Below are 110,459 nucleotides of genomic sequence, written 5' to 3'. Positions count from 1 at the left end.
GGTGCTGGGCACGGGGCTCGACGCCGCGGCCGACGCCGACGTCGACACTGCTGCGTCGGTGACGCTCGGCGACGACGAGCGGGCCGCGCTCGGGCTCGCCGTCCACCTCGCCGAGCGCCTGCCCCGCGGCTCCGGCGTCGACGCCGAGGTGGCCGAGCTCCGCGGGCGCCTGCAGGAGGAGAGGCGACGGCGACGCGCCGCCGAGCGACGGCTGCGTCGGGTCGAGGTCGAGGATCCCGACACGTCGACGCCGGACGAGCCGTCGCCCGGCAGGTGGCGAGCGGCGCTGCGTCGTCGGCGCTGAGCCCAGCCTGCCCACCTCGTTTGCGGGTGGGCAGGGTGGGCAGGGTGCTGCTGGCCGCCATCCACGGCCGCCCCGTCGCCCAGGAGGAGCCGTGCCCGGTCGAGCTCGAGCAGCACGGCGGTTCCTGCCGGCGGCGCTGGCCCTGCTCGCTGTGTCCGTGGCGGGCTGCGGCGGCGATCCCGAGGAGGAGTTCCTGGGGTCGTTCCGTGACGACGCGGCCGCGCTCGCCTTCGTGGTCGACGGCACCGTGCCCGCCGGCGTGGAGGAACCCGAGACGCTGCCCTCGGATCGTCCCGGGCGGATCGGCTGGATCCTGACCCGACCCGACGACGGGCAGGGGATCTCGGCGTCCGACCTCGAGCTGGGCCTCACGCAGGCCCTGCGGGACGACCCCGCGCTCGCCGACGACCTGCTCGACGGCGTCTCGGCCGCCGAGGCGCCGCTGTCGGAGTCGGGGGCGGAGCGGGTCCTGGTGGAGCTGACGGTCCTTGCCCCGCGGGTGCTCGCCGCCGTGCGCAGCCAGACACCGGAGGCGGCGGACCTCGACGTCGAGGAGGTGCTGGACGTGCTGGGCAAGGCGGGTGCCACCACCGGGGCGGACGCCTTCGGCTTCCTCCAGCGGTTCGACGACCTGGTGGCGCAGGGGCTCAGCAGCGACCTCCGCCCTGCCAGCGACCTGTCCGCGTCCCGCTGGCGCGATGCCGTCGCAGCTGCCGACCAGACGTGGATTCGACCGGCCGCCCGGGTGCGCGGCGCGCTCGTGCGCGACCTGTGCGCCGGCGACCCCGACGTCGACACCTGCCGTGCGCCGCTCGACGAGCTGGCGGAGGACCTCGACCGGCAGGTCGCCCAGGTCCTCTACGACACCAGCCCACCGGCGCTGCTGCCGGCGCTGCTGCCGGCGCCGCTGCTCGCAGACGGGAGCCGCGAGCCCCTGAACGACCTGAACCGTGACGCGTGGAGGGTCGTGGTGGAGCAGGCGGGCGTCGACGTGCCCGCGGCGGTGCGGGAGGCCGCCCTCGGCCAGGGGTGAGCCGTCGGTAGGAATCGTCAGGGCTGGTGCACCGCGGGTCGGTGCCCTCGTTTGGCCTCCTGGATGCGCTCGTACACGTGGGTGCGCAGCTCGGCGAACCTGGGCTCCGACCTGGTGGTCAGCTGGTCGCGCTCGTCGGGCAGGTCGATGACGACGTCCTCGAGGACGACGGTGGGTGAGCTGGACAGGATGACCACGCGCTGGCCGAGGTAGACCGACTCGTCGATGTCGTGGGTCACGAAGAGGACGGTGACGCCGAGGCGGTGCCAGAGCGAGCGCACCAGGTCCTCGAGATCGGCGCGAGTCTGGGCGTCGACGGCGGCGAAGGGCTCGTCCATCAGCAGCACGTGCGGCTCGTAGGCGACGGCGCGCGCGATCGCGACACGCTGCTGCATACCTCCGGAGAGCTGCCAGGGATACTGCCTTCCGGCGTGCCCGAGACCGACGGCCTCGAGAGCCTCGGTGACGAGCTCGCGGCGGCGCGACGCCGAGACACCCAACTTGTCCTTGAGCGGCAGCTCGACGTTCTGGCGGACGGTCAGCCAGGGGAACAGGCTGCGGCCGTACTCCTGGAAGACCACCGCCATCCCCTCAGGTGGGCCGGCCACGCGCCGCCCCTCGAGCACGACCTCGCCGACGCTGGGCTCCATCAGCCCGGCGATGCAGCGCAGCAATGTGGTCTTGCCGCAGCCCGACGGGCCGACGATGCAGACCAGCTCGCCTGGTCGTACCGAGAAGGTCAGGTCGCGCACCGCCTCGACGGCGGCGCCGCTGCCCGTGTAGGTCTTGCCCATCCCCACGACGTCGAGGGCGTACGTGCCGCCGGACTCGGCGCGGCCGGGCTCGAGGGTGGTGTGTGCGGTCATGGTCACGCCTTTCGCTGGGCCGCGCGCAGGCCGTGGTACCAGGCCAGGACGCGACGTTCGACGAGCTTGAAGAGGAGGGAGAGGGCGACGCCGATCAGTCCGAGGAGGATGACGCCGCTCCACATCTGGGGGATCGCGAAGCTGCGCTGGAACTGCACGATGGTGAATCCCAGGCCGTTGGTAGCGGCGAACATCTCGCTGATCACCATCAGGATCACCCCGATCGCCAGGGCCTGGCGCGCCCCGGCCATGATCTGCGGGCTGGCCGCGCGCAGCAGCAGGGTGCGTACGAGGCGCCAGCGCCCGAGGCGGTAGCTGCGCGCCGTCTCCCGGAGCACCGGGTCGACCCCGCGCACACCCTCGACGGTGTTGAGGAGCACCGGCCACACGCACCCGGAGGCGATGACGGCGACCTTCATGCCGTCCCCGATCCCCGCGAACAGCATGATCACCGGGACGAGGACCGGCGGCGGGATGGCCCGCAGCAGCTCCATCGGCGGTTCCAGGACGGCGCGGAGAGTGCGCGAGGAGCCGATGAGCAGGCCCGCCGCGATGCCGAGGACGAGCGCGATGGCCAGTCCGGCGAGCAGCCGCAGGATGCTGGGCAGCACGTCGGCGAGCAGGCGCTCCCGGGTCCAGGTCTCGCCGAACGCCGTGACGATCTCGCGCAGGGGCGGCCAGTAGAAGCTGGTCGAGTCGGCGGTGGTGAGCCACCACGCGGCCACCAGCGCGACCGGGAGCGTCAGCGCCAGCAGGACGCGACGGACTCCCGCGCCGAGCAACCCGCCGTGTCCACGTGGGCCGGCCGGCACCGCGGTGGGTGCTCGGTCGGGTGCCGGCCCCGGCGTCGTCACGGCCCGCACTCCTGCGCCATCGCTGTCGGGACGGCTCACCTCGCTGCTGGTGCCGGCGCTCACGACGTCGCTCCTCGGACCGAGGGGTGCCAGTGGAGGGCGCGCCGCTCCACCGTGCGCGCGAGCAGGTTGACCGCCACGCCGATCAGGCCGGTGACGAGCACCAGCGCGTACATGGTCTCCACGGCACCGGCCGACTGCGCAAGCGCGATGATCCGGCCGAGCCCGGGTGAGCCGATGATCAGCTCGCCCGTGATCTCGAGGATCAGCGCCACCGCCGCCGCCAGCCGGAAGCCGGTCACCGCGTACGGCATGACCGTGGGCCACACGACCGTGCGGATCCGGCGCCAGGTGCTGAGGCGGTAGGAGCGGGCGGTCTCGGCGGCGACGGGGTCGATGTCCTGCACGCCGTAGACGACCTGGACCAGCACCTGCCAGAAGCTGGCGTACACGACGAGCAGGAGCGTCGAGGTCATGCTGCTGCCGAACAGCAGCACCACCACGGGGATGAGCGCGACCGACGGGATGGGGCGGAGGAACTCCACCGTGGTGGCGGTGGCCTCCCGCAGGAAGGTCGAGCTGCCGAGCACCACCCCGGCGACCACGCCACCGACCATCGCGATCGACAGGCCGAGCGCCCAACCGCGCACCGTGGCGAGGAACGCCTCCCAGAAGGCGGCCTCCCCGGCCTGTGCCGCCAGGGCCTGGACCATCTCGCTGAACGGGGGCAGGTAGGCCGCATCGACGACGCCGACCCGCGGCACCAGCTCGAGCACGAGCACGAACCCGGTTAGCCCGAGGCCGCCCAGGACGATCCCGGGCACGGGATGCCGCGCCGGCCGCGTAGGCACGGGCGCGGACGTCGACTCCGGTTGCGCGCTCGGGGTCACCTCCATGCTGCCGACGGGAGCGGGCATCACGGCATCATCGCCTCGACCTCGAAGGCCTCGTCGATGATGCCGTACTCGAGCATCAGGTCAGCGGTGCGCTGCAGCTCCTCGCCGTCCAGCTCGGCCTCCCAGCTGGGCAGCTCGACGGACTCCACGACCTCGGCCGGGACCTCGGTGTAGGTGGGTACCAGCTCGACCAGCCGCTCGCGGTCGCCGTCGAGCTGCTCGGCGGCGTCGGCCAGCGCGGTGCGGATCTCCTCGACGGCGTCCGCGTTCTCCTCGGCGAACTCCCGGGTGGTGATCCAGCCGGCGACGGGCATGCCCTCCACAGAGCCGGCGAATAGGTCAGCGATCTTGCGCAACCCCGCTGCGGTCGCGCTGGCCTGGAAGGGCTCGACCTGCCAGATGGCGTCGACGTCGCCGCGGTCGAGCGCCGCCTGCATGTCGGGGTAGGGCATCTCCACGAGCGAGACGGCGTCGGCGTCCAGGCCAGCGTCCTCGAGCTGCGACTTGATGGCGACGGTGCCGATGTTCTGCAGGTTGTTGACCGCGAAGGTCGCTCCCTCGAGGTCGGCGACCTCCTGGATCGGCGAGTCGGCCGCCACGAAGATGCCGTGGTCGGTGGCGCCCACGTCGTTCCCGGCCACGAACACCAGGGGAAGGCCCTGCTGGGCGCCCAGGATCGCCGAGGTGTAGTTGGCGTAGGTGATGTCGTAGTCCCCTGCCATCAGGCCGGGGATCGCCTGGGCGCCGCCCGCGGTGGCGACCAGCTCGACGTCGAGACCGGCGTCGTCGAAGATCCCGGCCTCGTCGGCCTCCACGGCGGTGGCGGTGTGCACGAGCGGGAAGTAGCCGACCTGGATCGCCTCGGCGGAGCCGCCGTCGGCGTCGCCGTCGCCACCGCAGGCGGAGAGGGCGAGGGTGAGGGCGAGTGCCGAGGTGGCCAGGGCGCCGGAGCGGCGGAGGTGGAGCGTCATGCGGGGTGTCCTTTCTCGGACCGGCGTGCGCCGGTCGGGGCATCTGGGTTCATGGAGGTCGTGGTGGTCAGTCAGGTGCTGAGGTCCCAACCCGACCGGTCTCGCCCGCGAAGGCGTGGGCGAGCATCCAGGACGGCGTGGGAGAGATGCGGGCGTGCGCCACGAGCGGTCCGGGCGTGCCCGAGTCCAGCCAGTCGGCGATCGCGCCGAGGTCCTCGAGGCTCTTCACCGTGACGGCGGCCGCGCCGAGGCCACGGGCGATGGCGGCGATGTCGGTCGGGGGGAAGGTGACGGTCCCCAGGTCCACACCGGCGGCGCCCCCGGGCGCCGTGCCGGCGAAGTGGTGCACCTCCGCGCCGTAGGCCTGGTCGTCGTAGACCACGACGAGCAGGCGCAACCGCAGCCGGACCGCGGTCTCGAGCTCCGCCAGGCCCATGTGGAAGCCGCCGTCGCCCACGCCGCAGACGACGACGCGGTGTGGTTGCGCCACAGCCGATCCGACCCCCGCGGCCAGGCCGAGACCAACACACTGGAAGGCGAGCGGCAGGCAGTAGCCGGCGGGGTCGGGGACCGAGAGGAACATGGCCGGCCAGCCGGAGAAGTTGCCGACGTCGGTGACCACGGCGCGCTCGGCGGGCAGCAGGTCGTCGAGCGCGAAGGTGAGCGTGCGCGGATCGACGGTGGTCTCGGTGCTGTTGTCCTCGTACGGGACGTCACGCCAGCGACCCTCGGCCTTCAGCCGGTGCGCCACGTCCTCGGCGCGGTACCCCTGGTGCTCGACGTCGCCGATCTCGTGGAGGACCGCGCGGGCCGTCCGGTCGACGTCGCCGACGATGCCGACGTCGACGGGGTGGTGGAGACCGATCGCGTGCTCGACGTCGTCGACGTGCACCGTGGTGGTCCTCGAGAGCAGTGCTCCATCCAGGGAGGTCCACCGGTTCAAGCTGGCACCCCACACGACGAGCAGGTCCGAGTCCCGGACCAGCTCCTGGCTCAGGGGAGTGCCGAAACCACCCATGCACCCCACGTGCCAGGCATCGTCCTCCACGAGGCCCCGGGCGACCGCGCTGGTGAGCAGCAGTGCACCCGTGCGCCGGGCGAGCTCGCGCAGGGCCGGGCCCGCCTCGCGGGCTCCTCGCCCGCACAGGAACACCGGGCGCTGGGCGTGACCCAGCCGGGTGGCGAGGTCGGTGACGGCGTCCGGTGTCGCGCACGGCCGGCTGCGCGTCGTGGCGCGGGTCCCTCGCGCGAGGGTCGGCGCGATGGCGGTCTGCACGTCGAGCGGCATGCTGAGCACCACTGTGCGGCGCTCGTCCCGCGCGCGGCGGTAGGCCCTGACGGCATCGGCGCCCGCGGTGGCCGTGGAGTCGAGCCGGACGAACTCGGCGCCCACCGCGCCCGCCAGCGCAGCCTGGTCGACGGCGAAGTTGGCCAGCGGCTGGCTCGCGGGCGTCTCGGCCGTGAGCACGAGCAGCGGCGTGTGGCTCTTGGCTGCCTCGGCGATCCCGGTGACGGCGTTGCTGTACCCGCAGCCCTGGTGCAGGGAGACCGCGGCCACCTCACCGGTGGTGCGGGCGTGGACGTCGGCCATCACGGTGGCACCGGTCTCGTGACGAGCAGCCACGTAGGAGGCGCCGTGGGCGCGCAACGCGTTGGTGACGACGAAGTTGCCGCTGCCGACGACGCCGAACACCTGGCGGATCCCCTCCGCGGCGAGGAGCCGGCCGACCTGCTGGGCGACGGTCTCGGTGCCCGCTCCCGCCGGGCCGGCCCCCACCGGGCTCACGCGGCCACCAACCGGACCGGCAGGGACGCCCAGGCGCGCATGGTGTTGTTGAGGTGGCGTCGTGGCTCACCGGCGAGCTCGATCCGCTCGACGCGTCGCGCCAGCACGCGCAGCAGGCTCTCGGCCTCGAGTCGCGCGACGTGCTGGCCGACGCACTGGTGGATGCCCATGCCGAAGCCGACGTGGCCCGAAGGATCGCGGCCGAGGTCGAAGCGGTGGGGGTCCTGCCAGCGGCGGGGGTCGCGGTTGGCGGACCCGAGGAACATCAGGATCTTGTCGCCCTCGGGGACCACGCCGCCGGCGACGGCGATGTCCCGGGTGGCGGTGCGGAAGAACGTCTGGACCGGGGACTCCCAGCGGATCGCCTCGTCGAAGGCGACGCGGGCGCGGTCGGGGTCCGCGCGGAGCACGGACCACTCGCCGGGGAAGCTCACGAAGCCGTTCAGGATTCCGGCGATCGCGTGCACCGTGGTGTCGACCCCTGCAGAGAGCAGCGATCTCACGATGGTCGGTGCCTGCGCATGCGTGATGTCGCCGCGGTCGGCCGCCGCCCAGATCTGCGCGCCGAATCCGTCAGGCGTGAGCACCTCTCGCTGGCACTGTGCGTCCACCCAGGCAGCGACCTCGCCGATGCGGGCCTTCCCCTTCTCGACCAGGTGGTTGTCGGGTCCGAAGGCGTTGAACAGGTGGTCTCCGTAGGGGAGGAGGTGCTCGCGACCTTCGTCCGGCAGCCCGACGGCGTCCGGGAAGACCCGCAGGGGGAAGGTCTCGGCGATGTCGCGCACGGCGTCGACCTCGGAGCGCTGCAACAGCTCCTCGACGAACGTCTCGGCCGCCGCGGCCCACTGCTCGCGCAACGATCGCAGGGCGCGGGGCGCCAGGATGGGCTCGAGGACGTGACGCGGAGCGTCGTGGTGGGGCGGGTCGGTCTCCAGCAGCAGGCTCGGCGGCCGCCACGGCTTCTCGCGTCGGAAGTTGCTCAGGCCGACGCCGGCCGAGGACTGGAAGCCCTGCCAGTCCACGAGAGCCGCGTGCACGTCCTCGTAGCGGCCCATGCCGAAGATGTCGTAGCGCTCGAGCCGGACCAGGGGCCCGCTCTCGCGCAGCTGCTCGTGGAAGGGAAGGGGATCGGCCAGCACCTCATCGCTGAACGGGTCGACATCCAGCGAGGGGACCGCCGTCGCGGGGGCGGGGGCGTGCAGGGTCATGGTGGCGCTCCTGTGATGGTCGTGCCGGTCGGGTCGAGTCGGGTCGTTCTGCAGCGGGAACCGGGAGGACGGGGAGTGGGTCAGAGATCGAGGACCAGCCGGTCGGAGACCGACCGGGAGACGCAGGGGAAGAAGGTCGCGCCGCTCCGGCGCTCGTCGTCGTCGAGCAGCGAGTCGCGGTGGTCCGGGTCGCCGGCGAGCACGGCGGTCTCACACGTGCCGCACACGCCCTGCCGGCAGGAGGCGAGCACGGTGACACCCGCTTCGCCGAGGGCGTCGAGCACGCTCACGGTCGGCGGCACCTCGAGCACGCGGCCGCTGCGTGCCAACTCGACCTCGTAGGGGGTGGTGCGCGCCGGCCGCGGCTGCTCCTTCGCGGAGAACCGCTCGGTGCGCAGGTGACCGGCGGGCAGGTCCGTGCACACCTCCTCGACAGCGCTCAACAGGGGCCCGGGTCCGCAGCAGTAGACCTTGGTGCCGGGCGGTCGTCCGGCGACGACGCCGGCGAGGTCGAGCAGGCCGTGGGTGTCCTGGGGGCGGACCAGCACGCGGTCCCCCCAGACGGCGAGACGGTCGAGGAACGCCATCGAGGCCCGGCGGCGCCCGCCGTAGAGCAGCGTCCACGGCGTGTCGAGCCTCGAGGCCTGCTCGAGCATCGGCAGCAGCGGCGTGATCCCGATGCCGCCGGCCACGAAGAGGTAGTGCTCGGCCGGTACCAGCCGGAAGTTGTTGCGGGGGCCACCGACCTGGACGTGGTCGCCGACGCCCAACCGGTCGTGCACGAAGGCCGACCCGCCAGACCCCGCGGGCTCGCGCAGGACGGCGATCTCGAAGGCGAACGGGTCCCAGCGGTCGCCGCACAGGGAGTACTGGCGGGTCAGCCCGTGGGGCAGACCGAGGTCGATGTGTGCTCCCGGGGTCCAGTCCGGCACCCGCTGACCGGCAGGGTCCACCAGCCGGAGCCGGCACACACCCTCGGCCACGAGGGTCTTCTCCGCGACGGCGAGCGTGACCTGGCCGCCCTGGGTCGGTGCCGTGTGGCGACGGTCGGTGAGAGCGGTGCTGGACATGCCCCGAAGGATGTGGGGCAGGTGACCCCGATCACGAGCGCAATCCCATTGAACGGGTCGAGCGATGTGGGCGGCGTCACCTCACGCCGGCCGGCTCAGCTGCTCACGACGGGTCCGCGCAGCGCTCTCTCCAACCCCCGGGCGGCCGCGCGCAGGGCTCCGAGGTGCGGGGTGACGTGATCGCCCTCGCTCGGGACGACGATCGCCAACCCGGCGATCACCCGCCCGCCCGGGTCGCGCACCGGGACGGCGACGCCGGTGGCCGCCGGGTCGATGAAGCCGGGGCACACCGCGTAGCCCTGTCGGCGTACGTCGGCCAGCATCCGGCGGAGCTCGTCGGGAGTCCGGACCGTGCGCTCGGTGTAGGTGCGCAGCGGGGCGGCCAGCACCTGCTCCTGCAGGGCGCGCGATGCGTGCGCGAGGAGCACGATGCCGCTCGAGGAGGCGTGAAGCGGCAGGCGTCCGGCGATCTTGGTGATGTTGATGACCGCGTTGCGCGCCGAGAGCCGCTCGAGGAAGAGCACCTCACGCTGGTCGAGCACGCCGAGCTGGGTGTGGTGGCCGACGATCGCCAGCAGGTCCTCCATGAACGGCATCGCCACCTCGCGCAGCGCCAGGGTGGGGGAGGCGCGTGAGGCCAGCTCCCACATGCGGATGCCCACGCGCACCCGCCCTTGGTCGTCACGGCGCAGCAGCCCGTGCGAGGCCATCTGGTCGACCAGGCGCGACGTCGTCGACGTGGTCAGGTCCGCCCGTGCAGCCAGGGCGCTGATGGTCAGCGCCGGCATCTCGGGGTCGAAGGACTCCAGGATCCTCACGACGCGCTCGATGACCGACTCGCCCGACGGGGAACGCGCCACCTGGCCTCCTGGTGCCTCCTGGTGTCCTGGTGTGTCCTCGTCCCAGCATCGCACCGATGCGGGGGTTCCGGCGCGCGACGCCCGCCGTCACCGCACGAGGGAGCGGCCGATGCCCTGGGCGGCCACCTGCAGCGCCGTCACCAGGCGGGCACGGTCGCGCCGCAGCGACGGGACGACGGCGCCCACCGCCGCCACGACGTCCCCCTCGCCCAGACCGCCCAGCCGCACGGGCACGGCGACCGAGCAGGCGCCGAGGGTCATCTCCTCCACGGTGGTGGCGTAGCCCTCGCGCACCACCCGGCGCAGCTGGTCCTGCAGCCGGGTGGGGTGGGTGATGGTGTGCGGCGTGGCACGCGTCAGGGTGGCGAGCGCGGCCTTGCGGACCTCGCCCGGCGCGTGCGCCAACAGCACCTTGCCCACCCCGGTGGTGTGCAGTGGCAGCCGCGACCCCACCGTGCTCACCACCGGCACCGAGGCTCGGCCCGAGAGCCGGTCCAGGTAGAGCGCCCGGTCCCCGTCGCGGATGGCCAGGTGCACGGTGGCGAGGGTGGCCGCGTGCACGTCGGCCAGGAACGGCGCCGCGACCTCGCGCAGCCCGGTCTGCACGGGTGCCAGCAAGCCGACGTCCCACAGGCGACGCCCCACCACGTAGGCGCCGTCGGCCTGACGGACGAGCGCGCCCCCCTGCACCAGCTGGCCGACCAGCCGGTGCGTGGTGGGGACAGGCAGGTCGGCCCGACCCGCCAGCTCGGTGAGGGTGAGCCGGCGGTGTCGCTCGTCGAAGGCCGACAGCAGGGCGAGCACGCGCTCGACGACGCCGGACCCGGCGCTGCGATGGGCCGAGGTGTTGCCGGCCATCGGCTCCTCCTGTCTCGCCACGCCCAGCACTGCTTCCGCTGAGCGGAAGCCTAGCCTGGTCCCGGCCGGCGCCCGCGCCCTACGGTCCACGCGTGACCACCACCGCGCCGTCGCCCACGCAGGCCGACGTCGACCGGGAGATCTCCGCGGCGCAGTCGGCGGCGGCCCCGGGCGGCGCCCAGCCCCGGCTCGACTTCGCGCCCTACCGCAGCTCGCTGCTGCGCCACCCCACCAAGGCGCTGCAGCACGCCGACCCCGAGGGGGTCGAGCTCGTCGCGCCCGTCTTCGGGCACTCCGACGTCGACCCGCTGGAGGCCGACCTGACCATCCAGCGCGGCGGCGAGCCGATCGGCGAGCGCCTGGTGGTGACCGGGCGCGTGCTCGACGGCGAGGGCCGGCCGGTGCGCCACCAGCTGGTCGAGGTCTGGCAGGCCAACGCGGCCGGGCGCTACGTGCACCAGCGCGACCAGCACCCCGCTCCGCTCGACCCGCACTTCACCGGGGTCGGGCGCTGCCTCACCGACGCGGACGGCACCTACCGCTTCACGACCATCAAGCCCGGCCCCTACCCGTGGCGCAACCACGTCAACGCCTGGCGCCCGGCGCACGTGCACTTCTCGCTGTTCGGCACCGACTTCACGCAGCGCCTGGTCACGCAGATGTACTTCCCGGGCGACCCGCTGTTCGCGCTCGACCCGATCTACCAGTCCATCACCGACCCGGCGGCCCGGGAGCGCCTGGTCGCGACCTACGACCACGACCTCACCACCCCCGAGTGGGCGACGGGCTACCGGTGGGACATCGTGCTCACCGGCAGCCACGCCACCCCGCTGGAGCAGGAGGAGGCCGACCATGAGTGACCTGCGAACCACCCCGGGCCAGACCGTGGGGCCCTTCTTCCACGACGCGCTGCCCTACGAGCACGGGCCCGAGCTGCTCCCGCCGGGGTCTTCCGACGCCGTGCGGCTGCACGGCACCGTGCTCGACGGCGACGGCGTGCCCGTTCCCGACGCGCTGCTCGAGATCCGCCAGGCCGACGCGGACGGACGGGTGCCACGCACCGAGGGCTCGTTGCGCCGGAGCGGGGGAGCGAGAGCGGTGTTCACGGGCTGGGGGCGCGCGGCGACCGACCCCGGTGGCCGCTACGCCTTCACCACGGTCGAGCCCGGAGGCGTGGACGGGGGAGCGCCGATGTTCGCCGTCACGGTCTTCGCGCGGGGCCTGCTCGACCGCCTGTTCACCCGTGCGTACCTGCCCGGCGCTGCCGCCGACGCCGACCCGTGGCTGGCCTCGCTGGGTGCCCGGCGCGAGACGCTGCTGGTGACCCGCGAGGCCGACGGGTCGCTGCGCTTCGACGTGCACCTGCAGGGCCCGCGCGAGACCGTCTTCCTGACCTTCCCCGGGCACGCCTGATGGGCGGCGACCTGCTCGCGCCCGGCTCGCACCGCGCCGCCGGGGTCGTGGACGACGACGCCCTGGGAGCCGCACTCGTCCGGGTGGAGGTGGCCTGGCTGCACGCCCTGGCCGACGTCGGCGCTGTCGAGGCGGCGCACGCGGAGCGTCTGGCCGAGGTCGCCGCCCGGCACCGCCCGGACCTCGCGGCCCTGGCGGTCGAGGGCGAGGCCGCTGGCAACGTCGTCGTCCCGCTCGTGCGCGGGCTGCGCGACGCCGTGGGCGGCGAGGCGGCCGGGCTGGTGCACCGCGGGCTCACGAGCCAGGACGTGCTCGACACCGCGCTGGTGCTGCTCGCGCGCGACGCGCTGACCCGGGTGCGCGACGAGCTGGCCGCGGCCGCGGTCTCGCTGGCCGACCTGGCGCAGGTGCACCGCGGCAGCCTGATGGTCGGACGCACGCTGGGTCAGCACGCGGTGCCCGTGACCTTCGGGCTCACCGCGGCGCAGTGGCTGGCCGGCGTCCTGGACGCGATCGAGCAGGTGGAGGTGGTCCTCGCCGGCCTCCCGGTCCAGTGCGGGGGAGCCGCCGGCACCCTCGCGCTGGTCGGCGAGCTGACCGATGACCCGGTCGCTGCTGCGCGCGCCCTGGCCGTCCGGCTCTCGCTGACCTGGCCGGGCCTTCCCTGGCACACGCGACGTGCCCCGATGACCCGCGTCGGTGATGCGCTGGTCACCACGTGCGACGCCCTCGGGGTGGTGGCGGCCGACGTCGCCCTGCTCTCGCGGCCCGAGATCGCCGAGGTGCGCGAGGGCGCTGTGGCCGGACGGGGCGGCTCCTCGACGATGCCCCACAAGCGCAACCCCGTGCTGAGCGTGCTGGTGCGCGGCGCGTCACTGCAGGCACCGCTGCTGGGCGCCCAGCTGCACACCTGCGCCGCCCAGGCCGTCGACCAGCGACCCGACGGCGCCTGGCACGCCGAGTGGCCCGCCCTGCGGCACCTGATGGGCCTCACCGTCACCGCCGCCGCGCAGGCCGCCGAGCTGGTGGCGGGCCTCGAGGTCGACGTCGCGGCGATGGGCCGTCGCGCCGAGGACGCCGCCGCCGACCTGCTCGCCGAGCGCGGTCGGCCGGGTGAACCCGGCGACTACCTCGGCGCCGCCGCGGCGCTCGTCGACGGGGTGCTGGCGCGGCACGCGGTGCGAGGACCCGACCGTGCCTGAGCCCAGCCTCACCGCCACGCGGCTGGCCGGGTCCGCGGACTCGCCCGCGCTGCTGGTGGTCGGCCCCTCGCTCGGCACCTCCGTGGAGGCGCTCTGGTCGGCCACCGCCGCCATGCTGGCCGACGCGGTCGAGGTCGTGGGCTGGGACCTGCCCGGACACGGCCGCAGCGCGCCCACGGATCGGCCGTTCACGATCGCCGACCTGGCGGCCCGCGTGCGCGAGCTGGCGGCCGGCGAGGCGCGTGGACGCGCTGCGCACCACGCCGGTGTCTCCCTCGGCGGGGCGGTCGCGCTCCAGCTGGCACTCGAGCCTGGGCCGTTCACCGCCGTGGCGTGCCTGGCCTCCGCCGCGAAGATCGGTGAGGAGCAGGCCTGGCACGAGCGCGCGGACCTCGTGCGTCGCGCCGGGACACCGGTGATGGTCACCGGCTCGGCACAGCGGTGGTTCGCGCCCGGCTTCCTCGAGCGCGAGCCTGCCGTCGCCGACCGGCTGCTGCACGCCCTGCGCGTCGCCGACGCCGCCTCGTACGCGCGCGCCTGCGACGCCCTGGCTTCCCACGACCTGCGTGACCGGTTGCCCGAGGTGCGCGTCCCGCTGCTGCTCGGGCCTGGCGAGCTGGACCCGGTGATCGCGCCCGCGGCGGCACGCGCCGAGGCCGCCGCCGCACCAGGCGCCCAGCTGCACGTGTTCGCCGGTTGCGCCCACCTGCCGCCGGCGGAGGACCCCGCGGCGGTGGCCGCGGTGCTGCGCGCCCGGCTCGAGACGCCCACACCCCGAGGAGGGACCAGATGACCGACCCCGACCCGTACGCCGACCCCTACGAGGGAGGCATGACGGTGCGGCGCGAGGTGCTGGGGGACGCCCACGTCGACGCCGCCGTCGCCCGCACCACCGCGTTCACCGAGGACTTCCAGGAGCTGATCACCCGCTACGCGTGGGGCAGCGTCTGGACGCGCCCCGGTCTCGACCGGCGCAGCCGCAGCATCGGCGTGCTGACCGCGCTGATCGCCCTCGGGCAGTGGGACGAGCTGGCCATGCACGTGCGCGCGGCGCGCACCAACGGGCTCAGCGTCGAGGAGATCGGCGAGGTGATCCTGCAGGCCGGCGTCTACTGCGGCGTGCCTGCCGCCAACCACGCGTTCGCGGTCGCCCAGCGCGTGCTCGACAGCATCGACGAGCCGCAGGACCAGCCATGACCCTCACCCGCACCCAGGTCGGGATCGTCGGCGGCGGCCCCGCCGGCCTGATGCTGGCCCACCTGCTGCACGTGGCCGGCATCGAGTCGGTGGTCGTCGAGACCCGCAGCCGGCGCGAGATCGAGCAGACGCACCGCGCCGGCATCCTGGAGCGCGACAGCGTCCGTCTGCTCGTGGAGAGCGGTGCTTCCGACCGGGTGCTGCGCGACGGTCACGAGCACACCGGCATCGACCTGCGCTTCGGCGGCGTCAGCCACCGCATCGACTTCCAGACCCTGGTGGGCGCCTCCACGTGGCTCTACCCGCAGACCGAGGTGTTCGTCGACCTGGCGGACGCCCGGTCCCGCGACGGCGGCGACGTCCGCTTCGAGGTGAGCGGGGTGAGCGTCCTCGACGTCACCACCGACCGTCCCGGCATCCGCTACACCGACGCCGAGGGCGGCGAGCACGAGGTCCGGTGCGACGTCGTGGTGGGCGCGGACGGCTCGCGCAGCACCACCCGCGCCCTGGTGGCCGACAGGCGGCAGTACTTCCGCGAGTACCCGTTCGCCTGGTTCGGGATCCTGTGCGAGGCACCGCCGAGCGCGTCCGAGCTCGTCTACGCCCGCTCCGAGCACGGTTTCGCACTGGTCTCCCAGCGCACCGAGTCGGTCCAGCGGATGTACTTCCAGTGCGACCCCACGACCTCGGCCGACGACTGGTCCGAGGACCGGATCTGGGCGCAGCTGCAGGCCGACCTGGACGGCGAGGACGGCTTCGAGCTGCGCACCGGGCGCATCCTGGAGAAGACCGTGCTGCCCTTCCGCTCCTTCGTCTGCGAGCCGATGCGGCACGGCAACCTGCTGCTCGCCGGGGACGCCGCCCACACGGTGCCACCGACCGGCGCCAAGGGGCTCAACCTCGCGCTCGCCGACGTCCGGGTGCTGGCCGAGGTGCTGGAGCGCGCGATCAGCCGGCAGGACCGGACCGCGCTCGAGGAGTACACGCCCCGGGCACTGAGCCGGGTCTGGCGGGCCCAGCACTTCTCCTACTGGATGACCACGATGCTGCACCGCAGCGCCGAGGCCTCCGACTTCGACGAGCGTCGCCAGCTCGGCGAGCTCGAGTCGGTGGTGGGCTCGGAGTCCGGCTCCCGCTACCTGGCCGAGGCGTACACGGGTTGGCCGGAGCCCACGCAGTCGACCACGATCAGCGCCACCCGGTCCACCGCCGCCGAGGCATCCTCGGCCCGGGAGGCGAGCGCGAGCTCGACGGTCTCGGGAACGGCCAGCGGCACGTAGCGCGCGCCCTCGACGGCCAGGCTGCGCACGGGCTCGGGCACGAGCGCGACGCCGAGGCCGGCCGCCACCGAGACCACGAGGGTGGCGGTCTCGCCCACCTCGAGCAGGCGCTCGGGGCGGAACCCCGCGCGGGCACACGCGGCCAGCACGAGGGCGTGCATCGAGGAGTGGTGGCCCGAGGGGTGCACCACGAACGTCTCGGACGCCAGGTCGGCGAGCTCGACGGCGTCGCGGTCGGCGCACGGGTGACGGGCGGGGACCACGGCCACGAGCCGCTCGGAGCGCAGGGTCCGCAGGCGGCGTCGGGGGTCGTCCGGGCCCGGGCGCACCAGCGCGAGGTCGTAGGCGCCCTCGTCGACCCCGACCAGCAGGTCCGGGCTCAGCAGCTCGCCGCGCAGGGTCAGGTCGACGTCGGGCAGCTCCTCGCGCACACGGTGCGCGACTCGGGGGAGCACGTCGTAGGTGGCGGTGCCGACGAAGCCCACGGACACCGTGCCCGTGCGGCCGGCGGCGAGCGCGTGCAGGTCGGCCGCGGCGGCGTCGGCGACCTCGACCAGGCGACGGGCGTGCTCGCGGAACCGGCGCCCGGCCTCGGTCAGCTCGACGCGACGGGTCGAGCGGTCGAACAGCGGCAGGCCCAGCTGCCCCTCGAGCTGCTTGACCTGCGCCGAGAGGGCCGACTGGGCCACGTGCAGGCGGGTCGCCGCCCGACCGAAGTGCAGCTCCTCGGCCACCGCCAGGAACGAGCGGGCGGTCCGGAGCTCCATCGGCCCAATCTAGCTGATGACGCGATCAATCGATCGATATTGACTGTTGGACGCGATCAGAGCAGCCGCCTAGGTTGGCACCGTGCCCGACTCCTACCTCTACGCCGCCGCCCGCACGCCCTTCGGTCGCTTCGGCGGCGCGCTCGCCGACGTCCGCCCCGACGACCTGGCGGCCACCGCGCTGACCGGCGTGCTCGCCGCCGCACCCGACCTCGACCCCGCCGCCGTGGGCGAGGTGGTGTGGGGATGTGCCAACCAGGCCGGCGAGGACAACCGCAACGTCGGTCGGATGGCGGTCCTGCTCGCAGGGCTGCCCACCAGCGTGCCGGCCACCACGGTCAACCGGCTCTGCGGCTCCTCGCTCGACGCCGCGATGATGGCCTCGCGCGCCGTCGAGACCGGTGACGCCGACGTCGTCGTCGCGGGCGGCGTGGAGTCGATGACGCGCGCACCCTGGGTGCTGCCCAAGCCCTCCCGCGCCTTCCCGGCCGGCAACACCACGGCCGTCTCCACCACGCTCGGCTGGCGGCTGGTCAACGACCGGATGCAGCCGCAGTGGACGGCGTCGCTGGGGGAGTGCAACGAGCAGCTGGCCGAGCGGCTCGGCATCGGACGCGCGCGGCAGGACGAGTTCGCCGCGCGCTCGCACGTGCTCGCCGACGAGGCCTGGCAGGCCGGTCGCCACGACGACCTCGTCGTGCCGGTGCCCGGCGTCGACCTCGCGCGCGACGAGGGGATCCGCGCGGGCTCCACCCCCGAGAAGCTGGCCGGCCTCAAGCCCTCCTTCCGCAGCGCGGAGCAGGGCGGCACGATCACCGCCGGCAACGCATCTCCGCTCAACGACGGCGCGGCCGCGCTCCTGCTGGGCTCCGCGGACGCCGCCTCGAGCCTGGGGATCGACCCGCTGGCGCGCATCGCGGGACGCGGCGCCCACGCGCTGGACCCCCAGGACTTCGGGGTGGCGCCGATCGAGGCCGCCAACAAGGCGCTCGCCCGCGCGGGCATCGGCTGGTCCGAGGTGGGCGCCGTGGAGCTCAACGAGGCCTTCGCCGTGCAGTCGCTGGCCTGTGTCGACGCCTGGGGCGTCGATCCCGGGATCGTCAACGCCTGGGGCGGCGCCATCGCCATCGGCCACCCGCTGGGTGCCTCCGGCGCCCGGGTCGTGGGCACCCTCGCCCACCGGCTGCGCGAGTCCGGCGAGCGCTGGGGCGTGGCCGCGATCTGCATCGGCGTCGGGCAGGGCCTCGCCGTCGTGCTCGAGAACGCCGGCAGCGCCCGGTGAGCGCCACGACCTTCCTCAAGGCCGACGACGCCGACGAGGCCCTGGCCGACGTCGCCGACGGCTCCACCGTGCTGGTCGGCGGCTTCGGGATGGCCGGCATGCCCGTGCCGCTCATCGACGCGCTCATCCGGCAGGGCGCCACCGACCTCACGGTCGTCTCCAACAACGCCGGCAACGGCGACTCCGGCCTGGCCGCGCTGCTCGCCGCCGGCCGGGTGCGCAAGATGGTGTGCTCCTTCCCGCGGCAGAGCGACTCCTGGGTCTTCGACGGCCTCTACCGCGAGGGCCGCATCGAGCTGGAGGTGGTGCCGCAGGGCAACCTGGCCGAGCGCATGCGCGCCGCCGGCGCCGGCATCGGGGCGTTCTTCAGCCTCACCGGGGTCGGCACGCCGCTGGCTGAGGGCAAGGAGACCCGCGAGATCGACGGCCGCACCTACGTGCTCGAGATGCCGATCCGCGGTGACGTCGCGCTCATCGGGGCGCACCGCGCCGACCGGGCCGGCAACCTGGTCTACCGCAAGACCGCCCGCAACTTCGGACCCGTGATGGCGACGGCGGCCGCGCTCACCGTCGCCCAGGTGCGCGAGGTCGTCGACGTCGGCGGGATCGACCCCGAGACCGTGGTGACGCCCGGCATCTACGTCGACCGCGTCGTGGAGGTGACGGCATGACCGGGGCGGGTGGCGCGCAGGGCCGCAGCAAGGACGAGATCGCGGCCGCGATCGCCCGCGACATCCCCGCGGGCTCCTACGTGAACCTCGGCATCGGCCAGCCCACCCTGGTGGCCGACCACCTGCCACCCGGCTCCGGCGTCGTGCTGCACACCGAGAACGGCATGCTGGGCATGGGTCCTGCTGCCCACGGGGAGGAGGTCGACCCCGACCTCACCAACGCCGGCAAGCAGCCGGTCACCGAGCTGCCGGGCGCCGCGTACTTCCACCAGGCCGACTCCTTCGCCATGATGCGCGGCGGTCACCTCGACGTGTGCGTGCTCGGCGCGTTCCAGGTCTCGGCGGGCGGCGACCTCGCCAACTGGCACACCGGCGCCCCCGACGCGATCCCCGCCGTCGGGGGAGCGATGGACCTCGCGATCGGCGCCAAGCAGGTCTTCGTGATGATGACGCTCTTCGCGAAGGACGGCACCCCGAAGCTGGTGCCCCGGTGCACCTATCCGCTCACCGGCGTGGGCTGCATCAGCCGGGTCTACACCGACGTCGCCACCTTCGAGGTCGGCGAGGGCGGCGTGCGGCTCGTGGAGAGCTTCGGGACGACCCGCGACGAGCTCGCCGGTCGCCTCGACGTGCCGCTGAGCTGAACCGCCCGACTCGACCGTGGCGCTGCCCGTGCCAAGTGTGCTACATGGTGCTACGTTCGGCGCCATGAGGACGATCAGCCAGCGCGAGCTGCGCAACGACAACGCCTCGGTGGTGCGCGAGGTGGAGGCCGGCGAGTCGTTCGTGGTGACGCGTCGTGGTGTCCCGGTGGCGCGGCTGGTGCCGATCGCCGCCTCGAGCGACCTGCGTTGTGACCGGCCCGCGCGCCAACTGCCCCGCTACGCCGAGCGGCCGCGCGTGCGCGCCGACGAGGCCACGGCAGATGTGCTCGAGGACATGCGGGGCGAGCGGTGAGCAGCTGGTACCTGGACACGTCGGCGGCGCTCAAGCTGCTCGTGGAGGAGGCCGAGTCCGCTGCACTCGCTGCCCTCCTTGACGAGTCGCAGCCCCAGCTCGTGGCGTGCTGGCTCCTCGAGACCGAGCTCCGGCGGGCGACCCACCGCCTGCCGGCGCTGAGCCAGGAAGCCGTGTCGGAGTTCCTGACGGGGATCGACCTGTACGAGGTGCCCGGCGCCATCTTCCGCGAGGCAGGCCTGCTGCCGGGGGACGCCCTGAGATCCCTGGACGCGCTGCACCTGGCGGTTGCCGTGCGACTCGACGTCGACCACGTGGTCACCTACGACCGTCGGATGGCCGAGGCGGCGAGGGCCTTGGGTGTGCGTATCGCTGCTCCCGGCGCCTGAGCCGGCCGCTCACCCCCGCTGGCGCCAGCTGGTCAGCTTCGCCGGGTCGAGCACGAAGCGGACGTCGGCCACGCGGCCGCCCTCCACCCGGAACGTCGCCATCCCGTAGGTGCGGCCCTCGGCGGTGAGCCGGTAGCCCAGCCCGTCCGCCGTGACCTCCTCGTGCAGCTGCAGGCCGGGGCGCTTGGCCAGCAGGCCGAGCAGGAAGCGGGCCACGCGGTCGGGGCCGTGCACCACGCGCTGCGCCACGTTGACGACGCCGCCGCCGTCGGAGCGCAGGGTCACCTCGGGTGCGAGCGCGGCGGTGAGCTGCACCAGGTCACCCGAGCCCGCTGCGGCCAGGAACGCCTGGACGGCGCGCGCGTGCTCCTCCTGGCTCACCATGGCAGAGCGGTGCTCTCGCACATGGCGGCGGGCCGAGGTGGCCAGCTGGCGGGTCGCGGCGGGGGAGCGACCCACCACCTCGGCGATCTCGGGGAAGGGCACGGCGAAGACGTCGTGCAGGACGAAGGCCACGCGCTCGGCCGGCGTCATCGACTCCAGCACCAGGAGCAGCGCGCCGCTGACGGCGTCGTCGAGCGTGACCCGGTCCGCGGGGTCGACCGGTGTCGCCGCGGTGCCGGCGAACAGGTCGGCCGGCACCGGCTCGGGCAGCCACTGGCCGGCGGCGTGCTCGCGCCGGGCGCGTGCGGAGGTGGCGACGTCGAGCGCGACCCGGCTGGCCACCCGGGTCAGCCAGCCGGCGGGGTTGGTGATCGCCGCGCGCTCGTCCTCGCCCAGGCGGTACCACCGCAGGTAGGTCTCCTGGACGACGTCCTCGGCGTCGGCGAGGGTGCCCGTCATCCGGTAGCCGAGCGAGAGCAGACGACGTCGCTCCTGCTGCAGGTCGGGATCCACCGGCGCACCTCCTCCGGGCACCGCCCGGTGCCCCACCCAGTCTGACGACGCAGCCCCCTTCGGTGTGAGGTGCCGTGCCGCGACCTCACACATCGGCGGCCTGCGTCGTCAGGAGGGCATGGACATCTCCTCGCGACCCGACCCGACCGAGCCCCCCGCTGCCCGACCTCTCACGATCGCCGTCGCCGGCGGCACCGGCGTCGTGGGCCGCCACGTCGTCGAGGTCGCGCACGAGCGCGGCCACCAGGTGGTGGTGCTGGCACGCTCCGAGGGGGTCGACCTGACGACGGGTGACGGCCTGGCGCCTCGGCTGACGGGCGTGGACGCTGTCGTCGACGTCACCGGCACGTTCGCGCAGCAGCGAGCGGAGTCCGAGGCGTTCTTCGGGGGCGTGACCCGGACGCTGCTGGCCGCCGAGCGCGAGGCCGGCGTGGGCCACCACGTGGTGCTCTCGATCGTCGGCGTGGACGACGTGCCCTCGGGCTACTACGCGGGCAAGCGCCTGCAGGAAAGGCTGGTCGCGCAACAGGCGCCGGCCGTGCCCTGGAGCATCCTGCGTGCCACGCAGTTCCACGAGTTCGCCGGGCAGGCGCTCGGCTTCGCGCGCTTCGGCCCGGTCTCGGTGGTGCCGCGGATGCTGAGCCGGCCCGTGGCGGCGCTGGAGGTCGCGCAGGCGCTCGTGGACCTCGTCGAGCACGGGCCGGCCGGCCGGGTGCCCGACCTGGCCGGCCCCGAGCAGCACCGGATCGCGCACCTGGCCCGCCGCGTGTCCCTGGCCCGGGGGCTGGGGCGTGTCGTCGTCGAGGTTCCGCTGCCGGGTGCCGCCGGCCTGGCGATGCGACGCGGGGCGCTGCTCCCGGTCGACGACGGACCGCGCGGCGCGCTCTCCTTCGACCAGTGGCTGGCCGAGGCCTGAGCGTCTCGGATCGGTGCCCCAGGCAGGAGTCGAACCTGCGACCTTTCGCTTAGGAGGCGGCTGCTCTATCCGCTGAGCTACTGGGGCGTGGAGCGACCGGCAGGCCGCTCACCGGCGCACATCTTCGCAGGAGCCGGCGGCCATCGCGACACGGGACCGTGGGGCCACGCACCGGACGGGCGGGCGGTGATCCACAGCACGTTTTGGCAGGTCGCCGGACCTGGGAGACAATCGGGTTGACATTTGGCGGCCGCGGTTAGTTTCGTCCCGGGCCGCCGCCCGGCCGCCTCGGGGTGGCTCGACGCGGCGCCGGCACCCGAGCAGCGAGCGCCGGCAGACCCGTGAACTCCGACCCCGAGGACCGCATGAGCCAGACCTCCGGCCCCGAGCAGCCCGGCGAGGACGCCGACGCCCTGCTGGCGCGCTCGTCCGTGCACCGGGGAGGTCGCCGCCGCGGCAAGGGCCGCAAGCGGCACGTGGTCGCGCAGGCGATCGTGGCCACCGCGGTGGTGCTCGGCATGGTCACCGGCCTCTCCGTCGTCTACTTCTACCGCCACCTCAACGACAACCTCACCGTCGTCGACATCACCCAGCAGCTCGACGAGGACCAGCGCCCGGAGAAGCAGCGCAGCGACCTGCCCGAGGAGCCCCTCAACATCCTCGTGATGGGCTCCGACGACCGTGACGGCGAGGGCAACAACATCGACGGCCTGACCGGCGAGGGCCAGCGCTCCGACACCACGATCCTGATGCACCTCTCCGCCGACCGCTCCAACGCCTACGGCGTGAGCATCCCGCGCGACACGCTCGTGGACCGGCCCGACTGCATCGACGAGGACGGCGAGACCATCCCCGGCGGCACCCAGGTGATGTGGAACGAGGCCTTCGCACTCGGCGGCCCCGCCTGCACGATCACCCAGACCGAGGAGCTCACCGGCATCCGGATCGACCACTTCATCGTGGTCGACTTCAGCGGCTTCCGCGACATGGTCGACGCCATCGACGGCGTCGAGGTCTGCATCCCCGAGGACATCGACGACCCCGAGCACGGCATCAACATCGAGGCGGGCACCCGCGAGATCAAGGGCTTCGAGGCCCTCAACTACGTGCGCGCCCGCTACACGCTCGGCGACGGGTCCGACATCGGTCGCGTCAAGCGCCAGCAGGCATTCATCGCCGCCATGGCCAACAAGGTGGTCTCCAACGGCGTGCTCGCCCGCCTGGACCGGCTGGTCCCCTTCCTCGACGCCGCGACCAAGTCGCTGGTCGTCGACGAGGAGATGGGCAACGTCTTCAAGATCGCGAGGGTCGGCCTCGGCTTCCGCAGCATCGGCCTCGACGACATCAAGTTCATCACCGTCCCCTGGCAGTACAGCGTCGAGCAGCCCGGCCGCGTCGAGCTGCTGCCCGAGTCCGAGGCGCTGTGGCAGCGGATGATCGACGACGAGCCGCTCAGCCGCCGGCTCTCCAACGAGGTCATCACCGCGGGCGACTCGCCCTCCGGTGGCGCGTCGACCTCGCCCGAGGACCCGAGCGCCTCGCCGAGCGACGATCCGACGGCCAGCCCCAGCGAGAACCCGACCGACGACGGCGAGTCCGAGGTGGACGCGGCGGCCCGCGAGCAGGCCGGTCTCTGCGTCTGATGCCGGACGCGCGACCCGAGCAGGGCGAGCAGGACTGGGAACGGCGGCGCCGGCTGGCCGAGGTCTTCGGCGACACGCTCCCCGAGACCACCTCGGACGAGCGGGAGCCGCGCGGCTCCGGTGGGCGCGAGGATCCCGGGGAGGCGTGGTTGCGGGCGCAGGTCCCACCCCACCACGGCGGGTGACGCACGCGACCACGTGTGGGGGAACACGGTCCCCTGCGTGGTGGTTGGCCCTGCGGCGCGGCACACTCAGTCCACGCCACCCCCACCCGGACGAGGACGCCATGACCCTGACGCGCACAGCGGTGTGCTCGCGCATGCTCCCCGGTGTCGACGCACCGAGCAGGGAGGCGGGGCGGCTCAGCGCGGAGGCTGCCCGGTTCCTGGTGGTCGGCGCGGTGGCCACGCTGGTGGCGCTGGCGATCTTCAACGCGCTCGTGCACGGCTACCCGACCAGCGGCGGGCCGATGGCCCAGGACCCGCTCGTGGCCTACGTGATCGCCAACAGCGTCGGCATGCTGGTCAGCTGGCAGGGCACCCGCGCGTGGGCGTTCCGCGAGCGGACGGCCACGGGGCCCGGCGGCGGCTTCCCGGCCTTCGTGGCACTGAACCTGGTCTCGATGACGATCCCGATGGCCTGCCTGGCCGTGAGTCGCTACGCCCTCGGCCTGACCGACCCGGTGGCCGACAACCTCTCGGCCAACGTGATCGGTCTGGCCCTGGGCATGGGCGTGCGCTTCTTCGTGCTGCGCCGCGCGGTGTTCCGCGCGGCCTGAGCTGATCCCTACTCGGCCGGCGGGGTGATCCGGGCGGTGCCGCCGGTGGCGAGCAGGTCGCGGATCTCCTGCAGGAGCTTGATGTCCTCGGGGGTGCCCGGCTCGGGTGAGGGGAAGAAGCGCTCCTTGGCCTTGACGTAGGGCGTGACCACGAAGAAGTAGACGACCGCGGCCAGGATCAGGAACGCCACCAGCGCGGTGAGGAACGGCCCGACGATGACTCCGCCCACCTCGACGGTGTCGAAGTTCGGCTGCTTGCCGCCGGTGAGCCGGCCGATGGCCGAGAGCAGCACGTTGGTGAACTCGGTGACGACGGCGCCGAACGCCGTGCCGATGATGACCGCGACCGCGAGGTCGATCAGGTTGCCGCGCAGCAGGAAGTTCTTGAACCCACTCATGCGTGATGCTCCTTCAGCGTGTGGTGTGCGTGTGAGGCCCGAGGCGTGTCTCACGGAGGGTGGGGGGCTTCCAGAGACTAGTGCTCCGACCACGCGTACGTCAGCACCGACCGGACGGCGGAGGCCGTGACGTCGTCCACCTCCGACTCGCCGAGCCCGAGCACCACCAGCCGGCCGGGCAGGCCGGAAGCGCTGCTCTCGCCGTCCTCGGCGGGCAGCGCCAGCACCGGGACGTCGTCGGCCACCGGTCCGGTCTGCTCCCCGCGGGGATCGGTGGCCAGCAGGTCGAGGCGGTCGCCCACCTGCAGCAGGGCGACCGAGCCGGCGTCGGGCAGGCGCACCGGCACGGCGACGACGTCGTCGAGCCCCTGCGCGGGGCCCGGCCCGACGACCCGCACGTCGGTGACCGGCTCGCCGGCCCGCAGCGGCGCCGCGAGCACGCGGCCGGTGGGCTCCGAGAGCACCGCCTGCGGCACGGCGTCGGGCGGCAGGTCGGTCGGCTCCAGGTCGTCGGCGGCCAGCAGGGTCCCCGCCGGCAGGTCGCGCGCGGCCACCAGCACCGCCGTGCTGGGGGCGGGCGGTGCGGCGACGGCACGCAGCCCCGCGATGACGGCGACGCCGAGCAGCACCGCTGCCAGCAGGCGACGTCGGCGCAGCACGGCGCGGCGTGCGTGGCCCAGGGCGCGCACCGGTCGGGACGCCGCAGTCGCGGCGGTCCGCGAGGCGGAGAGTGCGGGGTCGGGTGCAGTCACCCCACGAGGCTAGGCCGCCCCGGCCCCCCTCGCGGGCGCTCTCCACAGGCCCCCAGGGGCAGACCCGAGAGGGGCCGTGCCGTCAGGGCCAGGGTGGGCGGTGTCAGGAGGCGGCGGCCGGCGTGGAGCTGCCCGAGCTGCTGCTGCCACTGCCGCCACTGCTGCCGGACGTGCCCGAGCCGCTCTTCTCCGAGCTGCTCGACGAGCTCTTCTCGGCGCCACCCGAGCTGCTCTTCTCGGTGCTGGTCTTCTCCGAGCCACCCGAACCGGAGCCGCCCGAGGAGGAACCGGAGCCCGCGCCCTGGCGGGAGTCGGTGCGGTAGAACCCGCTGCCCTTGAACACCACGCCGACGGCGTTGAAGACCTTGCGCAGCCGCCCCTGGCACTGGGGGCAGACGGTGAGGGAGTCCTCCGAGAAGCTCTGGACCTGCTCGAAGGCGTGCCCGCACTCGGTGCAGGCGTACTGGTACGTCGGCATGGGCGCTCCTGGTCGCACTCACGGGCCCGGGGGAGGGATGGGGTCGTGCGCGAGTGGCTGGCACTCTTCCCGGGCGAGTGCCAATGCTACGCCACGGGGACAATGGCGCGCACCATGAGTGGCACCACAGCCGCGGACCCGGCGCAGACCCCCGACCGCCCCCCTGCAGCGGCACCCCGCCGCAGCTGGTGGAGCCGCTTCCGTGGGCTGCCGCGCGCGGTGCGCTGGGGCACCTGGACGGCGCTGGTGGTGGTGCTGCTGGTGGTCGGCGTGCTCGTGACCACGACCGTGCTCACCCGGCTCCCGCTGCCGCAGACCACCGGCACCCTCGAGGTGGCCGGCCTGGACGGCGAGGTGGAGGTGGTGCGCGACGAGCACGGGATCCCCCAGATCTACGCCGACTCGGTGCCCGACCTGATGCGGGCCCAGGGGTTCGTGCACGCGCAGGACCGGTTCTTCGAGATGGACGTGCGGCGCCACATCACCGCCGGCCGGATGGCCGAGCTCTTCGGTGAGTCCGCGGTGGAGACCGACGTGCTGGTGCGCACGATGGGGTGGCGCCGGGTCGCCGAGGCCGAGCTGCCGCTGCTCGAGCCCGCCACCCGCGACGCTCTCAGCGCCTACGCCGAGGGTGTCAACGCCTACCTGGCCCAGCACGACCCGACGCAGATCGCCGTCGAGTACACCGTGCTCGGTCTCACCGGCCTGGACTACCGGCCGGCCGAGTGGACGCCGGTCGACAGCCTGGCGTGGCTCAAGGCCATGGCCTGGGACCTGCGCGGCAACATGACCGCCGAGATCGAGCGGGGGCTGCTGGGCGACCACTTCGCCGAGGCCGAGGAGGCGACCGGGCTCGACCCCGAGCAGGCGCTCGCCGACCTGTACCCGCCCTACCCCTACGAGGAGCACCGCACGATCGTCGACCAGGGGCGCGTGGTCGACGGCGTCTTCGAGCAGGACGCCACCCGCGGCGGCACCCGGGTGCCGGAGCGGCCGCGGCTCGGGCCGGCCGTGCGAGACCAGCTGGAGCGGCTGGGCGAGCGGCTCGACGCGATGCCTGCCCTGGTGGGCCGCGGCGACGGCATCGGCAGCAACTCCTGGGTCGTCGACGGCGACCACTCCTCGACCGGCGCACCGCTGCTGGCCAACGACCCGCACCTCGGTGTCTCGATGCCGGGGGTGTGGACCCAGGTGGGGCTGCACTGCCGCACGGTCAGCGAGGCCTGCCCGCTCGAGGTGGCGGGCTTCGGGTTCGCCGGCGTGCCCGGCGTGATCATCGGCCACAACGCCGACATCGCCTGGGGGTTCACCAACCTCGACCCCGACGTCGCCGACCTGTACGTGGAGCGTGTGCGCGGTGAGAACTGGGTGCAGGACGGGCGGCTGCAGCCGCTGCGCACCCGCGAGGAGACCATCGAGGTGGCCGGCGGCGACGACGTCACGATCACCGTGCGGAGCACCGCTCACGGCCCGATCCTCAGCGACGCCGACGAGGCGCTCGACGAGGTGCTCGACGAGGTCGCGGAGGTGGCCCCGAGCGAGGAGGAGGCCGGCCGCGCGCGCCGCGACGACGAGGAGTACGCCGTCTCGCTGGCCTGGACCGCGCTCGAGCCCGGCACCACCGCCGACGCGATCCTCGCGCTCAACCTGGCCGGAGACTGGGACGAGTTCCGCGCCGCGGCCGCCGACTTCGAGGTGCCCGCGCAGAACCTCGTCTACGCCGACCGCGAGGGGCACATCGGCTACCAGGCGCCGGGCAGGATCCCGATCCGCAAGTCCGGCAACGACGGCAGCGTGCCCTCGGCCGGCTGGCGCTCGGAGAACGACTGGACCGGCGAGTACGTGCCGACCGACGGCCTGCCCTCGGTGCTCGACCCCGAGGAGGGGTTCGTCGCGACCGCCAACCAGGCGGTGGTCGGCGAGGACTACCCCTACTTCCTCACCGACGACTGGGACCGCGGCTACCGCGCCGAGCGCATCCGCCAGCTGCTCCTCGAGGAGGGTGAGCTCTCGATGCGCGAGATGCTGCAGCTGCAGCTCGACGACCACCACCCCCTCGCCCCCGTGCTGGTGCCCTACCTGCTCGACGTCGACCTGCCCGGCGGCTACTACTCCGACGGCCAGCGACTGCTGGAGGAGTGGGACTTCGGCCAGGGCGCCGACAGCGCGGCGGCCGCCTACTTCAACGTGGTGTGGCGCCGGCTGCTGGCAGCGACCTTCCACGACCAGGTCCCGGCCGGGCTGTGGCCCGGGGGCGGCTCGCGCTGGTTCGGCGTCGTCGAGGAGCTGCTCACCCGGCCCGCCGACGCGTGGTGGGACGACGTCACCACCGACGACGTCACCGAGGACCGCGACGACGTGATCGCCGCGGTCATGCAGGAGGCGCGCGACGAGCTGACCTCGCGGCAGTCCCCGCGCAGCCAGGAGTGGCGCTGGGGCGACCTGCACGAGCTCGAGCTGCGCTCCCCGACCCTCGGGGAGTCCGGCATCGGGCTGGTGGAGCGGCTGGTCAACCGCGGGCCGTGGGAGGTCGGCGGCGGGTCCTCGACGGTCGATGCCACCTCCTGGGACGCCACCGAAGGCTACGGCGTGGTCGCGGCGCCGTCGATGCGCATGGTGGTCTCGATGGCCGACCTCGACGACTCGCGCTGGATCGGCCTCACCGGCGTCTCCGGCCACCCCGCGAGCCCGCACTACACCGACCAGACCGACCTCTGGGCGGACGGTCAGACGCTGCCCTGGGCCTTCACCCGCGACGCCGTCGACGCTGCCGCCGACGACGTGCTCACCCTGGTGCCCGCCGAGGAGGAGTGAGGCGCCGCTGACGGATGTTACTGACCGTTGGCACTAGTAGGACCCCTCACCGCGACCCCACCTACTAGTCGCAGCAGTCAGTAACATGCGCCGCCGCCGCCGCGCCCGTCACCCGAACCGGACGACCCGGGTGGGGGTGGCGGCGGCGGTGACGGCGCGGTCGTGGGGCTCGGCGGGGACGGTGAGGCCGACCTCGTCGTCGTGCAGCAGGCAGCAGGTGAACGTGCCGAGTGGCACCCGGGCCAGCGCCCGGTCGTAGGAGCCGCCGCCGCGGCCCATCCGCAGGCCGGACGGCGAGACCGCGAGCCCGGGCACCAGGACGACGTCGGCGCCCGCCACGGCGTCCACGCCGAGCGGCGCGGCCACCGGCTCGAGCAGCCCGCGGCGGGCCGGGGCGAGGCCGGCGTCGCCGGTGTAGGGCGCCCAGTCCAGGTCGCCGTCGGGCAGCAGGACGGGCAGCAGCACGCGGCGCCCGGCCCCGTGCAGAGCCGCCAGCAACGGCCCCGTGCCCGGCTCGGAGCCCACCGAGACGTAGCAGGCCACGGTGGCCGCGCGACGCACCTCGGGGGCGGCGAGCACGACCCCGGCCAGCGACCGGGCGTCCTCGCCCAGCGCCGCCAGGCCGCGTCGTCGTCGGGCGGTGAGCAGCTGGTCGCGCAGGGCCAGCTTGGCCGCGGCGAGGCTCTCAGCCACGGCGGGCCGCCGGCGGGGTACGCCCAAGTTGGGACACGAGCACGATGCGAGCCTACGATCGCTGGTATGGGATCAACGGCCAGCAAGGGCCTGCAGCTCGCCCGCCAGAAGATGCGCGACGCCGGCGTCGACGAGGTCGCCATCGACACCTTCGCCCACTACCACCGGCTGCTCGAGCACGGTGAGACCGGGATGATCCCGGAGGCGAGCATCGAGCCGGTCGACATGCCCTCCCTCGACGGCGTCGAGGTGGACGAGGCGACGGCGCTCGAGGCGCTGCGCCACACCGCCGTCATCAAGCTCAACGGCGGTCTGGGCACCTCCATGGGCATGGACCGCGCGAAGTCCCTGCTGTGCGTGCGCCGCGGACTCTCCTTCCTCGACGTGATCTGCCGCCAGGTGCTGCACCTGCGCGAGGCGCACGACGCCACGCTGCCCCTGATCTTCATGAACTCCTTCCGCACCTCGGCCGACACGCTGGCCGCGGTGGCCCGTTACGAGTCGCTGCCGGTGGAGGGGCTGCCGCTGGAGTTCCTGCAGAACAAGGAGCCCAAGCTGCTGCTCAAGGGCCTCGTGCCGGTCAGCTACCCCAAGGACCCCGACCTGGAGTGGTGCCCGCCCGGGCACGGCGACCTCTACACCGCGCTGCGCGGCACCGGCCTGCTGGACCTGCTGATCGAGCGCGGCTACCGCCACGTCTTCGTCTCCAACTCCGACAACCTCGGCGCCACGCCCGACCCGCAGGTGGCGGGGTGGTTCGCGGCGAGCGGGGCCCCGTTCGCCATCGAGGCGGTGCGCCGCACGCCCTCGGACCGCAAGGGCGGCCACTTCGCGCGCCGCAAGGCCGACGGCCGCCTGGTGCTGCGCGAGACCGCGCAGACGCCGGACGCCGACACGGAGGCACTGGCCGACCTCGACCGGCACCGCTACTGCTCCACGAACAACCTGTGGTTCGACCTCGCCGCCATGAAGCGCACCCTCGACGAGCGCCAGGGCATCCTGGGCCTGCCGCTGATCCGCAACGTCAAGAACGTCGACCCCGCCGACCCCAAGACCCCCGAGGTCGTGCAGATCGAGACGGCGATGGGCGCCGCCATCGAGGTCTTCGAGGGTGCCCAGCTGATCGAGGTCGGCCGCGACCGGTTCGTGCCCGTCAAGACGACCAACGACCTGCTGGTGCTGCGCTCCGACGTCTACGACCTCGGCCAGGACTTCGTGCTCGACCAGGCCGCCGACGAGCTGCCCTACGTGGACCTCGACCCGGCGCACTACAAGCTCGTGGGGGAGTGCGACAAGCGCTTCCCCCAGGGCGCGCCCTCCCTGCGCAAGGCCTCCCGCTTCACGGTGCACGGCGACTGGACGTTCTGCCGCGACATCGAGGTGATCGGCGAGGTCGAGCTCGAGGCGCGCTCCGCCCAGCGCGTCGACGCCGCCACCGTGCTCAGCGGACGCACCGAGGCCTGACGGCGGCCCGACCCCCGGCCCGGCACGGGGAGCGGCCGCCTCGGCGGGGCCGGGTAGCGTCACGCCCATGAGCCACAGCACCCCCGAGGAGCTGGTCAGCGTCGAGGAGCACCTGGCCCGCATCCTGGGCACGGTGCAGCCGCTGCCCGACTTCCAGCAGCCGATCCAGGACGCCCTGGGCCTGGCCTGCACCGAGGACGTCGTCTCGCCGCTGGACCTGCCGCGCTTCGACAACTCCTCGATGGACGGCTACGCCGTGCGCGTGGCCGACGTCGAGGGCGCCAGCGCGGAGCGGCCCGTCGAGCTGACGGTCTCCGGGCAGATCGGCGCCGGCCAGGTGATGCTGCGCGAGCTGCCGCCGGGCACCGCCGCCAAGATCATGACGGGCGCGCCGATGCCCGTGGGCGCCGACGCCGTCGTCCCCTACGAGTGGACCGACCGCGGTGCGCAGGCGGTGCGCATCGAGCAGGCGCCGCAGCCGCACCAGCACGTGCGCGACGCCGGGGAGGACGTGCGCGAGGGCGACGTCGTCATCACCGCCGGCACGGTGATCGGCCCCCGGCACGTGGGCCTGCTGGCGGCCGTGGGGCGCGCCTCGGTGCGCACCCGCAGCCGCCCGCGCGTCGTCATCCTCTCCACCGGCACCGAGCTCACCGAGGTGGGCTCACCGCTGATGGACGACAGCATCTACGACAGCAACTCCCACCTGCTCGCCGCCGCCGCGGGTGCCGCCGGCGCCGTCGCGCACCGCGTGGGCGCCGTCAGCGACCAGCCCGGCCGCTTCCTGGAGGTGCTGCACGAGCACATCGTGCGCGCCGACGTGGTCGTCACCTCCGGCGGCGTCAGCCAGGGCGACTACGACGTCGTCAAGGAGGCGCTGCGCCCGCTGGGCACCATGTGGTTCGGCGGCGTGCGCATGCAGCCCGGCAAGCCGCAGGGCTTCGGGATGATCGGCGACGTCCCGATCTTCTGCCTGCCCGGCAACCCGGTCTCGAGTTACCTCTCCTTCGAGCTGTTCGTGCGCCCGGCGCTGCGACGGATGACGGGTGTCGAGCCCGCGCTGGCGCCGCTGGCCACCGCCCGGCTGACCCGCGAGGTCTCCTCGCCGCCCGGGCGGCGGCAGTTCCTGCGCGGCCACCTCGACGACCTCGACGGCGAGCCCGCCATCACGCCCGTGGGCGGCGCCGGCTCGCACCTGGTGGCCGACCTGGCGCGCGCCAACGCGCTCATCGTCGTGCCCGAGGAGGCCACCTCGCTCGAGTCCGGCACCCGCGTGTACGTCGTCCCCCTGGACCGGGCATGAGCAGCGAGGAGGCGAGCGGGCTCACTCACGTCGACGAGACCGGCGCCGCGCGCATGGTCGACGTCGGCGAGAAGCGGGTCACCGCGCGGGAGGCCACCGCCAGCGGACGCGTGCTGGTCTCGCCGCGCGTGGTCGAGCTGCTGCGCGGCGAGGGCGTGCCCAAGGGCGACGCGCTCGCGGTGGCCCGCATCGCGGGCATCATGGGCGCCAAGCAGACGCCGTCGCTCATCCCGCTGTGCCACCCGCTCGCGATCTCCGGCGTCACGCTCGACCTGCGGGTCGACGACGACGCGGTCGCCGTCCGCGCCACCGTGCGCACCACCGACCGCACCGGCGTGGAGATGGAGGCCCTGACGGCGGTCTCGGTCGCCGCGCTGACCGTCGTCGACATGGTCAAGGCCGTCGACAAGGGAGCGGTGATCACCGACGTGCGGGTCGAGACCAAGACCGGCGGCAAGTCCGGGGACTGGCGCCGCCCCGACGTGGAGCAGGAGGACCGGTCGTGAGCATGCGCGCCGAGGTGGTGGTCGCCTCCAACCGGGCCGCGGCCGGGGTCTACGAGGACACCACGGGTCCGCTGGTCGTCGAGGCGCTGCGCGAGCTGGGCTTCCTGGTGGAGGCGCCCGTGGTGGTCCCCGACGGCGACCCGGTGCGCGAGGCGATCGCCGCGGCCGTCGAGGGCGGGGCGCGCTGCGTCCTGACCACCGGGGGCACCGGGCTGACGCCCACCGACCGCACGCCCGAGGCCACGCGCGCCGTCATCGACGCCGAGGTGCCCGGGCTGGCGGAGGCGATCCGCTCGGCGGGGGTGGCCAAGGGGGTGCCCACGGCCGTGCTCTCGCGCGGGATCGCGGGACTCGCCGGCACCTGCCTGGTGGTCAACCTGCCGGGGTCGCGCGGCGGGGTGAAGGACGGGCTGGAGGTGCTGCGCCCGGTGCTCGTGCACGCCGTCGAGCAGGCGGTGGGCAGCGACCACCCGCGCAGCGAGGACTGACGGTGCTGGGGGAGAGCGCGCGTGGCTGGCCGGCCACGCTGACCTCGGGGACCGACCCGGTGGTGACGCTGCGCCCGCTCGCGGTCTCCGACGCCCGGGAATGGCGGGAGACACGGCAGCGCAACGCCACCTGGCTGGTGCGATGGGACGCCACCGTGCCGCCGGGCGGCGACCCGCGGGCGACGTCCTTCCGGGCGCTGGTGCGGCGCCTGCGCCGGGCGGCCGCCGCCGGCACGACGCTGCCGTGGGCGGTCGACGTCGACGGGCGCTTCGCGGGCCAGCTGACGGTCAACAACATCGTGCGCGGCTCGGCGCTGTTCGCCTCGGCGGGCTACTGGGTCGACCAGCGGCACGCGGGCAGGGGGGTGATCCCGCGGGCGCTGGCGATGGCGATCGACCACTGCTTCACCCAGGTGGGGTTGCACCGCATCGAGGTCTGCATCCGGCCCGAGAACTCCAACTCCCTGCGGGTGGTGGAGAAGCTCGGCCTGCACGAGGTGGGCTACGCCCCACGGTTCCTGCACATCGACGGCGACTGGCGCGACCACCGGATCTACGCGATCACCTCCGAGGAGGTCCCTCGCGGTCTGCTGGCGCGCTACGAGAGCGAGCAGTCCCAGCGCTGACACCCGGACGCCGGCGACCAGTCCTCGGCGACCACCACCAGCCAGCATCGCGGCCAAAAACACAGCCGCCACAGGAGTTCATCCACGACACACTGGTAGACATCCGGCACAGGCTGCGCTATCGCTCCTAACCTCGGGTCGTGGACCTGAGCGCACTCATCTTCGTCGCCCTGGCGGTCGCATGGGCCGCCTACCTCATCCCCAAGGCGCTCAAGCACCACGAGGAGGACCGCCTCGGCCGCACGGTCGAGTCGTTCTCCTCCTCGCTGCGCGTGCTCGCCCGTCGCGACACCACGGACGGCCGCACCACGACGCTCGTGGTGCCCGGCCGCCCCGCCGCCGAGGCCGCCGAGGTGGTCGAGGTCGCCCGCGCGGAGCTCGACGTCGAGGTGACGACGACGCCCGCGCCGCGACGCACCGCCTCCCCGGCCCAGCGCCGTCGTCGGGTGCTGGGGCTGCTGCTCATGGCCACGGGCACCGTGCTCGCCCTCGCGGCCTTCGCGGTGCTGGCCTGGGCGTGGGTGGCCGCGCCGGCCGCGCTGCTGGTGGCGTGGCTCGTGGCCTGCCGCGTGATGGTCAAGGCCGAGCGACGCCGTCCCGCACGTCCGGCCGCTCCCCGCGCCGACCGCATCCCCGCGGCGCCCGTCGTCGAGCCGGAGGCCCCCGAGGCCGAGACCGGCGCGCACCCCGCGGTCGACGACGAGCGTGAGGCCGAGGTCGCCGTCGTCGAGCCGGCTGCCGACGCCGATCCCGAGACCGAGGAGATCGCGGCCGTGCCGGCCGCCGAGCAGGGTGTGCAGGTCGGGTGGGACCCGGTGCCGACCACGCTGCCCACCTACGTGACCAAGGAGCCCGCCGCACGCCGCTCCGTGCGCACCATCGACCTGGACTCCACCGGCGTGTGGACCTCGGGCCGCTCGGAGGTCGACTCCCAGATCGCCCGCGAGGCCGAGGAGGCTGCCCGGGTGAAGAAGGCCGAGGCCGAGCAGGCCGAGGCCCGCGCCGAGGAGCGTCGCGCCAGCGGCTCCTGACCCGGGGGTGCGATTGGGTGGCCCCGATCGCCCGGTGCTAACGTTTCCCCTCGCCTGGGGCTGTGGCGCAGTTGGTAGCGCGTCTCGTTCGCAATGAGAAGGTCAGGGGTTCGAATCCCCTCAGCTCCACCGATGCAGATGTGGCCCGTAGCCGGCAGGCTACGGGCCATCATCGTTCTCGGGCCGTCGTCGTTCTCGGCGCCCGAGCGGTCCCGGGGCTCAGCCGCGGCCCGTGCGCCGCCGGTAGTAGTCGGCGGCCTTGGCCCGGGCCCCGCAGGCCTGCATCGAGCACCAGCGACGCCGTCCGTTGCGCGAGGTGTCGGCGAAGACCAGCACGCAGCCCTGGCCGTCGCAGCGGCGGATGCGCCCGGGCAGCTCCCCGACGAGGTCGAGGTAGGCGGCGGCTGCGGTCCAGGCGGGCAGCCAGGCGGTGTCGACGTCGGCCAGAGCGGTGGGACCGTCCGGACCGTAGCCGCGTCGCACCCGACCGTGCTCGAGCACGGCGTCCAGCAGCCCGGCGGCCGCCGGGTCCTCGGGACGTTCGACCACGGCACGCAGGGCGTCGCGCGCGGCGCGGAGCGGGACCTCCACCGCGGCCGGCTCGGCGTCGGGGTGGTGCTCGGCCAGCCACGCGGCGACGCCGCCGGGCGCGTCGAAGAGGTCGACGGGCCCGCCCGCGTCGGCCCACCGGGTGTTCACGAGGTCGAGCGGCAGCGGCTCGCCGCGCAGGGGGCGGTCCGGCACGGCGTCGACCCGGGTGCGCATCTCACCATCGTACAGATCTTGAATGGTGAGAGCGGTCCCGCGTACGCTCTCACCACCGAACCCGCTGTGAAAGGTGAGAACCGTGGTCCACGCCTACCTGCAGGAGCTGGTCACCCCCGCCGTCGCCGCCGTCCAGGAGCAGCAGGGGAGCCGCCCGGCCCAGGCGCGGCACGTGGCGCACGCCGAGGTCGGCGAGCGGCTGGGGCCGGACGAGGCGGCGTTCGTCGCCTCCCGGGACTGGTTCGTGCTGGCGACGGTGGGGGAGACGGGCTGGCCCTACGTGCAGCACCGCGGCGGGCCCGCCGGCTTCCTGCGCGTGCTCGACGACGGCGCCACGCTCGCGTGGGCCGACGTGCGCGGCAACCGCCAGTACCTCTCGGTCGGCAACCTCGCGACCCGGCCGCGGGTCTCGCTGCTGCTCCTCGACCAGGCGCGGCAGGCGCGTCTGAAGGTGATCGGCGAGGCCGAGGTGGTCGAGGAGCCGGACGACGCCCTGCTCGCGGCCGTGCGTCATCCCGAGCAGGCCGGCCGGGTGGAGCGCGTCGTGCGGGTGCGGGTGCGCGGCTACGACTGGAACTGCCCGCAACACATCACCCCGCGCTTCACCGCCGAGGAGCTCGCCCCGCTGCTCTCCGAGCTGGAGTCGCTGCGCGCCGAGGTCGAGCGCCTCCGCAGGTCGGCGGCCACCTGACGGCGACGCGTGGGGCGGTAGTCCGCTGCACGTTGGTCGTCACAGAGCCCCGATCGCGACCACCTTGCTGCGGAGTACCACTGGGAGACTGACTCGCATGACGCTCAGCGACACCGACCTGATCCACCTGCGGCGCTGCGTCGAGCTTGCCCGCGAGGCGCTCGACGACGGCGACGAGCCGTTCGGATCGGTGCTCGTCTCGGGCACCGGCGAGGTGCTGGCCGAGGACCGCAACCGGGTCAGCGGCGGCGACCGCACCCGCCATCCCGAGCTGGCCCTCGCGCTGTGGGCCGTGGAGCACCTGCCGGAGGAGGAGCGGGCGGAGGCCACCGTCTACACCTCTGGCGAGCACTGCCCGATGTGTGCCGCGGCCCACGGCTGGGTCGGGCTCGGTCGCATCGTGGCCGCCGTGCGGTCCGAGCAGCTGGCCGCGTGGCTGGAGGCCTGGGGCGAGCCGGCCCCCGCCGTCGCGACGCTGCCGGTGGAGCAGGTGGTGCCGGGGGCCGTCGTCGACGGGCCGGCGCCGGAGCTCGTGGGCGAGATGGAGGCCCTGCACCGGGCCCGGGTCGAGCGCGACCGCGCCGCCGGCTGACCTGTGCCGGAGGCAGTCAGTAGCTGGTCCCGCTGCTACCCATCATCGACCCGCCAACCATCCGGCGGTGCTGCCGCGACTGCGGGGTGCTGAACGCCAGCGCCGCGGCGAGCTCGCGGTGCAGCTGGTCCTCGAGCTCAGGGGTGACGCCCTGTCCGGTGCTCGCCGGCGTGCGAGCCAGGCGCAGGCCCGACACCACCGCGTAGGCCTTGGCGGCGATGCGCACCACGGCACCGAGCAGCATCACCGACCCGATGACGACGAAGGCGCCGGTCACCACCGAGAACAGGGTGAAGAACGCGTCGCCGTCCTTCCCACCGACGCCGCCCATGGGGTCGTCCCCGAAGAGCGAGGGGACCAGGTCGTCGAGGAACGTCTCGGTGACGCTGGTGAACATGACCGCGGCCACCAGGGTGAAGAGGCCGGTCACCACCAGGGTGAGGACCGAGCCGAGGAACCCCACCCGCAGGAGGCGGGGGTCGTCGGGATGGCGCAGTCCGTGCAGGGCGTCGGCCACCAGCAGTCGCCCGACGACCGAGCGCGCGGCGCCGGGGTCGACGGCCTCCGAGGTGGCGGCCCGGTCGGTGGAGGCGAGCAGCTGGCGCGCGGCCCGCACCGGCCCCGTGGTGGAGAACCGGGCACCGCCGAAGCGCCGAGGGCTGGAGCCGAGGCGGCTCGGCTCGGAGGTCGGCTCGGGGTAGGACATGGCGGCAGCTTTCCGTCACCGCGACGCCGTCAAACGCTGCGGGTACCGTGCCGCGTCATGGTCCTCGACGACGGCACTCGCTGGCGCTCCGCCCTGGCACGGGCCACCTGGCTGAACCCGCCACCGGACGTGCAGGTCCGCGAGGACGCGCTGCTGGTCACGGCGGCCGAGGGCAGCGACCTGTGGCGCACCACCTCCTACGGCTTCGTGCGCGACTCCGGGCACGCGCTGCTGGTGGAGCTCCCGGAGGCGACGGCGCTGGAGGTGTCCTTCGTCGTCGACCTGCCCGAGCAGTTCGACCAGGCGGGGCTGCTCGTGCGGTCCGGCCCGGAGCAGTGGGTCAAGGCCGGCGTCGAGCACAGCGACGGCGCGCCGCAGGTGGGCGCCGTCGTCACGCGCGGGGTCTCGGACTGGTCGGTCGCGCCTGTGCCCGCGTGGGCGGGGCGGGTGGTCACCGTGCGCGGCAGCCGCGCCGGGGACGCCCTCACCGTGCGGGCGCGCGTCGACGACGAGCCGTGGCAGCTGGTGCGCGTGGCCCCGTTGCCGCCGGGGCCGCTGCTGGCCGGGCCCTACTGCTGCGCGCCCTCGCGCGCCGGGCTCACCGTGCGGTTCACCGACGTGCGGCTGGTGCCCGCCGACGGCGCTCTGCACGGCTGAGCGACCCCGGCCCCGCGGAGGTCGGCGTCAGGGGATGACGCGGGCGTCGCGGTAGCGCTGGGCGTGGTGGAAGAAGCTGGCGCGGGTGTCACGGGTAGCCGAGAAGCCCGCTGCGCGACTGCGGTTCATGTCGGTGACGACCTCGATGTCGCGGCCCAGGTCGGCGTCGGTGTGCCACCACGACGCCACCCGCGCCAGGTCGGGCTCCACCAGGTCGTGCCGTCGGGCCAGGTCGCGCCAGGCCTCCTCCGTGCCGGCCATCGAGGCCTCCAGCGGCCGCGGCTCGCCGTCGAAGCCCTCCCACTCCAGGCCGAACCAGTCGGCCACCTGGGGCCAGAGCCAGCGCCACCGGAAGACGTCGCCGTTGGCGGTGTTGAAGGCCCGGTCGTGCGCGGCGGGGGTGGTGGTCGCCCAGGTGATCTGCTCGGCCAGCAGGTCGGCGTCGGTCACGTCGGTGAGCCCGTCCCACTGCTGCTGCGAGCCCGGGAAGACGAACGGCCTGCCCAGGTCGCGGCACAGCGAGGCGTAGGCGCACAGCGTGGCCACCATGTTCATCGCGTTGCCGGTGGCGAACCCGAACACGGTGTGCGAGCGGTGCACGCTCCAGGTGAAGCCGTCGCGCTCGGCCGCGGCGATCAGCTCGTCCTCCTGCGCGTAGTAGAAGTTGGGGTAGGGCAGCCGCTCCTCCTCCTCGCGGAAGGGCGTGTCGGGCATCTCGCCCTGGCCGTAGGCCTCGAACGGGCCGAGGTAGTGCTTGAGACCCGTCATCAGCGCCACGTGCCGCACCGAGCGTGACGGCGCCAGGGCCGCCAGCAGGTCGCGGACGGCGCCGCCGTTGACGCGGATGTTCTCCTCCTCGGTCTCCATCCGGGTCCACGCGGTGATCGCCACGACCTCCGGGGCGACGCCGTCGAGGGCCGCCGCGAGCCCCTCGGGGTCGCTGAGATCGGCGCGCACCGGGTGCACCTCGGGCAGCGGCGCGGTGCCGCTGCGGGAGAGGCCGTAGGTCTCCCACCCCTCGGCCACGAGGCGTCGGGCGACTGCCTGGCCGACGATGCCGGTGACGCCGACGACGAGCGCGCGGCCGCGCGGCGTGCTGGTTGACTCGGGCACGGGCCCTCCCAAGGTCGTGGTGGCCGCCGGTCGGCCTCCGTCGGCGACGCTAGCGAGCACGTGGGCACGCCACCCGGAGCCTGCCCTGCAGCCCCCTCAGCACCCGCACAGGGAGCGCGGTTAGCGTGGTGGTTCCGCCCGACCCCGATCTCGAAGGTTCTCCCGTGCACCGACGTCTCCGTCGCCCGGCGGCCGCCCTCAGCGGCCTGCTGCTCGTCTCCGCCCTCGCCGCCTGCGGGGGTGGTGGGTCCGAGGAGGCCGACGACCCCGGGAGCTCGAGCTCCTCGGAGGGCGGCAGTGGCGACAGCGAGACCGGCGAGGAGGTCGAGGGCGTCACGTTCGAGGGCGAGGTGGGCGAGAGCCTGACCGTCGACTTCTCCGCCGAGGTGCCCCAGCCCGCCGAGACCACCGTGACCACGGTGGTCGAGGGCGACGGCGACCCGGTCGAGGAGGGTGACACCGTGAACACCTACCTGTGGCTGGGCAACGGCACCGGGCAGGAGCAGCTCTTCAGCGACTACGACAACGGCGCCCCGCAGGCCATCCCCTACGAGCCCGCGCAGCTCGACGAGCTGTTCGGCTCGCTGCTGGAGGGCCAGACCTACGGGTCGCGCGTCGTCGCCGTCACCACGCCCGAGGTGGTCTTCGGAGCCGACCCGCAGGGCAACCAGTTCGAGGTCCAGGACTCCGACAGCCTCGTGGTGGTGGCCGACCTGGTCGACGAGCAGCAGGCCGCGCCGGAGCCCAGCAGCGACCAGCCCGAGGACGCCGAGCCCGACACCCAGCCCAGCGTGGTGGAGGAGGGCGGCAACCCGGTGGGCCTGGACTTCGAGGGCATCGAGGAGCCCGAGCTCGACCAGCCGGTGCAGCGCGTGGTCCTCGAGGAGGGCGACGGCGCCCCCGTCACCGCGCAGAGCGAGGTGACGGTCAACTACCTCGGCTCCACCTACGAGGCCGACGCGCCCTTCGACGAGAGCTACTCGCGCGGCGAGCCGCTGGTCTCCCCCCTCAGCGGTCTGATCCCCGGCTGGACGATCGGCCTGACCGGCGTGCCCGTCGGCAGCCGCGTGCTGCTGCAGATCCCGCCCGCCTACGGCTACGGCGCCGAGGGCAGCGGGCCGAGCATCCCGGGCAACGCCACGCTGTGGTTCGTCATCGACATCGTCTCCGCGGAGGGCTGAGCGCCGGCCGGCCCGCGCCTCCTCGGCTCAGCGGGGGAGCGGGCGGGCCGCGGGGCGGCAGCGCACGACGTCGAGCGCGAACTCCACGTACTGCGCGGCCACCTGCTCGGGCGAGGAGGGGCCGGTGGGCCGGTACCACTGCGCCAGGGCGGTGCACGAGGTGACGACGGCGCGGGCGGCCGCCTGCGGCTCGGGCGTCGCGAACAGTCCGTCCCGGCAGCCCTGCTCCACCTCGGTGGTGACCTTGCGCTGCTCCCGGTTGCGGATGCCCGCGATGCGGTGGCGCGCCGCCGGGATCAGGCTGCGCATCTCGGTGGCGCCGATGAAGCCGAGCTCGCGCCGGTGGGTGTGGAACAGCGCCAGGCACTCCACCAGGTTCGCGAGGCGCTCGGCGGGGTCGGCGCCGTCGTCGAGCGCTGCGGAGGTGCGGGCGGAGAGCTCGGCCATGGCCCGTTCGAGCAGCGCGACCAGCATCTGCTGCTTGCCGCCGTAGTAGTGGTAGAGGCCGGCGACCGAGAGCCCCGCTCTCTCGGCGATGCCGCGCATCGTGGAGCCGTGGTACCCGTAGACCAGGAACGAGGCCATCGCCCCGCGCAGCGCGGGGTCCCAGCGCGCCGGCGGGAACTCCCGCCACGAGCGCTGCGCCGGCACGGCCGGGCCGCGGGGCGAGGCGGGGCCGGCGGCCCGGGCCCACCGGTCGTCCACGACGGGTTCGGGCACCGTGCCCACCAGCCGCTCGATCCGGACCCCCAACACGTCGGCGAGCTGGGTGACCCGCTCGGTGGAGGTGCCGGTGCGGCCGTTCTCGAGGGCGCTCACGGTGGCGGGGCTGACGCCGAGAGCGGCGGCCAGCTGGCGCAGCGTCATGCCACGGTGCTGACGCAGGGTGCGCACCGCGCGGCCGAGGTCGGTGCGGTGGGCGGTCGTCGTCCCGGGTTCTCCCGTGGTCGGCACGGGTTCAGGATAGCCGAACAAAACATTGCCTGAGAGGTCCGCGGATCCGTTGACAGGCGACTCCTCGGCAGGAAATGTGATGGGCGTCATCCCGCAGCCCGAGTGATCGTTCGGGCCGCACACCTGTGCCTGGGCATCGCCCGGGGGACCTTGGAGGCACGCATGACCGACACCGCACCCGACCTCACCGACCTGCTCGCCGACTCGCCGAGCAACTGGGGCAAGTGGGGCCCCGACGACGAGGTGGGCAGCCTGAACTACCTCGGCCCCGAGCAGGTGCTCGCCGCCGCCGGACTGATCCGCACCGGCAAGACCTTCACCCTCCAGCGCCTCATCGGCGACCCGAAGGGCGACCCCGTGTGGCCCGGTCGCACCCCCGCCACGCGGACCCAGATCATGGACGAGTCCACCTGGGACGCCGCGGACGCGCCGCAGTTCCCGGGCGGTCTGCACTACGCCGACGACAAGATCGACGCCTTCCTGCAGGGCTCCACGCAGTACGACGCGCTGGGCCACGTCTGGTACGGCGGCCAGCTCTACAACGGCTACGACGCCCGCAGCACGGTCGGCGGCATGGAGATGGCCAGCGTCGAGCCCATCGCCCAGCGCGGCGTCGTGGGCCGGGCGGTGCTGCTCGACATGGCGCGCTTCCGGGGCAAGGAGACCCTGGAGTCGGCCGAGACCTTCACCCACGAGGACCTGCTGGCCTGCGCCGAGAAGCAAGGCGTCGAGATCCGCCCGCGCGACATCCTGGTGATCCGGACCAACTACCTGCAGCGCTTCTTCGAGCTGGGTGACAAGTTCTACGAGGGCTTCTGCGAGCCCGGCATGGTCTACAGCCCCGAGCTGGTCCAGTGGTTCGCCGACATGGAGATCCCCAACCTGGTCACCGACACGATCGCCAACGAGGTCACCACCGACCCCAACAACGGCGTCGCGCTGGTGCTGCACAACGCGCTGATGCGCAACCTCGGCATCACCTTCACCGAGATCTGCGACCTCGAGAGCCTGGCGGCCGACTGCGCCGAGGACGGCGCCTACGAGTTCTTCTACGCCGCGGCTCCGCTCAAGGTGGCCAAGGGCAGCGGCTCGCCGGTCAACCCGCTCGCCATCAAGTAGGGGCGCCGGTGTCCCAGTACGACGAGCGGCCCTGGCTGCAGCTCTACGGGCAGATGCCCGCGGAGCTGCACGCCGGGCACCGCAACGCGCTCGAGATGTTCCAGGCCGGGCTGGCCCAGGACCCCGACGGCGACGCCATCCGCTACTTCGACGGCGTCATGAGCCGCCGCGAGCTCGACGAGCAGAGCAGTGCTCTGGCCAGCGGGCTGCTGGCTCAGGGCTTCGCGGCCGGCGACCGACTCGCGGTCTACCTGCAGAACGTCCCGCAGTTCCTGGTGGCCATGCTGGCCGCCTGGAAGGCGGGCGGACTGCTGGTCTCCATCAACCCGATGAGCCGGGCGCGCGAGCTGACCTACCTGCTCGAGGACTCCGGCGCCGTCGCCCTGGTGTGCCTGGAGTCGCTCTACGACGAGGTCGCCCGCGACGTCGTGCCGGGCAGCGCCGTGCGCCTGGTGCTGACCACGAGCGAGCTCGAGCACCAGCACACCCCCGACCCACGGCTCTTCGCGGGCAGCAGCCGGCAGCGGCACGAGGGCACCACCGACCTCGCCGGCTTCATCGAGGAGCACCGCGGAGAGGTGCCGCCCGCCGTCACGCTCGGCCCCGACGACGTGGCGTTCCTGACCTACACCTCGGGCACCACCGGCGTACCCAAGGGGGCGATGAACACCCACGGCAACGTCACCTTCACCTCCGCGGTCTACCGCGACTGCGCCCGCTTCCAGCCCGGTGGCTCCGTGTTCGGCATCGCGCCGCTGTTCCACATCACCGGCCTGATCGGACACATCGGCATCAGCTTCCTGGCGCCGATGCCGCTGGTGCTCGCCTACCGCTTCGAGCCCGCCGTCGTGCTCGACGCGCTGCGCCAGCACCGACCCACCTACACGATCGGTGCGATCACGGCGTTCAACGCCCTGCTCAACCACCCCGACTTCAGCCGCGAGCACTTCTCCTCCTTCACCAGCGTGTACTCCGGCGGTGCCGCCATCTCGCCGACGGCGGAGAAGACCTTCCTGGAGAGGACCGGTGTGCAGGTCCACAACGCCTACGGCCTCACCGAGACCACGAGCCCGATGACGCTGACGCCGTTCGGCACGCCCTCACCGGTCGACCCCACCTCGGGCGCGCTCTCGGTCGGCGTGCCGGTGCCCTCGACCGTCGTCCGGATCCTCGGCGACGACGGGGCCGAGGTGCCGCTCGGCGAGGTCGGCGAGATCGTGGCCGAGGGGCCCCAGGTGGTGGCCGGCTACTGGCAGAAGCCGCAGGAGACCGCCGCCGGACTGCCCGGGGGAGCGCTGCGCTCGGGCGACGTGGGCTTCATGGACGACGCCGGCTGGATCTTCATCGTCGACCGCAAGAAGGACATGATCAACGCCTCCGGATACAAGGTGTGGCCGCGCGAGGTCGAGGACGTGCTCGCCGAGCACGCCGCGGTGCGCGAGGCGGCCGTCGTCGGGGTGCCCGACGAGAAGCGCGGCGAGACCGTCAAGGCGTTCGTCAGCCTCAAGGACGGCGCCGAGGTCACGCCCGAGGAGCTCATCGCCCACTGCAAGGAGCGGATGGCGGCCTACAAGTACCCCCGCGAGGTGGTGCTGCTCGACGAGCTGCCCAAGACGGTGACCGGCAAGATCCTGCGACGCGAGCTCCGCGCATGAGCGCACCGCGGAGCGCCGTCCGGTCGGTCCGGGCGCTCGCCGCGCCCTCGGGTCGCGCCGTCGAGCTGCTCGCACGGATGGAGGAGTTCCTGCACGCGGAGGTGCTCCCCGCGGAGGCCACCTACGCCGAGCAGCGCGCCGCCGCGGGACTCGAGGACCGGAGGCTGCCGGCGGTGGTGGAGGAGCTGAAGGTCAAGGCCCGCGAACGCGAGCTGTGGAACCTCTTCCTCCCGGCGGAGTCGGGCCTCACCCAGCTGGAGTACGCCCCGATCGCCGAGCTCACCGGCTGGAGTCTCGACATCGCGCCCGAGGCCACCAACTGCGCGGCGCCCGACACCGGCAACATGGAGCTGCTGCACCTGCTGGGCACGCCCGCACAGCAGGAGCAGTGGCTCCGCCCGCTGCTCGACGGCGAGATCCGCTCGGCGTTCGCGATGACCGAGCCGGCCGTGGCCAGCTCGGACGCCACGAACATCGAGACGCGGATCGAGCGCGACGGCGACGAGTACGTGGTCAACGGTCGCAAGTGGTGGACCAGCGGGGCGCTCGACCCGCGCTGCGCGCTGTTCGTGCTGATGGGCAAGACCGATCCGACGGCGGCCAGGCACCGCCAGCAGAGCATGGTGCTGGTGCCCCGCGAGACTGCGGGCGTGCGGGTGGTGCGCGACCTGCCGGTCTTCGGCCACCACGACCAGCACGGCCACGCGATCGTCGAGTTCACCGACGTCCGGGTGCCGGTGGGCAACGTGGTCGGCGAGGAGGGTGGCGGATTCGCGGCCGCCCAGGCCCGTCTGGGGCCGGGACGCATCCACCACTGCATGCGCGCCCTCGGTGCCGCGGAGCGTGCGCTGGCGATGATGGTCGACCGCGCCCACGAGCGCGTCGCGTTCGGGGGCCCGCTGGCCGACCAGGGCGTCGTCCAGCACCAGGTGGCGGAGTCGCGGCTGGAGCTCGAGCAGGCCCGCCTGCTGTGCTACCAGGCCTGCCAGGTGATCGACGACCTCGGCAACCGCGAGGCGCGCAACCTGGTGGCCATGGCCAAGGTGGCGGTGCCGCGCGCGGCGCACTCGGTGATCGACCGCGCCATCCAGCTGCACGGCGGTGCCGGCGTCACCGACGTGACGCCACTGGCCGCCATGTACGGCTGGCACCGCGCCATGCGGCTCTTCGACGGGCCGGACGAGGTGCACCTGCGCTCGATCGCGCGCGCCGAGCTGCAGCGCTGAGCTGCGGCGCTGGGCTCCTGCGCGCTCAGGCCCGCCCGCCGCGCAGTGCGACGGGCGGGCCCGCGTAGCGCTCGAGCGCGGCGCGCACGTCGTCGTCGATCGGCCACGAGGAGGCCTCCGCGGTCTCCCAGAGCACGAGGGTGGACTCGGCGAGCAGCGCCGGCGGGTGGGCGGCGTCGGTACGCATCTCGGTGCTGACGGCGAACGAGGATCGGCCCACGTGGGAGATCCACAACCGCACCAGGAACGGCCGGAACGGGGTGAAGCGCATCTCCGCGTGGTAGTCGACGCGCTGGGAGCCCATCAGCTCGACGACGCCGGACGGCACCGGGTCGAGCAGGCCGGTGCCCTCGATGCCGGTCCCTGGCTCGACGCCGTCGCGGGTGCCCAGCTCGGCGAAGCGCAGGAACAGCACCCGGGCCTCGTCGATGATCCGCATCGCCTCCACGTTGTCGACGTGACCGCCGAGGTTCACGTCGCGCAGCCGTGCCTGGATCTCGCACTCGAACACCTCACCGGCCATGCGGGCGATCCTGCCAGCAACCCGCCGGCGGACGGCCTCATGCCCCGGCGGAGCCCGGCATCCACTGCACCAGCTGCCAGACGATGCCGTTCGGGTCGGCGAGCTGGCAGAAGCGCTCGCCCCACGGCTCGGTCTCGGGTGGGGTCACCACCTCGGCGCCGGCGCCGGCGTCGGCGATGCGGGCGAACTCGGCGTCGAGGTCCTCGACCACCAGGGCGATCAGCAGCCCCTCGCCGGCGGCGCCGGCGATCCGGGCGGGCTGGAAGGAGGGCAGGCCGACCTGGAGGAACACCACGTTCACCCCGGCGCTGGGGTGGGCCAGCGAGACGAAGCCGTCGGCGGACATGGCCTCGCTGAAGCCGAGGTGGGTGGTGGCGAACGCCGCGGAGGCTGCCGGGTCGGGGACGTTGAGGGAGAGGGCGGTGGCGGTGACGTGCATGGTGACTCCTCGCTCGATGCAAAACAATGTACAACGTACAAGGTCGTACAACGTCCTAGGATGGCGTGATGTTCCCGGCGGTGGTGATCTGATGGCACGGTCTCTGGTCGACCTGCTGTGGCGCGACCACCCGGAGGCACCCCGCGGCGGCAGTCGGGGCCCGGAGTCGCGCGTCTCCACGGGGGAGGTGGTGGCCGCGGCGCTTGACCTCGCCGACTCCGGTGGGCTCGCCGAGGTGACGGTGCGCCGGCTCGGCGCGCACCTGGGCATCTCCGCCATGTCGGTCTACACCCACGTCGGCAGCCGGGACGACCTGCTCGTGCTCATGGCCGACGCCGCGCACGCCCAGATGGACCTGCCGGCGTTCGGCCGCGCCGGGTGGCGCACCCGCTGTCGACGGGTGGCCGAGGCCAACCGTGCCCAGCTGCTGGCGCGGGCGTGGCTGCTCGACGTCGACGACGACCGCACGGTCCTCGGCCCGGGGACCATCGCCAAGTACGACCACGAGCTGCAGGCGTTCGAGGGGCTGGGGCTCGACGACGTCGCCCGCGACGCCGCCCTCACCCTGCTGCTCGACCTCGCCCGCTCGTCTGCCCGCGTCGCGCGACGCCGTCCGACTACCGGGACGAACGTGGGAGCCGAGGAGTGGGCGCGGTGGGGCCCCGCCCTGGGCCGCTACCTGGGCGACGCCCACCCGCTCGCCCAACGGGTGGGCGGCGCCGCCGGTGCCGCGATGGGGGCCGCCTCCAGCCCCGACCACGCCTGGCGGTTCGCGCTCGAGCGGGTGCTGGACGGGCTGTCGTCGCTCGGTCGCTGAAGGCCGGGCCCCGTCGCGATCGCCCGTCCCGCCCTCCCTGTCGGTCCCTCCGCGGGGCGCGGTGAAGAGGTGTCGTCGCCGTGCGCGGCGGTCGAGCCGCCGGGTCACTGGTCCAGACCGGTGGCACAACCGGGTGGCGGGGGAGGGTTCATTGAATTACGTTACGCCACGTAACCAAATAACCCCAGCGTCAGGAGCCACCATGCACACCCACCTCCGAGGTCGCGCCACCGCGAGCGGCCTGGCCGCCGCCGTTGGCCTGGCGACCCTCGTCGTCGCCGGCAGTACCGCGCCCGCCGCGGCGCACGGCAACGCCGCGCCCGTGGTCCTCAAGAGCTTCACCACGGTCAGCGCCGAGCAGCAGATGGCGGTGCTCGGCAACCGGTTCCTCTTCGCCGCGGCAGCCGAGACCGGCGGGGTGGAGCCCTACATCTCCGACGGGACGGCCGCCGGCACGCGCCTGCTGGCCGACGTCGTCCCGGGCGCGGGCAGCAGCAGCCCGACCGAGTTCACCACCGTCGCCAACCGGGTCTACTTCACCGCGACGACGCCGGCCACGGGCCGCGAGCTCTGGGTCACCGACGGCACGACCGCTGGCACGACCCTGGTCGAGGACGTCTTCCCCGGTGCCGGTAGCGGTCTGCCCAACGGGCTGGTGCCCCTGGGTGACAGGTTGCTGCTGAGCGTCGACGACGGCACGCACGGTGCGGAGCTGTGGACCAGCAAGGGCACGGCGGCGACCACCTCACTCGTCGAGGACCTCACGGTGGGCCCGGACGACACGCCCATCACGGACCTCACGGCAGCCAGCGGCGTGGCGTACTTCCGTGCGTTCTTCGCGGGTGTCGGCTCGGAGATCGTGCGCACCGACGGCACCGACGGCGGCACGCAGGTCATCGACGTGACTCCCGGACCGGTCTCGAGCTCGCCCCAGGACATCACCCACCTCTCGGGCAGCACGGTGGTCTTCTCCGCCGACGGCCCCGGCTCCGGCCGCGAGCTGTGGCGCAGCAACGGGACGCCTGCAGGCACGCAGCTGATCGAGGACGCCGTCCCCGGCGGCAACGACAGCGCCATCTCCGGTCTGGCGAGGGTCGGCGACGCCGTCTTCTACCGCGGCACCCACCCGACCCAGGGTCAGGAGCTCTTCGCCACCCGCGGGACCGCCGCCACCACCGGGATCGTCAAGGACCTGGCGCTCGGTGCGTCCTCCAACCCGGCCGACATCGTCGAGTCGGGCGGTCGCGCCTACTTCACCGCCGACGTGCCCGGCGCGGGACGCGAGGTCCACGTCTCGGACGGCACGGTCGCGGGCACGGCACGCGTCGAGGACGTGCGTCCCGGCCCAGGTGACGGCGTCGAGGGTCGCCTGGTCCGTCACGGACGCGGGGTCGCCTTCGGCGGCAACGACGGCGTCTCCGGCACCGAGCCCTGGCTGAGCAACGGCAGTGCCGCCGGCACGGACCGGGTCCGCGACGTGGTGCCGGCCAACCAGGGCGAGGCGCGAGCAGTGCTCTCCGTCGGACCCCGCGTCGTGTTCCACACGCTCCTGGAGGGCCAGCCCACCCTGCTGGCGGTGGACGCGCAGCGCTGGTTCAGCGTCGACTCCGCGACTCCCAAGATCATCCGCAAGGCGACGCTGCGTGTGGGCAAGAAGGTGGTGGTCGTCCCCGGTGCCTGGGAGGTCGGGTCCACCCTGAAGGTGCGGTGGCTGCGTAACGGCAAGCCCATCGCCGGGGCCACCCGCAAGGCTTACCGGCTCACGAAGGCCGACCTCGGCAAGAAGATCCGCGTCCGGGTCACGGGGACGGCCCCGGGCCACAACCCGGTGGCCCGCACCTCGGCCCCCACCGGCAAGGTCAGGAAGGCCTGACCGTCATCCTCGCCCGTGCGCAGCGGTCGGGCCCCTCGGGCCCGGCCGCTGTCGGCGTGCCCACTCGCAGACCCGCCACACCGCCGGGGCACGATGTGCTCCACGACGAGGAGGAGGATCATGGCCCGCCCACGTGACCCGCAGATCGAGGAGCGCATCCTCGACGCGACCGACCAACTGATCAGGGAGCACGGCTACGAGGCCGTGACCGTGGAGGCCATCGCGGAGCGCGCCGGCGTCGGCAAGCCCACCGTCTACCGGCGGTTCGCCAACCGTGACGAGGTGCTCATGGCCCTCAACGCGCGCGCGTCGATCCCCGTCGAGCCGGTCGACACCGGGACGCTCCTCGGCGACATCCGCGCCATCGTGTGGGGCGTCGTGCCGACGGTGAACACGGCGGTCCTGCGTGCCACGCTGGGTCCGCAGGTCGGTCGTGCGATCGCCGACGACGACGCCAACCGTGTGTTCCAGGAGACCGTCGGCGGCTCCTCCGACGTGTACATGCGACCTATCTGGGAGCGCGGCCTGGCGCGGGGGGAGATCGACCCTTCCCTGGACTACGAGGTCGCCAGGACCGCGCTGGGCACCGCGGTCATCTTCTCCCTGGCGCTCTACCGGCTCGACGAGTCGTGCGTCGAGCAGATCGCCGCCATGTGGGTGAGGTCCGTGGCGCCGCCCGCATGACGGCGCGCAGTCCTCAGGTGCGTCCGGCCGGGGGCCAGTAGGCCCAGTCGTGGCGCTCCTCGGGCGAGACGATGCGGCGCGGCTGGTGCGGGCTGCCCGCGGCGTCGAGGACCTTGCGCCCGATGTCGCGCAGCGCCGCGGCGTCGTGCGCGGAGGTGCGCACGGGATCGGTGAACCACTCGAGGACCGGGGTGCTGGAGGAGATCAGCCCGGTGAGGACGTCGGCCTCGGCGGCGGCCACCAGCCAGCCGGCCTGGGGCGCGGGCGGGGCCTCGACGGCGTCGGCCACCCAGCTGGCGGCGTCGGCCATGAGCGCGTCGTCGACGAAGGGGGCGCGCTGGTCGCGCAGCGCCTGCGCCACCTCCGGCAGGACGCCGGGGTCGTAGCCGGCCTCCTCGAGGTGCTGCGTGAGGGAGTCCAGGTGCTGCTCCATCAGCCACGAGGGCATCCCGCGGACGGCGAGCAACCGGCTCAGCCACAGCACCTGGTGCAGCGCTTGCGCGGTGGTCAGCTCGGTGTGTCCGAGCAGCCAGCTGGAGTCGCCCACGGCCCAGGTGAGCCCGCGGGCGCCGTAGCGCAGCTCGTAGTAGGGGTGCGCCAGCATGGTGGCGTGCGCGGCACGCGTGCCGGCGCGCAGCAGGCCGGCCTCGCTGACCACGTGGTGAACGCCGGCCTCGGCGTTGATGCTGGCCACGGTCGGCGGGCGACCGTCGTCGCCGGTGAGCAGTCCCACGTCGACACGGTCCAGCACCTGCTCGACGACGACCGGCAGGTGCACGACGCCGGCGGCCTCCGGCTCGAGGATCGCCGCCCGCAGCGCCGCGGGGTCCTCGGTGCCCAGCAGGCACGCGACCCGCTCGACGCCCACGACCGCAGCCACGTCCGCCGGGTGCTCGACCCTCCCGTGCGCTGCGCGATCGGCATGGCGGAGGAGGAGGTCGAGCCCGGGTGAGGGCAGGGGCTCCGACGGCGTCATCGCCGGGATTGTGTCAGAGCGACCGGGGTCGCGTGGCCGTCCGGGGGCGACTCGTGAGACCGCGCGGGCGCGCGGGAAGGGGCAACCTGCTGCGCAGCGCGGGGAACCTGACCTACGCTCGTCTCGGCACTCGGGCACCCCGGGGTGTGCGGGCCGAGAGCGGGAGACGAGTGATGGACGCTCAGAGGGACGAGGTGGAGCGCCTGCGCGCCCGCGTCCTCGAGCTCGAGGAGCGCCTCGGCGTCGAGAAGGCCCGGGCCTCGCTGCGCGCCGACCGGTTGCGGATGGCCCGCGAGCTCAACGACACGATCGTGCAGGCCCTGGTGGCCGCGGAGATGGCCATGGACCTCGATCGCCCCGAGCAGGCCCGCTCCCTGGTGGGCGAGGCCTCGCGGCACTCGCGCGAGATGATCGGCCAGCTGGTGGGCGAGCGGTTGCTGCCCGGCACCGCCCTGCGCCACGCGCCGGAGCGGGCGCCGTGGACCCTCGATGACCCTGCGCCTCGCCGGACGGCCTCGCGCATCGCCGGCGGTGACGCCGCACTCGATCAGCACACCTCACCCGAGGAGACGCGCCGATGACCGCCACCCCGCCCCCGCCGGTGCTCGACCCGGTGCTCGACCCGGTGCTCGACGTCGTCCCCGCTCCCGGGCCGGACACCGCAGCCGCCGTGCGACGCGTCGTCGTCGTCGACGACGCCCCGGACCTGCGCGAGCTGATCACCCTGGTCCTCGGCCGCCGGGGTGGCGGCCTGTGGAGCGTGGTGGGCAGCGCCGGCGACGGCATCTCCGCCGTCGAGGTGGTCCACGAGCTGCACCCCGACGTCGTCCTCCTCGACATCGCGATGCCGGTCATGGACGGCCTGCAGGCCCTGCCGCTGGTGCGTCGTGCCTGCCCGGAGGCCACCATCGTCATGCTCTCCGCCTTCCCCTCCAGCAGCGCGCAGGCCGGCGCCCTCGCCGCCGGTGCCGACGCCTACCTGGAGAAGGACGACCTGGTCGGCACGCTGGTCCCCAAGCTCACGGCGCTCCTGGGCGCCGAGGGCCTCACGGCACCTGCCGCAGGCTGAGCCACCGCCGAGCCGCCGTGGCGGTGCGTGCCCGGGGGTGGCGGTGCCGCAGCGACCGAACGCGCGCCCCCCACAGTCACTGAGGCACCCCTGCCGCGGGGTGGTGGTGGCTCCATGACCGCACCCACACCCCGAACGGGCACCGAGGCACCCCCAAGCCCGGGCGCCACGCCCCGGATGAGGGACGTGACCGGGGGCATGACCTAGCATGGTCGGCGGCACCGCCTCGTGCGCGTCGCTCGTCAGGCCCCCGCAGGGCGCAGTCATCGACGAGACGGCCCGCCGCACCAGCCGGATCCGCCGTCCCGACCCGCCGGCCACCCCGGCGCGGGACGCCCCGCGGACCGGTCCGCGGCGCGGTGCCCACCGCCCGACGGCGCCACCGAGACCGTGCGGGCCCCCACGAGGAGGACGAGTGGCTCGACGAGGCCAGCGCCAGGGCGGCGGCGGTCGGGGGACGGCACGCCAGCGCCGCACCCGCCCCCAGGACAACGAGGGCATCATGCCGGTGCTCGCGAAGGCCGTGCGCGAGGTGGAGGGCGACGTCCAGCGCGGGCGGGTCAGCCAGTCGACCCACACGACGTTCCAGGTGGTGGCGCTGCTTGTGCGCGAGGAGCGTGCCCGGGTCAAGGCCGGCGGCGAGGGCACCGAGGCGCAGCGCGCCGAGCAGCTCAAGCGCCTCGACGGCGTCGCCACGATCCTCGCCAAGACCGCGGCGCGCCACCCCAGCCTCTTCGCGCTGCTCGACGAGGGCGCCGAGCTCAGCAGCGACGCCAAGGCGCTCAAGCGGGAGATGCAGGAGGAGGCCGGGTACGAGCAGCCGGAGCCGGAGGCCCCCGCCGAGCGACCCGAGGGTGCGCCCGCCGAGCGCCACCAGGTGGTGCCGCGCTCGGTGGTGGCCCGCCAGCTGGCCAACCCGTTCATGCCGCCTGACTTCTCGCTGGCCGAGCGCCGCGAGCACACCTACGGCAAGCTCGACAGCTGGGAGCTCCTCGAGCCGCTGCTGCGCTCCTTCGAGGACGCCACCGACGGCACCAAGGCCTGCATGCCGCTGCCGCCCGCCGAGGAGCTGCTCACCCGGCCGGGCCGCGCGCTGATGCCGCACCAGGCGCAGGTCGTGGCCGCGGCCGAGGCCGGTCATCGCTCGTTCCTGCTCGCGGACGAGCCGGGTCTGGGCAAGACCGCGCAGGCGCTGCTGGCGGCGCAGGCCGCCGACGCCTACCCGCTGCTCGTGGTGGTGCCCAACGTCGTCAAGACCAACTGGGCGCGCGAGGCCGCGCTGTGGACCCCGGGCCACCCGGTCACCGTCGTGCACGGCAACGGCGACTCGATGGACGGGTTCGCCGACATCGTCGTGGTCAACTACGAGATCCTCGACCGGCACGTGGGCTGGCTCGGGAACCTGGGCTTTCGCGGGATGGTCGTCGACGAGGCGCACTTCATCAAGAACAAGAGCTCCCAGCGCTCCCAGCACGTGCTGCAGCTCTCCGAGCGCATCCGCAAGCGCGTGGGCCGTCCGCTCTTCATGGCGCTCACCGGTACGCCGCTGATCAACGACATCGAGGACTTCAAGGCGATCTGGCAGTTCCTGGGCTGGATCGACGACAAGAAGCCGCGCCCGCCGCTGATGGAGGCGCTCGAGGAGACCGGCCTGACGCCGATCGACCGCGCCTTCTACCCCGCGGCCCGCACCAAGGTGATCGAGCAGGGCATCGTGCGCCGTCGCAAGATCGACGTCGCCGCCACCATCCCGGCCCGGCGCGTGGCCGACCTGCCCGTGGAGCTCGACGGCGAGGAGGGGCGCTCGATCCGCGAGGCCGAGCGGCAGCTGGCACGCCGCTTGGTCAAGCGCTACGACAGCGCGCTCGCCGCCCGCAGCTCGGGCGCGGCCGTGCACGGCTCCGACGGCATCGACCACGAGCTGGTGCGCCGGGTCGCGACCTGGGAGCGCGAGGACGGCGACAGCTCGACCGGCGGCGAGAACGTGTTCACGATGATGCAGCGCATCGGTGTGGCCAAGGCCGAGCTGGCGGCGGACTACGCCGTCCAGCTGGCCCGGAGCGTCGGCAAGGTCGTCTTCTTCGCCAAGCACATCGAGGCCATGGACATCGCCGAGGAGACCTTCGCCCGGCGCGGCCTGAAGTACTCCTCGATCCGCGGCAACCAGTCCACGACCGTGCGCAACCGCAACATCGACGCCTTCGTGGAGGACCCCGAGGTCGCCGTCGTGGTGTGCTCGCTCTCCGCGGCCGGGGTCGGCATCAACCTCCAGGTGGCGTCCAACATGGTGCTGGCCGAGCTCTCCTGGACCGACGCCGAGCAGACCCAGGCCATCGACCGCATCCACCGCATCGGGCAGGACCAGCCGGTGACGGCGTGGCGGGTCATCGCCGCGCAGACCATCGACGCCAAGGTCGCCGAGCTGATCGACAGCAAGGCCGGCCTGGCCGCGCGTGCCCTGGACGGCTCCGACGGCGAGGTCGGCTCCTCGGCCGACGTGCAGCTGGAGGCCCTGGTGGCGCTGCTCGAGGACGCGCTGCGGGCACGGACGCCGGGCCTGCTGGCCGGCTGAGGGTCAGGACGGCGGGAGCAGCCCGGGCAGCCGTCGGATGGGCGCCCGGGGGTGGCCTCGCCTAGGATGTGGCGCGGCCCGATGGGACGGGTCGAGGAGTCATGCGCAGGGTCAGCACGGCAGGCACGGGGGTGAGTGGGGCGTGAGGCGCTGGTTGTCGGCCGCCGTCAAGGGTGTCGTCACGGTGGTGCTCACCGTGCTGCTGGTCGGTCTGCTGGTGGGTGCCACCACGGCACCGAGCGGTGAGACCGAGGGCGAGATCCAGGTCGCCGAGCTCGAGGGCCAGGGCGCCCAGCTGACGTTCCCCTCCGGAGACGGCGAGCCCAAGGGCATCGCCGTGTGGTTCCACGGGCAGGGCGGCAACGCCGCCAACCGGGTCGACGGGCCGTGGCTGCAGTCCCTGCGCCGTGCCGGCTGGGTGATCGCCTCCAGCGACTTCCACTTCACCTCCTGGGGCAACGAGGCCTCCACCGAGGACGCCCGTCGCCTGGTCGAGTGGGCCGAGGCCGAGACCGGGCTCGAGGTCCGGCTCTGGGTGAGCGGCTCCATGGGTGGGGCGGTCTCGCTCAATGCGCTCAACTTCGGCGTCGAGCCCCCCGCCTGCTGGTACGGCGTCAAGCCAGCCATCAACCTGCGCGAGATGGACAACGTGCCCGGCGGGCGCAAGTTCATCGCCCAGGCCTTCGACGGCGAGCCGCCGGCCGAGCGCGACCCGGTGCGCAACCTCGACACGCTGCCCACCGAGGTGCGCTACCGCGTGGTGGCCTCCAAGGACGACCACTGGGTGCTCTTCGACGAGAACAGCGGCCCGCTCATCTCCTCGCTCACCGAGCGCGGCGGCGAGGTCTCCCTGCTGCGCGCCACCGGCCTGCACGAGGACCCCTCGCACTTCAACACCGGCGACCTGGTGGACTTCGCCGAGACCTGCCGCACCGGAGCCACCGCGAGCGCCGACGCCGGCTGAGCTGGCCCTGGATCCCTAGATCCAGTGCCGGAACCACATCCGGTCGAGCCACTCGGATCGGGTGAGCAGCTCGTGGGTCCAGACGGGCCAGAACCACGCGGCGTTCACCAGCACCAGCACCACGAACGAGCCGGCCACGACGACGCCACCGGTGCGTCGCGGCCCGCCGGGCCGGGTGGGGCCGATCAGCCTCCCGATGCCCAGGGTGAGCGCGATGACGAGGAAGGGCAGCATGGCGATCGCGTAGAAGGAGAAGATCGGCCGGTCGTCGTAGGCGGTCCACGGCAGCCAGGTGGAGGCGAAGCCGACGACGGCCAGGCCGAAGCGCCAGTCGCGGGCGCCGAGCCACACGGCCGCCGCGTAGAGCAGTGCCAGGCACCCGGCCCACCAGATCATCGGGGTACCGAGCAGGAGCACCTGCTCGAGGCACTCGCTGTCCTCGGGCGCCGCGCAGCCCTGCTCGCCGGGGGCGATGTCGAGGTCGGCGGCCACGCCGACGGTCCGGTTGAGCAACGGCCAGGCCAGCGGCTTGGACTCGTAGGTGTGGTCGCTGCAGTTCAGGAAGTGGCTGTGGAAGGTGTAGACGTCCTGGTGGTAGTACCAGAGCGACCGCAGCGACTGCGTGACCTCGCCCAGCCCGCTGGCGTCCGGCTCCGTGGCGGTGGGCCAGCGACCGGTCTCGGCGATCTCGTGGTCGGTGGTGCGGTCCTCGCCGCTGCCCGTGCAGGGGCGCTCGGCCACGAAGCGGGTGTACTGGGTCGAGGAGAGGTGCTCCTCGTACTGGTCGGCGTGCACGAGCCAGCCCGTCCAGGTCGCGGTGTACACGAGGCCGGCCACCACCACGAGCGAGGCGAAGGCAGGGACGCCGTCGACGACGGCCGAGCGCAGCACCGCCCAGCGCACGCCGAACGAGCGGCGCGCCCCGGCGCTCCACAGCCAGGTCAACAGGCCCAGGGCCGCGAGCGGGAAGAGCGCCGTCCACTTGGTGCCGACCGCCAGCCCGAAGCTGACGCCGCCGAGCAGCAGCCAGGGGCGCAGCAGCAGCCCGCGCACCGGGCCCCAGTCGCCCGAGCCCGGCGGGTCGCCGCCCTCCTGCACCAGGCGCGCCATCCGGGCACGCATCCAGTACCGGTCGTTGACCACGCAGGCCACGCCGCACAGCAGGAAGAAGGCCAGGAAGATGTCGAGCAGCGCCACCCTCGAGAGCACCAGGTGCATGCCGTCGAGCGCGAGCAGCGCCCCGGCCAGGCAGCCCAGCAGCAGCGAACCGGTGAGCCGCAGCACCAGGCGGCACATCACCAGCACCATCAGCGAGCCGACCACGGCCGCCGAGATGCGCCACCCGAACGGGTCCATGCCGAAGGCCTTCTCACCGAGGGCGATCAGCCACTTGCCCACCTCGGGGTGGACGATCATCGAGGGGTCCTCGGCCCAGACGCCGGTGGTGCGCCCGTCGAGGATCGCGTCGTTCACGTCGACGCCGTCGACCTGGTCGAGGTAGCTGCGCACGTAGCCGAAGTTGAGCAGCGACCACGCGTCCTTGGCGTAGTAGGTCTCGTCGAAGGCGAACCGCGCGGGGTCACCCAGGCGCCACACGCGCATCCCGAACGCCACCAGGGTGACGGCGAGCGGCGCCAGCCAGCCCATCAGCCGGGCCCGACCCGCCCAGCCGGTGCCGCCGGGCACCGAGGTCGTGCCCCCGGCTCGCTCGGCCGCGGTCGGGACCGTCTCGCCGTCGGCGGTGCGGGAGAGGCCGGTGCGGGCGGTGCGCGACGGCGGCGCCTGCTCGAGCCTGCTCACGTACCGGGACTCTACGGGGCCCACCCCCGTCGCGCGGCGCGCGCGGCGTCGGTGCTGCCATGATCAGCCGGTGACCTCCGAGACCCCCGCCGGAGCCGGCACGCTGGTGCTCGCGGCGACACCCATCGGGCGGCCCGACGACGCCTCGCCGCGACTGGCCGCCGAGCTGGCGGGTGCCGACGTCGTCGCGGCGGAGGACACCCGACGCCTCAAGCGCCTGGTGGGTGACCTCGGCGTCACGCTCGGAGGGCGGGTGGTGAGCTACTTCGAGGGCAACGAGGCCGCCCGCACCCCGGCGCTGCTGGAGGCGCTGCTGGCCGGCGAGCGGGTGCTGCTGGTGACCGACGCCGGCATGCCCAGCGTCTCGGACCCCGGCTACCGGATCGTGGCGGCCGCCGTCGAGGCCGGCGTGCCGGTCACCTCGGTGCCCGGCCCCTCCGCGGTGCTGACGGCGCTGGCGGTGAGCGGGCTGCCGGTGGACCGGTTCTGCTTCGAGGGCTTCCTGCCGCGCAAGGGGGGCGAGCGGTCGCGCCGCGTGGCCGAGCTGGCCGACGAGCCGCGCACCCTGGTCTTCTTCGAGGCGCCGCACCGCACCGCGGCGGCGCTGGAGGCACTCGCCGAGGCCTTCGGCGCCGACCGCCCGGCGGCGGTGTGCCGCGAGCTGACCAAGACCCACGAGGAGGTGCGCCGCGGCCCGCTGGCGGAGCTGGTCACGTGGGCCGGCGAGGGAGTGCGCGGCGAGGTGACGATCGTCGTCGCCGGTGCCACCGGCCCCCGCCTGGCCACCGACGACGACAGCCTGCGCAGCGCCGTCGCCCGGCGCGAGGACGCCGGCATGGCGCGCAAGGAGGCGATCCTGGAGGTCGCCCGGGCCGCCGGGGTCCCCAAGCGGCAGGTGTACGGGCTGGTGCACGGGGCGAGGAACGCCGACGACACGAAGGAGACACGACCGTGAGCCACGCGGCGACCGACCCTGAGAGCGCACCCGACGAGCGCGCGCAGCGCGTCCAGCGCTACGAGCACGAGGGCCTGGTCTTCGACGTGCGCGACACCGGGCCGCTGGACGGCGACCCGGTGGTGCTGCTGCACGGCTTCCCCGAGCGCGCCTCGTGCTGGGACGCCGTCGCGCCGCTGCTGCACGCGCGCGGCCTGCGCACGCTCGCGCCCGACCAGCGCGGCTACTCGCCGGGGGCACGGCCGCGACGGCGTCGCGACCACCGCGTCCAGCACCTGGTCGACGACGTCGTGGCGCTGGCCTCCTCGCCGGCACTCGCGGGTCGCCCGGTGCACCTGGTCGGGCACGACTGGGGTGCGGTGGTGGCCTGGTACGTGGCCGCGCAGCGCCCGGACCTCGTGCGCACCCTGACGGCGGTCTCGGTGCCGCACCCGCTGGCCTACCTGCGCTCCGTGGCGACCTCGACCCAGCTGTTCAAGAGCTGGTACATGTTCGTCTTCCAGGTGCCCGGGCTGGTGGAGCGGCTGGCCCGCACGCAGCGCTTCGACCAGGTGCTGCTGGCCGGCGGCATGACCGAGGCCGAGGTGGCGCGCTTCCGCCGCGAGATGGTGGGCGAGGGCGCGCTGCGCGGCGGCCTGATGTGGTACCGCGCGCTGCCGATGCCCGCGCGGCGGCTGCTCGACGCCCAGGTGCAGGTGCCCACCACCCTGCTGTGGAGCGACGGCGACCGCTTCGTCGGCGAGGCGGGGGCGCGCTGGACACCGCGCTACGTGGAGGCCGACTACCGCTACGAGCGGCTGCCCGGCGTCAGCCACTGGGTGCCCGGGCAGGCGCCCGAGGTGCTGGCCGCCGTCGCGCTCGAGCGGATCACGGGGGAGATCCGGTGAGCCACGACACCACCACGCCACCCGCCGGCCTGGCAGGCGACCGCCCGCCCGCGCCCGAGCCGCTGCCGCACCCGGTGGTCGACAACCACTGCCACCTCGACGTCCGGCGCGGCACGGACGACGGGGAGGACGGGCCGGTCGACGTCGAGGCGCTGCTCGCGGCCGCGGCCGCCGTCGGGGTGCCGCGGATCGTGCAGATCGGCTGCGACCTGCCGGGCGCACGCTGGGCCGTGGAGGCCGCCACCACCCACGACGCGCTGGTGGCCGGGGTGGCGCTGCACCCCAACGAGGCGCCGCTGCTGGCGGCGGCCGGGCGGCTGGAGGAGGCGCTGGCCGAGATCGAGCGGCTGGCGGCCTCGCACCCGCGCGTGCGCGCGGTCGGCGAGACCGGGCTCGACACCTTCCGCACCGGCGAGGAGGGGCGCGCCGCCCAGGTGGCCTCGTTCGCCGCGCACATCGACCTGGCCAAGCGCCTCGACAAGACCCTCGTCATCCACGACCGCGACGCCCACGAGCAGGTGCTCGAGGTGCTCGACGTCGAGGGGGCGCCCGAGCGTTGGGTGATGCACTGCTTCTCCGGCGACGCCGACTTCGCGCGCCGCTGCCTGGACCGCGGCGCCTACCTCTCCTTCGCCGGCACCGTGACGTTCAAGAACGCCCAGCCCCTGCGCGACGCCCTCGCCGTGGCACCGCAGGACCGGATCCTGGTGGAGACCGACGCCCCCTACCTCACCCCCACCCCCCACCGCGGCCGGCTGAACGCCTCCTACCTGGTGCCGCTCACCGTGCGCACCATGGCGCAGACCCGCGGCGAGGACCTCGGCGAGCTCTGCGCCGCCCTGGACGCCAACACCGAGGTGGCCTTCGGCGGGGCTTGGTAGCGGCTCGCTCAGGATGCCCCCGGGGGTAGGGGGTGATCCCACGTGGACGTGTGAACACGGAACCGGAGGGCCAGAATTCTGGCCCCCCTGTTCCGCGATCCCACGTGGACGTGGGATCGCCTCCTACCCCCCGGGGTATCGAGACGGCTGCGATCCCGGTCACAACCCCACCCCGAGCAGGAGCCGCGGACTTGCCAGCAGGCGTCGTCGACTGGTCTCGTGGACCACGGACGGCCGGGATCGGGGAAGGATTCCAGGCCGGTGCGGGGTGGTCCTCCGCGGCCGCCGAGCCTGCTCGGCGGCGGCGCAGCGCTCATCCACGACCACGGCGTCGTCACCTGCCACGCGCAGGAGGGGGCGGGGGTCGGTGCCGGCTGCCCGAGGCCCGGGACGCGCGACGAACGGACAGACGTGCCCTCTCCTGGACACAGCCAGCCCGAGCAGGACCCCAGCTCCACCACCAGCACCACCACCGGATCCACCGGATCCACCGGATCCACCGGATCCACCGGATCCACCCCGCGCCGCGGCGCCCTCGGGCGCGTGCTGGCCAGCCGCGCCGCCCTCGCCTCGCTGGCGGGCGTCGTCGTGCTCGCCGTGGTGGGCACCACCGTCGGCTACGCGACGATGACCCGCGAGGTCACCCTGAGCCTCGACGGCCAGGACCAGCAGGTCACCGCGATGGGCGGCACCGTCGCCGACGTCCTCGAGGCCGAGGGCGTCGAGGTCACCGACCGCGACATCGTCGCGCCGGGTCTGGACGAGCCGATCGAGGACGGCGACCGGATCAACGTGAAGTTCGCCCGTCCGCTCGAGCTCACTGTCGACGGCGAGACCACCACCCACTGGGTGACCGAGGACCAGGTCTCCGCCGCGCTCGGTGAGATCGGCAGCTCCTTCGCGCAGGCCAAGCTCTCCACCAGCCGCGGCGCCGAGATCGGCCGCGGCGGTCTCGAGCTCGAGGTCGTCACCCCCAAGAAGCTCACTCTCGCGGTGGCCGGCAAGAAGCCGGTGCGCCGCCAGCTGGCCGTGCTGACCGTCGAGGAGGCACTGGAGCGGATGGGCGTCGAGGTCGACGCCAACGACCGCACGAAGCCCGCCGTCGACACCGAGGTCGCCGACGGCGACCGCATCGTCTACACCGACGTGCGCGTCGCCCGCGAGCGCGTCAAGCGCGAGGCGCTGGAGTTCGGCACGGTCGAGCAGGAGACCGACGAGATGACCGAGGGCGAGACCGAGGTGGTCCGCGAGGGCCGCGCCGGCGTCCGCGACGTCACCTACCGGCTCACCTACGTCAACGGCGAGCTGGACGAGCGCTCGGTCGTCAAGGCGCGGGTGCTGCGCGAGCCGGTCGACGAGGTCGTCGAGGTGGGCACCGCTCCCGAGGTGGCCCCGGCCGACTTCTCCGGCGGCGGCACCGTGTGGGACTCCCTGGCGCAGTGCGAGTCGGGCGGCAACTGGGCCATCAACACCGGCAACGGCTACTACGGCGGCCTGCAGTTCAGCCTGCCCACCTGGCAGGCCTACGGCGGCACCGGGCTGCCCAGCGAGAACTCCCGCGAGACCCAGATCGCCGTCGCCGAGCGGCTGCGCGCCGCGACCGGCGGCTACGGCTCCTGGCCCGGCTGCGCTGCCAAGCTCGGGCTGCCCACCTGACGCGGGACGGCGTGGGGGATCTACCCGGTCGACCGGGTACTCCCACGCTTGTCGGCCAACGCGTTGGCCGACAAGCTGCACATCGGGATGACGAGTCCGGCTCCCGGCGCCCCCACGGGGGACCCGGCGCGGCGACGGCAGCGAGGGCGGACGCCGGCGCCGGCAGCCGCCCGCCGACGCCGGCCCCGGGGCTCGATACCCTCGGCCCCATGACCACCTCCGCCGGCCCGAGGTTGCTCGGGGCCACGGAGGTGCGTCGGCTGGCCGCCGAGCTGGACCTGCGGCCCACCAAGCAGCGGGGGCAGAACTTCGTCATCGACGCCAACACGGTGCGCCGCATCGTCCGTGAGTCCGGCGTGGGGGAGCGCGACGTCGTCGTCGAGGTGGGGCCCGGCCTGGGGTCGCTGACCCTGGCGCTGCTCGAGGTCGTGGCGCGCGTCGTGGCCGTGGAGGTCGACGACGTGCTGGCCGCCCGGCTGCCCGCCACCGTGGCCGAGCACGCCCCCGACCACGCCGACCGCCTCGAGGTGGTGCTGGCCGACGCGATGACGGTCCAGGAGCTCCCCGGCCCCGCGCCGACCGCGCTGGTCGCCAACCTGCCCTACAACGTCTCGGTGCCGGTGCTGCTGCACCTGCTGGCGCTGCTGCCCTCGCTGGAGCGCGGGCTGGTGATGGTGCAGGCCGAGGTGGCCGATCGCCTGGCAGCGCGCCCGGGCAGCAAGGTCTACGGCGTGCCCTCGGTCAAGGCCGCGTGGTACGCCGAGGTGCGCCGCGCGGGCGCCGTCGGGCGCACCGTCTTCTGGCCCGCGCCCAACGTCGACTCCGGCCTGGTCGCCTGGAGCCGCCGCGAACCCCCCGCCACCACCGCCACCCGCGAGCAGGTCTTCGCCGTCGTCGACGCCGCCTTCGCGCAGCGACGCAAGGTCCTGCGCGGCACGCTGCGCACCCTGGCCGGCTCCGGCGAGCGCGCCGAGGCGGCGCTCGTGCAGGCCGGGGTCTCGCCCACCGCGCGCGGGGAGTCCCTCGAGGTCGGCGACTTCGCGCGGATCGCCGAGGCGCTGGCGGTGGTCGCGTGATCACCGTGCGCGCGGCCGCGAAGGTCAACCTGCACCTGGGCGTCGGAGCCCCGCGCGAGGACGGCTTCCACCCGCTCGAGACCGTCTACCAGGCCGTCGGGCTGTGCGACGACGTCGTGGCCTACGCCGCCGACGGCTGGGACCTGCAGGTGCGCGGCAGCGACTGGGTCGACCTCGACGCCGTCCCGCTCGACCGGCGCAACCTGGTGGCCCGCGCCGCCGAGGTGCTGGCCGCCCACCACGGGCTGCGCCGCACCGGGCACGTCGAGGTGGTCAAGTCCATCCCCGTCGCCGGCGGACTGGCCGGAGGCTCGGCCGACGCCGCCGCCGCGCTGGTGGCGCTCGACCGGCTCTGGGACGTGCAGACGCCCGACGAGGACCTGCTCGCGCTCGCCGCGGAGCTCGGTAGCGACGTGCCCTTCGCGCTGCTCGGCGGCACCGCCCTGGGCACCGGGCGCGGCGAGCTGGTCGAGCCCGTGGCCGACGACGGCTCGTGGTGGTGGGTGCTCGTGCCCAGTCGCGAGGGGGGCCTCTCGACCCCCGCGGTCTACCGCCGCTTCGACGAGCTGCGCCCCGACGCCCCGGCCACGCCGCCCTCGGCCCAGGCGCTGCTCACCGCCGTCGCGACCGGCGAGCCGCTGGCGCTGGCGCGCGCCCTGCACAACGACCTGCAGGAGGCGGCGCTCGACCTGCGCCCCGACCTCGCTGCCCTGCTGGCCCGCGGCGAGGCCGAGGGCGCGCTGCGCGGCATCGTCTCCGGATCCGGACCCACCTGCGCCTTCCTCTGCTCGACCGCCGACGAGGCCCGCGCTGTCGCGGGCGCGCTCCAGGGTCGCGACGCCGACGACGGTGCCGACGACCCCGTGACCGTGCTCGTGGCCACCGCGCCCGTCGCCGGCGCCCACGTGGTGGTCTGAGCCGTGCCCACCACCCCCGACCCCCTCCCCACGACCCGCGAGCCGGAGCGACTCTGATGGCCCAGGCCCCCAACCTGCTCAACCTCGAGCGGGTCTCCAAGTCCTACGGCGTGCGCCCGCTGCTGGCCGAGGTCTCCCTCGGCGTCGGGCAGGGCGAGCGGATCGGCGTCGTCGGCCGCAACGGCGACGGCAAGACCACCCTGCTCAAGGTGATGACCGGCCAGGAGACCCCCGACGCCGGCCGCGTCTCCCAGCAGCGCGGCCTGCTCATCGGCTACCTGCACCAGGGCGACGAGCTCGACGACGAGCACACCGTGCGCGAGGCCGTGCTGGGCGGCCGCGCCGACCACGAGTGGGCGGCCGAGCAGCGGCTGCGCGAGATCGTCGAGGAGCTGCTCGCCGGCGTCGGGCTCGACCGGTCGGTGCGCGGTCTCTCCGGCGGCGAGCGGCGCCGCTGCGCGCTCGCGGCGCTGCTGCTGGGCGAGCACGACCTCGTGGTGCTCGACGAGCCCACCAACCACCTCGACGTCGAGGCGGTGGCGTGGCTGGCCGGGCACCTGGTCGGGCGGTCCTCGGCGCTCGTCGTCGTCACCCACGACCGGTGGTTCCTGGACGCCGTGTGCCAGCAGACCTGGGAGGTGCACGACGGCGCCGTCGACACCTACGAGGGTGGCTACGCGGCGTTCGTGCTGGCCAAGGCCGAGCGTCAGCGCCAGGCCGCCGCCTCGGAGGAGCGCCGGCAGAACCTGATGCGCAAGGAGCTGGCCTGGCTGCGCCGCGGCGCTCCGGCTCGCACCTCCAAGCCCAAGTTCCGCATGGACGCGGCCCAGGTGCTCATCGAGGACGAGCCGCCGCCGCGCGACCGCCTCGAGCTCGAGCGGTTCGCCACTCAGCGGCTCGGCAAGGACGTCATCGACGTCGAGGACGTCGACCTGCGCCGCGGCGAGCGCGAGCTGCTCCAGGCCGCCACGTGGCGCCTGGGCCCCGGCGACCGCGTGGGGCTGGTCGGCGTCAACGGCGCCGGCAAGACCTCGGTGCTCTCGCTGCTCTCCGGCGACCTCGAGCCGACGACCGGCCGGGTCCGCCGCGGGCGCACCGTCGCGCTGAAGCACCTCACCCAGGACGTCACCCCCGAGGACCCGACGGCGCGGGTGCTGGCCACCATCGAGGCGCAGGCGCGCGTGGTGCGCACCGCCGGCGGCGAGGTGAGCGCCACCTCGCTGCTCGAGCGCTTCGGGTTCACCGGCGACAAGCTCACCGCGCGCATCAGAGACCTCTCCGGCGGCGAGCGGCGCCGCTTCCAGCTGCTGCGGCTGCTGCTCAGCGAGCCCAACGTGCTGCTGCTCGACGAGCCCACCAACGACCTCGACATCGAGACCCTCACCGTGCTGGAGGACTTCCTGGACGGTTGGCCCGGCACGCTCGTCGTCGTCTCCCACGACCGGTACTTCCTCGAGCGGGTCACCGACTCGGTGTGGGCGCTGCTCGGCGACGGGCAGGTCTCCATGCTGCCCCGCGGCGTCGACGAGTACCTGGAGCGGCGCCGTGCCGGCCTGGCCACCGGCTCGGGCGCGACGACGGCCGCCGGCGCGCCGGGGCACTCCTCCTCGCCCGGTGCGTCCAGCGCTCCCGCCGTGCCCGCCGCCGCGGCCGGCAGCGCGGAGGCCCGGGCCGCCGCCAAGACCATGGCCCGCCTGGAGAAGCAGCTCGAGCGCGCCGCCGCCCGCGAGGCGGAGCTCGGCGCCCAGATGGCCGCCGCCGCCGAGAGCGGAGACTCCGACTACGCCCGGCTGGGTGCGCTGTCCGAGCAGCTGCAGGCTCTCACCGCCGAGCGGGAGGAGCTGGAGCTGGCCTGGCTGGAGGCCGCCGAGCTCGCCGGCTGACCTGCCGGAGCGAACGGTGCGACGGCCCTGGGACCCTCAGGCGTACGGCGCGAGCAGCGAGCGCAGCAGGTCGGCGAGCGTGGCCTGCTCGGCGGGGGAGAGGTCGGCCAGCAGCGCCGCCTCGGCCTCGAGCAGCGCGGCGAAGGCGCCGTCCACGGCCTCTCGGCCGGCGGGGGTGAGCCGCACGATGACGCCGCGCCGGTCGGCGGGGTCGGGGGAGCGCTCCACCAGGCCGCGGGTGGCGAGCCGGTCGACGCGGTTGGTCATGGTGCCGCTGGTCACGAGCGTCTCGCGCAGCAGCCGCCCGGGCGAGAGCTCGTAGGGGGCGCCGGCGCGCCGCAGGGCCGCGAGCACGTCGAACTCCCACGACTCGATGCCGTGGGTGCTGAAGGCCTCGCGGCGGGCGAGGTCGAGGTGGCGGGCCAGGCGGTGGATGCGGGAGAAGACCGCCACCGGCTCCAGCGCCAGCGTGGGCAGCTCGCGCGCCCAGGCGTCGACGAGGTCGTCGACCTCGTCGCGTGGCGCGGGCTGCTCGGGCACGACGCGGAGTCTAGCGAGATCTGTCGAGAATCTTGACATCGAGATATCTTGACATCAAGATACTTCTCATGACGACGCCGACCCCCGCCGCGTGGGACCCCGACCGCTACCTCGCGTTCGCCGACGACCGGGGCCGCCCGATGCTCGACCTGCTCGCCCGCGTGGGCGCGACGGCGCCGCGCGCAGTCGTCGACCTGGGCTGCGGGCCGGGCAACCTGACGGCGCTCCTCGCGCGGCGCTGGCCGGGGGCGCAGGTGACCGGGGTCGACAGCAGCCCCGAGATGGTGGCGCGCGCCCGGCAGGCCGAGCCGGGGCTCGCCTTCGAGGAGGGGGACCTGCGCGACTGGACGCCGGCGGACCCGGTCGACGTGCTGGTCTCCCACGCGACGCTGCAGTGGGTGCCCGACCACCTCGAGCTCCTCCCGCGCTTGGTGGACGCCGTGACCCCGGGCGGCTGGCTGGCCTTCCAGGTGCCGGGCAACTTCGAGGAGCCGAGTCACGTGCTGCGCCGTGAGCTGGAGGCGGAGCAGCCCTACGCGGCCCACACGGCGGGGCTCGAGCGACCCGGCAGCCACGACCCGGCCACCTACCTCGAGGCGCTGACGGCGCTCGGGTGCGCCGTGGACGCCTGGGAGACCACCTACCTGCACGTGCTCACGGGCGAGGACCCGGTGTTCACCTGGATCAGCAGCACCAGCGCCCGGCCGGTGCTCGCCGCCCTCCCCGCCGAGCTGCGAGCCGGTTTCGAGGCCGAGCTCAAGCAGCGCCTGCGCACCGCCTACCCGCCGCGCACCCAGGGCGTGGTGCTCCCGTTCCGCCGCGTCTTCGTCGTGGCCCGCACGCCCGAGAGGACGATCGCATGAGGCTCCACCACGTCCAGGTCGCCTGTCCTCGTGGGGGCGAGGGGGGAGCCCGCCGCTTCTACGGCGAGGGCCTGGGTCTGCAGGAGGTGCCCAAGCCCGCCGAGCTCGCCGGTCGAGGCGGCTGCTGGTTCCGGGCCCTCGACGCCGCGGGCGCCGTCACCGCCGAGCTGCACGTGGGCGTCGAGGACCCCTTCGCGCCCGCCCGCAAGGCGCACCCGGCCCTGCTGCTCGAGGCCGGCCCGGACGGTGCGCCGCCGCCGACCGTCGACGAGCTGGCGGCGCGTCTGGAGGGCCTCGGCTTCGAGGTCGACCTCGCCGAGCGGGCGACGTTTCCCGGCTACGAGCGGCTGCACTCCTTCGACGCCGCCGGCAACCGCGTGGAGGTGCTGCGCGCGTGGGAGCGCCCGGCGCGCTAATGTCGCCCCTTGAGGGAGACGCTCGGGGGAGTACACGAGGTCGCCAGCACTTCTGGAGGGGGACCAGAGTGGACGTACGAGAGATGGCCGGGGTGGTCAACCGGCTCAAGCGGGCGCAGGGTCAGCTGTCGGGCGTGCTCGACATGATCGAGGCCGGCCGCGACGTCGAGTCGGTGCTGCAGCAGCTCAAGGCGGTGACGCGCGCGCTCGACCGCGCGGCCTACGTCGCGCTGGTCACCGAGCTCACCAGCACCATCCCGCCCGAGGCCGGCATCGCGACCGAGGACCTCGAGCGCGCGGAGCGGCTGTTCCTCACCCTGCGCTGAACTTGTCCTGGCGGGGGCGCTGACACGTCAAGTTACCCACTGGTAGCCTGCGCTGCATGAGCAGCGTGCTGACCCTGTGGCAGAAGTCGAGCAGCCTCCCCGTGGTGGGCCCCGTCCTGGGCACCCGGCTGTTCTCGTTCGCCTTCAGCCAGAAGGCGCCCTACTTCGCCACCATCCGGCCGCGCTTCACCGAGATCCGGCCCAACCGCGCCGAGCTCGTGATCCCCAAGCGCCGCGGCGTGCACAACCACCTCGGCACCGTGCACGCCATCGCGCTGTGCAACGGGCTCGAGGCCGCCATGGGCGCGCTCGCCGAAGCCAGCATCCCGGGCGACCGGCGCTGGATCCCCAAGGGCATGGAGGTCAGCTACACCGCCAAGGCCACCAGCGACATCACCTGCGTCGCCGAGACCGACCCCGGCCAGTGGACCGGGGACGACCCCGACGTTCCCGTGCGCGTGCGCGGCGTGCGTGACGACGGCACGGTGGTCGTCGAGGGCGTCATCCGGCTCTGGGTGACGCCGAAGCCGCCGCGCGGCTGAACCCCGGCAGGTCAGGTGGCCGGCACCGCGGAGGTGTCGGCAGCCAGCGGCTTCACGCCGGAGCGGGAGAGCCGGCGCTCGGTGAACTCGGCCAGCTTCGAGAGCAGGTAGTTGATGACGATGAAGATCAGGCCGATGACGAACAACACCTGGATGGGGTTGTCGAGGTTGAGCGAGATCAGGTTCCCCCGTCGCAGCAGCTCGGTGTAGAGAGCCAGGATCGCCGCGAGCGAGGTGTCCTTGAGGATGACGACGAGCTGGCTGATCAGCGCGGGCAGCATGGTCCGGAAGGCCTGGGGCAGCTGCACCGTGAGCATGGTCTGGCGCGGGGTCATGCCGATGGCGAGACCTGCCTCCGCCTGACCGCGAGGCAACGACGCGACTCCCGCGCGGAGGATCTCGGCGATGATGACCGAGTTGTAGAGGGTGAGGCCGATGACGACGAACCAGAGCCCGTCATCGCCGGGCAGGAAGCCGATGTCGATGCGCTGGGACCGGATGAACGTGTAGACGTAGAAGATCGTCACGATCACCGGGAGCCCGCGGAACAGCTCGATCCACACGACGACGGGCGTGCGGGAGTACTTCCCGAGCATCATCCGCAGCATTCCGAGACCGGTGCCGAGCAGGAGTGAGAAGACGATCGCCAGGCCGGCGGCGACCAGGGTCGCCGTCAAGCCTTGGCGGATGAGGCCCCAGACGAGCGGGAACTCGTCGGTGGAGGGGTCGATGAGCGGACCCCACAGCTCCATGTCGAACTGTCCCTCCGCGGCGAGCTTGCGCAGGACCAGAGCCACCAGTGCGAGCAGCAGGACTCCTGCCACAACGGCGCCGATGAGGTTGCGACGCCGGGCCCGCGGTCCCGGCTGGTCATACAGCACGTTGCTCATCGCACGATCGCCACCTTGCGCTCGGCCAGGGCCAGCAGCGCGCTGGCGGTCAGCGTGATCACGAGATAGCCGACGGCGACGCCGGTGAAGACCGGGAGCGCGTCGTAGCCCTGGGCGCTGGAGAGCCTCTTCCCGACCGACCACAGGTCCCGCCCGACTCCGAAGGCGCCGACTACTGCCGAGTTCTTGAACATGGCGATGAGCACGCTGCCCACCGGCGGGATGGAGCTGCGGAAGGCCTGGGGCAGGATGACCGATGAGAGCGTCTGGGTGAAGGTGAGCCCGATGGCGCGGGCGGCCTCGGCCTGCCCGGCCGAGACGGCGTTGATGCCCGAGCGCAGGGCCTCGCAGACGAAGGCGGAGGTGTAGACGACCAGGGCGCTCACGCCGAAGACGTAGTAGCTGTAGTTGATCCCGATCGTCGGCAGCCCGAAGGCGAAGAAGAACAGGACGACGGTGAGCGGGCAGTTGCGCACCACGGTCACCCAGGCGGCACCGAAGGCGCGCAGCGCCGGATTCGGGGAGACGCGACACACGGCGATCACGGTGCCGAGCAGCAGCGACCCGACCATCGCCCACAGGCAGATGCCCAGCGAGCGCAGGAAGCCGGACCAGTAGAGGTCCAGGTTGTCGAAGACGGCGTCCACGCCGGTGTCTCCTCTCCGCGGACCTCCCGGCCGCCCAGGTGGGCGGCCGGGAGGCAGTGGCGGTCAGTCGGGTGCGCGGTCGGCGGTCGCCGACGTCACGATCAGGAGCAGGCGTCGGCCTCGGGCAGCTCGGGCACCTCGGTGCCCTCGACCTGGCCGGCGGTCTCCTCCCACGCGGTCGTGTAGGCGTCCTCGTTCTCCGCGAGCGTCTCGTTGATGAACTCGCAGAACGCGACGTCGCCCTTGGGGATGCCGATGCCGTAGGGCTCCTCGGTGAAGGTGTCGCCCACCAGCTTGAACTCGCCGTCGGACTCGCCGACGAACCCGGCGAGGATCACGTTGTCGGTGGTCACGATGTCGACCTGGCCGTTGCTCAGCGCGTCCGCGCACTTGTCGTAGACGTCGAAGAGCACCAGCTGGTCGGGGCTGGCGAGGTACTCCTCGATGTTGACCGAGGGGGTCGACCCGGTGACCGAGCAGACCTTCATGTCGGGGTTCGACGCGATGTCCTCGGGGCCGCTGATCGCGTCCTCGTCAGCCAGCGTCATGAGGGTCTGACCGGCCACGTAGTACGGGCCGGCGAAGCTGATCCGCTCCTTGCGCTCGTCGTTGATCGTGTAGGTCGCCACGACCATGTCGACGTCCTCGTTCTCGATGGAGGACTCGCGGATGTCGGAGGTGGTCTCGACCCACTCGATGCTGTCCGGCTCGACGCCCATGGCGCCGGCGACGATCTTGGCCACCTCGACGTCGAAGCCCTCGGGCACGCCCTCGAGGTTCTGCAGACCGAAGCCGGGCTGGTCGAACTTGGTGCCGATCTTGATGGTGCCGGCCTCCTGGATCTCGGCCATCTTCGTGCCGGCCTCGAACTCGGCGTCGGTGTTCACCTCGGGCTCGGACCCGCTGTCGTCACCCCCGCCGCACGCCGCCAGTGATCCTGCGAGGACGACCGCCGCTGCTGCCGCGGTGGCCCGGAACGTCATGGTGCGCATGGTTCTCCCTGTGTGATCGGTCCTGCTCGGTGCTGTGGTCACTGCTGGGTCGTGCGGGTTCTGCTGGGTCGTGCGGGTTCTGCTGGGTCGTGCGGGTTCTGCTGGGTCGTGCGGGTTCTGCTGGGTCGTGCTGGGTCAGTGCTTGAGGATCTTCCCGAGGAAGTCCTGGGCCCGGGCGCTCTGCGGGTTGGTGAAGAACTCCTCGGGGGTGTTCTCCTCGGCTATCGCGCCGTCGGCCATGAAGACCACCCGGTCGGCGGCGGTGCGGGCGAAGCCCATCTCGTGGGTGACCACGATCATCGTCATGCCGCCCTGCGCGAGGTCGACCATGACGTCGAGGACCTCCTTGATCATCTCCGGGTCGAGCGCGGAGGTGGGCTCGTCGAAGAGCATCACCTTCGGCTCCATGGCCAGGGCGCGGGCGATGGCCACGCGCTGCTGCTGGCCGCCGGAGAGCTGGGCGGGGTACTTGGCGGCCTGGTGCCCGACGCCGACGCGGTCGAGCAGCTCCTTCGCGCGCTTCTCGGCGTCGGCCTTGGACTGCTTGCGGACCTTGATCGGGCCCAGCGTCACGTTCTCGAGAATCGTCTTGTGGGCGAAGAGGTTGAAGCTCTGGAAGACCATGCCCACCTCGGCGCGCAGCCGGGCCAGCTCCTTGCCCTCCTCGGGCAGCGGCTCGCCGTCGAGGCTGATGGAGCCCTGGTCGATCGTCTCGAGCCGGTTGATGGTGCGGCACAGCGTGGACTTGCCGGAGCCAGAGGGGCCGATGACCACGACGACCTCGCCGCGGGTCACGGTCAGGTTGATGTCCTGCAGCACGTGCAGGTCGCCGAACCACTTGTCCACGTGGTCGAGCACCACGAGGGCCTCACCGGGTGCGCGCGCGGGCGTGGGCGCTTCCTCCTGCAGCGTCATGCGGCGGACCCTAGCGGTCCGTGGCCCTCGCGGGCCATGCGCGTGACCCGGTTGGTACCGGGTCGTGACCCGGGCGGGTCAGCCCTCGGCGTCACCGGAGTCGGCATCGGGGCGCGCCAGCCGGAGCTCCTCGCAGCGCAGCGGCGACCCCTCGCGCAGCGGCTCCCAGGCGCCCGTCGGCGAGAATCCGTGGCGCAGGTAGAGCCGCCTCGCGAGAGCGTTGCCCTCGGTCACGTGCAGCCGGAGGTCCTCGTCGAGGCCCTGCTCGCGGCACCAGTCGACCGCGACCTCGAGGATCCGTGCGGCCAGGCCGCGTCCGCGCGCCTCGGCGGCGGTCCACATGGCGACGACGTGCGCGGTCGGGGCGTGCCCCTCCGGCTCGGGGACGAAGACCCCGCCGGTCGCGACGACGGCGCCGGCGTCACCCGCGGTGTCCGTGTCGTCGGTGACCAGCCACGTCGGGAACGTGCCGCCCACCCGGCCGCGCCAGAACTCCTCGCCCTGGGCCTCGGCCTGTGCCAGCGTCGTCATGAACGCGTCGGGGGAGTCGGCCAGCATCCGCAGCCGTGCCTCGCGGTAGCGGAGCCAGTCGGCCGCGGTGGCCAGGCGGGGAGTGGGGTCCGAGAGCATCACGGGTCCAGCCTCCCGGTGGGGCGGCCCCGCTGTCACCCGGGTTTCCCGGGCCGGGCGGTCGCGGACGTACCCTGGGTGATTGTCATGACCAGCACCCAGACCGAGGCCCCGACCCAGCCCCCCACCGTGCCCCGGACCTACGAGGTCCGCACGTACGGGTGCCAGATGAACGTCCACGACTCCGAGCGCCTCACCGGCCTGCTGGAGGACGCGGGCTACGCCGCCGCGCCGTCGGGCGAGCAGGCCGACGTCGTCGTGTTCAACACGTGTGCGGTGCGCGAGAACGCCGACAACCGGCTCTACGGCAACCTCGGGCACCTGGCGCCGGTCAAGGCCGCGACACCGGGCATGCAGATCGCGGTGGGTGGCTGCCTGGCGCAGAAGGACCGCGAGACGATCACCCGCAAGGCGCCGTGGGTCGACGTCGTCTTCGGCACCCACAACATCGGCTCGCTGCCGGTGCTGCTCGAGCGGGCGCGGGTGCAGGAGGAGGCGCAGGTCGAGATCCTCGAGTCGCTCGAGGTCTTCCCCTCCACGCTGCCCACCAAGCGCGAGAGCGCCTACGCGGCGTGGGTCTCCATCTCGGTCGGCTGCAACAACACGTGCACCTTCTGCATCGTGCCGAGCCTGCGCGGCACCGAGAAGGACCGCCGCCCCGGCGAGATCCTCGCCGAGATCGAGGCGCTGGTGGCCGACGGCGTCAGCGAGGTGACGCTGCTGGGTCAGAACGTCAACGCCTACGGCGTCGAGTTCGGCGACCGGCAGGCGTTCTCCAAGCTGCTGCGCGCCTGCGGTGACATCGAGGGTCTCGAGCGGGTGCGGTTCACCAGCCCCCACCCCGCCGAGTTCACCGACGACGTCATCGAGGCGATGGCGCAGACCCCCAACGTGATGCCGAGCCTGCACATGCCGCTGCAGTCCGGCTCCGACAAGGTGCTGCGCGCGATGCGCCGCTCCTACCGGCAGAGCCGTTACCTCGGCATCATCGAGCGGGTCCGCGCCGCGATGCCCGAGGCCGCGATCACCACCGACATCATCGTGGGCTTCCCCGGTGAGACCGACGAGGACTTCGAGGCCACGCTCGACGTCGTCCGCGCAGCGCGGTTCTCCGGTGCCTTCACCTTCCAGTACTCCAAGCGCCCCGGCACCCCGGCGGCCACGCTCGAGGACCAGGTGCCGCGCGCCGTGGTCCAGGAGCGCTACGAGCGCCTCGTCGCCGAGGTCAACGAGATCGCCTGGCAGGAGAACCGTGCGCTCGAGGGGCGCCGGATGGACCTGCTCGTGGCCGAGGGCGAGGGTCGCAAGGACGCCGCCACCCACCGCCTCTCCGGCCGCGCGCCCGACAACCGGCTGGTGCACTTCAACCCCGAGGGCGCCGACGGCGTGCGGCCGGGCGACGTCGTCACGGTCGAGGTCACCTACGGCGCCCCGCACCACCTCGTAGCCGACGGAGCGGTGCTCTCGGTGCGGCGGACCCGCTCCGGCGACACCTGGGAGCGCCGGCAGGGCGGCGCCGCGCCCGAGGCGGGCGGGGTGTCGCTCGGCATGCCGGTGATCGGCGTACCCTCCCCGCTACCGGAGGCTCCTGCCTGCCGCTGACCGTCAGCTCATCTCGGGAGAAGACATGCCAGCAGACGCGCCCACGATCCTCGCGACCTCGGGGGGCATCGTCCCGGGCTCGCGCACCCGGTGGTCGGTCGGACCCCTGACGCAGCACGCCGTCGAGCTCGCCGGCGTCACGGGCCGTGCGCCCCGCGTGTGCTTCCTGCCCACCGCCGGCGGGGACTCCTCGGAGTCGGTGCGCCACTTCCACGACATGGCCATCGAGGCCGGCTGGCACGCCTCCCACCTGGTCTGCTTCCCGATGCCGAACGTGCCCGACGTGACCGCCCACCTGCTGGCCCAGGACGTGGTGTGGGTGGGAGGAGGCAGCGTCGCCGGCCTGCTGGCCATGTGGCGGATGCACGGCGTCGACGTCGCGATGCGCGCGGCCTGGGAGGCCGGCGTGGTGCTCACCGGCGTCTCGGCGGGCTCGCTGTGCTGGCACGTGGGCGGCACGACGGACTCCTTCGGTCCGGACCTGCGCCCGGTGACCGACGGCCTGGCCCTGCTGCCGTTCAGCAACGGCGTGCACTACGACTCCGAGCCGCAGCGCCGTCCGCTGTTCCAGTCCCTGGTGGCCGAGGGCACCCTGCCGGCCGGCTTCGCCACCGACGACGGCGCAGGGCTGCTCTACCGCGGCACCGAGCTGGTCGAGGCGCTCGCCGAGCGACCGGGTGCCGGCTGCTACCACGTGCGCCCCGGTGCGGACGGGAGCGGCGCCGTCGAGACACCGCTCGACACCCGTCTCCTGCGCTGACCCTGCTGTGACGGGTGTGGCCACAGGGATGGATGTGACAACCCGGCGCGACAGTCCGTCGCGTCGTGGTCGTCCACGACCGTCCTGACGACCGACAAGCGACGGACTGTCGCGGCTCAGTCGCTGCGCGGGTCGGAGGAGCTGTAGCCCGAGCGCGGCGGGATCGGTGGGTCGGGGTGCACCTCGGGATCACCGGTCACCGCGGCAGGGGTCTGCTCGGGCGGAGCCTGCTCAGCCTGCTCGCCCGGGCCGACGTCGCGGGTGCCACTGGTGCCCTCCTGGCCGGGACCGGTGGGGCCCACGCGCTCGCTGCTGACACCCATGTCCCCGTCGCTGCCGGGAGCGGTCTCGTCGTCGCGCCGCTCGCCGCTCACGCCGGCGCCTCGTCCTCGGCGTCGGTCTCGGTCCCGCCGTCCTCGGAGCGCGTGGCCTCGGTCCCGGTGTCCTCGGTCTGCTTCATCTCCTCGGGCATCGCGTCCTCGACCGCCGGGTTGAGGTTCGGGTCGAGGTCGCGCGGGGCCGGGTCGGCCTCGGCCGTCTCGCCGTCGACGCCGTCGCTGTCCGGCGTGGCGTCCACCCCGCCGGGGTTGGGCTCGCCGGGCTCGATCCGGGGCTCGGGCATCGGGCCCAGGTCACCGTCCTCGCTGGTCGCCGGGGCCTCCGGGGTCTCGTCGGGCTGGTCGTCCGTGTCGCTCATGGGGTCTCCTCGAAGCCGAAGGTGGAGTACGCCTGCCCGGTGCCCGCGCGGAGCGACTCCAACACCGCGCGCTCGTGCGGGACCACCGGGTGGGGCAGGTCGTCGAGCGCGTCCAGGGGCACCCAGCGCAGCTCGGCGCACTTGTGCGGCTCGACGACGCGGGGCTCGCCGCGCCAGGAGCGGGCGGTGAAGAAGAAGTCGATGCGCTCGTCGATCGGCAGGTCGTGGCGGGTGCGCTGCATCGCGGTCACGAACTCCAGGGCGACGTCGTGCACGTCGATCTCCTCGGCCGCCTCGCGCCGGGCGGCCTGGACGGCGGTCTCGCCGCGCTCGACGTGGCCCGCGGCGGCGGCCGCCCAGTGGTCGTCCATGTAGCCGGTGTTGCGCCGCAGCTGCAGCAGCACCTCGGGCCCCTCGCCGTCCCTGCCGTCATCGGCCCCGCGCAGCAGGAAGACGTAGGAGGCGGGCACGACCACGAACCGGTCGTGCCCGAGGTCAGCGCTGCTCACCGGCCGCTCACTGGGACGGCTGGTCCTGCGCCGTCTCGGCGTTCTCCTCCTGCGCGTCCGAGGTGCCGCCGGCGTCGTCGCCGTCGGGCAGGTCGTCCTCGTGCGTGCCGGGGGGCTGCTCGGTGAGGTCCTGCGCCGCGTTGGTCTCCTCGGGGACCGGCGCCGTCACGGGGTGCCCGGCTTCTTGAAGTCGTCGTTCTTGCCGTCGAGCTTCTCCAGCGCGTCCTTGGCCTTCAGCACGCCGCCGTCGATCTTGTCGCTGTGCTTGCCGCCGGTCTTCTTGTCCACGGCGGCCGCGGCCTTGTCGATGCCCTGGTTGATCTTGTCGCCGTGCTTGTCGACGGCCTCGGTCAGCTTGCTCTTCGCCTTGTCGAAGAAACTCAACGTTCTCTCCTCGCTCGTCGTCACTGCGCCCACGGGCTGCCGGGGATCCAGCGGGACAGCCCTCGCTGGAAGACTAGCGACATGCCGCAGCCGCCCCCGACGCCCGCGCCCCCCGCGGTCGCCGTCGTCGGCTGCACGGCCTCGGGCAAGACGGCGCTCTCGCTCGACCTGGCGCAGGCGCTGGACGGCGAGGTGGTGAACACCGACGCCATGCAGGTCTACCGGGGCATGGACGTCGGGACGGCCAAGCTGCCCCTGCAGGAGCGCCGGGGGGTGCCGCACCACCTGCTCGACCTGCTGGAGGTGCGCGAGACCCTCAGCGTGGCGCAGTTCCAGGGCTGGGCGCGCGACGTCGTCGCCGCGGTGCGGGGGCGTGGCCGGGTGCCGGTGCTGGTGGGCGGCTCGGCGCTCTACACGCGGGCGGTGCTCGACCGCTTCGAGTTCCCCGGCACCGACGCCGCCGTCCGGGCGCGCTGGCAGGCCGAGCTCGACGACCTCGGCTCGCCGGCGCTGCACGCCCGGCTGGCTCAGGTGGACCCCGAGGCCGCCGCCCGGATCCTGCCCGAGAACGGCCGCCGGGTCGTGCGCGCGCTGGAGGTGGTGGAGCTGACCGGTCGCCCGTTCTCGGCCAGCCTTCCCCGGCTGGAGTACCTCGACCCGCGCACCGTGCAGGTCGGCGTCGCGATCGACCGGCCCGCCCTCGACGCGCGCATCGAGGCCCGGGTGGCGCACATGTTCGACGACGGGCTCGTGGCGGAGGTGGCACGCCTGCGCGGGGCTGGCCTGGAGGAGGGGCTGACGGCGTCGCGAGCGATCGGCTACCCGGAGGTGCTGGCGCACCTCGCGGGCGAGCTGACCCTCGAGGAGGCCCGGGAGCGCACCGTGGTGGCCACCCGGCGCTTCGCACGCCGTCAGGAGTCGTGGTGGCGCAAGGACCCGCGCATCGTGTGGGTGCCGCACGACGCACCCGACCGGCTGGAGCGAGCGGTGGGCGCGGTCCAGGAGACCGCAAGAACGGTCGGGTAGACGGGCGTCCGCACGCGAGAGGATCCCCGTATGGCCGAGACAGGACGCGACCGCCTGCGCGAGCTGCTGGACGCCGTGCTCGACGACGCGGCGCCGGGGGAGCGACGCTCGCTCGACCAGATGGCGGCGGGTGCGCACAGCAGCGTCTTCCACTTCAGCCGGCAGGTCTCGGCGTCGGCGGGCGAGCCGCCGGTGGCTATGCGGCGCCGGGTGCTGCTCGAGCGTGCGGCCTGGCAGCTGCGGCAGGGCGTCAGCGTCACCGACGCCGCGTGGACCGCGGGCTACGAGTCGGCCGAGGGGTTCGCCCGGGCCTTCACCCGGGCCTTCGGCCACCCGCCCGGCACCCGACCGTCCGCGACCTGGCTCCCGGCCCCCAACGGCATCCACTTCCACCCGCCCACCTCGCTGTGGGTGCACGCCCAGGAGACGACGATGAACCCGCTGACCGAGCAGCTCGTGGCCCACGACCTCGACGACACCCGCGCCCTGCTGGAGGTGGCGGTCGGTCTGTCCGAGGACCAGCTGCGCCGCGAGCTGCTGCCCGAGCACCAGGTGCTGCCGTGGGACGGACCCGAGGGGTCGCTCGCCGGCGTCCTCGCGACGCAGGTGTTCACCAAGGAGATCTGGCTGGCATCGGTCGAGGGCGCCGACCTCCCCGCGCGTCGCCCCGACGACGACGCCGCTGCGCTGCTGAGCCGCCACGACGTCGTCGCGCCCCGCTGGCTGGCGATGGTCCGCGACCTGGAGCGCCGCGGCGGCTGGGACGACGTGCTCGTGGATGCGCTGTGCGAGCCGCCGGAGAGCTTCGTGATGAGCAGCGTCGTCGCGCACGTGCTCACGTTCGCCGCCCACCGTCGTCAGGTGGTGCGCCGGATGCTGGCGATGCTCGGCCACCCCGGCGCGGAGGAGGCCGGCACCGGCGACCCGATCACGTGGCTGCGCACCCGGCAGGGTCAGCAGCCCCACGACGGTGCAGAGGGGGCCGGCCGGTGACCGCCGTCGTCTACTACACGGCGAGCACGCTGGACGGCTTCCTGGCCGACGAGCACGACTCGCTCGACTGGCTGCTCGGCCAGGACATGGACCACGAGGGGCCGATGGGCTACGGCGAGTTCATCGCCGGCGTGGGGGCGCTGGTCATGGGCGCCACCACCTACCGCTGGGTGCTCGAGCACGGCCGCCGCACCGGCGAGCCGTGGGGCTACACCCAGCCCTGCTTCGTGTTCACCCACCGTGACCTGCCGGCGCCCGAGGGGGTGCGGCTGGTGTCGGGGTCGGTCGCGGAGCACTGGCCGGCGATCGCCGAGGCGGCGGGCGAGGGTGACGTCTGGGTGGTCGGAGGTGGTGAGCTGGCGGGTGCGTTCTGGGACACCGGCCACCTCGACCGGCTCATGGTCTCGACCGCTCCGGTCACCGTCGGTGCCGGTCGTCCGCTGCTGCCGCGCCGGCTGCAGCTGACGCTGACCCGGCTGGAGCGCAACCGTGCCTTCGCGTGCGCCTGGTACGACGTCGCCGGGCCGGGGGACCGCGAGACGTGGCCGCCCGCCGGGCCCCGCGACCTCGACGAGGAGCACGACGCCGTCAGGTAGCGCCGCCCAGTAGCGTCGGGCCCATGGCCCTCCCCACCCCCGCCCCCGACCGTGCCGCCGTCGTCACCGGAGCCTCCTCCGGCATCGGCGCCGAGATCGCCCGCGAGCTCTCCCGCCGCGGTCACACCGTGGTGCTGGTGGCGCGCACGGAGAGCAAGCTGGAGTCGCTGGCCGGGGAGCTCGCCGCCGCGGGTGGCACCGCGCACGTCGTCGCCATGGACCTCGCCGACCGCACCGCCCGCTCCACCCTGCCCGACCGGGTCGAGGCGCTCGGCCTGGTGCCGAGCATCCTGGTCAACAACGCCGGCTTCTCCACCCTGGGGCGCGTCAGCGACGCCGACCCCGTGAGCGAGATGGCGATGGTCGAGGTCGACGTGGTCGCCGTCGTCGACCTCACCACCCGCTTCCTGCCCGGCATGGTGGAGCGCCGCTCCGGAGCGGTGCTCAACGTGGCCTCCACCGCCGCCTTCCAGCCCCTGCCCGGCCAGGCGGGCTACGGCGCCGGCAAGGCCTTCGTGCTCTCCTACACCCAGAGCCTGGTGGGCGAGCTCAAGGGCTCGGGCGTGACCGCGTCGGCCCTGTGCCCCGGACCCGTGCAGACCGGCTTCGGCGAGCGCGCGGGGTTCAGCGACGAGGACGCCAAGGAGGCGCTGCCCGCCATCATGTGGGTCGACGCGCCGGCCGTGGCCCGCGCCGCCGTCGACGGTCTGGCACGCGGCCGGATGGTCGTCATCCCCGGCCAGGCCAACCGGGTCGGCGCCCTGCTGGCCTCGGTGGCTCCCCGCTCCCTGCTGGTGCCCGTGCTCGCCCGCAACCACCCCGGGCTGCGCTGAGCCCAGCTGGCGCCCCCCGTACCTCGAGCACGGGATGGGTACCGAGCGCTCATGCGACTGCCCCTGCTGCTCACCTCGCTGTGCTCCACGGTGGCGCTGACCGCCGTCACGCTGACGACGCCGGCCGGCCCGGCGCTCGCCGACGACGCCGACTCGTCCGCGGCGTCCGGCGCGACGACGTCGGCGCCCGCCCCCCGCACCCCGCCGGGACCCGCGGTGGCGCGGGGCCGCGGAGGAGCGGTGGCCTCGGTCGACCCGAACGCCTCGGCGGTCGGGCTGCGGGTGCTGCAGCAGGGCGGCAACGCGGTCGACGCGGCGGTCGCGACGGCGGCCGCGCTCGGCGTCACCGAGCCGTACAGCGCCGGCGTGGGTGGCGGCGGCTACTTCGTCTACTACGACGCGAAGAGCCGGACCGTGCGCACCCTCGACGGTCGCGAGACCGCGCCGAGCGGCATCCGGCGTGACGCGTTCGTCGATCCTGCAACCGGCGACCCCTACCCCTTCACGCCCGACCTGGTCACCAGCGGCGTGGCCGTCGGGGTGCCCGGCACCCCGCTCACCTGGAGCACTGCTCTGCGGAGATGGGGATCACGTCCGCTGAGCCGGCTGCTGGCCCCGGCCGAGCGGTTGGCGCGCGAGGGCTTCGTGGTCGACGGCACCTTCCGCCAGCAGACGCTGGACAACCAGGAGAGGTTCGAGCAGTTCACCTCGACCCGCCGGGTCTACCTGAAGGGCGGGCGTGCCCCGCGCGTCGGCAGCGTGCACCGCAACCCGGCGCTGGCCCGCACGTACCGCCTGCTGGCCCGCGACGGCGTCGGCGCGTTCTACCGCGGACCGCTCGCGCGCGACCTGGTGCGCGCCGTGCGGCGTCCCCCCACCGTGCGCCGGGCGACGCTCCCGGTGCCGCCGGGCAGCATGACCACCCGCGACCTGGACCGCTACCGCGTCCGCTCCCCGCGCCCCACCCGCACCGAGTTCGAGGGCCTGCAGGTCTACGGCATGGCCGGCTCCTCCAGCGGCGGGATCGGCGTCGGCGAGGCGCTCAACATCCTGGAGGCGGCCGAGCTCGACGACGCCCCGGTGCCCGAGGTGCTGCACCACTACCTCGAGGCCAGTGCTCTCGCCTTCGCCGACCGCGCCGCCTACGTGGGCGACCAGGCCTTCGTGGACGTGCCGCAGCGCGCCCTGCTGAGCCAGCGGTTCGCCGACGAGCGCGCCTGCGAGATCGACCCGCTGCAGGCGGCCGAGAAGCCCGTCGCCGAGGGCGACGTCGCCGCCGACGGGGTCTGCGGTCCGGCCGCGGCGCCCGGAGTGGTGGCCGAGGACACCGAGAACATCTCCACCACGCACCTCTCGGTGGTCGACCGCCGCGGCAACGCGGTGGCCTACACGCTCACCATCGAGCAGACCGGTGGCTCCGGCATCGTCGTCCCGGGCCGCGGGTTCCTGCTCAACAACGAGCTCACCGACTTCTCCACCACCTACGAGGCCGGCGACCCCAACCGCATCCAGCCCGGCAAGCGCCCGCGCAGCTCGATGTCGCCCACGATCGTGCTCGACGACGCCGACCGCCCGGTGCTCGTCGTCGGCTCGCCCGGGGGCTCCACCATCATCACCACCGTGCTGCAGGTGCTGGTCAACCGGCTCCTGCTCGACCAGCCGCTGCCGCGCGCCGTCTTCGCGCCGCGCGCCTCGCAGCGCAACACCGCCGACGTGACGGCCGAGCAGGCGTTCATCGACCGCTACGGCGACGCACTGACGGCGCTCGGCCACACGCTGGTGCCCGCGGGCGACGGCCTCACCAGCGACCCGTTCATCGGCGCCGTCGCCGCCGTCGAGCGCGCCCCCGGCGGGCGTCTCACCGCGGTGGCGGAGCGGGAGCGCCGCGGCGGCGGGGCCGCGCGGGTGGTCAGGCGTGACGCCCGCGACGCCGGCGCGGCAGACTGACCCGGTGCCCGAGACGCCCGAGCCGACCGACGAGCCCACCCCAGAGCCCACCGACGAGCCCACCGACGAGCCCACCGACGAGCCCACCGACGAGCCCGCCGTGGTCGCGCTGGCCCGCCGCATCGCCACCGAGGCGCACCGCGGCGTGGACCAGCGCGACAAGCAGCAGCGCGACTACGTGGAGGCGCACCTGGCGCCCGTCGCCGCCGGGTGCGCGCTGTTCGGCCCCGAGGCGCAGGCCGCGGGGTGGCTGCACGACGTCGTCGAGGACACCCCCACGACGCTCGCCGACCTGCAGCGCCACGGCATCCCGCAGGAGGTGCTCGACGCCGTCGACTCGGTGACCGAGCGCGCCGGCGAGCCCTACACCCAGCTGGTGCACCGCGCGGCCGCCGACCCGATCGGCGCGATCGTCAAGCTCGTCGACAACGCCTGGAACCTGCTCGGCAACACCGGGCTGGCCCACACCCGGCCCGAGGACGCCCGACGGCTGCGGGAGAAGTACCTGCCGGCCCGCGCCGTCCTGCTCGCCGGCACCGGGATCTCCGCGCTGCGGATGCACGAGCTCGACGTCGTGCTGCGCGAGCAGCAGGACAGGCTCGGGTGACCCGCCCGACGGGGGCGCTGCTGGCCCTGCAGGCCGGTTTCCAGGCCGGTCTCGCCGCCGGGGCCCCGTGGGGCAGCGCGGCCTACGGCGGTCGGCGACCGGGCCCGGTGCCACCGCGGCTGCGACTGGTCAGCGGGGTGGCCGCCGGGGCCTACGCCGCTGCGGCGGTGAGCCTGCTCGACGCGAGCGCACCGGCACGACGCCGTCGCCGGCGGCGGGTGCTGCGCGTCGTCCGCGGGTACGCGGCGGTGGGTGTCGTCGCCAACGCGGCCTCGCGCTCGCCGCTGGAGCGGGCGCTGTGGACGCCGTGGTGCGTGGCGACCGCGGCGAGTGCCCACCGTGCGCTGCAGGGCGACGCCGGGGCGTAGCCTGACGGCGTGCAGACCGCCGACGTCACGACGCTGGAGCAGCTGGTCGCGCTGGTGGGCGAGCCCACGCAGCGCGCCCGCGAGAAGGGCCGCGAGCGGCTGCTCGACGTCGACCGCGACTGGCTGGCCGCGTCGCCGTTCTGCGTGCTGGCCACGGCCGACGCGCAGGGGCGCTGCGACGCCTCGCCCAAGGGTGACCCGGCCGGCTGGCTCACCCACGTGGTCGACGACCGGACGATCGCGGTCGCCGAACGCCCGGGCAACCGCCGCGTCGACGGCTACCGCAACATCCTGGAGAACCCCCACGTCGGGCTGCTGTTCCTGATCCCCGGTCGCGGCGACACGCTGCGCGTCAACGGGCGCGCGCGGCTGGTGAGCGAGGCGCCGTTCCTCGACGAGATGGTGGTGCAGGGCCACCGGCCCGTGCTGGCCGTCGTCGTCGACGTGGACGAGGTGTTCTTCCACTGTGCCAAGGCGTTCCTGCGCTCCGGCCTGTGGGAGCCGGAGACCTGGGAGCCGGAGGCGCGGGTGCCGCGGCGCGCGGTCATCGCGAGCGAGGTGGAGGCGTCCGACCTGCCGCTCGACGCCCTGGAGGAGTACTACCGCCCGGAGAACTACCGCCGCGGCCTCTACGCAGGAGGGTCCTGATGCGCAGCCAGCCCTACCCCTTCCTCAAGGGGCACGGCACCCAGAACGACTTCGTCCTGCTGCCCGACCACGAGGGCCAGGTGCACGGCAGCCTGCCCGCCGGGCGCGTCCGCGCGCTGTGCGACCGCCGAGCCGGCCTGGGCGCCGACGGCGTTCTGCGCGTCATTCGGAGCAGTGCTCTCGCCGAGCGCGAGGCCGGGATCGGTGTCGACTCCGAGTGGTTCATGGACTACCGCAACGCCGACGGGTCGGTCTCCGAGATGTGCGGCAACGGTGTCCGCGTCTTCGCCCTGCACCTGCTCGAGGAGGGCCTCGTGCCGGCCGGCGAGCCGATCCGCGTCGGCAGCCGCGACGGCGTCAAGGTGGTGACGGTGGAGCCCGACGGGCAGCTCACCGTCGACATGGGCACCCCGCGCCTGCTCGACGAGACGACGGTGACGGTGGGGGAGCGCTCGTGGACCGCCCGCCACGTCGACGTCGGCAACCCTCACGCCGTCGCGTTCGTCGACGACCTGGCCGACGCCGGGCCGCTGACCGACGCACCCGGCCACGACCCGGCCGTGTACCCGGCCGGCGTCAACGTGGAGTTCGTGGTGCGTCGCGGCCCGCGCCACGTGGCCATGCGCGTGCACGAGCGCGGGTCCGGCGAGACCCGCTCCTGCGGCACCGGCGCCTGCGCGGTCGCCGTGGCGACCGCCGACCTCGACGACGCGCCGCGCGGCGAGACCTACACCGTCGACCTGCCCGGCGGCACGCTGCTGGTGCGCTGGACCGACGACGACCGGATGCTGATGACCGGCCCCGCCGTGCTGGTCGCCTGGGGCGCCACCACCCTGGGCTGAGCCCCAGCGGCGAGCGACCGGACCCTGACACCCCCACTGTCAGCGTGGCGGCGCCGTCCTATGCTCCCGGCATGGAACTCAGTGGATCCTCCGCCCTCGTCACCGGCGGCGCCAGCGGCATCGGCGCCGCGGCCGCCCGCCAGCTCGCCGCCCGCGGCTGCACCGTCGTCGTCGCCGACCTCCAGGCCGACCGCGGCGAGGCCCTCGCCGAGGAGATCAAGGGCGTCTTCGCCCAGGTCGACGTCACGAGCACCGAGCAGATCACCGGTGCCGTGCGCGCCGCCGCCGAGATCGCGCCGCTGCGCGCCGTCGTCAACTCCGCCGGCATCGGCTGGGCCCAGCGCACCATCGGCCGCGACGGCCAGCTGGAGTCGGCGCACTCGCTCGAGGCGTTCACCAAGGTCATCGCGATCAACCTGATCGGCACCTTCGACGTCGTCCGCCAGGCCGCGACCGTGATGAGCGGCAACGAGCCCGACGCCGACGGCTGCCGGGGCGCGATCGTCAACCTCGCCAGCGTCGCCGCCTTCGACGGCCAGATCGGCCAGGCCTCCTACTCCGCCTCCAAGGGCGGCGTCGTCGGCATGACCCTGCCCGTGGCGCGCGACCTCTCCGCGGCCGGCATCCGCCTCAACACCGTGGCCCCCGGCCTGATCGACACCCCCATCTACGGCGAGGGCCCCGAGTCGGAGGCGTTCAAGGCCAAGCTCGGCGAGAGCGTGCTCTTCCCCAAGCGCCTGGGCGTGCCCGACGAGCTCGCCTCGATGGTGCTCGAGTGCCTCACCAACTCCTACATGAACGGCGAGGTCGTCCGTCTCGACGGCGGCATCCGGATGCCCCCCAAGTAGCCCTCGACGCCGACCCGGCGCTCGTGCGCACGGGTGGGTCGCTGACCTGGCGTGGGTGCGCACGGTTCGACCACCGACCTGGCGCGGGTGCGCACGGTTCGATCACCGACCTGGCGTGAGTGCGCACGGGTGGGGCGCTGACCTGGCGTGAGTGCGCACGGATGGAGCGCCGACCCGTCCCGTCCGACGCCGGGTCGGCGCGCTGTTGACGCGTATTCAGGCCGGGTCGGTGTCTTGTTGACGCATGTTCACGACGGGTCGACGAGCACGAGCAGCTCGGTGAGGCACAGCGCCGTGACGGCGAGAGCCAGCAGCGCGCCGGCGAGCCCCGGGGCCGAGGCCCGCGCGCGGGTGCCGTGCACGAGCACCCAGGCCGCGAGGGGGAGGCCGAGCAGGCCCACCAGCACCACCGGGCCGAGCTCGTCGTAGCCCAGCCGCACCAGCAGCAGGGTGCCGGCGGCCACCGAGAGGGCCGTGCGCTGCCACGCCAGGACGGTGCGAGAGCGGGCGGTGCCCGGGTCGGGGTCGACGGCGGGCGCCGTCACGCGGTACCGCCCGCGCCGGCGAGCACGACCACCAGCACCAGGGCCCCCGCCAGCACGACGCCGACGGCCAGCACGAGTCCCAGGCCGGCGGCGGGCAGCGGCTCGCGGCGTCTGATCGCCCGCTCGGCGCGCGCCCAGCGCCACCACGAGGCGCCGGCGCACAGCAGCGCCAGCACGACCAGGCCGGCGGCCAGGGCGGTCTGGGCGGCCGCGGCCATCGAGAGGTCGATGGTGTCGACGGCGACGCCGGCCGCCAGCAGCGCGAGCGCGGTGCGCAGCCAGGCGAGCAGCGTGCGCTCGTTGGCGAGGCTGAAGCGGTAGTCCGGCTCCTCGCCGTCCGCGTACACCCACCCCGGCCACCTGCTCACCCCGTCACCCTAGTGAGGGGCAGGCGGCGGCACGGGGACGTCCGCGGGAGTTGGGGGAGCCGTCACCCCCAGGTCCGCCGCAGGTTCCCGGCGGCCGGGAGCGTGGTCGGCATGGGGCAGCTCGGGCAGCCGGTTCTCCACCTGCGACGTCGCGGTGCCAGCGCGGTGCCGCCCTCGCCGTACTCCCGGGGCGGGGTGCTCGAGGAGCGCGGCCACCGGCTGGGCCGCCGCAGCGCGTTGGCGGCGGGGCTGGCCCTCGGTGCGGCACCGGGGCTGGTGGCGGCACGCCTGGCAGGGGGCACCCCCACGTTCCTGCGCGAGCGCGACCACCTGGTCGCCGGCACGCGCACGGGCGAGGTGACCACCGACAGCGCGGTCGTGTGGGCCAGGACCCCACGTGACGGGCGGCTGCAGGTGAGGCTGAGCAGCGGCGGCCGGGTGCTGCGTCGCGTGCGCGGCCCGTGGACCGACCGTCGCGCCGACGGCACCGCCCGCGTGCAGCTCGCCGGGTTGGCGCCGGGGCGCGACTACGAGGCGACGGTGTGGTTCGCCGCCCCCGACGGCAGCGAGACGACGCGCGACCGGGTCACGTTCCGCACGGCGCCGGTGCACGAGGCGGCCCAGTCGTTCGTGTGGTCCGGGGACACGTGCGGACAGGGGTGGGGCATCAATCCCGAGCTCGGCGGACTCACCACCTACCGGGCGATGCTCGCCACCCGGCCCGACTTCTTCATCCACTCAGGCGACACCATCTACGCCGACGAGCCGATGGAGGAGACGGTGCTCGAGGCCTCCGGCGACGTGTGGCGCAACCAGCTCACCGAGGCGGTGACCAAGGTGGCCGAGACCCTCGAGGACTTCCGCGGCCGCCACCGCTACCCGCTGCTCGACGAGCACGTGCGGGCCCTCTACTCCGAGGTGCCCACGATCGCGCAGTGGGACGACCACGAGACCGTCAACAACTGGTACCCCGGCGAGCTGCACGACGACGAGCGCTACCGCGAGCGGCGCGTCGACGTCCTCGCGCGCCGTGCCCGCCGCGCCTGGCAGGAGTACCAGCCGGTGCCGGTGCGGCGCCTGGTCGGCGACGACGGGAGCGGCTTCGCCCCCGGGCGCATCTACCGACGGGTGCCGCGGGGTCGGCACCTCGACGTGTTCTGCCTCGACATGCGCTCCTACCGCGGCGCCAACCCCGACTCCGCCGAGGGCCCGACCGGCATCCTGGGGCCTGCGCAGGAGCGGTGGCTGGTGGAGTCGCTGGCCGCCTCGCGTGCGACGTGGAAGGTGGTCTCGGCCGACCTCCCGCTCTCGATCCCCTCGCACCACGACGACGACCTCGACGGCCCCTCCAACGGCATCGACGGCGCGCCGCGCGGCCGCGAGCACGAGCTGGCGCGGGTGCTCGCGGCGCTGCAGGTCCGCGGGGTGCGCAACGTGGTGTGGCTGACCGCCGACGTGCACTACACCGCGGCGCACCACTACCACCCCGACCGCGCGGCCTTCACCGACTTCCACCCGTTCTGGGAGTTCGTGTCGGGGCCGCTCGCCGGAGGCACGTTCGGCCGCAAGGACGACGTCCTGGACCGCACCTTCGGCCCGCAGGTGGCCTTCTCGCGGGGCAACGACCGGATGCCGGTGCCCATGTCGCCCCGGGCGGGGCGTCAGTTCTTCGGGCACGTGGCCATCGCCGCGACCGGGGAGCTGACCGTGACGCTGCACGACTCCTCGGGTGCCTCGCTGTGGCGCACCACCCTGGAGCCCGAGGAGCAGCGAGGGATCGGCTCGCCTCGGCGCTGACCCGTCAGGGCAGCAGCAGCATCGAGTCGCCGAACTCGTGCCACAGGTAGCGCGGGCCGACGGCGTCGGTGTGGGCGACGGCGTCGTACGCCGCGGTCACGAGCGGAGCGCCGGCCACGGCCTCGAGCAGGTCGAGGTGACTGGCCTCCGGCTCGTGCAGGCCGGTGAGCAGGCCGGTGACGATCCGCGCGCGCCGGGTGCCCGGACGCCGTCCGAGCACCAGGTCGGTCCAGCCGCTGACGCCGGCCAGCGGACCGTCGCCGGCACGGAGCGCGGCCGACTCGAGCGCACGCACCACCGTGGTGCCGACCGCCACCACGCGGGCGCCCGCTGCCCGGGTCCCGGCCACCAGCCGCGCGGTGGTCTCCGGCACCTCGAACCACTCCGGCTGCGGGGGCTCGTGCGCCTCCTGGGAGGCCACCCCCGTGTGCAGCACCAGCGGCGCGACGACGACGCCGCGCGCCATGAGCCGCACGAGCAACCGCTCGCTCAACGGCCGGCCCGCGCTGGCCATCTCGGCACTGCCCGGCTGCTCGGCGTACACGTTCTGCAGCGCCTCGATCGGCCAGTGCCCGCGCACGTAGGGGTAGCGGATCGGAGAGCCGTGCTCTCGCAGGTAGGGCACGCGGTCGACCCGCGGGTGCGTGACGGCGCGCCACAGCCGCTGCTGGCCGGCCGGGTGCGGCGCCTGCAGGTGCAGGCGCACGCCGTCGGGCAGGTGCAGCACCTCGCCGGGTTCCGGGGTGGCCGGCCCGGCGCGGTCGGGTCGTCGCAGCTCCACCACCCACGAGCCGTCCGCGAGCGCGGTCGATACGTGCAGCCCCCAGTCGGCGGTGGAGCCGCGACGTCGGGCGACGAGCGCCGAGGGCAGGGTGGCGCTGGTGTTGACGACGAGCAGGTCGCCGGCCTCCAGGTGTGCCGGCAGGTCCTCGGCGCGCGCATGACGGACGTCGTCGGGCCGGGCGACGGCGAGGCGCACCTGGTCGCGGGCCAGCCCGCGGGCCTCGGGCGGCGTCGCGGCGTCGCTGCCGGGCGGGAGCGCGAAGCGCGGTGGGGCGAGAGCGCTGCTCACGCCGTCACCAGCAGGTCTGCGGCGCGGTACCGGCCGCTCGGCGGTGCGTCGTCGAGCGACTGCTCCAGCAGGCGCAGCAGCGCCGGCACCACGGTCTCGGGCAACGGCCGGTCGCTGATGTCCTCGCCCGGGAACGCGGCCTGGTGCATGGCGGTGCGCAGGTCGCCTGGGTCGACCGCGTAGACCCGCACCCCAGGTTCCTCGACGGCGAGCACGGCGCTCGCGTGGTCGAGGGCGGCCTTGGAGGCGCCGTAGCCTCCCCAGCTCGGGTAGGGCTCGACCGCGGCGTCGGAGCTGAGACCAGCACCCGGCCGCCGTGCTCGCGCAGCTGCGGCAGCAGGGCGGCGGTGAGCGCCACCGGTGCCACCAGGTTGGTGCGCAGCACGTGCTCGAAGGTGTCGGGCTCGAGCTCCTCCAGCCGGGGGAGGGGGCTCGCGCCCAGGGTGCTGGCGTTGTTGACCAGCGCCGCCGCCCCGCCCAGCGCGGCGGCGGCGGTCACGAGCGTTGCGCGGTGGCGGGGGTCGGTCACGTCGCCGGGGACCACTCGGTGCGGTCCGTGCGCCAGCTGGCCGGTGGACGCCTCCAGGGCGGCGGCGTCCCGGCCGTCGAGGACCAGGTGCCACCCCCGTCGGTCGAGCGAGCGGGCGAGGGCCTGGCCGAGCCCGCGAGAGGCTCCGGTGATGACGGCGACGGGCATGGTGCGCTCCTTCGGTTGAGGTGCGCTCAGCCTGCAACTTCAAGTTGAGTTGAAGTCAAGCGTGGCCTGCGCCCCCATGCCGGGAGACGGCTACCAGCTGCTCAGCTCGACGACGGCGTCGGCTCGCCCTGCGGCGTGCTCGACCAGGCGCGCGTTCGGCTCGTCGACCCGCTCCACCCAGGCCCGAGCAGCCTCCGGCGTCTTGCCGTGCCGCTCGTGCCGTGCCAGCAGCCGTCGGCGTCGCAGCGACTCCTCGACGTGCACGTGCCACACGACGTCGAGCGCTGCTCCCACTGACACCCAGCGCGGCTCGTCGAGCAGCAGGTAGTTGCCCTCGGTGACCACGAGGCCTGTCGCCGGAACGTGCAGGGCGCCGGCCAGCGGTTGCTCCAGGTCGCGCTCGAACGCGGGGGCCACCAGGTCGTCCTCGCCTGCGCGCAGCCGGTGCAGCAGGGCGGCGTACCCGGGTGCGTCGAAGGTCTCCGGCGCCCCCTTCCGGTCGCGGAGGCCACGCCGCTCGAGCTCGACGTCGGCGTAGTGGAAGCCGTCCATCGGCACGGTGGCGACGGCGAGCCCGGCGCTCACCAGCGCCGCCGCGAGCGTGGACTTGCCTGCGCCGGGTGCGCCGGTCAGGCCCAGCAGGCGGACGCCGCCCGGGAGCGGGGGCAGGGGCGGGAGCGAGGACGGCGACGCGGTCACCGGCTCAGCGTCGCACCCGCACGACCTTCGTCACCGTGGCGCGCCGCGCCCCCTGCGGGGTCAGGGCGACCGTGACCTTCGCGGTGCCGCGCCGAGGGACCGCGCGCAGCCCCTTGCCCGTGAACGCCAGGCGGACGGCGCCCTTGCGGCCCTTCTTCACCGCGTACCGGGCGGTGCGGGTCAGCGCCCTGCCCTTGCCCGTCACGATGCGGGCGGTGCCACGGCACCCGGCCGCCGCCGAGCGCGGGCACGTCAGGGGCACGCCCACCCGGGACTTCCTCACCACCAGCGGCCGCGTGCCGGTGGCGACCTTGCCCGCGAGCGGCGTGCGCAGGACCGAGCCCTTGCCCGGGTCGACGTTGGTGGTGCGCAGGCCGCTGCGCGGCACGCGGATGACCACGTTGTTCTCGGGGTCCGTCGCCCAGACGGCGCCGTCACGGGTGATGGTGAGGTGCTCCGGCTCGTAGCCGCCGATCCGGGTGAGGGCGCCGCGGCCGGCCTTCGTGACGTGGCCGATGCCGGCGGCGGCGCCGATGCTGGCGAACCACATCTCGCCACCTGGACCCGCCACGAGGTCCGCGGGGGCGGTGCGCTCGCCGGTGTTGAACGTGCGGATGCGGCCGTTGCGGGCGTCGAGGTAGCCGACCTCGCCGTCGTCGGGCGAGGTGAAGATGGTCCCGCCGAAGTAGCGCCCGAACCACACCGAGCCGGCGGGGCCGCCGTCGGCGATGGCGTAGGGGTAGGCGGCGAACCGGTTGGCCGGGTAGCGCACGCCGCTGGCGCCGTTCTTCGCGATCCGCACGAGCCCCTGGTCCTGGCGGCACCACATGAACCCGTCGCGGCCCTGGCCGAGCGCGTCGTCGCACCCGGGCGCGTTGGGGTCCTCGTAGATGGTGTTGCCGGTGATGCGCACGACGGTGTCGTAGTCGAAGGACTTGGTGACCCAGACGACGCCGTCGCGGGCCACGCGCACCTGCTGGCCGAAGGTGCCGATCGTCCCGGAGGTGATGCCGTTGCCGGCGGCGTCGAGCTGACCGATCATCCGGCCGGACTCGTAGAGCACCCACACCGTGCCGTCCGGCGCCACGTCCAGGTCGGCGACGGTGGTGACGCCGGGGCTGGAGGCCGGGAACGTCACCGTGGTCAGCTGACCCGACGCGGTCATCCGGCGCACCTGGTTGGTGTCCTCGAGGGTGAACCAGACGCTGCCGTCGGGGTGGGCCTCGATGTCACCCAGGCCCGCCTCGCTCCCGTCCACCGGGAAGATCCGCGCGCCGGTGGCGCGGGCGACGCGCGGCGCCACCGTCGTGGTGGTCGTGGTGATCGACGCCGCCGCGCGCGCCGTCAGCCGGCGCTCGGGAGCCGCCCCGGGGGCCGCCGGGGTCGTCGAGGATCCCTCGGCGACGGCGAGGGCGGGCAGGCCCGCCAGGCCGAGCGTCGCGATCGTGGCCAGGGCGAGCAGGGTCGAGCGCACAGAGGTTCTCCGCAGGTCGGTGGGGTGGGCCGGGCTTTACCCTCGGCGATCGGCGCCGTCGGATCCAGTGGCGGGCCAGGGAACGTTCCGGTCTGTGCCGGGTCGGCGGGTCAGCGGGCGCCGGGAAGCGATAAGCGCTCGCCAGCGTTGACCAGGCAGACCTACCCTGGAGGCATATGAGCAACGCACCTGACTTCTCCCTGGCCGACGAGCTGAGCAGCACCGAGCGCTGGGAGGACGCCGAGACCGCCGCGGACTTCTCCTCCGGCTACGCCGAGCGCGACGAGCCCGCCGACCGGCCTGACGACCCGACCACGGGCGCCCTCGACCTCGAGGCACGTCACGCGCTCAAGCGCGTCGCCGGCCTCTCCACCGAGCTCGAGGACATCTCCGAGGTCGAGTACCGCCAGCTGCGGCTGGAGCGCGTGGTGCTCGTGGGCGTGTGGACCGAGGGGTCGGCCACCGACGCCGAGAACGCGATGGCCGAGCTGGCGCTGCTGGCCGAGACCGCCGGCGCCCAGGTGCTCGACGCGCTCTACCAGCGCCGTCAGAAGCCCGACCCGGCCACCTACGTGGGCTCGGGCAAGGTCGAGGGCCTGCGCGAGGTCGTGCAGAGCACCGGCGCCGACACCGTCATCTGCGACGGCGAGCTGGCGCCCAACCAGCTGCGCAACCTCGAGGACAAGCTCAAGGTCAAGGTCGTCGACCGGACCGCGCTGATCCTCGACATCTTCGCCCAGCACGCGAAGAGCAAGGAGGGCCAGGCGCAGGTCGAGCTGGCGCAGCTGAGCTACATGAAGCAGCGCCTGCGCGGCTGGGGCGGCAACCTCTCGCGCCAGGCCGGTGGCCGGGTCGGCGCCGACGGCGGCGGCATCGGCGGCCGAGGCCCCGGTGAGACCAAGATCGAGACCGACCGGCGCCGCATCAACGACAAGATCGCCAAGCTGCGGCGCGAGCTCGCTGCGATGAAGGGCACCCGCGACACCAAGCGCGCCGACCGGCGTCGTCACCGGATCCCCTCGGTCGCGATCGCCGGCTACACCAACGCCGGCAAGTCCTCGCTGCTCAACCGGCTCACCGGGTCCGGCGTGCTCGTCGAGGACGCGCTCTTCGCGACCCTGGACCCCACCACCCGCCGCACCACCACCTCCGACGGCCGCGTCTACACGATGAGCGACACCGTCGGGTTCGTGCGGCACCTGCCCCACCAGCTGGTCGAGGCCTTCCGCTCCACGCTGGAGGAGGTGGCCGACTCCGACCTCGTGCTGCACGTGGTCGACGGATCCCACCCCGACCCCGAGGGCCAGATCCACGCGGTGCGCGAGGTGTTCGCCGAGATCGGGGCCACCGGGGTGCCCGAGATCATCGTGGTGAACAAGGCCGACCAGGCCGACCCGCTCGTGCTCGCCCGGCTCCGGGCCCGCGAGCCGCACTGCGTCGTGGTCAGCGCCAAGACCGGCGAGGGCATCGATGCCGCGCTCGAGGTCGTCGAGGCCGAGCTGCCGCGCCCCGACGTCGAGGTCGACGTGCTGGTGCCCTACGAGCGCGGCGACCTGGTCAACCGGTTGCACCAGCACGGCGAGATCGATGCCCTGGACCACACCGCCGAGGGCACGCGCATCACCGGCCGCGCCAACGCCGACCTGGCCGCCGAGCTGGTCGACTTCGCCGTCAGCCCTGCCTGACGGCGCCGACCACGGACCGCTCCCGGGGCCTCCGGGTCACAATTGTGTGAACCGCTCGCAATCCCTCGGTCTAGACCGCACACTGGTCCCCGTGCGAATGGGGCTTCGAGAGCGGTCGGCGCGTCGCGGCCCGGTGCCGTGGTTGGCCATGGGTGCCGTCCTGGTGATGGTGGCGTTCTCGGTGCAGCTGTTCGTGCGCGCGAGCGGCGAGGACCTCGCTCGCTGCGAGCGGTTCTCCCAGGCCTCGACGGCGCGCCTGGCGGCCGATGCCGGGCCCGTCGAGGGGCGCCGCGTCGTCGTCATCGGCGACTCGTGGTCGGTGGGCCTCGGCCTGGACCGCCCCGCCGCGTCCTGGCCCTCGCGCCTGGCGGCCGAGCTCGGTGCGCGCGTCCACGTCGCCGGCTTCTCAGGCTCCGGCTTCGGCGCCTTCTCCTCGCCCTGCGGTCGGGTCTCCTTCGGGGACCGCGCCGCCCGGGCGCTGCCCGGAGCCGGATCAGGGGCCGAGCTGGTCGTCGTCGAGGGGGGCCTCAACGACGTCGACGCCTCGGACTCCTCGATCGCCACCGGCTTCCGCAAGGTGCTGCGTGAGGCCGGCGACCGCCAGGTGCTCGTCGTGGGTCCGGCCAGCGCCCCGGCCCGGGCAGCCCTGGTGCCCGACGTCGACGGGCTGCTCGCGCGGCTCAGCGCCCAGCACGGCGTCGCCTACCTGAGCACCACGGACCTCGAGCTGCCCTACCTGGCCGACGGGCTGCACCTCACCGAGGCCGGGCACCGCGCCTTCGGCGACGCCGTCGCCGCCGCGATCGCCGACCTGCCCGCCGCGCGCTGACCCCGCGCCCGCCCACCGAGGGGGCTTCTCCACAGGCGGGGTGAGCGCCGACGGCGACGTCGGTGGCCGGCACTAGGGTGCTCGGGTGCCCCAGCAGACCGACGTCGGCCACGACTCCGCCGTCCGCGACCTCCTCGGCGGCGCCGTCGCCGCGCTCGGGGGAGCCGAGCGCCCGGGCCAGGTGCAGATGGCCGAGGCCGTGGCCGAGTCCATGCGCGAGGGGCGGCACCTGCTGGTGCAGGCCGGCACCGGCACCGGCAAGTCGTTGGGGTACCTCGTGCCGGCCCTGCTGCACGACGAGCGGGTCGTGGTGGCCACCGCCACCCTGGCGCTGCAGCACCAGCTGGTCGAGCGCGACCTGCCGCGCCTGGTGGAGGCGGTGAAGGGCACGCAGCTCGGCAAGGGCGTCGACACCTCCTACGCGGTGCTCAAGGGGCGCTCCAACTACGCCTGCCTGCACCGCGTGCGCGAGGGCGCCCCCGACGAGCAGGGGGTGCTCGTCGACGTGCCGTCCGGATCCATGGCCAAGACCGTGCTGGCGCTGCGCGAGTGGGCCGAGGAGCAGGCCGAGGGCGGCGGCAGCGGAGAGCGCGACGCCGCCCCCCGCCACACCGACCGCGAGTGGCGCCAGGTGAGCGTGGGGCACCGTGACTGCCTCGGCGCCAGCCGCTGCCCGTTCGGCACGGAGTGCTTCGTCGAGGTCGCGCGCGAGAAGGCCCAGCAGTCGCACCTGATCATCACCAACCACTCGCTGCTGGCCATCGACGCCGTCGAGGGCGTGCCGATGATCCCCGAGTACGACGTGGTCGTGGTCGACGAGGCCCACGAGCTGGTCGCCCGGGTCACCCAGGCCGCCACCGACGAGCTCTCGCCCGGCGACGTCGAACGCGCCGCACGCCGCTCGCAGCGCCACGTGGAGGGGGAGGAGGCCGACGAGCTGGCCGACGCCGCCGAGGCGCTGCGCGAGGCGATGGGCGAGGCCCGCCCGGGGCGCTTCACCGCGCTACCGGTGCAGCTGGCCGACGCCCTGGTGCTGGTGCGCGACGCCGCCCGGGCCTGCCTCTCGGCCTACCCCAAGCAGCAGGGCGGGGCCGGTGGTGAGCCCGACGCGGGCATGCAGCAGGCCAAGGGCACCGTGCAGGAGGTCTTCACCACCGCCGACCGGATGGCCGCCGACCTGGCCTCGGACGTCCTGTGGCTCACCGACCCCGGCGGCGCCAGCCGGGTGCCCGCGCGGCTCTGCGTGGCGCCGCTGCAGGTCTGGGGCACCATGCGCGACAAGCTGCTCACCGAGAAGACCGCCGTGCTCACCTCCGCCACGCTGATGCTGGGCGGCGACTTCTCCAGCCTCGCCACCGGCGTCGGGCTCAAGCCGCGCGAACGGGTCGAGCCGGGCGCCACCGACGAGCCGGCCGGCGAGGGCGTGCTGCCCTGGGTCGGGCTCGACGTCGGCAGCCCCTTCGACTACGGCCAGCAGGGCATCCTCTACCTGGCTCGTCACCTGCCCCCGCCCGGGCGCGACGGTCTGGCGGCCGCCCAGCTCGACGAGATCGTCGACCTCGTCGACGCCGCCCAGGGCCGCACCCTCGGCCTGTTCTCCTCGCGCCGTGCAGCGGAAGCCGCCGCCGAGCACGTGCGCGAGCGCCTGCCGCACCTCACGACCCTCGCGCAGGGCGAGGCGCAGCTGCCCGAGCTGGCCCGCCAGTTCGTGGAGGACCCGCACACCTGCCTGTTCGGCACGTTGAGCCTGTGGCAGGGCCTCGACGTGCCGGGGGAGACCTGCCAGCTGGTGGTCATCGACCGGATCCCGTTCCCGCGGCCCGACGACCCGCTGATGAGCGCACGCCAGGAGGCGGCCGACAAGGCCGGCGGCAACGGCTTCATGCAGGTGGCCGCCACCCATGCCGCGCTGCTGCTGGCCCAAGGTGCCGGCCGGCTCATCCGCACCACCACCGACCGCGGCGTCGTCGCCGTGCTCGACCCGCGGTTGGCCACCGCCCGCTACGGCGGCTTCCTGAAGTCCAGCCTCCCGCCCATGTGGACCACCACCGACCCCGGCGTGGTCCGCCAGGCGCTGGCGCGGCTCTCCTCCGGCTGAGTCTCAGCCGGTCAGCACGTCACAGGCGCGCGGTGCCGTCGTACCCGCCGCGCGGGGCTCCCCGCAGCCCGAAGAACGAGGCGACGGTGGGGGCGACGTCGATCGTCGCGGCCTGGTCGGGGGATGAGCGCCGCCGAGCCGTGCGCACCCGGGCGTGCCCGCCGCCGATGAAGAACGGGATGGCGCGCGTGGCCGGGTGGCCGTGGTTGCCGGGGATCGGGTTGGAGGTGAAGGGGTCGGGGTCGCTGAACCGCCAGCCGGCGCGGCAGTACACCAGCACGTCGCCGACCTCCGGGCCCAGCCGCAGCGAGCGCGAGCGACGCGGGTCGTGGGTCTCGAGCACCCCGGGGTGGCGGGCCGCCAGCGTGCGCATCCGGGTGACGGCCCGCGCGCGCTGGTCGCCGGGGCCGGTCCAGTAGAGCAGGTCGGCGCCGCCGTTGTCGGCGATCACGACCTTGCCGGCCAGCAGCGGGTCGTCGTCCATCACCGACTGCAGCGAGACCACCCGGTCGGGGCGCGACCAGTCCATCGAGTGGTCGGCGAGCACGATCACCACCGAGCGGCGCCACCGCCCGGTGCGCTTGAGCATCGCCACGAAGTCACCGACCAGCCGGTCGGTGCCGGCCAGCGCGAGGCGCCGCAGCACCTGGACGGTCTGGCCGGTGAAGTCGGTGTGGCCGAAGCGGTCGATGTCGCCGAGGTTGACGAACATCAGGTGCGGGTCGAAGCGCTCCACCATCTGGGTGGCGGCGCGCATGGTGAACACGTCCGGCGCGTGGCCCGAGATCGGGATGATCGGCGCCGGCTCCCACCGGTGCGTCGCGCGGCCGCCGAAGATGCCGTACAGGTACTCCTTGCTGAGCACCGTGCCGGTGCGGAACCCCTGGCGGTTGAGGCGCTCGATGACGGTGCCGACCTTGATGTCGGAGGGCCGGTCGAGCTCGCGCACCTGCCGCTCGCGCCGGTCGTAGACGCTGTTGGCCGGCACGCCGCTGCGGTCGGGTCGCACGCCGGTCATCATCATCACGTGGTTGGGGATGGTCTCCATCACCGGCAGCGAGGTGGCGCGCGGCCACCGCAGACCGCCGTCGCGCAGCGCGCGCAGGTTCGGGGTCAGGCCGCCGTCGATCTCGCCCGGCAGGCAGCCGTCGACGACGAGCACGTACGCGCGGCGGTCACGGAAGCGTCGTGGCGCCGCCGCGGCGGCCTCACCGGCGCCGAGCCCGGCCAGGGCCGAGAACGCGAGCCCGCCGCCCGCGGTGAGGAGCGTCCGGCGTCCGGCGGTGATCTCGGCGGCGCCCGCCGCGAAGGGACCCTCGCCCTCGGCCCGCGGGGTGGTCGTGGTGTGGTCGCACATCAGCGCACCGGTCCTCTCGCCCGCTCGACCTTGGCGGTGCCGCTGCGGGTCAGGTAGCTCACGGAGTGCCGCACGCTCGTGCGCCGGTCGCTGCGCGAGCCGATCACGAACCAGTCCATCTGGGCGCGCTCCGCCGTCACGTCGAGCACCGAGAACCCGTGGCTGTCGAAGTCTAGGTACTTCACGTGGCGGTTGTTGAGCTTGATCGCCTCCTCCACGGCGCGGCTGGCCGTGCGCGGTGGCACCCCCAGGATGTCCTTGAGGTTGTTGGAGGTGACCGAGGTGCACACGAACTCCACGCCCGCCGACCCACCGGCCACCGGGTAGGCGCCGGTGTCGTAGGGCAGCTCGCACGCCCAGCCCGAGTGGATGTCGCCGGTGAGGAACACGGTGTCGGTGACCTGCCGGTCGCGGATGTGCATGAACACCTCGCGGCGGTCGGCGGTGTAGCCGTCCCACTGGTCGACGTTGTAGGGCAGGCCGTCGTCGGGGAGCAGCCCGGTGACGTCGTTGACCGGGGCGATGAGGTCGCGCGGCAGTGCGGCGAAGGTGACCGGCGCGATCATCACCGGGTTGCCGACCAGCTTCCACTGCGCTCCGCCGCGCCGCAGCGAGGCCTTGAGCCACGCGAGCTGCTGGGCGCCGAGGATGGTGCGGTCGGGGTCGCTGACACCGGGGGTGGGCGCCGGCACCGGCGTCGGGGCGGGGGTGCGCACCTGCTGGCTGCGGTAGGTGCGCAGGTCGAGCATGCTGATCTCGGCGAGCCGGCCGAAGCGCAGCCGCCGGAAGAGGCGGGTGCCGTCGCGCAGGGCCGCGGTGCCACCCATCCGCACCGGCATCCACTCGTCGTAGGCGCGGTGGGCGCGAGCGCGGCGCGCGCGGTAGGAGCCCTCGTCGGGCTGGTGGTTCTCGGCTCCGGCACGCCACTGGTCGTTGGTGACCTCGTGGTCGTCCCAGGTGACGATGAAGGCGTAGCGCGCGTGCAGCGCCTGCAGGTCGGGGTCGGTCTTGTACTGGGCGTGACGGCGCCGGTAGTCCTCCAGGCTCACGATCTCGCGCGCCGGGTCGTGACGCCGGACGTCGCGCTCCTCGCTGCCCTCGCCGTACTCGCCCGGCGCGTACTCGTAGAGGTAGTCGCCCAGGTGCAGCACCGCGTGCAGGTCGTCGCGCTGCGCCAGGGCCCGGTAGGCGGCGAAGAAGCCGGCCTGCCAGTTGGCGCAGGACACGATGCCCAGGCGCAGGTTGCGCGGCCTGGCCGTGGCCGCGGGGGCCGTGCGCAGGCGGCCCACCCGGCTGCGAGCCCCGCGGTAGGTGAACCGGTAGTGGTACTCGGTGGCCGGTCGCAGCCCCGCGACGTCGACCTTGACGGTGTGGTCGCGGTGGGGGCCGGTGGCGAAGCTGCCGCGGCGCACGACCCTGCGGAAGCGGGCGTCCGTGGCGACCTCCCAGGAGACGGTGACCGCCGGGCCGCGCCCGGACCCCGGTCGACTCGCCGAGGTCGGCGTGACGCGGGTCCAGATGACCACGCGCCGCGGCAACGGGTCACCCGAGGCGACGCCGTGGCGGAAGACCCGCCGGCCGGCGGCCTCGGCGGGGGCGACGCCCGCGCCCGCCAGCACACCGACGGCCGCCGCACCCGCTCCGGTGGCCAGCACGGCCCGGCGGGGCAGGGCGGGACCGGAGTCGGTGACGGGAGCGGCGTCGAGCGGGGACGAGGCGGGGCGTGGGCTCACATCGAGAGTCAACGACACCGCGCGCCCGGCGTCACCCGAACGACCGGATCGGTGGCACGAGTTCACCGACCGTTCGCCCGGAGCGCCGGCCGTCACCGGTCAGGCGTCGGCCGACGCCTGCCGGGTCAGGAGCCGGCGCGTCCGACCACCTGCAGCGTGAAGCGCTCCAGCACGTCGTCGTTGCGCGAGACGCCCTGGCAGGAGGACGGGCCCCGCACGAAGCAGCGGTACTGGGTGCCGGCGTTGACCATCGTGAGCTCGACGTGCTTGACCTGCCCGGCCGTGAAGGGCACCACCTTGCGGCCGCCGCCACGGGGTCCGATCGGGATGGCGAGCTTGCGCACGGTGCCATCACGCAGGGTCAGGGACGCGACCGCGGCGCTGCCGCGAGCCGACGGCGCCATCTGCAGGCCGATGCGCAGCTTCCAGGCCGCGTTGCGCAGCCCGGGGGCCGGGGTGGCGCGGACGGTGGCGCTGGTCATGTGGTCGGCGCGGAAGGAGCCGCGGCGGGTCGTGCCGGCGCCGAGCCGGTAGCGCTTGGCGAGCGGCGCGACCGGGTAGCGGTTGGCGCGCGCCTCGTCGTAGGTCGCGAAGGGGCGCCTGTTGGCGCTGGCGAACGTGGCGTAGAGGCGGGGCAGCTGCTGCTTGCGCGCGGCCAGCACGCTCTTCACCGCCTGCATCGAGTACTGGTCGGGCGCTCCGCGCCGGGAGTCGGTGCGCCGGATCATGTCGCGCACGATGGTGGGGAGCCCGCCCTGGGCGGCAGGGAAGCGCTCGGAGAGGTAGCGGAAGAAGATCCAGGTGCCGTAGTGGTAGCCGGTGGCGGAGTCGAAGGTGTCGAGCGGGACGGTCGGCTCGCGCAGCGGGCTGGCCCGCAGGTACTGCAGGTTGTCGTCGACGCCGTCGTACATCTCGTCCTCGACCCAGGCGGCGGTGCCCTCGAGGAACCACAGGTCCTCGGCGATGTCGTAGCCGAACTGGACGGCGTGGAAGAACTCGTGGGCCACCGTGACCTGCAGGTTCTCGGTGGGGGTGTTGGTGGGGAAGCCGGCGTAGTCGTTGTCGACCACGCAGTAGGCCCAGGCGTCGCGAGGACCGCTGTTGCGGATGCGCTCGTCGCTGGTGCAGTAGCCGTAGAGGCCGGGCCCGAGGTCGGCGACGTAGACGTCGGTGGCGTTGCTGCCGCCCCGCCCGGCGTCGGGCTTCGGCGAGCGGTACCCGGCCGCGACGTACTGGTCGTGGACGGCCGCGACGGTGCTGTAGGTGGTGTCGATCCAGTCGGGACGCCCGTTGCCGTTGGGGTCGGCCAGGCTCGGCGCGTTGGGCCCGCTCTCGACCCAGTGCACGCACACCTCGCTGTTGCAGGCCCGCTCGGAGGGCACGTTGCCGTAGGAGAACGGCGAGTCCGGGTTGGAAGAGCCCGGGGGGTCGGTGGGGCGCGCCAGGAACGCGGCGGCCCGGGCGCGGTCGGCTCCGCGCAGCGCGGAGCGCTGCAGGGCCAGGTCGCGCAGCGCCATCGTGACGTCGCGCGACGTCGCGCGACCGGACTGCGCCGAGAACCCGGGTGCCAGCAGCTGCTCGACGCGGGCCAGCGCGGCGCGGGCCGCGCCGGAGGCGCCCTCGCCGTCCGCCACGGCGGCCGGGGCCGCGAGCGGTGCGGCCGTCGCCGGCAGGGGCCCCGCCGCGAGGGCGAGGGCGGTGGCGGCGAGCAGCGCCAGGGTGCTGCGCACGAGCGTGCGAGGGGCGGATCGGCGACGGATCACGAGGACTCCGGGGGTGGTGGGGGCCCGGGGTGGGCCTGACCCCGCGGAGTGTACGGCTCGCCACCGACACGGCCGCCACGTCAGCGGCGGCTCGTGCCGATCACAGTCGTCGCAGGACCGCGGTGACCTTGCCGAGGATCGTGGCATGGGTGCCGTCGATGGGCTCGAAGTCGGGGTTGTGCGGCATCAGCCACACCTGCTTGCCCTTCTTCTGGAAGGTCTTGACCGTGGCCTCGCCGTCGATCATCGCGGCCACGATCTCGCCGTTGTTGGCGGTCTGCTGCTGACGGATGACGACGTAGTCGCCGTCGCAGATCGCCGCGTCGACCATCGACTCGCCCCGCACCTCGAGGAGGAACAGCTGCCCCTCGCCCACGAGCTGGCGGGGGAGCGGGAACACGTCCTCGACACGCTCCTCGGCGAGGATCGGCCCGCCCGCGGCGATCCGACCGACCATCGGCACCAGGGCGGCGGCCGGTGCGGCGTCGCCGATCCCGGTCTCGTCGTAGGAGGACTCCTCGGCGGCACCGAGCGAGCGGCGCGCGGCCATGACCTCGGGCAGGAACACCTCGATGGCGCGGGGCCTGTTGGGGTCGCGCTTGAGGAAGCCCTTCTCCTCCAGCACGCGCAGCTGGTGGGCCACGCTGGAGGAGCTGGTGAGGCCCACGGCGCCACCGATCTCGCGCATGCTGGGCGGGTAGCCGCGCTTCTCGATGCTGTCCTTGATGTGGTTGAGGATGCGCTGCTGGCGCGGGGTGAGGCCGGTCGCGTCCGGCGGGCCGTCGGGCAGCTGGGACACCCGGTTGCCGGATGTGCGGGAGCGGGCGTTGTCGCGCGGGGTGGCAGCCATGGGCTCAACCTAGACCGCGCCGGGGGCGGACTTCAAACACCTGTTCGAACGGCGTGTCGCCGGTGTCGCGGGCGCGGCGGGCGACCGAGAAGGGCGCAAAGTCCTCCTTCTCGCGCCCGGGTCTGCATAGTTCTCCCCATGCACCTCGCCCCGCGCACCGGCATGCGCCGACGGGTCGCGCCCCGCGCTGTCGTCAGGGCTGTCGTCGGCACCGTCGTCGGCGCGCTCCTGGTCTCCTCCTGCGCGGTCGGGGGCGCTGAGCCCGCGCCGGCGCAGGCCGGTGCTGCAGCCGGCGGCCCGCGTGCCGGCGCCGCCGGGGTTGCCGGTCCGTCGTCGGACGCGAGGCCCGCGTGGGCCGGTGGCGGCGCGCGGCCGGTGCTGACGCACGTGTCTCGCGCGATGCTCCCGACCGCGCCGGCGCGGGGTGGTCGCCCCAACATCCTGCTCATCACCGCCGACGACCAGACCGACACGGAGATGCGCTGGATGCCGCGCACGCGGCGGCTGCTCACGCGAGCCGGCATCGACTTCCCCGATGCCGTGAACCCCCACCCGCTCTGCTGCCCGGCCCGGGCCGAGATCCTGACCGGTGAGTACGCCCAGAACAACGGGGTCCGGCACAACACCGGCCGCTTCGGCGGGTACGAGACCTTCATGCGGCACAACGCCACGAGCAACCTGGCGACCTGGATGCGCGGCGCCGGGTACCGCACGGCGCTCGTCGGCAAGATGATGAACGGCTACCCCGGTCGCAACGCGCGCCGGATGCCCGGCTGGGACTTCTGGTCGCCGATCTCCGGAGGGATCTACGACTACTTCGGGTCGACCTTCGTCAACAACGGCGATCCGCTCACGACTTCGCGCAGCACCCACTCCTCCGACGTCATCTCGCGCGAGACCGTCCGTCTCATCACCACCTACGCCCGGCAGCGCAAGCCGTTCTTCATCTGGGCCTCGCACGTGGGCCCGCACGACGCCACCGACCGCCGTGGCCGGTGGGGCCCGCCGCCGGCGGCCGCGCGTCACGCCGGCCTGTTCAGGAGGACGCTGCCGCCGAACCGCGACAAGCCGTCGGTCACCGACCCGCGGCTGGCGGGCAAGCCCTCCGCCGTCAAGCGGCTGGCGCGGAGGGGGCTGGCCGACCAGACCGTGCTCTTCCGCCACCGGATCCGCAACCTGCAGGCGATCGACGAGGCCAATGCGGCGGCGATCCGGGCGCTGCGCCGCACCGGGGAGTTGGCGGACACGGTGGTCGTCTACACCTCCGACAACGGCTACCTGCTCGGCGAGCACGGGGTGTCCACCAAGGACCTCCCCTACGAGGAGGCGCTGCAGATCCCGCTGTCGATGCGGGGACCGGGCATCAAGCGCGGGACCCGTTCGACCGAGACCGCCTCGATGGTCGACCTGGCGCCCACCTTCCTCGACTACGCCGGTGTCCTCGGCAAGGTCCGACGGCAGGGCCGCACCGACGGCGAGACGCTCCGACCGGTCATCGCCGGGCGCGCCCGGCTCTCCGACACCACGCTGACCCAGGCCGGGACCGCGGAGCCGCGCAAGGTGGCCGCCTTCGGCTGGGAGTGGCGCGGGGTGCGCACCGGCCGCTACACCTACACGCGCTGGTGGAACGGCTTCGAGGAGCTCTACGACCGCGACGTCGACCCCTACCAGCAGGTGAACCTGCACCGTGACGCCCGCTACGCCGCCGTGCTGGGCGACCTGCGCAGCCGCTACCGACGCCTGGCCGACTGCGCGGGCCTGGAGGAGTGCGAGCGTCAGGACTTCGGCGCGGACCCCACGCCGAGCTGACCCCTCCCCGAGCCGACCCCACGCCGAGCTGACCCGTGACGGGCTGCTGACGCTGCGGCGCGCTGACCCGACCCCGGACCCGGTCGGGCACCCCGGGCGCCGGCCCGGCCGGTCGACACGCCGATCGAACACGCGTTCGGCGTGGTGCTTGATTCTGTTCGAACACCTGCTCTACCATCGAGCACGTGTTCGATCGAACCTGTGGTCGAACACCGGTTGCGCCGGAGGTTGTCGGTGGCGACCACTAGACCTTCGCTCGACAGCGACACCCCCTTCCCCAGGAGTCCACGATGAGCACCACCTACGCCCTGCGCACCACCGACGAGAACGTCACCCACCTGCCGGCCCGACCCGCGTTGCGCGTGGTCGCCCCGGCCGGCGAGGAGTCCGGCCCGGCCTGGCAGGACGTGCGTCCGGGCGCATCCCTGCGCCTGACCCGGCGCGGTCGCGCCGTGGTGCTGGCGGCCGGCCTGCTTCTCGTGCTGGCGGTGTTCCTGCTGGTGCCCGGGGGGTCCTCGGCCAGCGGCGAGGACCGGACCGAGGTGGTCACCGTGGGCACCGGCCAGACCCTGTGGCAGATCGCCTCGGTGCGTGCCGAGGGCGGCGACGTGCGTGAGATGGTCGAGCACATCAAGGACCTCAACGGGCTCGACTCGGGGATCCTGCTGGCCGGCCAGGACCTGCGCGTGCCGGCGCTCGTCGACTGACCGGTCGACGCATCGGTCGGCGACCCGCCGACCACACGAGCTCCGTCCGCCACCGCTTCGACCCCGGTGGCGTCGACGGGCCGGGGAAGACGAGGGGCGGAGCCGCCGACGGGCGGGTCCGCCCCTCGCGGCGTCCGGGCCCGGGTCTGCTGCTCCTACTCGGGTGGTCGGGTGATGCCGAGGGCGCGCAGCAGTCGGGCCACCAGCATGAGCGTCACGAACAGGCAGGCCACCGCGCCCACGGCGCTGAGGGCCAGCCACCCCCAGCCTCCCTCGCCGCTGCGGGCGGCCGCCCCGACGTCGATCGCGGCGACGACCAGGTAGCCCCAGGCCACCAGGGTCAGGGTGATGCCGGCAGCGAGCAGGGCGATCTCCGGCCGGAAGCCCTGCCTCCGGCGCTGACCCGCCCGCTTGCCCCTCGCCACCGCGCCATTGTGCGCGATCCAGGTCGCCGCCGGGTGCGGGGATCGCCGGTGGGCGCCAGATCGCGGACCTCGCACCGGCGCGGGGTACCGCCCGGGCATGGAGATCCTCCCCGACGTGGTCGGGCCCGCGCCGCGCATCGTCTTCTGCGGCATGGCCGGCGCGCAGAGCCCGCGCTCGCGCGAGCACCGCTACGACTCGCCCGGCAACGACTTCTGGCGCCTGATGCACCTCAGTGGGCTGGTGCCGCGGGGATGGGGTCCCGCGCAGGAGGGACGCCTGCCCGAGCTCGGCCTCGGGACGACCGACCTGGTGCGCCACCGGGGGGAGGGGGAGGTGCCCGACCGTCACGAGGTGCCCGAGCTCGTGGCACGGGTCGAGCAGTGGGCTCCGGACTGGCTGGCGTTCACCAGCAAGACGGTGGCAGCGGTGGTGGCCCGTCATCTCGGAGAGCGCCGGCCGCTGCTCGGACCCGCGGACTGGACGGTGGGCCCGGCGCAGGTGTTCTGCCTGCCGGGCTCGAGCGGCGCCAACCGGCGACGCGACTACGACGGTCGTCCCGACCGTCTCTCCTGGTGGATCACCTTGGCCGAGGTGGCCGGGTTCGAGTCCTCGGCGGGCCGCTGACCTGCGCGGATCCGTCACGGGAGTGGTGTGGTCCGGACCGGTGGCGGATCGCGTCGCGGAGCCGCTTGCATCCCTGGTGGCGCGGGCGTACGGTGGCCACAACATCTAGTACTTACAACGGTGTAGTTATCCACATCTAGTTCACACCCGGGGCCGGGATGGTCCCCAGTGGCGCGGATGTTCTCCACAGGGAGAGACGAGATATCCACACCTCAGCTCCCTCCGTGGCGAGGTCTCCTCGTCGCGCCCTCGACCTGCCGACCAACCGTGAGGAGGCCTCGCCATGCACTGTCCGTACTGCCGGGCCGTCGACACCCGGGTGATCGACTCGCGGGTCTCCGACGACGGGTCCTCGATCCGCCGTCGGCGCAACTGCCCGGCGTGTGAGCGTCGGTTCACGACGGTCGAGCTCATGCAGCTCACCGTGGTCAAGCGGTCGGGCGCCACCGAGCCCTTCGAGCGCGAGAAGGCCGTCAGCGGCGTCCGCAAGGCCTGCAAGGGGCGGCCGGTCAGCGAGGACCAGCTCGCCTGCCTGGGCCAGGAGGTCGAGGACGCGCTGCGCCTGGCCGGCGCCGCCGAGATCCGGGCCCACGAGGTCGGGCTCGCCATCCTCGGCCCCCTGCGTGCGCTCGACGAGGTGGCCTACCTGCGCTTTGCCTCCGTCTACAAGGCCTTCGACTCCGCCGACGACTTCGAGTCCGAGATCCGTGACCTGCGCGCCGAGCGCGACCCGCGGATCCCCGACACCCCGGCCGCCCTGGCCGACCCAGCCCCCAGCGGCTGACACCAGACCGCCCGGCAGGTAGTGGGGAAGCTGCCTGCCGGGCGCACCACCTCGTCTCCCCCGACGAGTCGGCCCACGAGGCCGGCCCCACCCCCCGACGACCAGCCCCACCTCACCCCCCGACCGGACACCCACGACGCCCGACGACTGTCGGTGGTCGCTGGTTCAGTCATCCACGCAGCGACCCGCAGCCACCCGCAGCCAGCCGCAGCACCGCACCTCACGAGCACGACGACGCATCAGGGACCAGGAGAGCCATGACCGAGACCGCCCACCCCCGCACCGCCGACCAGCAGGGTCGAGGTGCCCGTGGCCTGAGCATCCAGCGCGTCTTCAGCACCGAGGGGGTGCACCCCTACGACGAGCTCACCTGGGAGCGCCGCGACGTCGTGCAGACCAACTGGAAGTCCGGCGAGACCGTCTTCGAGCAGAAGGGCGTGGAGTTCCCCTCCACCTGGTCGCTCAACGCCTCCACCATCGTCACCACCAAGTACTTCCGCGGGGCGCTGGGCACCGAGGCCCGCGAGCGCAGCCTGCGCCAGCTCGTCGACCGCGTCGTCCTCACCTACGTGGCCGCCGGCCGCGAGCACGGCTACTTCGCCACCGACGCCGACGCCGAGATCTTCGAGCACGAGCTGACCTGGCTGCTGGTCAACCAGTACTTCTCCTTCAACAGCCCCGTCTGGTTCAACGTGGGCACCCAGTCGCCGCAGCAGGTCTCGGCCTGCTTCATCCTGGCCGTCGACGACTCGATGGACTCGATCCTCAACTGGTACAAGGAGGAGGGGTTCATCTTCAAGGGCGGCTCCGGTGCCGGCCTCAACATCTCCCGCATCCGCTCCTCCAAGGAGCTGCTGCGCTCCTCCGGTGGCACCGCGTCGGGCCCGGTCTCCTTCATGCGCGGCGCCGACGCCTCCGCGGGCACCATCAAGTCCGGTGGCGCCACCCGCCGCGCGGCCAAGATGGTCGTCCTCGACGTCGACCACCCCGACATCGAGGAGTTCGTGGAGACCAAGGCGCGCGAGGAGCACAAGATCCGCGCGCTGCGCGACGCCGGGTTCGACATGGACCTCGGTGGCACCGACATCACCTCGGTGCAGTACCAGAACGCCAACAACTCCGTGCGCGTCTCCGACGAGTTCATGCGCGCCGTCGAGGACGGCACCGACTTCGGTCTGCGTGCCCGCACCACCGGCGAGATCATCGAGCGCGTCGACGCCCGCGACCTGTTCCGCAAGATCAGCCAGGCCGCCTGGGAGTGCGCCGACCCGGGTCTGCAGTACGACGACACGATCAACGACTGGCACACCAACCCCGAGACCGGCCGGATCACCGCCTCCAACCCGTGCTCGGAGTACATGTCGCTCGACAACTCCTCGTGCAACCTGGCCAGCCTGAACCTGCTCAAGTTCCTCAAGGACGACGACACCTTCGACGCCGAGCTGTTCGCCCAGGCCGTCGAGGTGATCATCACCGCGATGGACATCTCCATCTGCTTCGCCGACTTCCCGACCGAGGCGATCGGCGAGACCACCCGGGACTACCGCCAGCTCGGCATCGGCTACGCCAACCTCGGCGCCCTGCTGATGGCCATGGGCCTGGGCTACGACTCCCACGGCGGCCGCTCGATGGCGGCGACGATCACCTCGCTGATGACCGGCGTGTCCTACCGCCGCTCCGCGCAGCTGGCCGAGGTCGTCGGTCCCTACGCCGGGTACGCCCGCAACGCCGCGGCCCACCAGCGCGTGATGCGCAAGCACCAGGCCGCCAACGACGCCGTGCGCACCCTGCACACCTCCGACACCGCCGTGCACCGCCTCGCCACCCAGGCCTGGTCCGACGTCGTCCGCCTCGGCGCCGACCACGGCTTCCGCAACGCGCAGGCCTCGGTGCTCGCGCCCACCGGCACCATCGGCTTCATGATGGACTGCGACACCACCGGCATCGAGCCGGACTTCTCGCTGGTCAAGTTCAAGAAGCTGGTCGGCGGCGGCTCCATGCAGATCGTCAACCAGACCATCCCGCGCGCGCTGCGCAAGCTCGGCTACCAGCCCGAGCAGGTCGAGGCGATCGTCGACTACATCGGCGACAAGGGCCACGTCATCGACGCCCCCGGTCTGCGCACCGAGCACTACGAGATCTTCGACACCGCGATGGGCGCGCGCTCGCTCAAGCCGATGGGCCACGTGCGAATGATGGCGGCCTGCCAGCCGTTCCTCTCCGGCGCGATCTCCAAGACCGTCAACCTGCCGGAGTCCGCCACGGTCGAGGAGATCGAGGAGGTCTACCTGCAGTCGTGGAAGCTCGGCCTCAAGGCGACCGCCGTCTACCGCGACAACTGCAAGGTCGGCCAGCCGCTCTCCGACGGCGGCTCCACCGCGAAGGACGACGCCGCCGCCAAGGTGGCCGACGCGGCGGGTGCTGCCGGTGAGACCAAGGTCGTGGAGAAGGTCGTCTACGCCCCCACCCGCAAGCGCCTGCCCAAGTCGCGCACCTCGCGCACCACGAGCTTCACCGTCGGTGGTGCCGAGGGCTACATGACCTCCGGTGCCCACGACGACGGCGAGCTCGGCGAGGTCTTCCTCAAGCTCGGCAAGCAGGGCTCCACCCTGGCCGGCGTGATGGACGCCTTCTCGATCGCGGTCTCGATCGGCCTGCAGTACGGCGTGCCGCTGGAGACCTACGTCTCCAAGTTCACCAACCTGCGCTTCGAGCCGGCCGGCCTGACCGACGACCCCGACGTGCGGATGAGCCAGTCGATCATGGACTACATCTTCCGCCGCCTCGCGCTGGACTACCTCTCCTTCGAGGACCGCGCCGCGCTCGGGATCTACTCCGCCGAGGAGCGCCAGCGCCACCTCGAGACCGGCTCCTACGAGCCCGTCGAGGAGACCGGCGCCGCCTCGGAGCTGATCGAGGTCGAGGAGAAGCCGGCGGCCGCTGCGGTGGAGGCCGAGGTCGTCGAGGACTCCGAGCCCATCGACCACCTGATCCCGCGCAAGGCCGAGGCTGCTGCCGAGGCCACGCCGACCGCGGGCCGCCCGCGCACCAGCGCCGAGCTGCTCGAGGCCATCACCGGCACCGCCGTGGACTCCCCGCTGTGCATGACCTGCGGCACCAAGATGCGCCCCGCCGGTTCCTGCTACGTCTGCGAGGGCTGCGGCAGCACCTCCGGCTGCAGCTGACCTGACCGACCGGTTCCACGGAAGAGGGCGGCCCTCCACGACGGAGGGCCGCCCTCGTGGTGGTGCCCGGGACGGCTCGAGTCCGTCGAGCCGAGGATCGCCCCCCCGCCCTCTCGGATCGGAGAACGGGATGGCCGCCTTCCTCGTCGTCGCAGCGGTGATCGTCGTGCTCGCGGTGGCACTCCTCGTCGACTGGTGGCGCAGCGGCCGGATCAAGCAGGCCCACGCCGCCGGGAAGATGGTCGGGGTGCCCGGGCGAAGGAGCGCGCGTCCCGGGACCGCCGGGCGCGAGGCGGCCGGCCTGCGCGACAACCAGGGTCACGTCGGAGGCGTCTGAGCAGCGGGCGCACCGCTGCGCCCGGCCAGCGGGCGCCACTGCCACCACGGGTAGTGGTACTCGCCCTGCTCCACCTGGTAGCGCCGGCCGCAGGCGGTGCACACGCAGATCCGGTCCGGCTCCCACTGCCGCTCGTTCGGCACGGTGCCCTCCACGCGCACGTGGCCGCGCTGCTGCTCCCTCGCCACGTCGTGGAGGAGGTGGTCGGGGTAGGCCGTGCACAGGCACTCCCCGTCGGCGACCAGCTGGAGGCGGGTCAGTGCGTGCCGCACGTGCGTGGCGTTCTGGATCAGCGCACCCCCGAGGTCGAGCCCGGCGGTCGCCGAGCGGATCGCGGGCAGGGCCGTCACCAGCGGCGCCAGCAGCTCCGGATCACGGGTGCCGATGACCGTCCAGGTGGCCGAGAGGACCCGGGACGGCTCACCGGAGAGCAGGTCCTGCACCAGCGGCGACTCCAGTGCCCGTTCCTCGGCGCCGGGAGGGCCCAGCCAGTCGCGCTCCAGCACGAGGAGGGCGAGCTTGGTGTCTGCGGGCGCGGTGCGCGAGCTGTCGACCAGCAGCGCCGCATAGGCACCCCGTCGCCACCACACCGCGCTCGTGGCGCCCAGGGAGCGGACCAGGCCCGCGGGCGCGCTGCGCCGGTCGTAGTCGCCCGGAGGCGTCGAGGCGTCGTCGGTGAACCGGGTGGCGTCGAAGCGGTGGCGAGTGCCCCACCGGCGGTCCGCCAGGTCGAGCAGCGGGGCGGTGAGAGCAGTGATCTCGGCGGGCGTTGCGCCTGACGCCAGCGGCAGCACGTGCGTCAGCCAGAGCGTCTCGCCCTCGAGGCCCTCCAGCTCCCAGGTCAGCGACGCATCGCTGCCCGGCTCGGGCCAGGGAAGGTCGACCATCCGCTCCGCCGCACGCAGCACCTGGTCGGC

Annotated in this window: 115 protein-coding genes, 2 tRNA genes and 3 pseudogenes (2 of these 120 only partly in view); 72 read left to right on the top strand and 48 right to left on the bottom strand. The window is 73.7% G+C overall.

Annotated elements, in window-relative coordinates:
- Both ABD948_RS10335 and ABD948_RS10330 read left to right on the top strand, forming a co-directional pair.
- Positions 1-304: the final stretch of a hypothetical protein gene (locus tag ABD948_RS10335; protein ID WP_345265418.1), read on the top strand. Its footprint begins 872 nt before the window's first position; only the last 304 of its 1,176 coding nucleotides appear in the window; its start codon lies off the left edge, out of view; its stop codon occupies positions 302-304.
- 91 nt (positions 305-395) lie between these two features.
- Complete coding sequence (locus ABD948_RS10330) at positions 396-1,337, top strand: hypothetical protein (RefSeq protein WP_345265415.1); 942 nt, start codon at positions 396-398, stop codon at positions 1,335-1,337.
- A 17-nt stretch (positions 1,338-1,354) separates the two neighbouring features.
- Here ABD948_RS10330 and ABD948_RS10325 read toward each other — a convergent pair whose 3' ends face one another.
- The 9 genes from ABD948_RS10325 to ABD948_RS10285 all read right to left on the bottom strand — a co-directional run bounded on the left by ABD948_RS10325 (position 1,355) and on the right by ABD948_RS10285 (position 10,706).
- A complete protein-coding gene (locus ABD948_RS10325) occupies positions 1,355-2,203 on the bottom strand; it encodes an ABC transporter ATP-binding protein (protein WP_345265413.1) in 849 nt (282 codons plus the stop codon).
- Between the two features lie 2 nt (positions 2,204-2,205).
- Entirely contained in the window at positions 2,206-3,120 is a 915-nt protein-coding gene (locus tag ABD948_RS10320) for an ABC transporter permease (RefSeq protein WP_345265411.1), read from the bottom strand.
- Positions 3,117-3,974, bottom strand: coding sequence for an ABC transporter permease (locus tag ABD948_RS10315; RefSeq protein WP_345265409.1), 858 nt, complete (start codon positions 3,972-3,974; stop codon positions 3,117-3,119). The genes ABD948_RS10320 and ABD948_RS10315 overlap by 4 nt, the downstream gene beginning before the upstream one ends.
- Positions 3,974-4,924 (bottom strand): ABC transporter substrate-binding protein, encoded by a 951-nt coding sequence (locus ABD948_RS10310; RefSeq protein ID WP_345265407.1) that lies wholly within the window; start codon positions 4,922-4,924, stop codon positions 3,974-3,976. Before ABD948_RS10310 ends, ABD948_RS10315 begins: the two co-directional genes overlap by 1 nt.
- Before the next feature lie 67 nt (positions 4,925-4,991).
- Positions 4,992-6,710: a thiamine pyrophosphate-binding protein gene (locus ABD948_RS10305; protein ID WP_345265405.1), complete on the bottom strand. Its 1,719-nt coding sequence runs from the start codon at positions 6,708-6,710 to the stop codon at positions 4,992-4,994.
- Entirely contained in the window at positions 6,707-7,918 is a 1,212-nt protein-coding gene (locus ABD948_RS10300) for a cytochrome P450 (RefSeq protein WP_345265403.1), read from the bottom strand. Before ABD948_RS10300 ends, ABD948_RS10305 begins: the two co-directional genes overlap by 4 nt.
- Before the next feature lie 80 nt (positions 7,919-7,998).
- Positions 7,999-8,988: a PDR/VanB family oxidoreductase gene (locus ABD948_RS10295; protein ID WP_345265401.1), complete on the bottom strand. Its 990-nt coding sequence runs from the start codon at positions 8,986-8,988 to the stop codon at positions 7,999-8,001.
- Positions 8,989-9,083: 95 nt separating this feature from the next.
- Positions 9,084-9,848, bottom strand: coding sequence for an IclR family transcriptional regulator (locus tag ABD948_RS10290; protein ID WP_345265399.1), 765 nt, complete (start codon positions 9,846-9,848; stop codon positions 9,084-9,086).
- A gap of 87 nt (positions 9,849-9,935) precedes the next feature.
- Positions 9,936-10,706 carry an IclR family transcriptional regulator gene (locus tag ABD948_RS10285; RefSeq protein ID WP_345265397.1) on the bottom strand — a complete coding sequence of 257 codons (771 nt, stop codon included), beginning with the start codon at positions 10,704-10,706 and terminating at the stop codon, positions 9,936-9,938.
- 92 nt (positions 10,707-10,798) lie between these two features.
- Here ABD948_RS10285 and pcaH point away from each other — a divergent pair, with 92 nt between their 5' ends.
- The 6 genes from pcaH to ABD948_RS10255 are packed head-to-tail and all read left to right on the top strand — an operon-like array spanning position 10,799 to position 15,798.
- Complete coding sequence (pcaH, locus tag ABD948_RS10280; protein WP_345265395.1) at positions 10,799-11,566, top strand: protocatechuate 3,4-dioxygenase subunit beta; 768 nt, start codon at positions 10,799-10,801, stop codon at positions 11,564-11,566.
- Positions 11,559-12,119 (top strand): protocatechuate 3,4-dioxygenase subunit alpha, encoded by a 561-nt coding sequence (gene pcaG / locus ABD948_RS10275; RefSeq protein ID WP_345265393.1) that lies wholly within the window; start codon positions 11,559-11,561, stop codon positions 12,117-12,119. Before pcaH ends, pcaG begins: the two co-directional genes overlap by 8 nt.
- On the top strand, positions 12,119-13,321 hold the full coding sequence (locus ABD948_RS10270; RefSeq protein ID WP_345265391.1) for a lyase family protein: 1,203 nt from the start codon (positions 12,119-12,121) through the stop codon (positions 13,319-13,321). The genes pcaG and ABD948_RS10270 overlap by 1 nt, the downstream gene beginning before the upstream one ends.
- Positions 13,314-14,114 (top strand): alpha/beta fold hydrolase, encoded by an 801-nt coding sequence (locus ABD948_RS10265; RefSeq protein ID WP_345265389.1) that lies wholly within the window; start codon positions 13,314-13,316, stop codon positions 14,112-14,114. Before ABD948_RS10270 ends, ABD948_RS10265 begins: the two co-directional genes overlap by 8 nt.
- Positions 14,111-14,518: a 4-carboxymuconolactone decarboxylase gene (pcaC, locus tag ABD948_RS10260; protein WP_345265387.1), complete on the top strand. Its 408-nt coding sequence runs from the start codon at positions 14,111-14,113 to the stop codon at positions 14,516-14,518. The genes ABD948_RS10265 and pcaC overlap by 4 nt, the downstream gene beginning before the upstream one ends.
- Positions 14,515-15,798, top strand: a complete 1,284-nt coding sequence (locus ABD948_RS10255) for a 4-hydroxybenzoate 3-monooxygenase (RefSeq protein ID WP_345265385.1) — start codon at positions 14,515-14,517, stop codon at positions 15,796-15,798. Before pcaC ends, ABD948_RS10255 begins: the two co-directional genes overlap by 4 nt.
- Here the strand turns inward: ABD948_RS10255 and ABD948_RS10250 are convergent.
- Positions 15,774-16,565 (bottom strand): annotated as a pseudogene (locus ABD948_RS10250) (LysR family transcriptional regulator); the annotation flags it as partial. The gene ABD948_RS10255 and the pseudogene ABD948_RS10250 sit on opposite strands and share 25 nt — an antisense overlap.
- 82 nt (positions 16,566-16,647) lie before the next feature.
- Between ABD948_RS10250 and ABD948_RS10245 the strand changes: the two are divergent.
- The 5 genes from ABD948_RS10245 to ABD948_RS10225 all read left to right on the top strand — a co-directional run bounded on the left by ABD948_RS10245 (position 16,648) and on the right by ABD948_RS10225 (position 19,864).
- Complete coding sequence (locus ABD948_RS10245; protein WP_345265383.1) at positions 16,648-17,847, top strand: thiolase family protein; 1,200 nt, start codon at positions 16,648-16,650, stop codon at positions 17,845-17,847.
- Positions 17,844-18,518, top strand: a complete 675-nt coding sequence (locus tag ABD948_RS10240) for a 3-oxoacid CoA-transferase subunit A (RefSeq protein ID WP_345265381.1) — start codon at positions 17,844-17,846, stop codon at positions 18,516-18,518. The genes ABD948_RS10245 and ABD948_RS10240 overlap by 4 nt, the downstream gene beginning before the upstream one ends.
- Positions 18,515-19,162: a 3-oxoacid CoA-transferase subunit B gene (locus tag ABD948_RS10235; RefSeq protein ID WP_345265379.1), complete on the top strand. Its 648-nt coding sequence runs from the start codon at positions 18,515-18,517 to the stop codon at positions 19,160-19,162. The genes ABD948_RS10240 and ABD948_RS10235 overlap by 4 nt, the downstream gene beginning before the upstream one ends.
- Positions 19,163-19,226: 64 nt before the next feature.
- Positions 19,227-19,475: a type II toxin-antitoxin system Phd/YefM family antitoxin gene (locus ABD948_RS10230; RefSeq protein ID WP_345265377.1), complete on the top strand. Its 249-nt coding sequence runs from the start codon at positions 19,227-19,229 to the stop codon at positions 19,473-19,475.
- Positions 19,472-19,864, top strand: a complete 393-nt coding sequence (locus ABD948_RS10225) for a type II toxin-antitoxin system VapC family toxin (protein ID WP_345265375.1) — start codon at positions 19,472-19,474, stop codon at positions 19,862-19,864. Before ABD948_RS10230 ends, ABD948_RS10225 begins: the two co-directional genes overlap by 4 nt.
- A gap of 9 nt (positions 19,865-19,873) precedes the next feature.
- On the opposite strand, the gene sigJ is transcribed toward ABD948_RS10225, so the two are convergent.
- Positions 19,874-20,761, bottom strand: a complete 888-nt coding sequence (gene sigJ / locus ABD948_RS10220; RefSeq protein ID WP_345265373.1) for an RNA polymerase sigma factor SigJ — start codon at positions 20,759-20,761, stop codon at positions 19,874-19,876.
- Between the two features lie 118 nt (positions 20,762-20,879).
- On the opposite strand from sigJ, the gene ABD948_RS10215 reads away from it, so the two are divergent.
- Positions 20,880-21,677, top strand: coding sequence for an SDR family oxidoreductase (locus tag ABD948_RS10215; RefSeq protein ID WP_345265371.1), 798 nt, complete (start codon positions 20,880-20,882; stop codon positions 21,675-21,677).
- Positions 21,678-21,691: 14 nt separating this feature from the next.
- On the opposite strand, the gene ABD948_RS10210 is transcribed toward ABD948_RS10215, so the two are convergent.
- Positions 21,692-21,764 (bottom strand) — tRNA-Arg (locus tag ABD948_RS10210).
- Between the two features lie 278 nt (positions 21,765-22,042).
- On the opposite strand from ABD948_RS10210, the gene ABD948_RS10205 reads away from it, so the two are divergent.
- The 3 genes from ABD948_RS10205 to ABD948_RS10195 all read left to right on the top strand — a co-directional run bounded on the left by ABD948_RS10205 (position 22,043) and on the right by ABD948_RS10195 (position 24,098).
- The gene (locus ABD948_RS10205) at positions 22,043-23,320 is read left to right on the top strand and encodes an LCP family protein (protein WP_345265369.1); all 1,278 of its coding nucleotides are present in this window, start codon (positions 22,043-22,045) and stop codon (positions 23,318-23,320) included.
- On the top strand, positions 23,320-23,505 hold the full coding sequence (locus ABD948_RS10200; RefSeq protein ID WP_345265367.1) for a hypothetical protein: 186 nt from the start codon (positions 23,320-23,322) through the stop codon (positions 23,503-23,505). The genes ABD948_RS10205 and ABD948_RS10200 overlap by 1 nt, the downstream gene beginning before the upstream one ends.
- Positions 23,506-23,606: 101 nt before the next feature.
- Positions 23,607-24,098, top strand: a complete 492-nt coding sequence (locus ABD948_RS10195; RefSeq protein WP_345265365.1) for a GtrA family protein — start codon at positions 23,607-23,609, stop codon at positions 24,096-24,098.
- An 8-nt stretch (positions 24,099-24,106) separates the two neighbouring features.
- Here ABD948_RS10195 and ABD948_RS10190 read toward each other — a convergent pair whose 3' ends face one another.
- The 3 genes from ABD948_RS10190 to ABD948_RS10180 form a co-directional block, all read right to left on the bottom strand.
- Positions 24,107-24,496: an MscL family protein gene (locus tag ABD948_RS10190; protein WP_345265363.1), complete on the bottom strand. Its 390-nt coding sequence runs from the start codon at positions 24,494-24,496 to the stop codon at positions 24,107-24,109.
- A gap of 77 nt (positions 24,497-24,573) precedes the next feature.
- Positions 24,574-25,248: an SAF domain-containing protein gene (locus tag ABD948_RS10185; RefSeq protein ID WP_345265361.1), complete on the bottom strand. Its 675-nt coding sequence runs from the start codon at positions 25,246-25,248 to the stop codon at positions 24,574-24,576.
- A 103-nt stretch (positions 25,249-25,351) separates the two neighbouring features.
- Positions 25,352-25,726, bottom strand: a complete 375-nt coding sequence (locus ABD948_RS10180; RefSeq protein WP_345265359.1) for an FmdB family zinc ribbon protein — start codon at positions 25,724-25,726, stop codon at positions 25,352-25,354.
- A 114-nt stretch (positions 25,727-25,840) separates the two neighbouring features.
- On the opposite strand from ABD948_RS10180, the gene ABD948_RS10175 reads away from it, so the two are divergent.
- On the top strand, positions 25,841-28,540 hold the full coding sequence (locus ABD948_RS10175; RefSeq protein ID WP_345265358.1) for a penicillin acylase family protein: 2,700 nt from the start codon (positions 25,841-25,843) through the stop codon (positions 28,538-28,540).
- 108 nt (positions 28,541-28,648) lie between these two features.
- Here the strand turns inward: ABD948_RS10175 and ABD948_RS10170 are convergent, their stop codons facing one another.
- Positions 28,649-29,233: a 5-formyltetrahydrofolate cyclo-ligase gene (locus tag ABD948_RS10170; protein ID WP_345265356.1), complete on the bottom strand. Its 585-nt coding sequence runs from the start codon at positions 29,231-29,233 to the stop codon at positions 28,649-28,651.
- 66 nt (positions 29,234-29,299) lie between these two features.
- Between ABD948_RS10170 and ABD948_RS10165 the strand changes: the two genes are divergently transcribed.
- From ABD948_RS10165 to ABD948_RS10135, 7 genes are all read left to right on the top strand, one after another.
- Positions 29,300-30,697 (top strand): UTP--glucose-1-phosphate uridylyltransferase, encoded by a 1,398-nt coding sequence (locus ABD948_RS10165; RefSeq protein ID WP_345265354.1) that lies wholly within the window; start codon positions 29,300-29,302, stop codon positions 30,695-30,697.
- Positions 30,698-30,764: 67 nt separating this feature from the next.
- Positions 30,765-32,000 carry a molybdotransferase-like divisome protein Glp gene (glp, locus tag ABD948_RS10160; protein WP_345265352.1) on the top strand — a complete coding sequence of 412 codons (1,236 nt, stop codon included), beginning with the start codon at positions 30,765-30,767 and terminating at the stop codon, positions 31,998-32,000.
- Positions 31,997-32,506 (top strand): cyclic pyranopterin monophosphate synthase MoaC, encoded by a 510-nt coding sequence (moaC, locus tag ABD948_RS10155; protein WP_345265350.1) that lies wholly within the window; start codon positions 31,997-31,999, stop codon positions 32,504-32,506. Before glp ends, moaC begins: the two co-directional genes overlap by 4 nt.
- 2 nt (positions 32,507-32,508) lie before the next feature.
- Positions 32,509-32,994, top strand: coding sequence for a MogA/MoaB family molybdenum cofactor biosynthesis protein (locus ABD948_RS10150; RefSeq protein WP_345266772.1), 486 nt, complete (start codon positions 32,509-32,511; stop codon positions 32,992-32,994).
- A gap of 2 nt (positions 32,995-32,996) precedes the next feature.
- Complete coding sequence (locus ABD948_RS10145) at positions 32,997-33,620, top strand: GNAT family N-acetyltransferase (protein WP_345265348.1); 624 nt, start codon at positions 32,997-32,999, stop codon at positions 33,618-33,620.
- A gap of 140 nt (positions 33,621-33,760) precedes the next feature.
- Positions 33,761-34,651: a divisome protein SepX/GlpR gene (gene sepX, locus ABD948_RS10140; RefSeq protein WP_345265346.1), complete on the top strand. Its 891-nt coding sequence runs from the start codon at positions 33,761-33,763 to the stop codon at positions 34,649-34,651.
- Between the two features lie 56 nt (positions 34,652-34,707).
- A tRNA-Ala gene (locus ABD948_RS10135) sits at positions 34,708-34,780 on the top strand.
- A gap of 90 nt (positions 34,781-34,870) precedes the next feature.
- Here ABD948_RS10135 and ABD948_RS10130 read toward each other — a convergent pair.
- Positions 34,871-35,416, bottom strand: coding sequence for a CGNR zinc finger domain-containing protein (locus ABD948_RS10130; protein WP_345265344.1), 546 nt, complete (start codon positions 35,414-35,416; stop codon positions 34,871-34,873).
- 82 nt (positions 35,417-35,498) lie between these two features.
- Here ABD948_RS10130 and ABD948_RS10125 point away from each other — a divergent pair, with 82 nt between their 5' ends.
- Both ABD948_RS10125 and ABD948_RS10120 read left to right on the top strand, forming a co-directional pair.
- Positions 35,499-36,107, top strand: a complete 609-nt coding sequence (locus ABD948_RS10125; RefSeq protein ID WP_345265342.1) for a pyridoxamine 5'-phosphate oxidase family protein — start codon at positions 35,499-35,501, stop codon at positions 36,105-36,107.
- Positions 36,108-36,204: 97 nt separating this feature from the next.
- Entirely contained in the window at positions 36,205-36,699 is a 495-nt protein-coding gene (locus tag ABD948_RS10120) for a nucleoside deaminase (RefSeq protein ID WP_345265340.1), read from the top strand.
- A 16-nt stretch (positions 36,700-36,715) separates the two neighbouring features.
- On the opposite strand, the gene ABD948_RS10115 is transcribed toward ABD948_RS10120, so the two are convergent.
- Positions 36,716-37,405: a hypothetical protein gene (locus ABD948_RS10115; RefSeq protein ID WP_345265338.1), complete on the bottom strand. Its 690-nt coding sequence runs from the start codon at positions 37,403-37,405 to the stop codon at positions 36,716-36,718.
- Between the two features lie 57 nt (positions 37,406-37,462).
- Here ABD948_RS10115 and ABD948_RS10110 point away from each other — a divergent pair, with 57 nt between their 5' ends.
- Positions 37,463-38,062 carry a DUF1349 domain-containing protein gene (locus tag ABD948_RS10110; RefSeq protein ID WP_345265336.1) on the top strand — a complete coding sequence of 200 codons (600 nt, stop codon included), beginning with the start codon at positions 37,463-37,465 and terminating at the stop codon, positions 38,060-38,062.
- Between the two features lie 27 nt (positions 38,063-38,089).
- Here ABD948_RS10110 and ABD948_RS10105 read toward each other — a convergent pair whose 3' ends face one another.
- A complete protein-coding gene (locus ABD948_RS10105; protein WP_345265334.1) occupies positions 38,090-39,175 on the bottom strand; it encodes an SDR family oxidoreductase in 1,086 nt (361 codons plus the stop codon).
- A gap of 164 nt (positions 39,176-39,339) precedes the next feature.
- On the opposite strand from ABD948_RS10105, the gene ABD948_RS10100 reads away from it, so the two are divergent.
- Entirely contained in the window at positions 39,340-40,356 is a 1,017-nt protein-coding gene (locus ABD948_RS10100; protein WP_345265332.1) for an FKBP-type peptidyl-prolyl cis-trans isomerase, read from the top strand.
- Between the two features lie 27 nt (positions 40,357-40,383).
- Here ABD948_RS10100 and ABD948_RS10095 read toward each other — a convergent pair whose 3' ends face one another.
- On the bottom strand, positions 40,384-41,310 hold the full coding sequence (locus tag ABD948_RS10095; protein ID WP_345265330.1) for a TetR-type transcription factor C-terminal domain-containing protein: 927 nt from the start codon (positions 41,308-41,310) through the stop codon (positions 40,384-40,386).
- A gap of 162 nt (positions 41,311-41,472) precedes the next feature.
- Here ABD948_RS10095 and ABD948_RS10090 point away from each other — a divergent pair, with 162 nt between their 5' ends.
- Genes ABD948_RS10090 through ABD948_RS10080 form a run of 3 tightly spaced genes read left to right on the top strand, consistent with a single transcriptional unit; the run spans position 41,473 to position 45,310 of the window.
- Entirely contained in the window at positions 41,473-42,429 is a 957-nt protein-coding gene (locus ABD948_RS10090; RefSeq protein ID WP_345265328.1) for a cyclase family protein, read from the top strand.
- A gap of 8 nt (positions 42,430-42,437) precedes the next feature.
- Positions 42,438-44,084 (top strand): class I adenylate-forming enzyme family protein, encoded by a 1,647-nt coding sequence (locus ABD948_RS10085; protein WP_345265326.1) that lies wholly within the window; start codon positions 42,438-42,440, stop codon positions 44,082-44,084.
- Complete coding sequence (locus ABD948_RS10080) at positions 44,081-45,310, top strand: acyl-CoA dehydrogenase family protein (RefSeq protein WP_345265324.1); 1,230 nt, start codon at positions 44,081-44,083, stop codon at positions 45,308-45,310. The genes ABD948_RS10085 and ABD948_RS10080 overlap by 4 nt, the downstream gene beginning before the upstream one ends.
- A 25-nt stretch (positions 45,311-45,335) precedes the next feature.
- On the opposite strand, the gene ABD948_RS10075 is transcribed toward ABD948_RS10080, so the two are convergent.
- Together ABD948_RS10075 and ABD948_RS10070 are read right to left on the bottom strand one after the other, a co-directional pair.
- The gene (locus ABD948_RS10075) at positions 45,336-45,833 is read right to left on the bottom strand and encodes an acyl-CoA thioesterase (RefSeq protein WP_345265322.1); all 498 of its coding nucleotides are present in this window, start codon (positions 45,831-45,833) and stop codon (positions 45,336-45,338) included.
- A gap of 37 nt (positions 45,834-45,870) precedes the next feature.
- Positions 45,871-46,272 carry a VOC family protein gene (locus tag ABD948_RS10070; RefSeq protein ID WP_345265320.1) on the bottom strand — a complete coding sequence of 134 codons (402 nt, stop codon included), beginning with the start codon at positions 46,270-46,272 and terminating at the stop codon, positions 45,871-45,873.
- A gap of 91 nt (positions 46,273-46,363) precedes the next feature.
- Between ABD948_RS10070 and ABD948_RS10065 the strand changes: the two genes are divergently transcribed.
- The 3 genes from ABD948_RS10065 (at position 46,364) to ABD948_RS10055 (ending at position 49,646) form a co-directional block, all read left to right on the top strand.
- Positions 46,364-47,089, top strand: a complete 726-nt coding sequence (locus ABD948_RS10065) for a TetR/AcrR family transcriptional regulator (protein ID WP_345265318.1) — start codon at positions 46,364-46,366, stop codon at positions 47,087-47,089.
- Positions 47,090-47,291: 202 nt separating this feature from the next.
- Positions 47,292-48,962 carry an ELWxxDGT repeat protein gene (locus tag ABD948_RS10060; RefSeq protein WP_345265316.1) on the top strand — a complete coding sequence of 557 codons (1,671 nt, stop codon included), beginning with the start codon at positions 47,292-47,294 and terminating at the stop codon, positions 48,960-48,962.
- Positions 48,963-49,082: 120 nt separating this feature from the next.
- On the top strand, positions 49,083-49,646 hold the full coding sequence (locus ABD948_RS10055) for a TetR/AcrR family transcriptional regulator (protein ID WP_345265314.1): 564 nt from the start codon (positions 49,083-49,085) through the stop codon (positions 49,644-49,646).
- Positions 49,647-49,659: 13 nt separating this feature from the next.
- Here the strand turns inward: ABD948_RS10055 and ABD948_RS10050 are convergent, their stop codons facing one another.
- Complete coding sequence (locus ABD948_RS10050; RefSeq protein WP_345265312.1) at positions 49,660-50,526, bottom strand: hypothetical protein; 867 nt, start codon at positions 50,524-50,526, stop codon at positions 49,660-49,662.
- Positions 50,527-50,795: 269 nt separating this feature from the next.
- On the opposite strand from ABD948_RS10050, the gene ABD948_RS10045 reads away from it, so the two are divergent.
- The 4 genes from ABD948_RS10045 to ABD948_RS10030 all read left to right on the top strand — a co-directional run bounded on the left by ABD948_RS10045 (position 50,796) and on the right by ABD948_RS10030 (position 55,227).
- The gene (locus tag ABD948_RS10045) at positions 50,796-51,203 is read left to right on the top strand and encodes a sensor histidine kinase (RefSeq protein ID WP_345265310.1); all 408 of its coding nucleotides are present in this window, start codon (positions 50,796-50,798) and stop codon (positions 51,201-51,203) included.
- Positions 51,200-51,691: a response regulator transcription factor gene (locus tag ABD948_RS10040; protein WP_345265308.1), complete on the top strand. Its 492-nt coding sequence runs from the start codon at positions 51,200-51,202 to the stop codon at positions 51,689-51,691. The genes ABD948_RS10045 and ABD948_RS10040 overlap by 4 nt, the downstream gene beginning before the upstream one ends.
- A gap of 415 nt (positions 51,692-52,106) precedes the next feature.
- Positions 52,107-54,263: a DEAD/DEAH box helicase gene (locus ABD948_RS10035; protein WP_345265306.1), complete on the top strand. Its 2,157-nt coding sequence runs from the start codon at positions 52,107-52,109 to the stop codon at positions 54,261-54,263.
- A 142-nt stretch (positions 54,264-54,405) separates the two neighbouring features.
- Positions 54,406-55,227 carry an alpha/beta hydrolase family protein gene (locus tag ABD948_RS10030; RefSeq protein ID WP_345265304.1) on the top strand — a complete coding sequence of 274 codons (822 nt, stop codon included), beginning with the start codon at positions 54,406-54,408 and terminating at the stop codon, positions 55,225-55,227.
- 15 nt (positions 55,228-55,242) lie between these two features.
- Here the strand turns inward: ABD948_RS10030 and ABD948_RS10025 are convergent, their stop codons facing one another.
- A complete protein-coding gene (locus ABD948_RS10025; RefSeq protein WP_345265302.1) occupies positions 55,243-57,027 on the bottom strand; it encodes a dolichyl-phosphate-mannose--protein mannosyltransferase in 1,785 nt (594 codons plus the stop codon).
- A gap of 70 nt (positions 57,028-57,097) precedes the next feature.
- Here ABD948_RS10025 and rsmI point away from each other — a divergent pair, with 70 nt between their 5' ends.
- From rsmI to ABD948_RS09990, 7 genes are all read left to right on the top strand, one after another.
- A complete protein-coding gene (gene rsmI / locus ABD948_RS10020) occupies positions 57,098-57,982 on the top strand; it encodes a 16S rRNA (cytidine(1402)-2'-O)-methyltransferase (protein WP_345265300.1) in 885 nt (294 codons plus the stop codon).
- Positions 57,979-58,869, top strand: coding sequence for an alpha/beta fold hydrolase (locus ABD948_RS10015; RefSeq protein WP_345265298.1), 891 nt, complete (start codon positions 57,979-57,981; stop codon positions 58,867-58,869). Before rsmI ends, ABD948_RS10015 begins: the two co-directional genes overlap by 4 nt.
- Positions 58,866-59,750: a TatD family hydrolase gene (locus ABD948_RS10010; protein WP_345265296.1), complete on the top strand. Its 885-nt coding sequence runs from the start codon at positions 58,866-58,868 to the stop codon at positions 59,748-59,750. The genes ABD948_RS10015 and ABD948_RS10010 overlap by 4 nt, the downstream gene beginning before the upstream one ends.
- Before the next feature lie 411 nt (positions 59,751-60,161).
- On the top strand, positions 60,162-61,406 hold the full coding sequence (locus ABD948_RS10005) for a resuscitation-promoting factor (protein WP_345265294.1): 1,245 nt from the start codon (positions 60,162-60,164) through the stop codon (positions 61,404-61,406).
- Positions 61,407-61,615: 209 nt separating this feature from the next.
- Complete coding sequence (rsmA, locus tag ABD948_RS10000; protein WP_345265292.1) at positions 61,616-62,482, top strand: 16S rRNA (adenine(1518)-N(6)/adenine(1519)-N(6))-dimethyltransferase RsmA; 867 nt, start codon at positions 61,616-61,618, stop codon at positions 62,480-62,482.
- Positions 62,479-63,399, top strand: coding sequence for a 4-(cytidine 5'-diphospho)-2-C-methyl-D-erythritol kinase (locus ABD948_RS09995; RefSeq protein ID WP_345265290.1), 921 nt, complete (start codon positions 62,479-62,481; stop codon positions 63,397-63,399). Before rsmA ends, ABD948_RS09995 begins: the two co-directional genes overlap by 4 nt.
- Before the next feature lie 56 nt (positions 63,400-63,455).
- Positions 63,456-65,282, top strand: coding sequence for an ABC-F family ATP-binding cassette domain-containing protein (locus ABD948_RS09990; RefSeq protein ID WP_345265288.1), 1,827 nt, complete (start codon positions 63,456-63,458; stop codon positions 65,280-65,282).
- 36 nt (positions 65,283-65,318) lie between these two features.
- Here the strand turns inward: ABD948_RS09990 and ABD948_RS09985 are convergent, their stop codons facing one another.
- Positions 65,319-65,822 (bottom strand): MarR family winged helix-turn-helix transcriptional regulator, encoded by a 504-nt coding sequence (locus ABD948_RS09985; protein WP_345265286.1) that lies wholly within the window; start codon positions 65,820-65,822, stop codon positions 65,319-65,321.
- Positions 65,823-65,890: 68 nt separating this feature from the next.
- On the opposite strand from ABD948_RS09985, the gene ABD948_RS09980 reads away from it, so the two are divergent.
- The 4 genes from ABD948_RS09980 (at position 65,891) to ABD948_RS09965 (ending at position 67,969) form a co-directional block, all read left to right on the top strand.
- Positions 65,891-66,685, top strand: a complete 795-nt coding sequence (locus ABD948_RS09980) for a trans-aconitate 2-methyltransferase (protein WP_345265284.1) — start codon at positions 65,891-65,893, stop codon at positions 66,683-66,685.
- Positions 66,682-67,101 (top strand): VOC family protein, encoded by a 420-nt coding sequence (locus ABD948_RS09975; protein ID WP_345265282.1) that lies wholly within the window; start codon positions 66,682-66,684, stop codon positions 67,099-67,101. Before ABD948_RS09980 ends, ABD948_RS09975 begins: the two co-directional genes overlap by 4 nt.
- Before the next feature lie 68 nt (positions 67,102-67,169).
- Positions 67,170-67,427 carry a metal-sensing transcriptional repressor gene (locus ABD948_RS09970; protein WP_345265280.1) on the top strand — a complete coding sequence of 86 codons (258 nt, stop codon included), beginning with the start codon at positions 67,170-67,172 and terminating at the stop codon, positions 67,425-67,427.
- A 56-nt stretch (positions 67,428-67,483) separates the two neighbouring features.
- The gene (locus ABD948_RS09965; RefSeq protein WP_345265278.1) at positions 67,484-67,969 is read left to right on the top strand and encodes a hotdog fold domain-containing protein; all 486 of its coding nucleotides are present in this window, start codon (positions 67,484-67,486) and stop codon (positions 67,967-67,969) included.
- A gap of 11 nt (positions 67,970-67,980) precedes the next feature.
- Here ABD948_RS09965 and ABD948_RS09960 read toward each other — a convergent pair whose 3' ends face one another.
- From ABD948_RS09960 to ABD948_RS09940, 5 genes are all read right to left on the bottom strand, one after another.
- A complete protein-coding gene (locus ABD948_RS09960) occupies positions 67,981-68,859 on the bottom strand; it encodes an amino acid ABC transporter permease (protein ID WP_345265276.1) in 879 nt (292 codons plus the stop codon).
- Positions 68,856-69,506 (bottom strand): amino acid ABC transporter permease, encoded by a 651-nt coding sequence (locus tag ABD948_RS09955; RefSeq protein WP_345265274.1) that lies wholly within the window; start codon positions 69,504-69,506, stop codon positions 68,856-68,858. Before ABD948_RS09955 ends, ABD948_RS09960 begins: the two co-directional genes overlap by 4 nt.
- Before the next feature lie 101 nt (positions 69,507-69,607).
- The gene (locus ABD948_RS09950) at positions 69,608-70,489 is read right to left on the bottom strand and encodes a glutamate ABC transporter substrate-binding protein (protein WP_345265272.1); all 882 of its coding nucleotides are present in this window, start codon (positions 70,487-70,489) and stop codon (positions 69,608-69,610) included.
- 144 nt (positions 70,490-70,633) lie between these two features.
- Entirely contained in the window at positions 70,634-71,413 is a 780-nt protein-coding gene (locus ABD948_RS09945; RefSeq protein ID WP_345265270.1) for an amino acid ABC transporter ATP-binding protein, read from the bottom strand.
- A 78-nt stretch (positions 71,414-71,491) separates the two neighbouring features.
- Positions 71,492-72,043: a GNAT family N-acetyltransferase gene (locus ABD948_RS09940; protein ID WP_345266770.1), complete on the bottom strand. Its 552-nt coding sequence runs from the start codon at positions 72,041-72,043 to the stop codon at positions 71,492-71,494.
- Between the two features lie 87 nt (positions 72,044-72,130).
- Between ABD948_RS09940 and miaB the strand changes: the two genes are divergently transcribed.
- Positions 72,131-73,645, top strand: a complete 1,515-nt coding sequence (gene miaB, locus ABD948_RS09935; protein WP_345265268.1) for a tRNA (N6-isopentenyl adenosine(37)-C2)-methylthiotransferase MiaB — start codon at positions 72,131-72,133, stop codon at positions 73,643-73,645.
- Between the two features lie 25 nt (positions 73,646-73,670).
- Entirely contained in the window at positions 73,671-74,405 is a 735-nt protein-coding gene (locus tag ABD948_RS09930) for a Type 1 glutamine amidotransferase-like domain-containing protein (RefSeq protein WP_345265266.1), read from the top strand.
- Between the two features lie 116 nt (positions 74,406-74,521).
- Here the strand turns inward: ABD948_RS09930 and ABD948_RS09925 are convergent, their stop codons facing one another.
- Genes ABD948_RS09925 through ABD948_RS09905 form a run of 5 tightly spaced genes read right to left on the bottom strand, consistent with a single transcriptional unit; the run spans position 74,522 to position 75,995 of the window.
- Positions 74,522-74,779 (bottom strand): hypothetical protein, encoded by a 258-nt coding sequence (locus ABD948_RS09925; protein WP_345265264.1) that lies wholly within the window; start codon positions 74,777-74,779, stop codon positions 74,522-74,524.
- Entirely contained in the window at positions 74,776-75,102 is a 327-nt protein-coding gene (locus tag ABD948_RS09920) for a hypothetical protein (RefSeq protein WP_345265262.1), read from the bottom strand. The genes ABD948_RS09925 and ABD948_RS09920 overlap by 4 nt, the downstream gene beginning before the upstream one ends.
- Complete coding sequence (locus ABD948_RS09915; RefSeq protein ID WP_345265260.1) at positions 75,099-75,611, bottom strand: NUDIX hydrolase; 513 nt, start codon at positions 75,609-75,611, stop codon at positions 75,099-75,101. Before ABD948_RS09915 ends, ABD948_RS09920 begins: the two co-directional genes overlap by 4 nt.
- A 7-nt stretch (positions 75,612-75,618) precedes the next feature.
- Entirely contained in the window at positions 75,619-75,780 is a 162-nt protein-coding gene (locus ABD948_RS09910) for a hypothetical protein (protein WP_345265258.1), read from the bottom strand.
- The gene (locus tag ABD948_RS09905; protein WP_345265256.1) at positions 75,777-75,995 is read right to left on the bottom strand and encodes an antitoxin; all 219 of its coding nucleotides are present in this window, start codon (positions 75,993-75,995) and stop codon (positions 75,777-75,779) included. Before ABD948_RS09905 ends, ABD948_RS09910 begins: the two co-directional genes overlap by 4 nt.
- 81 nt (positions 75,996-76,076) lie before the next feature.
- Between ABD948_RS09905 and miaA the strand changes: the two genes are divergently transcribed.
- The 10 genes from miaA to ABD948_RS09855 all read left to right on the top strand — a co-directional run bounded on the left by miaA (position 76,077) and on the right by ABD948_RS09855 (position 84,703).
- Positions 76,077-77,021: a tRNA (adenosine(37)-N6)-dimethylallyltransferase MiaA gene (gene miaA / locus ABD948_RS09900; RefSeq protein ID WP_345265254.1), complete on the top strand. Its 945-nt coding sequence runs from the start codon at positions 76,077-76,079 to the stop codon at positions 77,019-77,021.
- Between the two features lie 30 nt (positions 77,022-77,051).
- The gene (locus ABD948_RS09895) at positions 77,052-78,014 is read left to right on the top strand and encodes a helix-turn-helix domain-containing protein (RefSeq protein ID WP_345265252.1); all 963 of its coding nucleotides are present in this window, start codon (positions 77,052-77,054) and stop codon (positions 78,012-78,014) included.
- On the top strand, positions 78,011-78,610 hold the full coding sequence (locus ABD948_RS09890; protein WP_345265250.1) for a dihydrofolate reductase family protein: 600 nt from the start codon (positions 78,011-78,013) through the stop codon (positions 78,608-78,610). The genes ABD948_RS09895 and ABD948_RS09890 overlap by 4 nt, the downstream gene beginning before the upstream one ends.
- A gap of 23 nt (positions 78,611-78,633) precedes the next feature.
- Positions 78,634-79,443, top strand: coding sequence for an SDR family NAD(P)-dependent oxidoreductase (locus ABD948_RS09885; protein ID WP_345265248.1), 810 nt, complete (start codon positions 78,634-78,636; stop codon positions 79,441-79,443).
- Positions 79,444-79,494: 51 nt separating this feature from the next.
- The gene (gene ggt, locus ABD948_RS09880) at positions 79,495-81,390 is read left to right on the top strand and encodes a gamma-glutamyltransferase (protein ID WP_345265246.1); all 1,896 of its coding nucleotides are present in this window, start codon (positions 79,495-79,497) and stop codon (positions 81,388-81,390) included.
- Between the two features lie 4 nt (positions 81,391-81,394).
- Positions 81,395-81,997 (top strand): PT domain-containing protein, encoded by a 603-nt coding sequence (locus ABD948_RS09875; RefSeq protein WP_345265244.1) that lies wholly within the window; start codon positions 81,395-81,397, stop codon positions 81,995-81,997.
- Positions 81,994-82,365: a hypothetical protein gene (locus ABD948_RS09870; RefSeq protein WP_345265242.1), complete on the top strand. Its 372-nt coding sequence runs from the start codon at positions 81,994-81,996 to the stop codon at positions 82,363-82,365. Before ABD948_RS09875 ends, ABD948_RS09870 begins: the two co-directional genes overlap by 4 nt.
- Before the next feature lie 9 nt (positions 82,366-82,374).
- Positions 82,375-83,013 (top strand): MSMEG_1061 family FMN-dependent PPOX-type flavoprotein, encoded by a 639-nt coding sequence (locus tag ABD948_RS09865; protein ID WP_345265240.1) that lies wholly within the window; start codon positions 82,375-82,377, stop codon positions 83,011-83,013.
- Positions 83,013-83,855, top strand: coding sequence for a diaminopimelate epimerase (dapF, locus tag ABD948_RS09860; RefSeq protein ID WP_345265239.1), 843 nt, complete (start codon positions 83,013-83,015; stop codon positions 83,853-83,855). The genes ABD948_RS09865 and dapF overlap by 1 nt, the downstream gene beginning before the upstream one ends.
- Positions 83,856-83,926: 71 nt before the next feature.
- Entirely contained in the window at positions 83,927-84,703 is a 777-nt protein-coding gene (locus ABD948_RS09855; protein ID WP_345265236.1) for an SDR family NAD(P)-dependent oxidoreductase, read from the top strand.
- A 248-nt stretch (positions 84,704-84,951) separates the two neighbouring features.
- Here ABD948_RS09855 and ABD948_RS09850 read toward each other — a convergent pair whose 3' ends face one another.
- Positions 84,952-85,248: a DUF202 domain-containing protein gene (locus tag ABD948_RS09850; RefSeq protein WP_345265234.1), complete on the bottom strand. Its 297-nt coding sequence runs from the start codon at positions 85,246-85,248 to the stop codon at positions 84,952-84,954.
- Positions 85,245-85,616 (bottom strand): DUF202 domain-containing protein, encoded by a 372-nt coding sequence (locus ABD948_RS09845; RefSeq protein ID WP_345265232.1) that lies wholly within the window; start codon positions 85,614-85,616, stop codon positions 85,245-85,247. The genes ABD948_RS09850 and ABD948_RS09845 overlap by 4 nt, the downstream gene beginning before the upstream one ends.
- 111 nt (positions 85,617-85,727) lie before the next feature.
- Between ABD948_RS09845 and ABD948_RS09840 the strand changes: the two genes are divergently transcribed.
- Complete coding sequence (locus ABD948_RS09840; RefSeq protein WP_345265230.1) at positions 85,728-87,413, top strand: alkaline phosphatase D family protein; 1,686 nt, start codon at positions 85,728-85,730, stop codon at positions 87,411-87,413.
- A gap of 4 nt (positions 87,414-87,417) precedes the next feature.
- Here the strand turns inward: ABD948_RS09840 and ABD948_RS09835 are convergent, their stop codons facing one another.
- The 5 genes and pseudogenes from ABD948_RS09835 to ABD948_RS09815 form a co-directional block, all read right to left on the bottom strand.
- A complete protein-coding gene (locus ABD948_RS09835; RefSeq protein WP_345265228.1) occupies positions 87,418-88,485 on the bottom strand; it encodes an S-adenosylmethionine:tRNA ribosyltransferase-isomerase in 1,068 nt (355 codons plus the stop codon).
- Positions 88,482-88,721, bottom strand: a pseudogene (locus tag ABD948_RS09830) (short-chain dehydrogenase); the annotation flags it as partial. The pseudogene ABD948_RS09830 and the gene ABD948_RS09835, both read right to left, overlap by 4 nt.
- 125 nt (positions 88,722-88,846) lie before the next feature.
- Positions 88,847-89,182, bottom strand: a pseudogene (locus tag ABD948_RS09825) (SDR family NAD(P)-dependent oxidoreductase); the annotation flags it as partial.
- A 90-nt stretch (positions 89,183-89,272) separates the two neighbouring features.
- The gene (locus tag ABD948_RS09820; RefSeq protein WP_345265226.1) at positions 89,273-89,881 is read right to left on the bottom strand and encodes a nucleoside/nucleotide kinase family protein; all 609 of its coding nucleotides are present in this window, start codon (positions 89,879-89,881) and stop codon (positions 89,273-89,275) included.
- A 4-nt stretch (positions 89,882-89,885) separates the two neighbouring features.
- Positions 89,886-91,355, bottom strand: a complete 1,470-nt coding sequence (locus tag ABD948_RS09815) for a Vgb family protein (RefSeq protein ID WP_345265224.1) — start codon at positions 91,353-91,355, stop codon at positions 89,886-89,888.
- 176 nt (positions 91,356-91,531) lie between these two features.
- On the opposite strand from ABD948_RS09815, the gene hflX reads away from it, so the two are divergent.
- The 3 genes from hflX (at position 91,532) to ABD948_RS09800 (ending at position 95,967) form a co-directional block, all read left to right on the top strand.
- A complete protein-coding gene (gene hflX, locus ABD948_RS09810) occupies positions 91,532-93,040 on the top strand; it encodes a GTPase HflX (RefSeq protein ID WP_345265223.1) in 1,509 nt (502 codons plus the stop codon).
- 148 nt (positions 93,041-93,188) lie between these two features.
- A complete protein-coding gene (locus tag ABD948_RS09805; RefSeq protein ID WP_345265221.1) occupies positions 93,189-93,869 on the top strand; it encodes an SGNH/GDSL hydrolase family protein in 681 nt (226 codons plus the stop codon).
- 187 nt (positions 93,870-94,056) lie between these two features.
- Positions 94,057-95,967, top strand: a complete 1,911-nt coding sequence (locus tag ABD948_RS09800) for an ATP-dependent DNA helicase (protein WP_425576588.1) — start codon at positions 94,057-94,059, stop codon at positions 95,965-95,967.
- A gap of 19 nt (positions 95,968-95,986) precedes the next feature.
- On the opposite strand, the gene ABD948_RS09795 is transcribed toward ABD948_RS09800, so the two are convergent.
- From ABD948_RS09795 to lexA, 4 genes are all read right to left on the bottom strand, one after another.
- A complete protein-coding gene (locus tag ABD948_RS09795; protein ID WP_345265217.1) occupies positions 95,987-97,324 on the bottom strand; it encodes an alkaline phosphatase family protein in 1,338 nt (445 codons plus the stop codon).
- Positions 97,324-99,057, bottom strand: coding sequence for an alkaline phosphatase D family protein (locus ABD948_RS09790; RefSeq protein WP_345265215.1), 1,734 nt, complete (start codon positions 99,055-99,057; stop codon positions 97,324-97,326). The genes ABD948_RS09795 and ABD948_RS09790 overlap by 1 nt, the downstream gene beginning before the upstream one ends.
- A gap of 125 nt (positions 99,058-99,182) precedes the next feature.
- Entirely contained in the window at positions 99,183-100,820 is a 1,638-nt protein-coding gene (locus tag ABD948_RS09785) for an MXAN_6640 family putative metalloprotease (RefSeq protein ID WP_345265213.1), read from the bottom strand.
- Between the two features lie 100 nt (positions 100,821-100,920).
- Positions 100,921-101,670: a transcriptional repressor LexA gene (gene lexA / locus ABD948_RS09780; RefSeq protein WP_345265211.1), complete on the bottom strand. Its 750-nt coding sequence runs from the start codon at positions 101,668-101,670 to the stop codon at positions 100,921-100,923.
- A 138-nt stretch (positions 101,671-101,808) separates the two neighbouring features.
- On the opposite strand from lexA, the gene ABD948_RS09775 reads away from it, so the two are divergent.
- Both ABD948_RS09775 and ABD948_RS09770 read left to right on the top strand, forming a co-directional pair.
- Complete coding sequence (locus ABD948_RS09775) at positions 101,809-103,479, top strand: sulfatase family protein (protein ID WP_345265209.1); 1,671 nt, start codon at positions 101,809-101,811, stop codon at positions 103,477-103,479.
- Positions 103,480-103,769: 290 nt separating this feature from the next.
- A complete protein-coding gene (locus ABD948_RS09770) occupies positions 103,770-104,186 on the top strand; it encodes a LysM peptidoglycan-binding domain-containing protein (protein WP_345265208.1) in 417 nt (138 codons plus the stop codon).
- Between the two features lie 155 nt (positions 104,187-104,341).
- Here the strand turns inward: ABD948_RS09770 and ABD948_RS09765 are convergent, their stop codons facing one another.
- Positions 104,342-104,611, bottom strand: coding sequence for a hypothetical protein (locus tag ABD948_RS09765; RefSeq protein WP_345265206.1), 270 nt, complete (start codon positions 104,609-104,611; stop codon positions 104,342-104,344).
- Between the two features lie 97 nt (positions 104,612-104,708).
- Between ABD948_RS09765 and ABD948_RS09760 the strand changes: the two genes are divergently transcribed.
- The 4 genes from ABD948_RS09760 (at position 104,709) to ABD948_RS09745 (ending at position 109,542) form a co-directional block, all read left to right on the top strand.
- The gene (locus ABD948_RS09760; RefSeq protein WP_345265204.1) at positions 104,709-105,236 is read left to right on the top strand and encodes a mismatch-specific DNA-glycosylase; all 528 of its coding nucleotides are present in this window, start codon (positions 104,709-104,711) and stop codon (positions 105,234-105,236) included.
- Positions 105,237-105,519: 283 nt separating this feature from the next.
- Complete coding sequence (nrdR, locus tag ABD948_RS09755) at positions 105,520-106,020, top strand: transcriptional regulator NrdR (RefSeq protein ID WP_345265202.1); 501 nt, start codon at positions 105,520-105,522, stop codon at positions 106,018-106,020.
- A gap of 257 nt (positions 106,021-106,277) precedes the next feature.
- Positions 106,278-109,205, top strand: coding sequence for a vitamin B12-dependent ribonucleotide reductase (locus ABD948_RS09750; protein ID WP_345265200.1), 2,928 nt, complete (start codon positions 106,278-106,280; stop codon positions 109,203-109,205).
- A gap of 130 nt (positions 109,206-109,335) precedes the next feature.
- Positions 109,336-109,542, top strand: a complete 207-nt coding sequence (locus ABD948_RS09745) for a hypothetical protein (RefSeq protein WP_345265199.1) — start codon at positions 109,336-109,338, stop codon at positions 109,540-109,542.
- Here ABD948_RS09745 and ABD948_RS09740 read toward each other — a convergent pair.
- Positions 109,524-110,459, bottom strand: partial view of a hypothetical protein gene (locus tag ABD948_RS09740; RefSeq protein ID WP_345265197.1) — the 3' portion only. The gene runs 30 nt beyond the window's last position; 936 of the gene's 966 nt are visible here — the last part of the coding sequence; the start codon falls outside the window, past its right edge; the stop codon is at positions 109,524-109,526. The two genes, ABD948_RS09745 and ABD948_RS09740, sit on opposite strands and share 19 nt — an antisense overlap.

Source organism: Nocardioides nanhaiensis (assembly GCF_039542785.1).
Lineage (GTDB): Bacteria > Actinomycetota > Actinomycetes > Propionibacteriales > Nocardioidaceae > Nocardioides > Nocardioides nanhaiensis.
This window is presented reverse-complemented; position numbering and strand designations above follow the sequence as displayed.

Bases quoted from the DNA above. Each gene is read 5' to 3' on its own strand.
- miaA (WP_345265254.1), top strand. From the start codon at position 76,077: ATGCCGCAGCCGCCCCCGACGCCCGCGCCCCCCGCGGTCGCCGTCGTC.
- ABD948_RS09990 (WP_345265288.1), top strand. From the start codon at position 63,456: ATGGCCCAGGCCCCCAACCTGCTCAACCTCGAGCGGGTCTCCAAGTCC.
- glp (WP_345265352.1), top strand. From the start codon at position 30,765: ATGAGCCACAGCACCCCCGAGGAGCTGGTCAGCGTCGAGGAGCACCTG.
- ABD948_RS09950 (WP_345265272.1), bottom strand. From the start codon at position 70,489: ATGACGTTCCGGGCCACCGCGGCAGCAGCGGCGGTCGTCCTCGCAGGA.
- ABD948_RS10165 (WP_345265354.1), top strand. From the start codon at position 29,300: ATGGGATCAACGGCCAGCAAGGGCCTGCAGCTCGCCCGCCAGAAGATG.
- ABD948_RS10040 (WP_345265308.1), top strand. From the start codon at position 51,200: ATGACCGCCACCCCGCCCCCGCCGGTGCTCGACCCGGTGCTCGACCCG.
- ABD948_RS10150 (WP_345266772.1), top strand. From the start codon at position 32,509: ATGCGCGCCGAGGTGGTGGTCGCCTCCAACCGGGCCGCGGCCGGGGTC.
- ABD948_RS10055 (WP_345265314.1), top strand. From the start codon at position 49,083: ATGGCCCGCCCACGTGACCCGCAGATCGAGGAGCGCATCCTCGACGCG.
- ggt (WP_345265246.1), top strand. From the start codon at position 79,495: ATGCGACTGCCCCTGCTGCTCACCTCGCTGTGCTCCACGGTGGCGCTG.
- ABD948_RS10060 (WP_345265316.1), top strand. From the start codon at position 47,292: ATGCACACCCACCTCCGAGGTCGCGCCACCGCGAGCGGCCTGGCCGCC.
- ABD948_RS10130 (WP_345265344.1), bottom strand. From the start codon at position 35,416: ATGCGCACCCGGGTCGACGCCGTGCCGGACCGCCCCCTGCGCGGCGAG.
- ABD948_RS10270 (WP_345265391.1), top strand. From the start codon at position 12,119: ATGGGCGGCGACCTGCTCGCGCCCGGCTCGCACCGCGCCGCCGGGGTC.
- rsmA (WP_345265292.1), top strand. From the start codon at position 61,616: ATGACCACCTCCGCCGGCCCGAGGTTGCTCGGGGCCACGGAGGTGCGT.
- ABD948_RS09920 (WP_345265262.1), bottom strand. From the start codon at position 75,102: ATGAGCGACACGGACGACCAGCCCGACGAGACCCCGGAGGCCCCGGCG.
- ABD948_RS10075 (WP_345265322.1), bottom strand. From the start codon at position 45,833: ATGGCCGGTGAGGTGTTCGAGTGCGAGATCCAGGCACGGCTGCGCGAC.
- ABD948_RS10180 (WP_345265359.1), bottom strand. From the start codon at position 25,726: ATGCCGACGTACCAGTACGCCTGCACCGAGTGCGGGCACGCCTTCGAG.
- ABD948_RS10285 (WP_345265397.1), bottom strand. From the start codon at position 10,706: ATGGCCGGCAACACCTCGGCCCATCGCAGCGCCGGGTCCGGCGTCGTC.
- ABD948_RS10045 (WP_345265310.1), top strand. From the start codon at position 50,796: ATGGACGCTCAGAGGGACGAGGTGGAGCGCCTGCGCGCCCGCGTCCTC.
- ABD948_RS10080 (WP_345265324.1), top strand. From the start codon at position 44,081: ATGAGCGCACCGCGGAGCGCCGTCCGGTCGGTCCGGGCGCTCGCCGCG.
- ABD948_RS09945 (WP_345265270.1), bottom strand. From the start codon at position 71,413: ATGACGCTGCAGGAGGAAGCGCCCACGCCCGCGCGCGCACCCGGTGAG.
- ABD948_RS10115 (WP_345265338.1), bottom strand. From the start codon at position 37,405: ATGTCCTACCCCGAGCCGACCTCCGAGCCGAGCCGCCTCGGCTCCAGC.
- ABD948_RS09745 (WP_345265199.1), top strand. From the start codon at position 109,336: ATGGCCGCCTTCCTCGTCGTCGCAGCGGTGATCGTCGTGCTCGCGGTG.
- ABD948_RS09795 (WP_345265217.1), bottom strand. From the start codon at position 97,324: ATGTGCGACCACACCACGACCACCCCGCGGGCCGAGGGCGAGGGTCCC.
- ABD948_RS10110 (WP_345265336.1), top strand. From the start codon at position 37,463: ATGGTCCTCGACGACGGCACTCGCTGGCGCTCCGCCCTGGCACGGGCC.
- ABD948_RS09750 (WP_345265200.1), top strand. From the start codon at position 106,278: ATGACCGAGACCGCCCACCCCCGCACCGCCGACCAGCAGGGTCGAGGT.
- ABD948_RS09960 (WP_345265276.1), bottom strand. From the start codon at position 68,859: ATGAGCAACGTGCTGTATGACCAGCCGGGACCGCGGGCCCGGCGTCGC.
- ABD948_RS09805 (WP_345265221.1), top strand. From the start codon at position 93,189: ATGGGTGCCGTCCTGGTGATGGTGGCGTTCTCGGTGCAGCTGTTCGTG.
- ABD948_RS10315 (WP_345265409.1), bottom strand. From the start codon at position 3,974: ATGCCCGCTCCCGTCGGCAGCATGGAGGTGACCCCGAGCGCGCAACCG.
- ABD948_RS10175 (WP_345265358.1), top strand. From the start codon at position 25,841: ATGAGTGGCACCACAGCCGCGGACCCGGCGCAGACCCCCGACCGCCCC.
- ABD948_RS10070 (WP_345265320.1), bottom strand. From the start codon at position 46,272: ATGCACGTCACCGCCACCGCCCTCTCCCTCAACGTCCCCGACCCGGCA.
- ABD948_RS10215 (WP_345265371.1), top strand. From the start codon at position 20,880: ATGGACATCTCCTCGCGACCCGACCCGACCGAGCCCCCCGCTGCCCGA.
- ABD948_RS10300 (WP_345265403.1), bottom strand. From the start codon at position 7,918: ATGACCCTGCACGCCCCCGCCCCCGCGACGGCGGTCCCCTCGCTGGAT.
- ABD948_RS10190 (WP_345265363.1), bottom strand. From the start codon at position 24,496: ATGAGTGGGTTCAAGAACTTCCTGCTGCGCGGCAACCTGATCGACCTC.
- ABD948_RS10295 (WP_345265401.1), bottom strand. From the start codon at position 8,988: ATGTCCAGCACCGCTCTCACCGACCGTCGCCACACGGCACCGACCCAG.
- lexA (WP_345265211.1), bottom strand. From the start codon at position 101,670: ATGGCTGCCACCCCGCGCGACAACGCCCGCTCCCGCACATCCGGCAAC.
- ABD948_RS10255 (WP_345265385.1), top strand. From the start codon at position 14,515: ATGACCCTCACCCGCACCCAGGTCGGGATCGTCGGCGGCGGCCCCGCC.
- ABD948_RS09840 (WP_345265230.1), top strand. From the start codon at position 85,728: ATGGGGCAGCTCGGGCAGCCGGTTCTCCACCTGCGACGTCGCGGTGCC.
- ABD948_RS09800 (WP_425576588.1), top strand. From the start codon at position 94,057: ATGGCCGAGGCCGTGGCCGAGTCCATGCGCGAGGGGCGGCACCTGCTG.
- ABD948_RS10065 (WP_345265318.1), top strand. From the start codon at position 46,364: ATGGCACGGTCTCTGGTCGACCTGCTGTGGCGCGACCACCCGGAGGCA.
- ABD948_RS09980 (WP_345265284.1), top strand. From the start codon at position 65,891: ATGACGACGCCGACCCCCGCCGCGTGGGACCCCGACCGCTACCTCGCG.
- ABD948_RS09975 (WP_345265282.1), top strand. From the start codon at position 66,682: ATGAGGCTCCACCACGTCCAGGTCGCCTGTCCTCGTGGGGGCGAGGGG.
- ABD948_RS09855 (WP_345265236.1), top strand. From the start codon at position 83,927: ATGGAACTCAGTGGATCCTCCGCCCTCGTCACCGGCGGCGCCAGCGGC.
- miaB (WP_345265268.1), top strand. From the start codon at position 72,131: ATGACCAGCACCCAGACCGAGGCCCCGACCCAGCCCCCCACCGTGCCC.
- ABD948_RS10205 (WP_345265369.1), top strand. From the start codon at position 22,043: ATGAGCCAGACCTCCGGCCCCGAGCAGCCCGGCGAGGACGCCGACGCC.
- ABD948_RS10120 (WP_345265340.1), top strand. From the start codon at position 36,205: ATGACGCTCAGCGACACCGACCTGATCCACCTGCGGCGCTGCGTCGAG.
- ABD948_RS10090 (WP_345265328.1), top strand. From the start codon at position 41,473: ATGACCGACACCGCACCCGACCTCACCGACCTGCTCGCCGACTCGCCG.
- ABD948_RS09895 (WP_345265252.1), top strand. From the start codon at position 77,052: ATGGCCGAGACAGGACGCGACCGCCTGCGCGAGCTGCTGGACGCCGTG.
- ABD948_RS09965 (WP_345265278.1), top strand. From the start codon at position 67,484: ATGAGCAGCGTGCTGACCCTGTGGCAGAAGTCGAGCAGCCTCCCCGTG.
- ABD948_RS09760 (WP_345265204.1), top strand. From the start codon at position 104,709: ATGGAGATCCTCCCCGACGTGGTCGGGCCCGCGCCGCGCATCGTCTTC.
- nrdR (WP_345265202.1), top strand. From the start codon at position 105,520: ATGCACTGTCCGTACTGCCGGGCCGTCGACACCCGGGTGATCGACTCG.
- ABD948_RS09930 (WP_345265266.1), top strand. From the start codon at position 73,671: ATGCCAGCAGACGCGCCCACGATCCTCGCGACCTCGGGGGGCATCGTC.
- dapF (WP_345265239.1), top strand. From the start codon at position 83,013: ATGCGCAGCCAGCCCTACCCCTTCCTCAAGGGGCACGGCACCCAGAAC.
- pcaC (WP_345265387.1), top strand. From the start codon at position 14,111: ATGACCGACCCCGACCCGTACGCCGACCCCTACGAGGGAGGCATGACG.
- ABD948_RS10310 (WP_345265407.1), bottom strand. From the start codon at position 4,924: ATGACGCTCCACCTCCGCCGCTCCGGCGCCCTGGCCACCTCGGCACTC.
- moaC (WP_345265350.1), top strand. From the start codon at position 31,997: ATGAGCAGCGAGGAGGCGAGCGGGCTCACTCACGTCGACGAGACCGGC.
- ABD948_RS09940 (WP_345266770.1), bottom strand. From the start codon at position 72,043: ATGCTCTCGGACCCCACTCCCCGCCTGGCCACCGCGGCCGACTGGCTC.
- pcaG (WP_345265393.1), top strand. From the start codon at position 11,559: ATGAGTGACCTGCGAACCACCCCGGGCCAGACCGTGGGGCCCTTCTTC.
- ABD948_RS09770 (WP_345265208.1), top strand. From the start codon at position 103,770: ATGAGCACCACCTACGCCCTGCGCACCACCGACGAGAACGTCACCCAC.
- ABD948_RS09775 (WP_345265209.1), top strand. From the start codon at position 101,809: ATGCACCTCGCCCCGCGCACCGGCATGCGCCGACGGGTCGCGCCCCGC.
- ABD948_RS10200 (WP_345265367.1), top strand. From the start codon at position 23,320: ATGCCGGACGCGCGACCCGAGCAGGGCGAGCAGGACTGGGAACGGCGG.
- ABD948_RS09885 (WP_345265248.1), top strand. From the start codon at position 78,634: ATGGCCCTCCCCACCCCCGCCCCCGACCGTGCCGCCGTCGTCACCGGA.
- ABD948_RS10235 (WP_345265379.1), top strand. From the start codon at position 18,515: ATGACCGGGGCGGGTGGCGCGCAGGGCCGCAGCAAGGACGAGATCGCG.
- ABD948_RS10230 (WP_345265377.1), top strand. From the start codon at position 19,227: ATGAGGACGATCAGCCAGCGCGAGCTGCGCAACGACAACGCCTCGGTG.
- ABD948_RS10325 (WP_345265413.1), bottom strand. From the start codon at position 2,203: ATGACCGCACACACCACCCTCGAGCCCGGCCGCGCCGAGTCCGGCGGC.
- ABD948_RS10195 (WP_345265365.1), top strand. From the start codon at position 23,607: ATGACCCTGACGCGCACAGCGGTGTGCTCGCGCATGCTCCCCGGTGTC.
- hflX (WP_345265223.1), top strand. From the start codon at position 91,532: ATGAGCAACGCACCTGACTTCTCCCTGGCCGACGAGCTGAGCAGCACC.